This is a genomic window from Shimia gijangensis (assembly GCF_900142085.1).
GTDB lineage: Bacteria > Pseudomonadota > Alphaproteobacteria > Rhodobacterales > Rhodobacteraceae > Shimia > Shimia gijangensis.
This window is the reverse complement of record NZ_FQZQ01000003.1, coordinates 53,264-165,942: the sequence shown is the minus strand read 5'-3', so window position 1 is coordinate 165,942 and position 112,679 is coordinate 53,264. Positions and strand designations below refer to the sequence as shown.

Below are 112,679 nucleotides of genomic sequence, written 5' to 3'. Positions count from 1 at the left end.
AAAACCGTAGGTGTGGCCGCGATTTTCACAGCCCTTTTGCGGATTTTCTGGTCTTTGGGCCAAACACGCCCCGGTTTGCTGAACAGCAGGCACCAAATCGAGGCCACCGCCGCGCATACAGTGCACTGGCTGCTTTATGGATCGATGGTTCTGGTGCCACTTACCGGCTGGATACACCACGCAGCAACCACCGGCTTTGCGCCCATCCTTTGGCCTTTTGGTCAATCGCTGCCATTCGTGCCCAAATCCGAGACATTGGCCGAAACGACGTCGACCCTGCACTTATTGTTTATGCTGACGCTTGCCGGATCCATCTTGGCGCATGTGGCTGGCGCACTGAAACATCTGGTCATCGACCGGGACCAGACGCTCCAACGGATGTTGCCTATGCGGAACTCTGCGCCCACTCCGGAAGATGAGCGTTCCAGCCCTGCCCCCCTTCTGGCTGCTCTGGCAATTTGGGGGTTGGTCCTGGTGGTTGGTACAAGCGCGGGTGTGTTTTCCACGTCCGCCCAGAACCACTCAGAAGATGGCCACTCACAGGCCCCGCTTGCCACCACATCCGCGCCCTCAAACTGGCAAGTTCAGGAAGGCACCTTGACGATTTCTGTGCATCAGTTTGGATCAGATGTCGAAGGCCGGTTCGCCGAATGGTCCAGCGCAATCGTTTTTGACGAGGTCGCTGTGGGCGGCAAGCACGGAACGGTCAAAACTCAAGTCGCCATATCGTCCCTGGCGTTGGGGTCAGTCACTGAACAGGCTCTCGAGGCAGATTTCCTGGACAGTGCGGTTCATTCAACCGCCACTTTTCAAGCGGATATTTTGGCTTCGGATGTTGGATATCTCGCAAATGGCGCGCTTACTCTAAAAGGCGTCACAGTTCCGCTCAGCCTGCCCTTTACTTTGGCCATAGAAGACAACACCGCAACAATGTCTGGTGAAACGATATTGGATCGGCGGGATTTTGGTATCGGCACATCTATGGCTGACGAAAGCTCATTGGCTTTTTCCGTTAAAGTGATCGTATCCTTGACGGCTTCACGCGCACCCTGATCCGGATAGATTTTCAAAAACAACAAAGCCGCCAGAGTTCTTCCGGCGGCTTTGTCGATTCTTGGTGTCGTCGTCTTATTCGGCTTTCATTGCCTCGATTGAGATCATCACCGGAACTTCATCACTGGTGTACGGCGCGAACTTTCCAACACCGTAATCACTGCGCAGCAAGGTGGTTGTTGCGCTGAAACCCAGCCAGTCTTTACCCGCCATCGGGTGCGCGCCAGCTTTATTCAAAACCGCATCCAGAACCACCGACATTGTTTGCCCATTCATCGACAGATCGCCAGCGATTTTCGCGGTTTGATCCCCGGTAACCTCGATTCCGGTCGAGGTGAACGTGACCAGATCAGCTTCGGTCGCACCAAAGAAATCTGGCGACATGAAATGTTGCGAGCGTGGCTCCCACCCAGTGATCATCGACATCACAGGCATTGAGACGCTGACAGACGATGCGCCGGGGTCCTCTTGGTCAAACATAATCTCACCTTCAAACCCCGAGAACATCCCCCAGTTGCTGGAATATCCAAGGTGCTGGTAAGAGAACACAATTTGGCTGTGGCTTGGGTCCAATACATACTTTTGAGGTTCAGCGGTAACAAAGCTTGCCGCTAAAATCAGACCAGCAGCAATCAGAGGGGTTTTCATGAGACATACTCCATTGAGTTCACAAATTAACATGAATTCAATAGAGGCAAAGGCAACGACAGCCTCAAGTCACCAGTATTCAACAAGCGGTGTGAGAATATGAACAGTCACATTTGCGTGACCGTTCAATCAATATTACGGGTTATTCCAAAAAGCGTTTCAGGCCGCGTAAAGCGACTGGCTGCGCAACTGGGCGATCGCGTCCAAACGTGCATGGGCACCATCCAAAGGCAATTCCACGAGAATCTTGCTTTGGTCGTTAAGCATTACCAATTCAGAATCCGTAACGCTGACGCGGGCGATATCTTCGTAGTTCAAGGATTTAACAACATGGCTTCGGCCACGCGGCAGGCTTTCAACAAGATGAACCTGGCGATGGCTGGCATCAAAGTGCAATTCACTGCGGGGTTTCTCAGTCGCGATCTGGGTCATGCCGACACCAGCTGTCACCATCATCACAGAGAGAAACATCTTTGTCAGAAGAACCGATGGCTCAAGCCCCATTCCCGGAACCAGCCAAATGCCGGCTCCTGCCCAAATAAAGGCAAAGCCAAACAAGACCGAAGCCGCCTTAACAGGAACCGAATGTCCCTTGGCAAATCCATGCGCAGTGCGATCTGCAGAAATCGACAAAGACTGTGTTGCGACCGCCATGGTCTTTTCTCCTGACTATTCTTTGTTTCGTTAAATCATCGGGTCGAACTTGGGCGAGATTTGGGCAGCAGTTGGGAAATAGGATGGTTGGCCCTGAAAGCCCCTGCAAAAACCCTGTAACAAGGGCTTGCAACCCGGTTCAGTTCGGCTATACAGCGCCATCCTTTTGCAAATATCTGAACCGCGCAGTCTCTCGTGGGTGGGGCGCAAAAGGTCTGAATGCCCTGCTCTTTGAAATGCGCCTGAAAATGAATGGAGTACGCATGCCTTTGTATGAGCATGTATTCATCTCGCGTCAGGACCTGTCCAACACGCAAGCTGAAAGCCTTATCGAACATTTTGGCACCGTTCTTGCTGACAATGGCGGTTCCGTCTTGCTCAGCGAGTATTGGGGCGTCAAAACGATGGCCTATAAAATCAACAAGAACCGTAAAGGCCACTATGCCTTCCTGCGCACTGATGCCCCGGCACCTGCTGTACAGGAAATGGAACGCCTGATGCGCCTGCATGACGATGTGATGCGTGTTCTGACCATCAAAGTCGACGAGCACAAAGAAGGCCCTTCGATCCAAATGCAAAAACGTGACGAACGCGACAACCGTCGCGAGCGCCGCTGATTTAGCTTGAAGAAAGGACACTAAGTTATGGCTGCAAAACCATTTTTCCGCCGTCGTAAAGTCTGCCCCTTCTCGGGCGACAACGCACCTGCGATCGACTACAAAGACACGAAGCTTCTGCAACGCTACATCTCTGAGCGTGGCAAGATTGTACCTTCGCGTATCACCGCCGTATCGGCCAAGAAGCAACGCGAGCTGGCCCGCGCCATCAAACGCGCACGCTTCCTCGCCCTGCTGCCCTATGCTGTGAAGTAAGGAGAACCTGACATGCAAGTTATCCTTCTCGAACGCGTCGCAAAGCTCGGCCAAATGGGCGATGTTGTTGACGTCAAATCGGGTTACGCCCGCAACTTCCTGCTGCCGCAAGGCAAAGCTTTGACTGCATCGGCTGCCAATGTGGCATCCTTTGAAAGCCGCAAAGCTCAGCTGGAAGCGCACAACCTGGAAACCAAAGCCGAAGCCGAAGCGGCTGGTGAAAAGCTGGCTGGCCAGCAGTTCATCGTGATTCGCTCTGCATCGGACGCCGGCGCGCTGTATGGCTCGGTTACACCACGTGACGCTGCCGAAGCTGCAACTGCTGAAGGCTTTACAGTCGACAAAAAACAAATCGTTCTGGCACGCCCGATCAAAGACCTTGGTCTGCACGACGTTCACGTCCTGCTGCACCCAGAAGTCGATGTGACCATTCAGTTGAACGTTGCCCGCTCGGAAGAAGAAGCCGAACTGCAAGCCTCGGGCAAATCGATCCAGGAACTGGCTGCCGAAGCGGAAGCAGAAGCAGAATTCGAAATTGCAGAGTTGTTTGACGATATTGGCGCCGCCGCATCGGACGACGACGATCTGGCCGAAGCTGTTGAAGCAGACGCACCTGCCGAAGAAGAAGAGCCCAAGGCCTAAGCCTGACTCTCTTTTACGCAAGCATTTAGACCGGCGCCTACTGGCGCCGGTTTTCTTTTGTGCAGCAACCTGTTGTTTTATCATTCAGATCCGGTAGTTTCTGAGGAGTGGCCGCGCTGGCCTCTCACTACAATGACAGGCCAAAAGATGTCCGATACGACCTCAGCTTTACTGCACCCTGCAGCCCCACATCATATCCCCGGATTCTTGCCAGACAGCACTGGAAGTGACCCCTTTATGATTTTTGTGGGCATCACTTTGGTTCTTATCCTGTTGGCCGGAGGAACAATCTACTTCCGTCTGCACTCATTGCCGGAGAAACTGGCGCATGGCAGCGGGCAACTTCAACTGGTGTCGATCCTGGCCCTGCTGGCGTTGGTCACTCATAACAACGCTCTGTGGGTTTTGGCGTTATTGTTGGCAGCTGTCAAATTGCCGGACTACCTTACGCCTTTGAAAAGTATCGCGAATTCTTTGGAACGTGCGACAGATCAGAAAGACGGGCCATAAACCATGCTGGAATTTCTGCTGTGCTCGATGTTCACACTACTGCCCGACTATCTGTATCGTAGATATCGTCAAGGCAAACGCTGGGGCGTTGAACTGAACCCCTATACCATCTGGTTTGAATTGCGCTGGGGCATCACGACCTGCCTTATTCTGACGATCACATTGATCACCGCCATCTTTTACTACCATCCTTCAACGACCAACGTCTTGTCGGCCTTTCGAACTGTGACAATCCTGTCCGAAGGCGGTGGCCGTGTGTCCAAGGTCTACGTCGACAATAACCAAATCGTCAAAGCCGGTGATCCGATCTTTGAAATGGACGGCAAGAGCCAAAAAGCGCCGTCGCATCCGCCCGCGCCCGTATTGTAGAAGTGGATGCAAGCCTTGAGGTGGCCAAATCGCAATTGACGGCGTCCGAGGCTCAATTGGCTCGTGCGGAGGCATCATTTAAGCAATCCGAAGATGAGTTCACCCGCAAAAACACGTTGTTCCAGCAAAACTCAGCGGCCGTTTCTGCCCGCGAAGTCGAACGCCTTGAAAACCGGATGGACGAGCGTCAGGCAGGCATTGAAGCCGCCGAAGCGCAAATGGAAGCGACGCAAAATCAGATCGATGTATTGATCCCCGCTCAGAAGGCCAGCGCCGAGGCCGCCTTGGAGCAAGCCCTCACAGAAGTGGCTAAATTGGTCATCGTGGCTGGCGTCGATGGTCGCGTTCAGCAGTTCGCGCTGCGCGTCGGTGATGTGGTGAATCCAATTCTGCGCCCAGCTGGTATTCTTATTCCACTAGATGACAACCGCAATCGTTTCCAGGCTGGTTTTGGACAGCTCACCGGACAGGTTATCCATGTGGGCATGTTGGCCGAGATGACTTGTGTTTCCGCACCGCTCAAAATCATCCCGATGGTGGTGGTCGATGTGCAGAACGTCATCTCAGCGGGCCAAATCCGCCCCACAGACGTGCTGGTCGACATTCAGGATCGCGCGCGTCCGGGTACGATCCTCACCATTCTGGAGCCTCTCTACAAAGGTCGGACCGACCACGTACAGTCAGGCAGCAAGTGTATCGTGAACGCCTATACTAGTAACCACGATCTGATTGAGGATGAAAACACCAGCTTTGGCTACGGTCTGGTTTTGCATGGTATTGACGCTGTGGGTATTGCGCACGCGTTTATTCTGCGACTTCAGGCGCTTATGCTCCCCGTACAGATGCTGGTATTTACCGGGCACTAAAAGTCATTCACCGAAATTGGCGCCAACGTCTTGAGGTTCTAACCGGATCAGGCGGCTATCTTGCACAGCTGCCTGACGATGCACCATCGCCTTTCGATAGTCCGGATTCGAGATCATCGACACAAAGGCCTGCACGCTGGGATACTCGGCGATAAAACACAGGTCCCAAATTTTGTCTGGCCCGATCAGCATCATTTCCATTTTTCCGCGCCAGACAATACATCCGCCAAGCGCGTCAAAGATCGGTGCAGTTTCACCGCCATAGGTGGCATAGGCCTCTGCGCCTGACACATCACGTCCATCTTCGTACTGCGCCTTGTCGCGCAACCGCACAAGGTTCAGCATATGGATTGGCCCTTCGCGGGCACTATCGCGGAAGGCCCTAAATGTCTCTTTGTCAAAACCAACGTAGTCCATGAAATCCTCATTGCTGTTTCTGAAATCCTAACAGCCTCGGGAGTGGCAACAAAGGAAAGTCGACTTGCTGCAGAACTTCAGGCACGCGCAACAAAAAACCCGGAGCCTTGTCCGGCTCCGGGTTAAATCAATTAGCGATCAAACAGTGTGAATTATTCTTCGTCCAGAGCTTCGATGGCCTTTTGAAGATCATCTTTCGACACTTCTTTGTCTGCGATGGTGGCCAGTTCAAAGACATAATCGACAACTTTGTCTTCAAAGATAGGCGCACGCATTTGCTGCTGCATCTGTTGATTTTGCTGAACGAATTCAAAGAACTCACGCTCTTGGCCCGGATACTGGCGGGCTTGGTTCATGATCGCCTGGGACATCTCGGCGTCAGTCACTTCAACCTCGGCCTTCTGACCCAGTTCGGCCAACAACAGGCCCAGACGTACGCGACGCTCTGCCAGTGTGGTGTGCTCATCAGTGGTTTCGATTTCCGGGTGGTCGTGGCCTTCCACCTCGGGGTTGTCTTCGTGCCACAGTTGATGCGCAATCTGACCGGCTTCGGCTTCGACCAGCGATGGAGGCAGCTCGAATTTCACCAGTTTGTCCAGCTCGTCCAGCAGGGCGCGTTTCATAACAGCGCGCGCAGCACCGGCGTATTCTGCTTCCAGACGCTCGCTTATTTGACCTTTCAGACCTTCGAGGTCTTCCGCGCCAAACTTTTGCGCCAGCTCATCAGTAATTTCAGCCGCGACAGGCTCTTTCACGTCTTTGATTGTGCAGCTAAAGATGGCTTCTTTGCCAGCCAGATGCTCGGCCTGATACTCTTCCGGGAAGGTGACGGTCACGTCTTTTTCTTCACCAGCTTTCACGCCAACCAGCTGCTCTTCGAAGCCGGGGATGAATTGGTTAGACCCAAGGGTCAGCGGGAAATCTTCAGCAGATCCGCCTTCAAAGGCTTCGCCGTCAACCTTGCCGACAAAGTCCATTTCGACCTGATCGCCATCTTTGGCTTTTGAACCCTTGCGGCGCGATTTGAAATCCTGAGCAGTTTCAGCGAGGTTGGCCAGGGCTTCTTCTACAGCCGCGTCGTCTGATTTAACGACCATTTTCTCGAGATTGATGCCTTTCAGCTCAACTTCGGGAATTTCTGGCAAAGCTTCGTAAGAGACTTCTACGTTGACGTCGTCGCCCTCTTTCCACTCTTCGCCGTTTTTCATTTCGATTTTTGGCTGGAATGCAGGCTTGTCGCCTGTTGTCTCAAAGTGCTCGGTCATGGCACCGTCGATAGCTTCTTGCATCGACTCACCCAAAAGACGCTCACCAAATTGCTTTTTCAGCAGTGGCATCGGAACTTTGCCTTTGCGAAAGCCCTTCATTTCGACTTCTGGCTGCGCTTCAACCAACTTTTCGTTTACTTTTGCGTCCAGCTCAGCAGCAGTTACGGTGATGTCGTAGCCGCGCTTCAGACCTTCGTTAAGAGTCTCGGTGACCTGCATGTCGGTTCCCCATAGGTTTACGGCGCGCGGGCCCCGCGCGCGGGCGAAAATTTGGGTCCTTCTATTGGCAGGCGGCAGGCGGCGCAAGGGGATTTGCCAAGGAAACGCAAGTGCCGCGGCACTATTCCGTCAGGTTTGCCACAATCCCTCGAAAATGCTGCGATGTTTCTCGAGTCTGCGGAAGACCCAGCGCACCCCAAACATGACCGAGTCGACATCGCGGTGATCGACAACCCCGGTCCCAGAATACTTGTGCTTTCGATATCCGAGGAAAAAATCCAGGTTCATACGCTCGACATTCTGAACCAAGCCCAACCCGAAAGAGACAGAACGTGATCCCGATGCAATTGCATCCTGTGCCTCATAGACGTCCAGAGAAAATGCGCTTTCTCCAATCCCGAAAAAGTCCCGGCGAATCCCAAGTTTCAGGTATCCATAAGCCCCACCATTGTCGCGGTGCCCACCAGCAAAAGTGGCATTGACGCCGGTCGGATGATGTAACAGGCTAAATGACCCGGCAAACTGCGGCGATTGTCCAGCGCCTTGCACCTCCGCAATCGACACACCGGCGCTGCCTGCCATCGCAAACTGACCAACGCTGTTGCGGTAAAACAACCCCATATCCTGAAGGGCGTCGTTAAAGGTCACATTTTTTTCGATCTCTTCCTGACCAACCGAACCGACAAACTTCAAGCTTCCCAGAATTCCAAATTTAATTTCGGGACTGTCCCAACGCACACGCACCGAGCGCCCCCCGTCAAACGTAGGGAAAGCATCTTTGATGCTTACCGAGGACAGCGTTCCTGACGCCGTTCGAAAGAAAAATCCACCCGCAACGTCACGAATGCCGACATAGTTGGCAAGACCAGTTCCAGAAAGATCTGACTCTGTGACGCCATCCGACCCCATGCTACCTTGCCCGACCGAGAACTTGCCCCAGCGTTCGGTTTCGATAATTGCTTCGGCTTTGCGGATACTTTGCGCCTGCCAGTCAAACAACGGCGGCGTGTATATCTGGTTGATTGACGCGGATGGGCGCACACCCAAAGAAAATTCCAGATTCCCCTTGAGAGTGTGATTGCCAAATGGACCTTCGTACCAAACACCAATCCGCCCGCCAGAGTTGGAGTTATCTGCCACATAGGCTTTACCGCTAACCCCATCGTTTACATAAAGCATCGTTGGCGAAAAATGCCCGTAAAACCGCAAATGCTGCTGTACGGTTTCTTCCTGGGCATGCGACGTGGTGCTGGTGCCCATAAGGCCCAGTACGGTCATCAACACAAAGTTTCTCAGCGCCCACATTGACCTTTGGTCCCGGAACAAGCCATTGTACATGTCGCACGATGACAGAGCCATTCGCACCGGGCAAGATCATGGATCCGATTCAATGATCACCTTTTGTAAATGAAGCATAATCCAATCAAGGATTGGCTGCAAATAGAAGTGAGGTACGCAGCATGATGAACTCCAAACAATCTCGGCTATCCAGAGGCTGCCAGATATCGGGGGCTGCGCTGCTCATTTTTGGGTCGTCTTCTGCACTGGCACAAGACATTGAGCTGTCCTACGGCGCAGATATCGTGTCCAATTACATAGCGAAAGGGTTCACTCAAACCGACGATGACCCTGCGCTTCAGGCGTGGGCAGAAGCGGCCTATGGCATTGCGTACGTTGGTTTTTTTGCCTCTAATGTTAGCTTTGGCGGTGTGAAGGATATAGAGTATGATCTGTCCTTTGGTGTGCGTCCAACTCTTGGGGCAATCGACCTGGACATCGGGTATGCACAATATCTCTACCGCGATGACAAAACCGATTACGGCGAGTTTTACGTCAAAGGCACCTACGACATTTCTGATCAGGCTTATGTGGGTTTCAAATACTACCGAGAAGTCTTTTTTGACTACGACACACTCTATGTTGAAGCAGGTACATCTGATCTGATCTGGGGGTTGTCTTTGTCAGGTGGCATTGGATCGGATTTTGGAACACGCGGGTTGAGCGAAGATGCCGTCTATGCCGACATCGGCCTTACCAAAGAAATCAGTGATCACTCTGCTTTTGACTTACGCGCGCACTATAGCTCGATCGAAGACAATCGCCTGATCGCGACGCTGTCTTTCTACAACTGAAACAGTCGACTGTTTCGCATTCACCCAGATTTTCTTGAAAATTGGTACGGGTGAGAGGACTTGAACCTCCACGCCTCGCGGCGCCGGAACCTAAATCTAATTTACAACTAGCAACGCTCTTGTTTTATTGGTTCCACGTGTTGCTGTTGCTGCAACCTGCGGCAACATCCGCAACAAGTCTGCAACAAACATCAGAAGGTAGATTACATCTAATGTTGGAAACGATCATGGGTTATTCAAGAGACTATTTTGCCCAAGATTGGAGTACTATTTTGACGAAAAATCGCCAATCGCTTTCTTGAAGGCCTGCCTTCTTTCCAGCTCTTCCTTCTTCTTTTTGTCATCCTCCAAAATAATGATGATTGAGTGCTTCATCACATCAAACCAACTCAAACACAGCTTTTCATCTAGTTCGTGTACACCCACGCTCAGGATTGAATAAATCTTTCTATTTTCGATCAAGAATTCGGGCAGGTGATCCTCAAGCAGGGCGATCTTGTCTTCCATTCGCACACCGTAAAAGCTTTCGTCTTTCCATCCCTCCGCTTCCTTAAACTCTTCAAACCTCCCATACACGAGACGCTCGAACACTCTTCGCAAATAGACAAAGGACCCAACCCCGACGCCATGAGCTGCAAGGCCAATGGCTTTGTGAAACTCGTTTGCGTCGAGCTTCTTCATGCCCTTGCGGTATACAGCTACTTCATTGTTGGAGACGTCAGCAAGAGACGGGTACTGGCCAACCTTTTGAACATTAAGACCGTCTCTGAAGAAGAAGTAGTTTAGAACATGAGCGTCGTTTCTCGCGCAGACGAGCGATTTCTCATCAAATCTGCACCAATTATCGATGTCAACGGTGCTAAGGTGCGCCAAACTTTCGAACCCGACAACGAAAGTGCTGTCCCGGCTACAAAACGGGCAGTGTCCGTCGATCTTGACTGTGCTGCGAGGCAATCCGTGGAACTTTTTGACATTAAAGTGATCGTGAAGTCCAACCTGACTATACGGCGGTAATTCGAAAAACAACTGTTCGAAGCTTTTCAATTCGGGGACGTGACCTGTCATCGGTATTCTCTGGCCTTTCACAACTTATGGTGGTTTATGACAATCCGCACTCCACATACAAGCACAAACAAAACCTATCCGCGAAATCTGCGCCAGATTGTGATCTACCTGCGTCTACCAAATCACCTATGCAACATCGCATGATTGACGATTTCGAGGAAGAATCAACGACGCAGAAAACGCAAAGCTTCGAAGCCGAAATCGGAGTCTTTTGCTCTATGAACACAACGTTTTCTGCAACAGGTCCGCAACAGTTGTTGCCAATATCCACCCTGACGAGAGTCATTTGCTGAACACCACAACCCTAGGCACCGACCCAAAAAGACCGTAAGTGTTTGATTTTTTAGGGTTGGTGCGGGTGAAGGGACTCGAACCCCCACGCCTCGCGGCGCCAGAACCTAAATCTGGTGCGTCTACCAATTCCGCCACACCCGCACTTTGGGCGGTGAATAGCAAAGCTATCGACAGGAAGCGAGAGGTAAAATTCAGAAATTTTGATTGCTAGTGTATTGTGCTGCCCAGCAATTCTGCTTCCCATTTCTTTGCCATGTGACAGGCTGGCGGAAGCGGACTTACTGAGTTGAGGTCAACCTCCGGAAAAAGGTTTGCCAGTTCCATGCGGCTCGCCATTGGAATAGCCCCAACCGAAATTGGGCCTGGGTTGAAGCTTTCGGTTGTCAGTCCATCGGAAAAAACAATTTCATGATCATCAAACAGCAAATGGAGATACGTCACACTGCGTACATCATGCGCTAAAGAGACGCTGCTGCCATTCACAAGATGCGCCGCGGCGGCCAGAACCTCGCCCTGCCCCAGCAACAATTCAGATCGCCATCCTTCCACCAGAACGCGATGTTGCTGGGACACCAGCATGTCGCGGTTGGGAAACCCTTGACCGAAAGCGTCTTTAGAAATGCGCACCGGAGTAAAAGACGGCGTAGTCTCCAATTGTTGCGGAGAAACTTCACAGACACCTTTCCAGCGCAAGGGTTGGGGACCGTGCTGTTGTGTTTCCACGAGGTCGCCAACCTTTAGACTTTCTACAGGACGTTCGCCATCCGGTGTCAGAATCATAGTGCCGAGCGTAAAGCAAGGCGGCGCCGCGATATCGACGAAATCAACAGCCGTCCCCCCTGTTGGGCCCTCTTGTGTCGACACAACTTGCAACGCGACACCCGTGGGCGGGAATGTACCGACAAAAGCTAAACCTTCGATAGTTCCATACGAAGGGGACGAGTTATTAATGTTAATCGCCAATACGCGATACGTCAGCCCGGTAGAGGGGTCGAGAAGTGTAAATTCGAATTCTGCTTCGATAACCGTGTTGTTGGAGTATGAAACCCCATCAAAAGTTTGCGCCCCGTCCAGCTTTTGATTGCTGTCGTTATCATCCAGATCGGTATCTGAACCCCGATCCCGAACGTCAATCTGTTCCCAGCTGTTGGAATTGAGCGTAATAGTCTCACCCACGAGGTGACTGCCGTCGCCTTGCGTTACACCATCTAACTGCTCTCCGCCAGAAACAGAGATCTCGCTCTCTCCGAGAGCCCAAAGTGAATAATTTGCCATATTACAGGACCTGCCCGACCTGCTTTGTTTTTCTTTACATTACCGCAACTCAGAATCGCGGTCCAGAAAAATGCCGATAACCCTTATTCATGTGGCCTAAATACCCAGGTCTCGGAACACAGCCGGAAGCTGTTCTGGCAGATCTTCTGCAATCAACCCAGGACCAAAGTGCCGCGCGCATTCAACATGAAGGTAAGCGGCGTTCTCAGCGGCATGCATTGGTGCGAACCCACGGGCGAGCAATCCGGTGATAAATCCCGCCAGCACGTCGCCCGAACCGGCCGTGGCGAGCCACGGAGCCGCACGGTCGTAGTGTGCTGAATTAAGGCTGCATCGCCCTGTTGGATCAGCAATCACAGTGTCCGGGCCCTTGAACAGCACCACGCAGCCTGCCCGGGTTGCCGCTTCACGGGTGGCGTCCGCTTTGGAAAAGGCCGGGCCGCTCCTTGGCTCCTCACGGAGCCTCATCGCGATATCCGGAAACAAACGCGCGAACTCTCCTTCGTGCGGGGTCAACACGCAATTGCCATGCAGCATTCCAAACAATTCATCCGGCGCATCCGAGAAGGCGGAAAGCGCATCTGCATCTAAAACCGTCGGGCGAGGTTTTACTCCGCTGGCCCCGAGAGCTGCGGGCACGAGATCCCTTGCCTTTTGCGCCCCCAAGCCCGGCCCCAAACAGAGTGCGTTCAACCGCGTATCCCGCAATACAACGCTTAGCGCCCCCGCATCGCCGACTTCGCACATCATCAAGGCGGTTATTTGTGCGGCTACCTCGGCTTGCGCCTCGTGCGGCACGCCCAGAGTCACCAAACCCGCCCCAATCCGCAAAGCGCCCTGTGCTGCAAGGCGAGCGGCCCCAGATTTGCTTGCGCCACCAGAAAGGATCAGGGCGTGGCCGTGGGAGTACTTGTGAGCACCAAGCTTCGACATTGCCAAACCGGGATGCTCAACAAACTGAACAACCCCTCTGCCAAGCTCCTTTCTTGCGTCCGTGGCCGCCCGCGTCGCTTCCAATCCGATGCTTTTGACAACCGACCGCCCACAAAAATCAGGGCCATTTGTCTGAAGATGCCCTGCTTTCAAACTATGAAATGAGACGCTAAGGTCTGCCTGAATGGCCGATCCAAGCACCTTTCCACTGTCTCCGTCCAACCCAGATGGGATATCCACCGCCACGGTTCGCGCGCCACCAACGCCATGTTCACACACATTGATCGCGCTGAACAATTCCGCTAGCTGCCCCTCCACTGATCGGGCAAGCCCCGTGCCGAACACAGCATCCACCAACAAATCCAGATCAGAGTCTTTCCAATAGTCCCCCTCCCACCTCGGCATTTCACTGGAAAGACCCAAAGTATCCCCCTTTTCCCGCCACCGCTCGTAATTCGCCCTTGCATCCGGCGGCAATTTTTCAGCGTCTCCATAGAGAAACACCTCGACTTCCCAGCCCCACTCTTTCAGCAATCTCGCCACGACAAACCCGTCGCCACCGTTGTTGCCGGGACCGCACAGAACCACCGCGCGGTGCGCGGTCCCTGCCAACTCTGGCCACTCTTCAAACACTGCCTCAACCACGCCCTGGCCTGCGCGCTCCATCAGCTCTAAACCCGTCACTTCACCCGACTCAATCGCGGCGATTTCAATGGCGCGCATTTGGGCGGCGGTCAGTAATTCGGTCACGGTTTCACCTCTTGCGATTCAATTCAGCGCGAATCTTGTGCGGTTTGCCTATTTTTTGGGCATACGCAGAGGAATCCTCTGCCCTAACTGCCCTGTGTCACCTTAGCCAATTGTCGACCAAAGGCGAAAGTGATCTGTGCGAAACAAGCATTCAGGTCAGGAGAGTCCGCAGATGAAAAAGATCGAGGCCATCATCAAGCCGTTCAAGCTGGATGAAGTGAAAGAAGCGCTGCAAGATTCCGGCATTCAGGGTCTGAGCGTTATCGAGGTCAAAGGTTTTGGCCGTCAGAAAGGTCACACCGAGCTTTATCGCGGCGCCGAATATGTCGTCGACTTCCTGCCCAAAGTGAAGATTGAGGTCGTCCTGGATGACGATCAGGTTGACGGCGCCATCGAGGCCATCGTCGACGCCGCCCGCACAGACAAAATCGGTGATGGCAAAATCTTTGTCAGCCCGGTTGAGCAAGCTATTCGCATCCGCACCGGTGAATCCGGTTCGGAAGCCCTGTAACACCTACATTTTTTTGAAGAAGGACTGATGGAATGAGCGTAGACGCAGTACTCCAGATGATAAAAGACGAAGATGCGGCTTATGTCGACATCCGCTTCACCGACACGCGCGGCCGCTTGCAGCACGTGACCGTGGACGTAGACCTCGTGGACGAAGATTTCCTCGAAGAAGGCTTTATGTTTGACGGATCGTCAATCGCTGGCTGGAAATCGATCGAAAACTCAGACATGAAACTGATGGCCGACACCACGTCTGCCTATGTTGATCCGTTCTACGCCGAAAAAACCATCTGCATTCACTGTTCGATCGTCGAGCCAGATACTGGTGAAGCTTATGAGCGTGACCCGCGCGGTACCGCCGAAAAAGCTGAAGCATACCTGAAGTCTTCGGGCATCGGTGACGTGGCGTACATGGGACCAGAGGCTGAGTTCTTTCTTTTTGACGACGTTCGTTTCTCCAACACAGTCAACAAGGTATCCTACGAAGTTGATGCGATCGACGCGTCGTGGAACACCGACACAGAATACGAAATGGGCAACTCGGGCCACCGTCCAGGCCTCAAGGGTGGTTACTTCCCTGTGAACCCAACTGATGACGCGCAAGACATCCGTTCGGAAATGCTGTCGACAATGAAGCGTCTCGGCATGAAAACAGACAAACACCACCACGAAGTGGCGTCGTGTCAGCACGAACTGGGCCTGATTTTTGACAGCCTGACCAAACAAGCGGACGAGCTGCAAAAATACAAATACATCATCCACAACGTGGCGCAGTCCTACGGCAAGTCGGCAACCTTCATGCCAAAACCGATCTATGGCGACAACGGCACAGGCATGCACGTGAACATGTCGATCTGGAAAGATGGCAAGCCATTGTTTGCAGGCGACAAATACGCGGATTTGTCACAAGAAGCCCTATACTTCATCGGTGGCATCCTGAAGCACGCCAAAACCCTGAACGCTTTCACCAACCCAGCGACCAACAGCTACAAGCGTTTGATCCCTGGCTTTGAGGCCCCTGTTCTGCGTGCTTATTCGGCACGTAACCGTTCGGGTTGTGTCCGTATTCCATGGACTGAATCACCTAAAGCTAAGCGTGTTGAGGCCCGGTTCCCTGACCCTGCCGCCAACCCCTATCTGTGTTTTGCAGCCCTGCTGATGGCTGGCCTTGATGGTATCACCAACAAAATCGATCCTGGTGAAGCCATGGACAAGAACCTCTATGACCTGCCGGCTGAAGAATTGGCTGACATCCCAACAGTCTGTGGTTCCTTGCGTGAAGCCTTGGAAGCTTTGGAAGCCGATCACGACTTCCTGACGGCAGGCGACGTGTTCACCAAGGACCAGATCCAAGGCTACATCGAGCTGAAGATGGAAGAAGTTCAGCTTTATGAACATACACCACACCCAGTTGAATTTGGCATGTATTACAGCTGCTAAGCCAAATTCGTTAAACTGGAACAGGGCGCCTTTCGGGCGCCCTTTTTCATTTCTGCCTGACTTATTGAAACTTCACAAATTCGACACCATCCAACCCCACTCAGGACGCAGTCATCGGCGACGGTGTGACCATTAGTAGTTTTTCCCAGTAATCCCGGTCTTTCAAATGAATAAACAAACAAAATCCCCGACCCGATGCAGCATGTTAAGCCAAATGCCTGTATTACCAGACCAAAACACCCTGAGCGAAGACACGTTGAAGTCTCACGCTTCGTTCATCATCTTCCAAAAAGTTATTCTTGCAGGCGCTTGTGCAGGCGTTCTTGTTCTTGGCATCGTGGTTAACCGAGATACTTTGTCAGGCAATTCTGTCGGCGCGTCCGATCATCAGGCCATAGCCTCAGATCAATAAGTTTCAGGCAATTTGCCTCAGGATCGCAGCGCTACATTTTCTCGAGCCAGAACAAATGTATGGATTGAAAACACAACCGCATCGCTTTGTGGCAAACGCAAGATCGATTGTTTTTCACTGCGAAAATACGGCGCCGTTTGCGGATCAGCAAACGGACGGCGTTCTGACGCGCGTCGGGGTTGATGCAGGATCGCATCCGCATACCACAATGCATTGGAACGCCACAAAGGACGGTTTGCGCGCACGCCATCAAACAACCGCTGCACGCGTTTGGCGATATTATCCGTATAGCTATCAACGGGTTGATGGATGCCAACCAAGGGGCGCAAGAATTTTTCGGACAAGGCCCAACTTGCCGGGAAACACAGGACGGCCCCGGTCAGAACATGTTCGTCTCCGTCTTTTTGCAAAATGCAGAAGTCTTCTTGGGTGAGTAAACCCAAGGTTCCCAAAGGGTCCGCCTGATTGAGTGGAACTCGGCGGCCATCCGGACAAGTGATGATCCCGTCCTTGCATTCGAAATCGCGCTCCGGTCGTGCCAATAGCAAATTCAGACACTTTTCCAACAATTCCAGCGCTGCCGCCTGCGCCTTGGGGTCAATCTGCAGAACTATGCTGCGGGATTCAGAGATCAATTCAGCCCGCAACGCCATCTGACACGCATAGGCATCATCAACAATCAACCAATCCTCAAATGCCAAAGGTGCGATTCCAGGCAGAGGTTTGTCCTCGGATGGGTCAAATGGCATAGATTTTTGCAAAACGTCATTCATGACACTGATATATCGCCCCCCTTACACTCTGGATATTACAAAAAAGACCGCAGCCAAGTCGGTTTTGGACAGGACGGCGGCGAAACCTGCTGCTCAACTCACGTGCAAACGAGATCGGAGAAAGCCATGCCCGGACACTATCGAGACATCCGCAAAATCGACCCAACCCGCGGGGATCTGACGGGTGACAACACGCCCAACGACCAGGATCGCGTAGAAATTGGCCCTACTCAACTGGCATTGGGAGAATGGGCTGCGGCAGGGCTGCAACAGCCCGATTTGCAGGCCATGCGGCGCTATCGCTGGGAACGGCTGACACAACATATCACTGATCGGGGATATGGCGGCCTTTTGATGTTTGACCCGCTCAACATTCGCTATGCCACAGATTCCACCAATATGCAGTTGTGGAATACCCACAATCCATTTCGCGCATTACTGCTGTGCGCAGATGGCTACATGGTCATCTGGGATTACAAACAGTCTCCTTTCTTAAGCGAATTCAATCCGTTAGTTCGTGAACAACGGGCCGGTGCGGATCTGTTTTACTTTGATCGCGGCGACAAGGTTGATGTTCAGGCAGACGTGTTTTCCAACGAAGTGCGCAAATTGTTGGAAGAGCACAGCGCTGGCAACAAACGGCTGGCTGTCGACAAAATCATGATCCACGGGCTACGTGCCCTGGAAGCCCAAGGCCTTGAGATCATGGAAGGCGAGGAAGCCACCGAGAAGTCCCGGTCAATCAAAGGCGTTGACGAGATTTTGGCCATGCGCTGTGCTAACCACGCCTGTGAAACCGCCGTGGCCGAAATGGAACGGGTGGCCCGTCAGGACATCCCAAACGGCAATATGAGCGAAGACGATGTCTGGGCGGTTTTGCACGCGGAAAACATCCGCCGTGGTGGCGAGTGGATTGAAACCCGCCTGCTGACCTCGGGGCCGCGTACCAATCCATGGTTTCAGGAATGCGGACCCCGAATTGTGCAGAATAACGAGATGGTCAGCTTTGACACCGATCTGGTCGGATCTTATGGAATTTGCATCGATATTTCACGCAGTTGGTGGATCGGAGATCAAAAGCCCCGTGCGGATATGATCTATGCCATGCAACACGCGCATGAACACATCATGGCGAACATGAACCTGTTGAAACCCGGTGTGAACATGCAGGATATTTCGCGCAACTGTCACAAGCTGGACGACAGTTTTCAGGCGCAAAAGTACGGCTGTATGATGCATGGTGTTGGCTTGTGCGACGAATGGCCTTTGATCGCCTACCCGGATGCGATGGTCGAAGGCGCGTTTGATTACGAACTGCAGCCCGGAATGGTGCTATGTGTTGAAGCTCTGGTCAGCCCGGAAAAAGGGGATTTCTCGATCAAACTGGAAGATCAGGTTCTGATCACTGAGGATGGGTTCGAGAACCTGACCACCTATCCGTTTGATCCGCGCCTCATGGGCGAGGCGTAGAAATTAAAACTGATAGTGAAGGCCCAATTCTATAAATGGATAACCATCTCCGATATCGGCTTCGGCCTGCAGTCGCTCAAGGACAAGGTCTCCCGGCAAGATCGGGTTGGTGCTGTTAAAGGAAACATTCACACCACCTGTATAAATGTACCCAATAGTGCCGGTGAAAAACCAGTTCTTGTTGAATTCCCAGTCATATCCAATCCCAATGATTGGTGAAACAGCATTTTCAAATTCAGCTTCGGCGTTCAGCGTCGTCGTGTATATGTTGTTGCCGATCTGGAGCGTCCCAGTCGCTGTTCCTGCCGCTTCAGTGCCCGAGATAAATGCTCCAAAAGTGAGGTAAAAATTGCTGCCCCACAAAGTGCGGTCTGCCAACAGCGAGACACCGCGCACGCTGGATTTCGTATCATAGCTGATGCCCGCGACTTCTTCACCAGACCGGTACGTCGGAGCTCCGCTAATCATACCACGCAAGCGCCAGTTTTCATTGGGTCTATACGCAACTTGCCCTGTCAGGCCGACACTCGACAATCCCAAGCTAAGGGCAGTGTTTCCAACTTCCTGTGCATGGGAAGTCGAAGCAAGGAGCGATACGGCCGCTGCAACGGTGCAAAGAAATCTTTTCATGGGCTAACTGTAGAGTCCTTTATGGCGGTTTTTCAACAACTACTCTTCAACAACTACAGAACCAGTGTACCCTTTATGAAAAGGTGTGAAACAAAAATTCCACAAAACCACGTTTAAATGCGTAGTTTGGCGTCGCACGTTCCCTGCGGGCCACAAAATGCGCCCCGTCCTTCTTTAACGCGCTCTTGGTGAGGGTCGATGAATTGGTTGCGACGGTCGCGGCGGCGGGGCAATCGGATGTACAGGACGACCCGGTGGCGGGTTTGGTCGCGCAGGTGGATAAGGCCTGTAGTAATCGTTCCACATCATTGAGTCATAGTAGACACCGGTGGAAACACTGCCGGTGGTGTACACATCATCGCAGCCGGCCAGTGACATAGCACCCAGGCTTGCAGCTGTCAGAGCAACCATGGTTTTGTTAAGGATCATGTCATAGCCTCCTTATTGTCCGGCTCGAAACGAGTCATAAACTGAATTGATTCCGCCCAGTAAATCGGGGTCAAAACCGTTTTCCAGCACGGTCACCGAAAAAGCGACATGAGGACCCGGAAGGTCAATGAGAACTGCCGTGAACTGAACACCACGCCCGCCACGGCGACCTTTGCCAGTGATACTATGCGCTGTCCTGCCACCAATCCGGCGCACTTCACGCTTTGTAACAACCGGATCGCGCACCAGATGAGGACCGATCTCGCGGACATAGTCAGCACCTTCCTCCAATGTCCGCACACCGCGGGGCACGATAAATCCAATCCAAACAGTATCCGCTGATTTGGGCTTCAGCCCGAAGACCCGTGCAACCTCGCGTTCAGCGTCTTCGCCTTTTGGAATAAGAATACGCGGCCCGCCAACCCGAACTTCCCAGAAATCAGGCACGCTCACCGTAAAATGCGTCTTGCCATCTTCGGTATAGCTCAGTGGAGTCTGAGCGCTTGCGGCAACGGTCAGCAAGGTCAGCCCCAGAGCACTCAAAAAGGTTCGCAGACGCAAAACTTTGATGGCTGTCATCATTTCATCTCCTCCCTAGGATACCTCGGAGTCTACGCCCAAGACTGGAATTGTCCACAAACAATAGAGACGGCTGCTCAAAGAGGTCGCAAACCGCCTTATTCAGGGCAATCCGTCTCACTTGTTGCCTCCTGCCTTGCCGCCGCGTCCCCTTCAGTCTAAACCGCGCTCAACCCCTTCATAGACACAAGGTCGTGACATGATCCCTCGCTATAGCCGCCCCGAAATGGTTGCCATCTGGTCGCCGCAAACCAAGTTCAAAATCTGGTACGAGATTGAGGCACACGCTTGCGAAGCGATGGCCGATATTGGCGTCATTCCCCGTGAAAATGCCGACGCAGTCTGGAAGGCCAAAGATGTTGAGTTTGACGTCGCGCGCATCGACGAGATCGAAGCCGAGACCAAACATGACGTGATCGCATTTCTAACCCACCTGGCCGAGCATGTTGGATCAGAAGAAGCCCGCTTTGTGCATCAAGGTATGACGTCATCAGACGTGTTGGATACCTGCTTTAACGTGCAACTGGTCAAAGCTGCGGACATTCTGATCGAAGACACCAAAGGTCTGCTGGTTGCGTTGAAGAAACGCGCGATGGAACACAAAGACACCATCCGTATTGGCCGCAGCCACGGTATCCACGCAGAACCCACAACAATGGGTCTGACCTTTGCGCGTTTCTATGCGGAAATGGACCGCAACCTGAAGCGCCTCAAACGCGCGCGCCATGAGATCGCCACTGGTGCGATTTCCGGCGCTGTCGGGACATTCGCCAACATCGACCCAGCCGTCGAAGAGCACGTTTGCGAAAAGCTGGGTCTTGAGCCCGAGCCAATTTCAACACAAGTGATCCCACGCGACCGTCACGCCGCCTTCTTTGCCGCTCTTGGGGTTGTCGGGTCTTCGATTGAAAACATCGCCACTGAAATTCGCCACATGCAGCGCACTGAAGTGCTGGAAGCCGCCGAGTTTTTCTCGATGGGTCAAAAAGGCTCATCGGCGATGCCGCACAAGAAGAACCCGGTACTGACGGAAAACCTGACCGGCCTAGCCCGTCTGGTGCGCATGGCCGTAATCCCAGCCATGGAAAACGTGGCCCTGTGGCACGAACGTGATATCTCGCATTCGTCGGTTGAACGAAATATCGGCCCCGACACCACCATCACGCTGGACTTTGCCTTGGCACGCCTGACATCAGTTGTCGACAAGCTGCTGGTTTATCCGGAAAACATGCTGGCGAACATGAACAAATTCCCCGGTCTGGTGATGAGCCAACGTGTGCTTTTGGCCCTGACGCAGGCCGGTGTCAGCCGCGAAGACAGCTATAAGATGGTGCAACGCAACGCGCTCAAAGTCTGGGAAACCGGATGTGATTTCAAAACAGAACTCTTGAATGACGCGGATGTGGTCAAGGCATTGTCAGTTGAACAAATCGAAGAGAAGTTCGACCTTGGCTATCATACCAAACATGTCGACACGATCTTTCGTCGGGTTTTTGGCGATTAAGCCAAAACCATCCCTAAATCCAAAGGGCCATGGCAATTACGCTGCTGTGGCCTTTTTCTTTTGACTAATTTGTGATCGATCAAATTTGACAACTCCATAACAAACGCCACTTCAAACAGCAGAATGTTCGTCTTAATGTTACTGGAGAAACTCATGATCCGCACAATTCTGATCGCTATTGCTTTAACAAGCGCCCCACTTGCTGTCCTTGCAAGTGGCGCCAACACGAAGACCGGAATAGGAGAAAAGAACGGACGTCTCTGCGCGCCTGGGTTCTATTTTGATGCCTCCCAAAACGATTGTATTGCCGCAAACTGGATTTAATCGCCCGTACTCAACACGCGCAAATGTGAATTCAGTTTTTGTGATACAATGCTAAACTCATCAGGAAAGCATTGTTTGCCAAAGAAGCGGCTTTGCTTCAGCCTGCAGCAAAAGGAGGCCCCGATGACGCACCAGTTAATGTCTGTTAGCCTGCTGATCTTTATTTTTTCACTGGCCGCCCCAATGGCAGATGCAGCTCAAAAGAAATGCCCTCCCGGTTCTTACTGGAGCGCAAGCGATGGTAAATGTATTTATGGAAACGGTCGTTAATTCAAAGCTTTGTATGGAGTAGCTCATGTATTTCAAACCGATCCTATTGGCAATTTCAATCGCCTTGACGCCGCAAGCCAGTTTGGCTGCAGGCGGAGGCGGCGACACGACAGGCGTACCAGAGCCGACCGAAACCACCAAGAAATGCAAGAAGAGCAAAGTTTGGAGCGAAAAGAAGAAACGATGTGTGAAACCCGGCAATGCCAGCCTGAGCGAGGACACATTGTATGAAGCGGTGCGGGAGTATGCCTATGCCGGACAGTACGACAACGCCCAAACCATCCTGCGTGTGATGCAGGACCAATCAGACGATCGCGTGTTAACCTATTGGGGATTTACCCACCGAAAACTTGGCAATGCAGATTTAGCAATGACGTTCTACGAACGCGCAATTTCGCTTAATCCTGACAACCTTTTGTCCCGCTCTTATATGGGGCAAGCCCATGTAGAAGCCGGTGACACCTATCTGGCCTGGGTGCAGCTGCAGGAAATCCGGACACGTGGTGGCATGGGATCGTGGCCCGAGCAATCTTTAGCCAAGGCTATTCAAAGCGGTAAAACCTACAACTACTAAAGAGTTTGTTCACTCCTGCCTGCTTATCTGAGCCCAAAGTGAAGGAGCTATGAGATGAGCAGCCAGATTGCGGTGGGACAACTTGCCCCGCCTCCTGCCCGGCCACAGGTACGGCTGGGTCGACGTCAAAAAGCAACGATCATCGTGCGCTTCCTTTTGAATGAGGGGGCGGATTTGGCTTTGTCCGATCTGCCAGAAGACCTACAGGTAGACCTCACCCAGATGATGGGCGAAATGCGTCATGTGGATCGTGACACTCTTGCCCATGAGTTGCTTGAATTTGCGGGTGAGTTGGAAACGATTGGTTTGTCGTTTCCGCGTGGCATTACCGGAGCCCTAAGCGCCTTGGAGGGCCGGATCAGCCCGTATACCGCCGCGCGTTTGCGTAAAGAAGCCGGTGTTCGCCAAACTGGCGATCCCTGGAAACGTCTCCAGAACCTGGCTGTTGAGGATTTGATCGGCATTATCGATTCAGAAAGCACCGAAGTCGCCGCCGTGATGCTCTCCAAACTGGACGTTGCCAAAGCAGCCGAACTTTTGGGGAACTTGCCTGGTGAAAAGGCGCGGCGCATCACGTATGCGGTCTCTCTCACTGGCGCCGTGACCCCCGAAGCCGTCGACCGGATTGGCGTGTCTCTGGCGGCTCAGCTGGACGATATCCCGCCGCGCGCCTTTAGCGAAGAGCCAGTGGCGCGGGTCGGTGCTATCTTGAATTACTCTCCTACGTCCACTCGCGACGATGTGCTGAGCGGTCTTGAAGAAACCGACGCGGGGTTTGCAAGCGCCGTGCGCAAAGCCATTTTTACCTATGCCGACATTCCGCAGCGTGTCGCACCGCGCGACGTCCCACGTGTTGTGAGAGAAGTGGATCAAACCGCCCTTGTCACCGCACTTACGTTCAGCAACGAAGGCTATGAAGGCCTTGCAACAGAATTCCTTCTCGAAAACATGTCTACCCGACTTGCCGATCAGCTCCGGGAAGAGGTCGAAGACCGAGGCACCGTGGTCATGCGCGACGGAGAAGCGGCGCAAACCGCAGTGGTGGCGGTTGTGCGCCTGCTTGTCGATGGTGGGGAAATCCAACTAATTGAACCTCAGGATGATGACGACATCTCAGGTTAGCCCCAAGCCAATGTGGTTTACAGTCTGCCTCTTGGGCCCTAGGGGAAGGACATGGACCGTTTAAGCCCCAATGCACGCGCTATTGCTTTAATGATCGCAGCTATTTTGTGTTTTACGTTGATGGATGCCTCCGCCAAGGGGCTTACCCCAAAGATTGGCATCATCCCGACTTTGTGGGTGCGCTATGCCGGGCAAACGCTGGTGGTTCTAATCCTTGTGGCCAAACGCATGCCATCTGTTTTGCACACCAAATACCCGTTCATTCAACTCGCTCGTTCGGTGTTTTTGATGGGTGCCACATGGTGTTTCTTTATCGGAATATCCAATGTCGGACTGTCCGCAGCGACAGCCATTATGAACGTGAATCCGGCCCTGATCACTTTGGGGACTGCGTTGTTTTTAAACGAAAAACTGGGGCCACGACGGATTGTCGGGATTGCCGTAGCTCTCGTCGGCGCGCTTATCATCATCCGACCCGCGGGGGCTCTGTTTTCACTCTATGCTGTTTTCCCTTTGATCGCGGCACTGTTTTATACCGGGTACAATCTGACCACGCGCTTTGTTGGCAAAGACGAAGACGTTTGGACATCCATGCTCTATACGGCGTTGTTCGGCACCATCGTGTTGTCCGTGCTTGTTGTGCCCTCTTGGCAGACACCGGACCTTACATCTATTGGCCTGATGGTGGTGTTGGTCGGATTCGGCACCGCCTCACAGCTTTTGTTGATTCAGGCCCTAAGCCAGGGCGAGTCCAGTATGCTGGCGCCGTTTTCCTATGTTGGCCTGTTGTTCGCAACCTTTTGGGGCTTTGTGTTCTTCGCCGAAGTCCCCGATATCTGGACCATCATCGGCGCGCTTGTGATTGCGGGCGCAGGCACCTATGTGTGGCATCGTGAAACCTTCCGCTGAGGCTTTATGAGCAGAATCCGTTCCAAATCGCGGCAAAAAGCCTTGGACTACTTGGTCAACCTTGTTCTGAAGGGGGCGATCCGGTTCGCGCTTGCCCTGCCTTATGAAAAACGTGTGCGCGGCATGGGATGGCTCATGGCGCAGGTTCTGGGTCCGGTCGGAGGCTTTCGCAAACGTGTGCGCGACAACCTTGCCCATGTTATGCCGGATCTACCCGCCAATGAGGTCGATCGTTTAACCCGCGCAGTTCCGAACAACGCGGGACGCACCCTGATTGAAATCTATTCCGGCGAAGAATTTGTACAGCGCGCCATCAATGCCCCGATCGAAGGTCCCGGACTAGCACGTCTTGAAAAGGCCCGCGCCGAGGGGCGACCTGTGATTCTGGTAACCGGTCATATGGGAAATTATGATGCTGTTCGCGCCAATCTGATCCACCGCGGTTACAACATGGGTGCGCTCTATCGGCGGATGTCCAACCCCTATTTCAACGACCACTATGTCAAATCGATCTCAAAAATTGGCACGCCGATGTTCGAACAGGGGCGCAAAGGCATGATCGAAATGGTGCGCCATATCAAATCCGGCGGCATCCTTGGTATTCTCACGGATCTTTACGTCAGCGAAGGCGAAACGCTCGATTTCTTTGGACAAAAAGCGCGCACATCTTTGATAACAGCCGAGCTGGCGCTAAAATTCAATGCAGCACTGATCCCGGTTTATGGCCTGCGCGAACCAGATGGCCTGAGTTTTCGCATCGTTGCTCAGGACGAAATCCCGCATTCAGATGCCAAAACAATGACTCAGGCTGTGAACGATGGTCTGGAAGATTTGGTGCGGGAAAATCTTGAACAATGGTTCTGGATACATCGCCGCTGGAAGTATGCCAGCGATTCCTGACTGCATTCAGGGTATTATTTTAGCTTAGCAGCCGCCAGAATCGGTCCAAAACTGCGCTTTTGGACAATCACCACCGCCGGAAGGTCACCGCGTCCCGGGGCTTTGACCTGCAAAGGTGATTTGCCGTCCCATTGGGCGATCTCATCCCAATCTTCCACGATATTTGCGTATATCAGGCTGCGCCCAGCGTTTTCGCCATGTTTGATTTCAACCGTTTCAGCAGGCCGATACCGCACCAAATGAACGACCATAGCGCCGGGCGATTGCGAAGTCTCAGCCCGGATCACAAATCGATTTCCGGAACGTTCGATCGAAACATCCACAACCGATTTCTTCTTTTTGTGCGCAGCGATCAAGTCTTTGACTTCATATGGATGATTGCCAACCACATGGTCTTTGCCACCGATGATCATCTGTGGCGTATAGACTGAGCGATGACCTGCGGCGCGGGCATAATTCCGCTGCCGCTTGGTGTACGCAGGGCTCGCCAGATTGTCTTTCCAGCCAAGATAATCCCAGTAGTCAACATGCAGTGATAATGCGATGACGTCGTCGCGCTTTGACAGGTTTTCGTGAAAAAACTTGTCTGCAGGCGGGCAAGAAGAGCAGCCCTGCGACGTAAACAGTTCCACCACAACGGCCTTTTCCGAGGCCGCCGTGAATGAAGCCAAAAACATCCAGAACAGGGCGACGAAGCCAGACAATCGGATCATTGCAAATATAGTCCTTCAGCACGTTTCAATTATCTCTAAGCACTTCTTACTGAAATAACCAATCAAGCATTTGCGAGGCATTGGTGATTTCGATAACGTTGTGCGAGCTGAGTGCAAAACTGGCTCTTGGTTGATTGCCATCTATGTTTACGTGAAAGACTGCACCAGCAAGACCCCTGGTTTTTGATTTGAGGGAAGTTACAAATGCCCATTATCGTCGGACAAGATACAGCCAAGACGCGCAAAACCATCTGCGTGAATGACAAATCCATCTCCTTTTACTCGATTCCAGCTGCTCAACAGGCAGGTTTGGGTGATTTTTCCAAACTGCCAGCGTCCCTAAAGGTTGTTCTGGAAAACATGCTGCGGTTCGAAGACGGCGGTTTTTCTGTTTCGGTTGATGACATCCGGGCTTTTGCCGAATGGGGCGCCAACGGTGGTAAGAATCCCCGCGAAATTGCTTATCGCCCTGCCCGCGTTCTGATGCAGGATTTCACTGGCGTTCCTGCCGTGGTTGATCTGGCCGCTATGCGAGACGGCATCAAGGCGCTGGGGGGCGATGCCCAAAAGATCAACCCGCTAAACCCCGTCGATCTTGTGATCGACCACTCTGTGATGATTGACGAGTTTGGCAATCCTCGGGCGTTTCAGATGAACGTGGACCGCGAATACGAGCGTAATATGGAACGCTATCAGTTCCTGAAATGGGGCCAAGGCGCGTTCAACAATTTCCGCGTTGTGCCCCCTGGCACCGGGATTTGCCATCAGGTGAACCTTGAATATCTGGCGCAGGCCGTTTGGACAGACACCGATCAGGACGGTAATGAGGTCGCCTATCCAGACACATTGGTCGGCACTGACAGCCACACGACCATGGTCAACGGTATGGCGGTGCTTGGCTGGGGTGTGGGGGGCATTGAAGCCGAGGCGGCCATGCTGGGTCAGCCGATTTCCATGCTAATCCCCGAAGTGGTTGGCTTTGAATTGACCGGAGAAATGGTCGAAGGCACCACCGGCACCGATCTAGTGTTGAAAGTCGTGGAAATGCTGCGCGAAAAGGGTGTTGTCGGGAAATTCGTGGAGTTCTTTGGCAAAGGCCTCGACACATTACCATTGGCCGACCGAGCCACCATCGCAAATATGGCGCCCGAATATGGCGCGACCTGCGGCTTCTTCCCGATCGACGGAGAAACCTTGCGCTACATGCGCACTACAGGCCGCGACGAAGACCGCATTGCCTTGGTCGAAGCCTATGCCAAAGAAAACGGGTTCTGGCGCGATGAGACCTACAGCCCAATTTACACCGACACCATGTCACTAGATATGGGCACTATTGTGCCTGCGATTTCGGGCCCCAAGCGCCCTCAAGATTTTGTCGCCCTAACCGATGGCCAAACCGCGTTCCGCCGTGAAATGGAAGAGACCTTTAAGCGCCCGATGGACAAGGAAGTTCCCGTCGCTGGCGAGGATTACACGTTGTCGTCAGGCGACGTGGTGATCGCGTCGATCACATCCTGCACCAACACGTCCAACCCTTATGTGATGATCGGCGCCGGGCTGGTGGCGCGCAAGGCCGCTGCTTTGGGTCTCAACCGCAAGCCATGGGTCAAAACATCCCTCGCACCGGGTTCGCAAGTTGTTTCCGCCTATCTTGAGGCTGCGGGATTGCAAGAAGACCTTGATAAGATTGGATTTAACCTTGTGGGCTACGGCTGCACCACCTGTATCGGCAACTCTGGGCCCATCCAAAAAGAACTGTCCGAAGCCATCGCCACGGGCGATCTGGTCGCGACATCGGTCCTATCGGGCAATCGCAACTTTGAGGGCCGCATTTCGCCCGATGTGCGTGCCAACTACCTGGCCTCTCCGCCGTTGGTGGTGGCCTATGCGCTGGCAGGCACAATGGATATCAACCTTGCAACCGACCCGATTGCTAAGGACAAGGACGGCAATGACGTTTTCCTGAAAGACATCTGGCCCACGACGCAAGAAGTGGCTGAACTGGTTGAACAAACCGTCACCCGCGAGGCGTTTCAAACCAAATATGCCGACGTCTTTAAAGGCGACGAGAAATGGCAGGCGGTTGAGACCACAGACAGCGAAACCTATGACTGGCCTGCGACCTCGACTTACATCCAGAACCCGCCCTATTTCCAAAGCATGGGGTCTGAACCCGGCACGATTTCTAACATTGAAGGCGCAAAGGTTCTGCTGGTTCTGGGCGACATGGTCACCACCGACCATATCTCGCCGGCGGGGTCATTTACTCAATCGACCCCGGCTGGCACATACCTGATCGACCGTCAGGTGCCTGTGCGCGAATTCAACTCCTATGGATCGCGACGGGGCAATCACGAGATCATGATGCGCGGCACATTTGCCAATATACGGATCAAGAACGAAATGCTGGACGGCGTCGAAGGTGGCTACACCAAGGGCCCTGATGGTGCGCAGACTTCGATCTTTGAGGCCTCGATGGCGTATCAGGACGCAGGCACGCCGCTGGTCGTCTTTGGCGGCGAGCAATACGGGGCTGGATCATCGCGTGACTGGGCCGCCAAGGGCACTGCCTTGTTGGGTGTCAAAGCCGTGATCGCCGAAAGCTTTGAGCGTATTCACCGCTCGAACCTTGTGGGCATGGGGGTAATCCCGTTTGAATTCACCGGGGGCGACAGCCGTAAATCTTTGGGCCTCACTGGCGATGAAACGGTTTCAATCTCCGGGCTAGATACGATCGAGCCGTTGCAAGAGGTGCCTTGCACAATCACCATGGGCGACGGGTCCGTCAAAGAGATCAAACTCAAGTGCCGTATCGATACCGCTCCCGAGATTGAGTACGTCGAAAACGGCGGTGTGCTGCATTATGTGCTGCGCAATCTGGCCAAGTCGTAAGCCCGATCCGGTAAATCTTGAAAAGCCTCACCAATGTGTGGGGCTTTTCTTGCATTGCGCTACGTAAGGAAACACTTGGGATCAAGTTGATCCCGTGGGAGAGTGCCCTATGCCGAAACTCAATGCCTTACTGATTTGTTCCCTCGCCGTGATCGCCATCGTCGGCGTCTGGGGCGTTGTGGATATTGATGGACTGGTGAACTGGGCCAGTGGAATTGTCCAACAGATGTTTCACAGCCGGGGATGGTTCGTGATGCTTGCCACCACGAGCATGCTATTTGCCTGTCTGTTTCTGGCCTTTTCCCGGTATGGCAACATTCGCCTTGGCCGCGATGATGAGCGCCCCAAATTTTCTACGCCAACATGGATCGCCATGCTATTCTCGGCGGGCATGGGTGTTGGCCTGTTATTCTGGGCTGTGGCCGAGCCGCTCACGCACTTTAGCTTTATCTCTGGCAAGGCCCCGGACCACGTCGCTGCCAAACAGGCCATGCTGGCGACCAATTTTCATTGGGGTCTGCATGCATGGGCAATCTACGGTACCACAGCTCTCACTATCGCCTTTTTCAGCTTCCGGCGCGGCACGGGCATGCTGGTCAGCGCCCCTTTAGTCTCACTGTTCCCCGGGGAACGTTGGGCGATTTTCGTGGGCTGGTTGGCAGATTTTTTCGCCATCATCGCCATCGCCATTGGTGTCGGCGGATCAATGGCCATGGGCGTGTTTCAGGTAGCCGACGGAGTCGCGATCCTGTTTCGTTTCACCGACACAGGTGCTTTTCTGATCGGCGCAGTTTTTGTGGCCATGGTGGTGGCCTACGTCCCTGCTCTGATGATCGACCTTGGTGCCGGAATGGCCCGTCTGTCCAATATCGCAATGCTGATCGCCATTGCCTTGGTACTGTACACCATCGTTCTGGGACCAACAGAATACTTGCTAAACACGGTTCTTTCGACCTTTGGAGATTATCTCACGAATGTCGTGTCACGTGGGTTTCAAACCTACGGGTTCTTTGATGACGAAGTGACCAAATGGTTCAATGACTGGACCCTGACCTACATGGTCTGGTGGATTGCTTGGGGGCCTTTTGTTGGTGTGTTTGTGGCCCGCATTTCGCGCGGCCGCACCATCAGGGAGTTCGTGATCGGAGTGTTGTTCGCCCCGACCCTGTTTTCTCTTTTATGGTTTGGGGCCTTTGGCGGCATTGGCCTTTATGAGGCGCTTCACGGGGCCGGAGAGCTCTTGCAGATGACTGAGAACAATGTGGAACGTGTCACCTTTGGTTTGCTCGACCGCCTGCCGTTGTCCGGTCTGACCACTGTCTTTACAATCCTGGCCGCGTTCCTTTTCATCGTCACCAGCGTGGTCAGTGCCGCCTTTGTTCTGGGGACCTTCTCGACAGCAGGCGACGCCAATCCACCGCCGCGCATTCGTCTGATCTGGGGCGCCTTGCTGGGACTGCTCAGCGTGGCCATGATCCTGTCGGGATCGGTTGAAAAGGTGAAGATCCTAATCTCTCTCGGCGCTATGCCTTTCGTGTTCATCTCGGTTTTACTGCTCGTCTGCCTGATCCGTGGTCTTCGCCAAGAAGGAGTGCCAAATGTTGATCGGTGATCCCATAGACACAGTGATGAACCTGACAATTTTTGCCTTTATCGGGGCGATGATCTGGATATTGGTGCGCAAATAGACTTAACCCTAAACAGGGGGAAATTCTCTTTGCCCGCCCCCTTGCCCCTCAACCACGAATGCGTCAGCGTGCGCCGACGATTTGAAAGGAAAATCCATGGCCCAACACAGCTTTACCTTTTCTCACGCGCTGTGCCGCACGCCCTCGGCCTCAGTAACCGATGGCTTGCGTGCCGAGGATCAGGGCGATCCGGATGCAAGCGTTTTTTTGAAAGAACACGAGGCATATGTGACCGCACTTCGTGCCACGGGTGCCACGGTGGAGGTTCTGCCTGCGGATGAGGCCTTTCCCGATAGTGTGTTCATCGAAGACGCAGCTCTTTGCCTCAAAGGCCAGGCAATTGTTCTGCGTCCGGGTGCTGAATCACGCCTTGGTGAATCCGCTGCCCTGCGTCCAGATCTGGAGCGGGTGATGAACGGTGTGATCGACCTAGAAACCACGGGCTTCGTCGACGGTGGAGATATCTTGTGCTCGGATGATGAGGTCATGATTGGGCTTTCTGCACGCACAAACCGTCAAGGCGCCGAAGACCTGCGCCCGATTGTTGAAAGCCTTGGCTACACGCTGCGCATTCTTGAAACCCCGGCGGATATCCTGCACTTCAAAACTGAAAGCAGCCTTTTGGATGAGCGGACAATCCTTGCCACACCCAAACTCGCCGCTTCGGGATGTTTTCAGGATTACCGCGTGATCCACACAGCCGAAGGCGAAGAAGCCGCCGCAAATGCGATCCGGTTCAACGACACGGTTTTCCTATCCTCCGGGCATCCCCGCACGGCTGAAATTTTGCGCAAAGTGGGCTATAACGTGCAGGAAATGCCAACAACCCAAGCCGCCCTTGTCGATGGCGGCCTGTCCTGCATGTCCTTGCGGTTTTCGCTGTAATCTTTAGCTACCGGATTGGCGCGCCAGCGCCTTTTCGATGGCAGGCCCTAGTGTGGTTTCGATCACTCTTTCGGTGATCGGGCCTGCGTGACGCATCAACACCTTGCCATTCTCATCAATCAGGAAGGTTTCCGGCGCGCCGTAAACTCCCCAGTCAATCTTGGTCTTATCACTGATGTCTTCACCCAAAGTGGTGAACGGATTGCCCTCTTCCTGTAGATAGGCTTCGGCTTTGGCTTTGGTGTCGTCGAAATTAACACCATGCAGCGTAACCGGCAGCAGGTCTTCGATCACCAATAACGTGGGATGCTCGGCGCGACAGGCGACGCACCACGTGCCCCAGAAATTCACCAATTTCAGGCCGGACTCGCGCAAAACCTCGTCTTTGAGCAAGGGCGTATCAGCCAATGGTACCAATGCCGCCACGCTGGGCGCGTCTTTGTTGATCAGCATTGATGGCAGATCGTTGGGGTTTTCGCGCTGCATGCCCACAAAAAACAATGCGGCCAAACCGGCAAATAAGACTGGCGGTGCCAGCATTAATGGAGAGATTTTAGCCATTGCGGCGACCCTCAATCTTTTGCAGTTCAGCGCGGGCTTTACGCGAGGCGCGAATACTAAGGGCGACCATAATCACCAAAAGAACGATCGAGACGGCATAGGCCGACAGGACCGTGTCGCCGTATTTTCCCAGATCAGGCATCATCCCAGTCTCTCCCGAGCGAGCAACGCCTTGGTGCGGCGTTTGTGAATTTCAGTGCGGGTGCGCAAAAACACCAATGCGATAAATAGCAGAACAAAGCCCGCGATGCACACATACAAGGGTGTCGAAAACACGTCCGCAACGTTTTCTTTTTTGTCCAGAGACAGGGACGCGCCCTGATGCAGACCCTGATTCCAGAAGTTCACCGCATAGCGGCTGAGAACTGCAAACACCGAGCCAACGATGCACAGGACCGCTGTCAGGTCGGCGGCTGTGTCCGGATTATCAATCGCTTCCCAAAGAGCTATGTAGCCCAAATAAAACAGAAAAAGGATCAGGAACGACGTCAGGCGCGGATCCCATGCCCACCAGGTGCCCCACATCGGCTGCCCCCAGATCGCGCCGGTCACCAATGCAATCAGGGTCATGATGATGCCCACAGGCGCCGCAGCTTTGGCCGCAAGCGCTGAGACATGGTGGCGGCGGATCAACCAGACCAGCGATGTCACAAGCATCATGAACCACACGTTGATGGCCATCAAAGCGGCGGGCACGTGCAGGTAAATGATCTTGACGGTTGAGCCCTGACGATAATCATCCGGCGTAAAGAAAAAGCCCCAGACCAGCCCCGCGATCAACGTAACTGTTGCCAGGATTGACACCCATGGCAGGACAATTTCAGAAGTCCGGATAAACTTTACCGGATTGGCATATTCCCAGATAGAACCCATGTCTTTTCCCTATCCGCCTGTTCAGGCAATTGCACTTCACATGCCAGTGAGCGTGGCGCGTTTCCTTGATTTGGGTTAAACCCGCGTCACTTTCTTTTCCCGCAATCCTTTAGCGTAGATTGACCCGCAACACCAAGGCGCTGGCAAAGGGCAAAAGGGCTATTGTGCCTGCCGTGATCCCGGCCAGCATCAACAACGGCGTTGTCGTGGCCAACCCTTCGGCCCCGCGACGCGCAACTTCAGCCCCGAATATCAACGTCGGTACATAAAGCGGCAGGACCAGCAGAGACATCAAAAGGCCACCACGTTTCAACCCAACAGTCAAAGCCGCGCCAAAGGTGCCGATCACCGAAAGCGCCGGCGTTCCAAGCACCAAAGACGCCACAAGCCATTGATAACCCTCAGCTGGCAGGCTCAGAAGCAAACCAAACAAAGGCGACGCCAGACACAGCGGCAACCCCGTGGTCAGCCAGTGCGCGGTGGCTTTGACAGTCACTACGCCCTCCATTGGCAAAGGCGATGTCGCCAACAAATCCAGCGAGCCATCTTCCCAGTCGAGCGCAAAGATACGGTCCAGCGACAACAGGCAGGCCAGCAACGCCCCAAGCCATAAAATACCCGGTGCGATCTTGGCCAAAAGCGTACTTTCCGGGCCGACACCAAATGGCACAAGTACCGTTACAATAAGGAAAAAAGACAAACCGAGGCCAAAGCCCCCGCCTGCCCGCATGGCCAGTTTCATATCGCGGATAAGTAAAGCAATCATAAGAAGCTCTCATCCAATCCATCGAACCCGCCAGTGCCCGAACGTGGCTTGGCCCGAAATGGGCCGACGTCCAATACTTCGGCGTCCAAACCAAGATCGATGTGGGTGGCAATCAAGGCCGAGCCTCCTTCAGAGAGATGCGCACGCACGGCGTCGGCAAACATCGCAACTGACGCGACATCCAATGACACCGTGGGCTCGTCCAAAATCCACACAGGACGTCCAGTGACCAACAGACGCGCCAATCCAAGACGGCGCTTTTGACCCGCGGAAAGAGCTCCGGCAGGCCGATCCACTAAGCTATTGAGATCAAAACCATCCAACGCGTTCTGAATGCCTTTGGTGCCAAAGATATCCGCCCAGAAATGCAGGTTTTCAGACACGCTGAGCGTGCCTTTCAACCCATCACTATGCGCGGCATAGGCGATGGTTTCGGGACCACAGATCACGTCCCCTTCGACCGGGGGCTGCAGGCCTGCGACCGTCCGCAGCAACGTGGTTTTCCCAACGCCATTGGGTCCACGCAGGATCAGCGCCTTGCCCGGCGCGAGGGTAAAGTTCAAACCTTCCAGCACAGGGATACCGCCGCGCGATATGGTCAGGTTTTTTACGGTCAATGTCATAAGCACTGCCTTAGCGTATCCTTGGTTTCGGCAAAAGCGAAATTGCCGTTTCCACCGACTAACGCCGCCCTGCCCCACCCTGCCTTGAGGTGTGTCAAGGAATTCAGCAATTCGTAACCTTTGAAGTCTGCGGGAACGAATTGATCGTTTTGTACAAAACTTTTGGGCCAGATACCCATTTTGTACAAAATCAAAATCGTAACAAGCCGTTAACAAATGCGCGCACGGCGGGCTGAAACCCCGCCCTACGTCTGCGTCAGAGGGTGCAGGACAGCGGCCACACGGCGACCTTCGGACACCAACACATTGTAGGTACGACAGGCCGAAGGTGACGCCATAAACTCGACCCCAATTCCGGCCTCTTCGAGAGGGCCTCGGAAAGTTGCGGGAACGGCTGTCATGGTTTCCCCGGTGCCGAGCAGAATGAAATCAATTTCCGACCTCAGATCGAGGATCGACTGCAGGTCCTCGTATCCCCCCCAGCTACGTGCGCCCTTGGCATGGATGATGGCGCCCCCTTCGATGATTTTGCCGTCGATGCGGAAAAATCCGGGGCCGTAGCTTTCGATGGGGGTGGCTTCAGAATAGATGATTTCTGTGAGGTTCATTTTCTGGCTCCTCAGCCCCAAAATGGCAGGCTTGAAATAGCTGCGCACGCGATCAATAGATAGGCCACTGCACGGTAGGTTTTTTCATAGTCCGGATGAAAGACAGCCGCACCTATCATATTGCCCACCATATTCGGAATCGTCAGTAGAATTCCGAGCAGCACCGGAACAACGCTTAACATACTCTGAATGGCCAGAAAGCCGATCAACAAAGTGTCGTAGCCCAACAAATACAGTGTTGTGTTTGCACGTATCACCGCAGGCTGGTGTGGACTTGCCATGTAGAACAAGATCACAGGCGGTCCGGGGATGCCTGCGGTTCCCCCCAGGAACCCGGACGCGGCACCAATACCAAAGAGCATTGGAGGTCGCACTTCGCCGCGATAGCGCAGGCCGGCCAATAGTATGGCCAAAACCATCAAAGACAGGATAGAGACGCTATATCGGAAAACATTTGGGTCTACTGCGACCAACAATGCCAATCCGATCGGCAAGCCGATGATCGTGCCCACAAACAACCGCAGCAAATCCCGCTGATGGCGATCTTTCCAAACCTTAGCCAGCATCGGTGCAGGTCCGGCAATATCCATCAAACCCATGGTCATCACCGCCCAGACGGGAGACACAAACTGTGCGGCAATCGGGATGTAGATCAGCCCGTTTCCAAAACCGGAAAACCCCCGGACCATACCCGCCAAAAATGCAGCAACAATGAGCCAAGACAGCCCCTCCAGGGACCAGATCTCGGCTAAGAGGTCAGGCATCAATGTTGGCGAACTGGTTACCACCGGTGTTCGACGGCTTGGACCAGTCGCGTTTGACGCCCAACTTCAACAACACGGCCGAGGCCACAAAGATCGACGAATATGTCCCGACTATCACGCCCCAGATCATGGCAAACACAAAGCCACGGATCACGTCACCGCCCAGAACGAACAGCGAAATCAGAGCCAGAAGCGTGGTGACCGAGGTCATCACAGTGCGGCTGAGAGTTTCGTTGATCGACAGGTTCAGCACCGCCTTGAGGTCCAGTTTCTTGAACTTGCGCAGGTTTTCCCGCACCCGGTCAAACACAACCACGGTGTCGTTCAGCGAATAGCCCACAATGGTCAGCAAGGCGGCGATAATCGCCAGATCGAACCGGATTTGCAGTTCGGAAAAGACCCCGATGGTCAGCACAACATCGTGCACAAGCGCCGCCACGGCGCCCAATGCAAACTGCCATTCAAAGCGCAACCAGATATAGACAAGAACTGCAGCAATCGCGAGAAGAACAGCGATTACAGCGGTTTGGATCAGCTCACCCGACACTTTGGGGCCGACAGATTCAACCGACACAAACGAAATATCCGGGGCCACAGCCTTGAGCGCTGTTTCCACATTGCGCACGACGTCAGCGGTCACGGATTGCTGGCCTTCCTGCGCCTGAATACGGATCATAGTGACGTATTGGTTGTCTTCGAAATTGACGTCGAACACTTCGGTGATTGTGACATCACCCAACTCAAGCGGGATGAGCGCTTTGCGGTAGTCAGAGACCACGACCTCTTGGGCGCTTTCGGTGCGGATGGTGGTCCCACCTCGGAAATCGATGCCAAAGTTCAGTCCCTGAATGGAGAAGCTGACCAGTGCCAGCACCATCAGAAGTCCTGAAATCCCCAGCCACAGCAAGGGGCGGCTGAAGAAATCCCATTTGGTGTCTTTTGGAACAAGTCTCAGACGCATGGCCTATACCTCGATTGTCTTGGGACGGCGGCGTTCATACCAAATCACGATGATCAGACGCGTCACGTAGATCGCGGTGAAGACCGAGGTCAGAATGCCCAGACCCAGCGTGATGGCAAAGCCGCGTACAGGGCCGGAGCCCACAGCGAACAGGATCACAGCGGTGATGAATGTGGTGATATTGGCGTCCAGAATGGCGCTGAGTGCTTTTTCATAGCCCAACTCAATCGCGCGGGCTGGGCCTTTGGCGGTTTTCAGCTCTTCGCGGATACGTTCGAACACCAGCACGTTGGCATCCACCGCCATACCAATGGTCAACACGATACCCGCAATACCCGGCAGGGTGAGCGTGGCGCCGATGGTGCTGAGCAGGCCAAAGATCAGGCCAACGTTCAGGATCAGCGCGATATTGGCAAAGAGACCAAAGGTGCCATAGCTGAGGAACATAAACACCAGCACGCCCATAAAGGCGACGATGCAGGCAATTTTACCCGCATCGATGCTGTCCTGGCCCAGTTCCGGGCCGATGGTGCGTTCTTCAAGGAAGGTCAGACCTGCAGGCAATGCCCCTGCCCGCAGAAGAACTGCGAGGTTGGTGCTTTCTTCCACGCTGAAACGGCCCGTGATAATGCCGGATCCGCCCGGAATATGCGCCTGAATAACCGGTGCGCTGACCACTTCACCATCGAGAACGATCGCAAAGGGGGAACCGATGTTTTCAGCCGTGTAGTTGCCAAACTTGCGCGCGCCCGTCGGGTTAAACCGGAACGACACAGCCGGCGTGTTGTTCTGGTCAAACGCGGGCTGCGCGTCGACCAGTTCTTCGCCGGTGACAACCGGAGCACTTTCAACGGTGTAATACAGCCCCTCTTCGTCGAGCGAGGGCAGGATTTCATTGCCTGCACCGGGGTTGGCATCTTTGTTGGTGCCGCGACCAATGACGGGATGAAACGTCAATTGCGCGGTGGTGCCGATGATGTCTTTCAACTCGGCCGCCGAGCCAATGCCCGGCACCTGAATGAGGATACGATCCGCACCTTGACGTTGAATGGTGGGCTCGCGGGTGCCAACTTCGTCGATCCGGCGGCGGATGATTTCAAGGGCTTGTTGAACGGTGCGTTCGTCCGTGGCCAGCTTTTCAGCCTCAGAGAGGTTCACAACAATCGTCGCACCCTCAACAGATACGTTGATGTCAGATTGCCCGGCACCTGTCAGCGACACGACGGGACGTGCCAGCCCACGCACCAGTGAAGCTGCGCGATCAATCTGTTCCGGTTTGGAAATCTTGACCCGCAATTCATCGCGTTCGGAGGGTTGCAGACGAATGGTGCCGATGGTGGCACGCTCTTCGCGCAGCATATCGCGGATTTCCGGCCACATCGATGTGATGCGTGCCTCATAGACATCCGCGACCTGCACTTCGGCCAGCAAATGCGCACCACCCCGCAAATCAAGCCCAAGGTTCACCAGCGACGACGGCGCCCAGGACGGCCACATCGCCGCCTGTTCCTCCAACCCGTTGCCAGTATAGCCCAGCTCAATCTCGGCCACGGCGTCATTGCTCGCCTCGACCCTTTCGTAAAAAGCGTTCGGCATTGCCATCAGCAAGCCAAATGCACAAACGGCCCATATCAGGACCCGTTTCCAAAGGTCGATTTGCAGCATAATTGCAGCCCTGTCGTTAGATTAGCTGTTAGCAGCCGGTTCGGTTTTGGCCAGAACCTGCGCGATGGTCGATTTCACAACACGCACTTTGACGCCTTCGGCGATCTCAACTTCGACTTCGTTGTCGTCTTTGACTTTGGCAACTTTGCCGATCAGCCCGCCTTGGGTCACGATCCGGTCGCCACGACCAACCGCAGCCACCATGGCCTGATGTTCTTTCATCTTCTTTTGCTGTGGACGGATCAGCAGAAAATACATGATCCCGAAGATCAGGATCAGCGGCATAAACTGTACAATAGATTCCATGTCGGTCTTTCCTTTTTCAGGCAAGGGAGTGGCCCTTGCAAAGTCGCAGGGAACCTATGGTCCATTGGCGACAGTTGCAAGCCGCGAAACCGCCATATTCACCGCACTCAGAGGCAAACCCTCAGATAAACGGATCATGGGCCCATTGCAGCAGCGCCTGACGCTGCTTGGGGCGGCAAAAAATGTCTCCGGGATAGCAATTGGCGCGGATTTGTCCGGCATGACGCGAAAAGGCCCGCCAGCGTTTGATCTGGGTTGCATCTATTTCGGGCAAGCGGCGGCCTGAATAGTATCGGCAATACCATTGAAACCATCCGCGCGGATCGGGCCCGTAAATCCACCCCTTGTCCTGCCAGACGGACAGAGGTTGGCGGCTTTTGAGGCCAAAGTAGTTCACGGAAGGGTCAGGTTTTGCGGACAGCTTTGCCGCCTCAAACCAGTCGGTCGGAAACTCATCCCGGCAGTCGTTCATATAGCCCCCCTCAAAGACGCCATGTTCCAGCATCTGTCTGGGGCTGAGGGCGGGTTGGAAACCGGGCGCAAAGCCCTGCCCCATGGGGCATTCCCGCGTGTAGCGATACCCGGTCTGCATTCGGTCGTTCACATCAACCCAAACCATGCAGGAATCCCCTAAAACCACATCTTCTGGAACACATGTAAGGCGGCGCTTACGATCTGGCAAAAAATACGCCATAAGCGGCCCACCAAGTGATTCACCAACCAAGGACCAGACCCATGCATGACATCCGTGCCATTCGCGAAAATCCGGCGGCTTTTGATGCTGCCCTTGCCCGCCGTGGAACCGAGGCCATGTCATCGTCTGTTCTGGCGCTGGACGCTGAGCGACGCGCCAAGATCCAGGCCGCCGAAGAAGCTCAGTCTGACCAAAAGAAAGCCGCCAAAGAAGTCGGTGCTGCCAAGGTCAGCGGAAATGAGGCCGAGTTTGAACGCCTTCGCGCCCTTGTGGGCGAGAAAAAGGCCGAAACAGCGGCCATGCAAACCGAAGCCAAAGCGTTGGACCAGCAACTCACCGATCTGTTGATGGGCATTCCCAACCTGCCGTTTGAAGACACGCCTGAGGGCGCGGATGAGGACGACAATGTGGAAACACATCGTTGGGGCACGCCCGTTGAATTGGACTTTCAGGCGGTTGAGCATTTCGAGATTGCCGGTGTGAAACCGGGTATGGATTTTGAACTGGCAGCCAAGCTGTCTGGCTCGCGGTTTGTGGTGCTGACCGGGTCTGTTGCGCGCATTCACCGTGCGCTGGCGCAGTTCATGATCAACACCCATGTGGACGAAAACGGCCTGACCGAGACCTGGACACCTGTGCTGGTCAAACCTGAAATGATGTATGGCACAGGACAGTTGCCAAAATTCGGCGAAGATTCATATGAGACCACCAACGGCTGGTGGATGGTGCCGACCGCCGAAGTCACGCTGACCAATACGGTCAACGGACTGACAGTGGAAGAAGACAGCCTGCCCCGCCGTATGGTGGCTCATACGCAGTGTTTCCGCTCAGAAGCGGGCAGTGCCGGACGCGATACATCGGGCATGCTGCGCCAGCACCAGTTTGAAAAAGTTGAGATGGTGTCAATCACCAAACCAGAAGCCTCTCGGGCTGAATTGGATCGCATGACAGACTGTGCGCAAGGAATTCTGGAGCGTCTTGGCCTGCCTTATCGCACGGTTGCCTTGTGCACCGGTGACATGGGATTCGGCGCGCAGCGCACCCATGATATCGAAGTGTGGCTGCCCGGACAGAACACCTATCGCGAGATTTCGTCGGTGTCGGTCTGTGGGGACTTTCAGGCCCGCCGCATGAACGCACGCTTTAAACCCGCCGAAGGTGGTAAGCCAGAATTCGTGCACACGCTGAACGGCTCGGGCCTTGCTGTGGGGCGGTGTTTGATCGCGGTTCTGGAAAATGGCCAAAAGGCGGATGGCTCGGTCGTCTTGCCCGACGTTCTCGCGCCCTACCTGGGCGGAAAGACAACCCTGACGGCAGAGGGCGTATTGGTCTGATCCCGATCAAGGGTTAAAAATTGAAAAAGGCCGCGCTGTTGAGCGCGGTTTTTTGTTTTTGAGTATTTTTATAGTGAAGACGGATGTTCCGGGCCGCATCTTTTGGCTGTCAAATATCCCGGGGGTGAACCGGGCTAATGGCCCGGGAGGGGGCAGCGCCCCCTATTCTGCCGGGGTGGCCTTGGCGCCGCTGGTTGCGGATTTGGGGAACGGCACAAGGCGTTCGTGATCTTCATCCCAGAGTTTCAACGTGAAAGAGCGCAAAGCCTCAGGCCATTTGATGGTGGGCAGATCATATTCATCGCGGATCATCTGGTGGCATTTGCGCAGGCGATAATGAGGGATGCGCGCATTATAGTGGTGGATGTCGTGATAGGCGATATTGGCTGAACCCAAATCCATCCACCAGCCGAGATCCAGAGCAGACGAGCCCTGAAGCGCCGCCGTACGTGGGTTGAGGTCGGGTTTGCGGTCCCAATAGGTGTCTTCAAAGTTATGCTGAAGATAGACCATGAACACGCCGATCATGCCGCCAATCAGCGAGCTGAGGAACCATATCCACAGACCAGTGCCGCCAAACAGCCCATAGAGCGCGGCCATGTAGGCCAGGATCATCAGATTATGTCGCAGCACGCTTGCTACCATTTCACCAGCGCTTTTGGGCCAGCGATAGCGAATGAAATAGGTGAACAGGCTGCCCAGAGGGATCAAGACAAAGGGATTGCGATAGAGGCGATACTGCAGGCGTTGCCAGAAGCCGGCCGCGTTCCATTCACGTAAGGTCATGGTGTGAATCTCACCGGTTTCACGCTTTTCCAGATTACCAAGGTGCGAATGGTGCAGGTTGTGATTGTGGCGCATTGCGGCATAAGGCGCGAAAGTCACCACTGACAGGGCCTCGCCCGCCCAGTCATTGTGTTTGCGTTGTTTGAACAGCGACGCATGGCCGCAATCATGTTGCACCACGTATAGGCGCACCGCCGAGAACGCATTCAGGATCATCATGGGAATCAGAATGACCCAAGTTTCAACAAACACGATCGCCAGATAAAGCGAGGCGAAATAAACCACAAATGTGCCAAATAGACTGACCGCGCCGATGCGGTCATCTTTTTGAACATGCTGCTGTAAACGCTCACGAATTTCCATGTCAGGCCACCCCTAGCCGTAAAGATACACTTGTCTTGTGCCGTCAGTGCACAGACGTCCCACAATTATAGCGCGTTTTTTTTGGCAAGCAAAACCAATGCAAATCAAAAGGTCAGTCCGCAGACGGCCCTTTAAGGTGCTTACGCAATCGAGACGTCCCCGGCTTCTTGCGCCCTTTATACGGGTTCTTGTCGTTTTGGCCCCGCATAAACAGACGGATCGGCGTGCCCGGCATATCAAAATCCACCCGCAATCCATTGACCAGATAGCGCGAATAGCTTTCGGGGATTTTGTCGGGATGTGAGCACATCACCACAAATCCCGGCGGGCGGGTTTTCGCCTGTGTCATATAGCGCAGTTTGATGCGTTTACCTTGCGGTGCGGGGGGCGGATGCTGTTCCAGCATGCCCGTCAACCAGCGGTTCAGATTGGCTGTGGTCACACGACGGTTCCAGACGTCATAGGCGCGCATAATGGCATCGTGCAATCGATCCAGTCCACGTCCGGTTTTGGCCGACACGGTGATCAGTGGCGCGCCTCGCAATTGCGGCAAAAGACGTTCAAAAGACTCCTTCAAGTCTCTCAGTTTTTGTTGTTTTTCGTCTTCGATGTCCCATTTATTCACCGCGACAACCACGGCGCGGCCTTCGCGTTCCGCGAGGTCAGCAATGCGCAAATCCTGTTGCTCAAACGGGATCGCCGCATCCAGCAATACCACGACAACTTCGGCAAATTTCACAGCACGCAGGCCATCAGAGACGGACAGTTTTTCAAGCTTGCCCTGAACTTTTGCTTTTTTGCGCATGCCAGCGGTGTCAAATATTCGCGTCGGTGTTCCGTGCCAGTCAATCTGAAGGCTGATGGCATCGCGGGTGATTCCGGCTTCCGGACCTGTCAGCAATCTGTCTTCGCCAAGGATTTTGTTAATCAGCGTTGATTTGCCTGCATTCGGGCGGCCAACAACAGCAATTTGCAAAGGTCTGGACGAGGTTGGCTTGCGAACCTCACTTTCATCCCAGTCATCTTCATCAAGGTCAACGTCCGTGTCCGGCGAGATGTCTGACGCGCGTTTTGCAAATTCATCGGCCAACGGCATCAGGTGGGTATAAAGGTCGTTCAACCCTTCACCGTGCTCTGCCGAAAGGCGCACCGGCTCACCCAACCCCAGAGAGTAAGCTTCGATCACACCGGCGTCAGCCGCTGATCCTTCGCCTTTGTTGGCGGCAAGAATCACATGCGCCGAGCGTTTGCGCAGAATTTCAGCGAACATCATATCTATCGGCGTCACGCCCTGACGCGCGTCGATCATGAACAGGCAGACATCGGCCATGTCCACGGCGCGTTCGGTCAGGCGGCGCATCCGTCCTTCAAGGCTGTCGTCAGTGGCATCCTCAAGGCCGGCCGTGTCAATCGCAGTAAAGCGCAGGTCAGCCAGACGAGCTTCGCCTTCACGTAAATCACGCGTGACCCCGGGCTGATCATCAACCAGCGCAAGCTTTTTGCCGACAAGGCGATTGAACAGGGTGGATTTGCCCACATTCGGGCGCCCCACAATGGCGAGTGTAAAACTCATCTGATGTCTCCGACACGTGTGAAGACGCTCCGATATACCAATTCGGCGTCAACGGAAAGCGTGCAATTCACCCTTGCCGCCAACCACATACAGCGTCCCGCTTGCCACAACCGGATTTGAGGCCGCACCGCCAGGGATTTCAACCGAACTCAACAGAGCACCGGAAGCAGGGTCAAAGCTGCGCAAAAGACCATCTGACGACGCAACAATCAAACGACCACCCGCCAGAATAGGACCAAAATGCGAATAGACAGAGGCTTGTTTCTTGGGTTTGTCTTTTACAAACAACGGCAGGTCGACACTCCAGACATGTGCGCCATCGCTGGCGTTCAAACGGACAAGTTTGTTGCGGTCACTGACCAGAAAGACCGAATTGCCAACCGGCCAAACCGGGCTTAGCGCGCCCTCTTCTGCCGTCCACTTACGTTCGCCGGTTTCAAGGTCAAGCGCCACAAGACGTCCTGAGTGGTTTGCGGCATAAACAGTTGAGCCCGAAATCACCGGGTCCCCCGAGATGTCGCCAATCTTGCTGACCGCACGGCCAAGGCGTTCACCCGCAACGCCCGCGTCCCAAAGGCGCAAGCCCCCGCGGCGGAACGTGGCCTGCAACTCGCCCGAGCCAAACGGGAACACAACCAAACGGTCGTTCACGGCTGGTGCAGAGGGGCTTTGAACGTTGGTCACCGAAGGCACCGAGTTCAGCTGCCAGGCAACTTTGCCGGTTTCAGTGTCAATGGCCCAGCCACGTTCATCGCCGGACACCAAATAAACCAGATTGCCGTAAACAGTGGGTGTCCCGCTGCCAATGGCTTCGAGACGTTGCTCCCAGATCATCTTACCGGTTTTGGGATCGACCGCTTCCAGACGGCCAAAGCCCGTGGTCACAAAGAGTTTGCCGTTGTTGTAGGCAAGTCCGCCCCCAGCCGCGTCAGTGGATTTGTCTCTGGGCGGCGTGAGGTTGCGCGTCCAGATTTGCAAACCAGCGGTTGTGAAGCCGCTGAGGTTGCCTTCGCTGTCCATGGTAAACACACGGCCATCAGCGACAACCGGATCAGCGGTAATGCGCTGCTTGCGACTGCTGCCTTTGCCGATTGAGGCGCTCCACATCAGTGTCGCAGGCGCCGAAAACGCAGCGTTTGATGTCCGGTACATCTGGGATCCGGGACGATGGGTCCAGGAGGCATTTTTCGACTGGCCCGGCAGGCTTATCGATTTGGTTTGATTTTGGAGGTCGTTGGCGGTGGTCACTTCGCCGCCACGCAATTCTTCACGTTTTCCCGGTAGGATGACTTGCTTTTCAGCGCACCCAATAAGAATGGATGCCCCAATCAGAGCCAGTACCAAATTTCGCGTTCTCACTGCCCGATCCCCCACGATTTCGTTCTTATTCGGAGCCTGCCTGCCCAGCTTGAATAGCCGGAAGCTCGCCACCCAATGCTACAATCAACTGAGTTGCGCGTCGAAGCAAGCCCGGTGTGACCCCGGAATCAACGATTATCACGCTTAGGCGGGCAATTGCTTCGTCTGTCTTGCTTTCTTCGATATCTGCCAGCGCCAATTGTTCCTGAGCCAGCAATGCCAGAGGTGCGCCAGGAGCGGCCATAGCTTCGAGCGTGCTGCGGCGATCGGCCATCGCCATCTCGGACCCGCGCGCTGCCACAGATTTGAACAGGGCAATCTGACGATAAATCTCTGGGATATCCTGATCGGATGCGTTGGCGACCCGGTCAAGCGTTACCGCGGCATCCGCATGTTGACCTTCTACAACCTGATGCGACGCCAAAAGGAAATCAATCACAAGTGTGGCTTCTTTGGCCTCTGGATCAAGTGCAGCAAGGGATGCGATACGGGCCGCGTTTTCATTTTGCTCAACAGCTGAGTAAATCGCATCGCCTGTGGCTTGGGCGCGCGCGCGCTGTTGGGCCTTGCTGTATTCATTATAGGCAGCACCACCCACAATCAGAACAACCACCGAGACGGCAACCCAGGCATATTTGCGAATATATCCGAAAAGACGGTCGCGGCGGACCTCTTCGGTGACTTCTTCGATGAAACTGTCGCTGTCGCTCACGCCGCTACTCCCTTATTTTGCCCCCTCTTACAGCGAAGCAAACACAGTGCCAAGACCCACCGTTTGCAAAGACAGTCTGTTGGTTGCACCAAACGTTATGTACGTCTAAACTGAACCGATCAGTTCAGAAAAATTAAATTCGCGCTTGTAATTGGTACAGATGCAATTAAATCGCAACAAAACAAGACGACAAACAACAACAGACAGGGATTCCATCTGATGCGCATTGTGCCAATTCTTACCGCGGTACTGGTGACGGTTTTCCTTTTCTTCATTGTGGTGAAACGCGATGACCTGATGTCGTTTGCGTCGGCGGAGGCAGCTGAACCGGACATGAGTCAAAATCAGACGCCCGATGCCTCGGCCACAGAGACGCCCAAAACGAATTTGGTGCGGGTGATCGCGATCAGATCACAGTCTTCTCCTATCGGCAGCGCGGTCATTCTGCGCGGCCAGACCGAAGCGGATCGACAGGTCGAAGTACGCGCCGAAACCACGGCTCGGGTGATTTCAGCCCCCTTGCCGCGCGGATCGCGGGTATCGACAGGTCAAACCCTGTGCGAACTGGATCCTGGCACGCGTCAGGCCGCTTTGGGCGAAACCAAAGCCCGCCTGCTTGAAGCCAAAGCGCGGGTTCCTGAAACCAAGGCCCGTCTCGACGAAGCCTATGCGCGCCTAGAAGAGGCCGAGATCAACAACAATGCCGCCAAGAAGCTGTCAGAAGGCGGCTTTGCCTCTGAGACACGTGTGGCGTCTGCTCAGGCGGCTGTGCGTGCGGCGGAAGCTGGCATTCAGGCCGCAATTTCGGGTGTTCAATCATCTGAGGCCGGGATTGAAGGCGCCGAGGCCGCCGTGGCTGTGGCAGAGCGTGAGATTGAGCATCTGACCATTCGGGCACCGTTTGCGGGCCTGTTGGAGACAGACTCGGCCGAACTTGGCAGCCTGATGCAGCCCGGATCGCTTTGTGCCACCGTGATCCGTCTGGACCCGATCAAAGTTGTGGGGTTTGTCCCGGAAACCGAAGTTGCGCGCCTTAAGGTCGGCGCGTTTTCCGGCGCGCGATTGGCCACCGGTCAGGAAGTCTCTGGCCTGGTCACCTTTCTGTCGCGATCTGCAGACCAGACAACCCGGACGTTTCGTGTGGAAATTGACGTGCCAAACCCCGACCTCGCGATCCGTGACGGTCAAACCGCCGAAATCGCCATCAAAGCGGATGGCGCCGATGCGCATTTGGTACCGCAATCTGCGCTGACTTTGAATGACGAAGGCACCATGGGGGTTCGCACCATTGACGATCAGGGCCTGGTTGATTTCTCGGCGATCACAATCATGCGCGACTCGACGGATGGTATCTGGGTCACCGGACTGGCAGATCAGGCAAATGTCATCATCATCGGTCAGGAATATGTCGTAAAAGGTGTGCAGGCCGAAGCGGTCTTTCAGGAGGCTGATCAATGATCGGCATGGTCGACTGGGCCGCCGCCCGTGCGCGAATGGTGCTGGCCTTTATCTTCCTGTCGCTTGCGGTTGGGGGATACGCCTATAACACCCTGCCCAAAGAAGGCGAGCCGGACATTCAGATTCCGGGTCTTTTTGTATCCGTCCCCTTCCCCGGTATTTCCGCCGCTGACAGCGAAGCGCTGCTGATCAAGCCAATGGAAACCGAACTGTCCGATTTGGACGGTCTCGACAAGATGACGTCAACGGCGGCTGAAAACTATGCCGGTATTTTTGTCGAGTTCGATTTTGGCTGGGACAAATCGAAAACCATTGCTGATGTGCGCGACGCAATGAACACCGCCGAGGGCAAGTTTCCTGACGGTTTTGAAAAATACTCGATCAACGAGATTAACTTTTCTGAATTCCCGATCATCATCGTCAATCTCACCGGTGATGTGCCCGAGCGCACCATGTCGCAAATCGCCAACCGCCTGCAGGATCGGCTTGAGACGATGGAAGCGGTGCTTGAGGCCGGTATGGCGGGTGGGCGCGATGAGATGGTCGAAGTCATTATCGATCCGCTGCGGCTTGAATCCTATAACATCACTGCAGGCGAGCTGATCAATGTTGTGGTTAACAACAACCAGTTGATTGCAGCGGGTGAAATTGAGACCTCGCAAGGTAAGTTTGCCGTAAAAATCCCGTCGTCGTTTAACGAGCCACGCGATATTTACGACCTGCCCGTCAAAACCAATGGCGACCGGATCGTCACCTTGGGCGATCTGGCAGAAATCAACCTCACCTTTGAAGATCGTCTGGGCACTGCGCGCTTTAACGGCAAAAACACAGTCGCGCTGCAGGTGGTGAAACGCAAAGGGTTCAACCTGATCGACACCGCCAATCTGGTGCGTGAAGAGGTTGAGAAAGCCAGCGCTGACTGGCCGCCGGAAATGCAGGCCGCCGTTGAAGTTGGCACATCAAACGACCAATCGCGCATCGTTGGCTCTATGGTCAGTCAGCTTGAAGGATCGGTTATGACCGCGATTGCGCTGGTGATGATCGTGGTGCTGGCCGCTTTGGGATCGCGTGCCGCGCTGTTGGTGGGCTTTGCTATTCCGACTTCGTTCCTGTTGTGTTTTGCGCTGTTGGCCGCGATGGGCATCACCATTTCAAACATCGTAATGTTCGGCCTGATTCTGGCGGTTGGCATGTTGGTGGATGGCGCGATCGTGGTGGTCGAATATGCCGACAAACGTATCCATCAGGGCGTTGGCCCGATGCATGCCTATGTTGAGGCCGCCAAACGTATGTTCTGGCCCATTGTGTCGTCTACAGCGACAACGCTTTGTGCCTTTCTGCCGATGCTGTTCTGGCCCGGTGTGCCCGGTCAGTTCATGGGCATGCTGCCCGTCACATTGATCTTTGTTTTGTCGGCGTCGCTGGTGGTGGCGCTGATCTATTTACCTGTGATGGGTGGTGTATCTGGCCGTCTGAGCCGCAAGTTCCATATTGCTTCTGAATGGCTGCGCGAGCGCACATCATGGTGGGTACGCGCGGCCTTGGTTCCGCCCTCTCTCTACTTGATTTTCCTTGGGTCGATGCAATCGTTAAACCCCGGTTATCTGTTTGGCGGAGAGCCTGTTTCTTCCGGTGTGAGCAGCCTGCTCCCGGGGGTTCTGTTGTTTCTGGCCGGGGCGTTTGCGTCGTCCGTAACTTTGGACGCGGCCCGACTTGAGCGTCGTCAGAAAAAGGTCCGCGCCGGGCGTCAGTTGTCGGCATTCGGCTGGTTTATCAAGCTGATCGCGGGCAATCCGATCATGCCACTGGTGACCATTGCCGCCGTGATTGCCTTTGTGATTTCAGTGTTCGGATACTTCGGACAGAACAACAAAGGTGTGGAATTCTTCGTAGAATCCGAACCGGAACAGGCGATTGTCTATGTGCTGGCGCGTGGCAACCTGTCGTTGGATCAAAAAGACGATCTGTTGCAGCAGGCCGAAGACATTGTTCTGAAACATCCGGGTGTCAAAACCGCCTTTGCCTTTGCCGGTGAAGGCGGGTTGGACAGCAACACAGGTGGTGCGCAAGCCCCGAAAGATGCCATTGGTCAAATCCAGTTGGAGACCATTCCATGGGAAGATCGCCCCAATATCTATGAAAACTGGTTCACCATCCCGGTGATCAACTATGCGGTTCAACGCTCGGTGAAAGATCAGGCCTGGGATGGCAACACTGTGCTGGACGAGCTGGAAGCAGATTTGAGCCAGATCGCCGGTGTGCAGATCGAAATTCTCGAAGCCTCGCGTGGCCCGGCATCGGCCAAGCCTGTGCACCTGCGGGTCAAGGGCGACGATTGGGATGATCTGATCGAGGCCGCCACACGAGCGCGCGCCATGTTTGACGAAACTCCCGGACTTCAATTGACCGAAGACACGCGCCCCCTGCCCGGCATCGACTGGCAGATCAATGTGGATGTGGCCCAGGCGGGCCGCTATGGCGCGGATGTGGCCACTGTGGGCGGCATGGTGCAGCTTGTGACCCGCGGCATCCTGCTGGACACAATGCGGGTGGCTACCTCGGATGAAGAGATCGAAATCCGCGTGCGCCTGCCGGAAGACGATCGGGTGTTGTCGACGCTGGATTCACTTAAAGTTCGAACGGCGGACGGGCTGGTGCCGCTGTCGAATTTCACAACCCGCAAGCCGGTGGCCAAGCTGGCCGAAATCCGACGCGTCGATCAAAGCCGTTTCTTTGATGTCAAAGCCGGGGTCAAAAGCAACCTGATGGTGCTGACCAATTCCGAAACCGGCGAGCGCGAGGTTCTGGATGGCGACATTTGGAACACTGACACCGACCTGAAACAGGATTACACCGATCGAGGATTCACGGCGGTGCCGTTGAATGCCAATGAACGTATTGCGGTGTTGACCGAATGGCTGGACACCAAGCCCCTGCCTCCGGGCATCGAATGGGAGTGGACCGGAGACGCTGAAGACGAGGCCGAAAGCCAGGCTTTTCTGATGAGCGCCTTTGCCGGTGCGTTGGGACTGATGTTCATTATTCTGCTGGCGCAGTTCAACAGCATTTATAACTCGGTTCTGGTGCTATTGGCTGTGGTTCTGTCGACGGCTGGGGTTCTGATCGGCATGTTGGTGATGGATCAGGCGTTTTCGATCATTATGACCGGGACCGGCATCGTGGCGCTGGCCGGGATCGTGGTGAACAACAACATTGTTCTGATCGATACCTATCAGGAATATTCGCAATACATGCCACGCATTGAGGCGATTGTGCGCACGGCCCAGTCGCGCATCCGCCCTGTTTTGCTGACCACCATCACCACGATGGCAGGTTTGGCACCTATGATGTTCGGCCTGAGCCTAGATTTTGTGAATGGTGGCTATTCCATCGACAGCCCCACATCGCTTTGGTGGAAACAACTGGCCACTGCCGTTGTCTTTGGGCTTGGCATTGCCACGGTTCTGACGCTGGTGTTCACGCCTTCAATGCTGGCGTTGCGCGTGTGGTTCTCGACTTATGTAAGCTGGTTGGCGCGCCTTTTGGCACGCCTGTCCATGGGCCGCAGCAGCCGGGCTGCGCGTGACTGGGACCTGCGCCGCACGGCCCGCAAAGTCAAAGCCCCCTTGTTGTTGTGGGACGAACCAGAGCCTGTCGAAATTACAAAGGACGCCCCGGCATTGGACAGCCCGGATGACACACCTTCACCGGATGACAAAGGATTGCGTGCAGCCGAGTGATCGCCATCAGGCCAAGGGGCGCACCCTAATCCAGAGCAATCACGATGGCTGCTATCTCTCTTCTGAGAGGACGCGCCCCATGCCCGCTTGCCGGTTGTGCCTTTCATACGAAGGCGAAAGCTGGCTATGAAAATGCGGGTCAAGGCGCCTTCAAGCACTACGAACAATTGTCACCATGGTGATGGATGGCTGCGTCATGCCTGTTTCCGGGGACGCGAAGCCAAAAAACCGGGCTATGCCACCAATTCATCTTCGGATTGCTGACGAAGCCAGAGTTGAGCATAGCGGGCATTCCTGTCCAGAAGATCGGAATGCGTGCCCTCTTCGACAATCTGACCATTTTCCAGAACAATGATGCGATCGGCCTCGGCAATGGTCGACAGGCGGTGTGCGATGGTGATCACGGTGCGGCCTTCGCCAGCGCGTGCCAGCGCGTCCTTGATCTCCATCTCGGTTTCCGTGTCCAGCGCTGAGGTGGCCTCGTCCAACAATAGGATGGGTGGGTTTTTTAACAATGTGCGGGCTATGCCGACCCGTTGTTTCTCGCCGCCCGAAAGCTTGAGCCCACGCTCGCCAACAGCGGTTTCATAGCCTTCAGGAAGGGACTGAATAAAGTCGTGGATTTGCGCCGCACGAGCCGCATCTTCGATTTCGGCCATGGTGGCCCCGTCGCGACCATAGGCGATGTTATAGCGGATGGTGTCGTTGAACAGAACTGTGTCCTGAGGCACCACACCAATGGCGTCATGCAGGCTGGTTTGGGTGACATCACGTACGTCCTGGCCGTCAATCTTCAACGCCCCCTCGCCCACATCATAAAACCGGAACAACAGTCGTCCGATGGTGGATTTTCCTGACCCAGAGGCGCCCACAATCGCAATGTTATTGCCAGCGGGCACAGACAGGCTGACGCCTTTCAGGATAGGGCGTTCAGCATCATAGCCAAAATGCACGTTCTCAAGGGAAATCTCGCCGCCATTTATGGCCAGTTCCGGCGCATCTTTTTTGTCGGAAACCTCCGATGGCTGTTCGAGCAGATCAAACATTTCCCCCATGTCGACAAGGCTTTGGCGGATTTCGCGGTAAACCGTTCCTAGAAAATTCAGCGGCATGGTGATCTGGATCATATAGGCGTTGACCATCACAAAATCACCCACTGTCAGGGTGCCATTCTGCACGCCAATTGCGGCCAGAACCATAACTCCGACAAGGCCCGAGGTGATCAGGAAAGATTGGCCAAAATTCAGCGCCGCCAGAGAATAAGATGTCTTGAGCGCCGCGCGTTCATATCCGGCCATGGCCACGTCATAGCGGGCGGCTTCGCGGGCCTCGGCGCCAAAGTATTTCACGGTCTCAAAGTTCAGCAGGCTGTCGATGGCCTTTTGGTTGGCGTCGGTGTCCTGATCGTTCATTTCACGGCGCAGTTTCACGCGCCATTCGGTGACTTTAAAGGTGAACCAGACATAGGCCGCGATGGTGCCGGCCACGATGGCCAGATACCAGACGTCAAACAGCCAAAACAGAATGACAGCAATCATCAACAATTCCAGCACGAGCGGGCCAATTGAGAACAAAAGGAACCGCAACAGGAATTCAACGCCTTTGACGCCACGTTCGATAATGCGGCTGAGGCCCCCGGTTTTACGGGTGATGTGATAGCGCATCGACAGGCGGTGGATGTGCTCAAACGTCTCTAATGCCAGTTGTCGAAGCGCGCTTTGTGCCACTTTGGCAAAAATCGCGTCGCGCAGTTGCTGGAAGCCGTTGGTCATCAGTCGTGCCATGCCATAGGCAATGGTCACGCCAATCGCCCCAAGTGCCAGCGGTGGCACGCCTTCTCCTGCCAGAGAGTCCACGGCGGATTTGTACAAAATAGGGGTTGTCACGGCGATCAGCTTGGACGCCAGCAATGCAACCATCGCCAGCACAACGCGGTATTTCACCCAAGACTGGTCTTCGGGCCACAGGTATGGCGCGACATTGCGGATTGTGCGCCAACCCGAGCGTTTTTCATTGCGTGCCAATTCTTCGGCGGAGGCCGTGCGCCATTGAGACATGTGTTTTTCCTGTTCCCTGGCCACAGAGTTAAGCGTCCCTCAGGTCGATGACCAGAGGGGCGCGCAAAAAATGCTGATCAAGGCCGATTACTTTTGTCTTCGGGTTCAAATAATTGAGTAAAAAGTGTCAAATGTCTGATTTGTGTCCAGTGCGAAGGATGCTGAAATCGTACAAAGTAGTAATGCGTGCGGGAAGCGGTCATTCACTGCGGGACGTACCAAGGCCTGCTGTGCGAGTTTTCATCTTCTCCTTGCAAACAGGAGCGCAGGTTTCAGAGCGTCATTTGGAGTTTTACTTTGGTGTGACCCAAATGGGCGATGAATAGGCTCTTTCTTGTTGCCACGGCTTAAGATGGGAAGGTCGATCCACGCCAAACATCAGAGCATCAAATGTGGTCCAGCGCGGCGTCGGGATTTCCAGAACACGGACATAGTAAAACGCGCGTTGGCCCGGATCAAAATCGCGATCTTCCCAAAATGCCTCGAGAAATGGCGACCCTATTGAGTTGCGGTAGGTTGCGGTTTCGACATCGACAGTATTGCCAACCAGCGGCAGCTTGTTGTCATCTCCGACAACACGGTCATCTGACCACGCGACGTCAAAAACCTGTTCGTGCAAATCGCCAGTCTTTGTGCGCCACCCCTTAACGATCTGAACACGATCAAGATTGGCTCCATTAGGGTCACGCAGCGCCCGAACCAAAAGTTTCGGCGCGCGCGTTTGGGCGTCAGCGATTAAATCGCCGCCCATCGGCACTCCGTTTGCATAGCCAAATTTGGCAAAGTCGGAACGGGTAAGGTCATCTTCAGTAAAACCGAACCCTGCGAAAACGCGCACACGCATACGTGTGCCGGTTGTTGCAAAGACTTCTTTGCGCATGAGCGCGTCCCAAATCCCCTCGCGTGTGTTTTCACGCGCCCAGACGGCCGCAAGCCCGGCGGCTAGCCCGTCTGCATGGGTCAGGTCATCAGATGGGTCATCCGGAGTAAAACGTCCCGTGATGCGCTCTTCAAAGCGATGCGGATTGGCCGAAGGTTCAACCAGCGACACCTTGCCGAAAAAGTTGCTTTCCTGCGCTGTAGACAGGCCAGTATGAGAATCCGTTGATCCAACCACGCCAAATTTGAACGGGTTCACCCCAAAATCATCTTCATAGGCCATGCCGCGCTTCCATGCGCTGCGGGCATATTCTTTGGGCAACATATCGTTTGTCTTGGGTTCTGGCCCAAAGCTGCCTTTGTCCCAGGTTCCGTAGTCCGCGAAATCATCTTGTGGCGACAACAGGGGGTGTGCCTCTCCGTCGCCCTTGATCTGGGTGATCTCATAGATCGGTTCCCACCGCTGACGGCGCAACGCATAGGTGCGATCAATCGGCTCACCTGAAAGGGTGACATCATCAAACATCAGCCCGTTGGACAGGTTCCCATTGTGCGGGATTGCCAGCACCTGCCCTCCGGTCAGGCTTTCGTAGTTCTCAAGCCAGTCCCAAAGCGCCTCAGGGTCTTCGGAATCATAGGCACTAAACGGAATGATTTGGTCTGCCAGTGCTTTGCCATCCCGAAATATGACGTTCCGATGCAAGTTGTTGCCGTTTGGTCCAGACGTCCATTCATAGCCGATCAACGCGGTAAAGGCGCCCGGCTGATTGTGCTGTTCGGCAGCAGCCGTAACACGCGGCCACATGGCCTCGCTGAAGCCAGTTCCTGCAAGCGGGTCGGTGACGATGTTGAGCGCGTCTTGCATCCAGGTATCATAGGACAAAGCCCGAGATTCATCTGTACGTGGTGCGTAAATTTCGCTGATCTTGCGCCCCCACTCATTCTCCAGAAGGGCGGGGCTATCTTCTTCCAGCGCGATGGGCAGGCCAAGGTTTTCTGCATGGTCCGTCACCACCAGCCAATCTAGTGGCTGTTGCAAACGCGCAGGAATTCCATTGGACGATGTGATTTCTTCACCCTTGGCAAACTTGTAGGCGTCATCCGGGGTCAGAATTGCCCCAACCAGACCGGCATCTGCCGAGTAAGCAGTGTGCAAATGTGTATCCCCAAAAAAAACCTGATTTGGAAAATCGTCATTTATGTAAGGTGAATACTCGATTTTCTCAGTCGGCTGAGATCCCAGGTCACCCAATTCCTGGGATACGGCTTGATGAGCGAGGGAAAGAGTGCAGCCAAGAAAAATGACGTGGTAGATCTGATGAGTTGCAAAATTAGCCATTGTGAATTCCTGTTTGCCTACTTGGTCAATTGCAATTTTCTGTCAGCAGCACCGTACGACAGGCGAGACACAAATTCAGCATCTATCGATAGCAGGTACAGAAACAAAAAAGCTCAAACAATTGTGTCTATCATTCAAATTTTTGAGGGACCGTGATTGAAATGGGTCGACACCGTGAAACCGATAATGCGTGGAAATGCTTTTCAAATCAATCCTGCCATCGAACCTGACATTCACTGCAACGCCCACAAAGTTCGGCAAAGGGCCGGAAGTTGCCCATGCTGATAGTATGCCAAATGGCAGTTCTTCTCACACAGCCTTCATTGTCTCCTCAGAACCCGTCTGACAGGACCAGAGCCCACGTCACGGCACTGTCGACACTCACAATCATAGTTGCAGAGCTGGATCAGTTTTCTGGCAGTGCGAACACCTGACCGGGATAGATCAGATCGGGGTCACGAATGCGGTCACGGTTGGCGTCAAACACACGCACATACATGACACCGTCGCCATAACGTTCATCGGCAATCGCCCATAGGGTTGAACCGGGTTGAACAGTGACCACTTGCGCGTCTGCCACGGCGTCTTCGGTTGCGGCCTTCAGCGTTTCCTGATCTTCGCGTTTGAACGGTGTTTCAACCCGCGACACCACGGTTCCATCTTTTGCCACCTCGTCCACCCGCAGGGTGTAGACCCCGGTGTCGACGTCCGGCAGTTCCATGCGCCAATTTCCGTCCTCTTCAATCCGGGACGTCGTGACGGGCGTGTTGTCGAGGTAGACGCGCACAAAGCCTTCTTGACCGGAGCGGCCAGAAAGTTGCACTTCACCTGCCTCGGAATAGCTGATGGCATCCAAGGCAACCGTCGACATGACCTCGGGCGAGGCTTCGTTTGGCGCTTGCATAACGGTCACGCCAGACGGGTCTTTCAAAAGAACAGTCGTGGTGACCGGGGTTTCAGTGGCCTCAGCGGTTTCAGTGGTCTCAGTGGTCTCAGTGGTCTCTGCCTGCTCTGGAACCTCGGCGGTGGCAACTGCGGAGGGTTGTGTGGCCGCACTTTCTGCGGCGGGCTCTTCAGTCGGAGCAACAGAGGTGTCTTCGGTCGTGGCCGTTTCAACCGCGGTCTCTTCAACAGGCGTACTTGTCGGCTCTTGCTCTGGTTCCACAACCGAGGCAATCACAACTGGGGTCGCCGCGATAATGACAGTTGCTTCTGAGGCAAGCCCGCCCTCACCTTTTTGAACGAGGCTCATGACGCGCGCCTTGTCGCTGGCCTCAATGTTCAGAAAGCTCACAAATTTACCGGAGGCGTCGGTCGAGGTTACCGCCACTTCGTCGCGGTCGAGAATGATGGAAATTTCCACGCCGGGAGCAGCGATGCCTGCCACCAACGTGCGCCCATCGGGTTCCACACGTACCAGATCAAAGGTTGGAGCGATGGACGGTGGAACGGGTGCGGGTTCAGCAATGACAGGGGCCGCTTCGGGTTCGGTTTCCGGGGCAGGTTTGGCGACAGTTTCGGTCTCGGGTTCTGGAACTGGCTCTTTGGTCTCGGCCGGCGTCTCAGTCTCAACCGGCGCCACCGTTTCAGGCGTGCTGGTGACGGGGGCCGCCACAACCGGCTCTGGTTGCGGATCAGGAGACCGGAATACGCCGGTGGCCACAACAATCACGGCAACAATGGCTGCTACGGCAGCTCCGCTCGCGACGACGACGTTCCCCCCAAGGAAGGACGCAAATTTGCTCATGGCAGCATTTCCCCAGTTTCCGCCAGCCTTAACGGTTGAGAGACCTTATCAACCTGTCTAACACTGGTCAAAACAGGTTTGAACATATCGGGGAACTCCATGCAACAGCCATCAATCTGTGTCTTTTGCGGCGCACGTTTGGGCAAAAGCGCAACCTATCAGGCTGAAGCGGTCAAGCTGGGTGGCATTCTGGCCGCGCGAAACTGGCGGCTGGTCTATGGCGCTGGCGATATCGGCATCATGGGCGCCGTGGCCAATGCCACGCAGGCGCATGGTGGTGATACCTTTGGCGTGATCCCGGACCATCTGGTCAAATGGGAAGTCGGCAAGACCGATCTGACGCGCTATGTGGTGACAGAAAATATGCATGAGCGTAAAAAAGTCATGTTCATGAACTCGGACGCGATTGTGGTCTTACCCGGTGGTGCCGGATCGCTGGACGAATTTTTTGAGGTGCTGACATGGCGCCAGCTGGGCTTGCATGAAAAGCCGATCTTTCTGGTCAATGTCGAAGGCTACTGGTCGCCATTGACGGCATTGATGGACCATGTGATCGCCCAAGGTTTTGCGGACGCCTCGATCCTCGAATTCATTCAGGTGGTCGATGATGTGGACGCTTTAGAAGCCGCCCTTTTGCGGAGTTTTTCCTGACGCAAGGACGCATAGGTGTAGATCGCCAGTGACACCCAGATCATCGGGAAACTGACCGCGTGCCAGAACCCAAATGGTTCTCCAAAAATCGCTACGGCGCAGAAGAACTGCAGGGTTGGGTTCAGGTATTGCACCAACCCGACAGTCGATAATGGCGCACGCCGCGCGGCATAGGAAAACAGGATCAGAGGCGTGGCGGTGAAAACGCCGGAAAAGACCAATAGAGCTGCGTCCTGCCACGCATTGCCAAGGCCTCCGGTGCCCGAGGGGCTGGTGAGGATCAAAAAGAGGGCCAGAGGGCTGAGCAACAGAACTTCGCCGGTGACCGATACTACAGGGCCCATATCGAGCCCTTTCTTGATCACCCCGTAAAGACCAAAGCTTGCTGCCAGAACCAACGCGATCCACGGCAACACGCCCAACCCCACCGTCAGAACCACCACCGCAAAGGCGGCCAATCCCACCGCCAATTTTTGCAAGGCCCCAAGGTGTTCTTTAAAGATTACACGGCCCGCAATCACAGCCACCAGAGGAAAGAGAAAATAGCCCAAACTGGCCTCGACCGTACGGCCATTCCCCACGGCCCAGACAAACGTAAACCAGTTCAGTGAAATCATCAGAGCGGCCAGAAACACCGTCAAAGCCACGCGCGGGTGGCGCAAGGCGGCCCAAAGCACGGTAAGACGTCGCTGAAAGGCCAGGATCAGAACAAAGGTTACTGCAGACCATAGCGTGCGCTGCGCAATCACGTCGATCGCGGGAACATGAGCCAGCAGCTTCCAGTAAATCGGGCCCAGCCCCCAGATGGTACAGGCCGCAACCATCGCCAGAACACCCTTGGCCGCTTCGCTCATTGATGTTCTCCCGGATCAATGCAGCCACTGATGGCGTGGGACTGTGTCAAAGACAAGCCGCCTTAGGTGTCACCCCAGGTTTTTCTTTCTTCAGCTATGCGAAGTGGGTCCATAAAATGGCCTAGCATCGTCTCTGTGGCAGTTTCATAGGCCTGACCCAATGGCTGTTCGATCTGATCGTAAAAAGTTTGCTTGCCACTAGAAATGGCGGGGCCGTGGCGTGTGGACAGCGTTTTGGTAAAATCATAAACGGTGGCGGACAAATCTGCAGAAGACGTCACGCGATTGAGCAGTCCGGCATCTTGAGCCCAGCGGGCGTCATAGACCGCACCGGACAGCGCCATTTCCATCGCATGTTTGCGAGACATGGCCCGCCCGACAGCCACTGCGGGCGTGGAACAAAACCCGCCGTTGTTCACACCCGGCAGGCAGAACGTCGCCCGATCCGAGGCAAAGGCCAGATCACAGGCAGCGACGATCTGAAGGCCTGCGGCTGTGGCAATGCCATCAACCATGGCAACCGTCGGTTTCGGGCCTTTGGTCAGGCGCTGCATGGCTTCGGCACAATCGTCAAATAACTGGCGCAGATACGCCTTTCCGTCATCCGCATCGGTTCGGTGTTTTGCAATTTCCTTGAGGTCATGCCCGGCACAGAAGATGTGGCCGGGTCCATGGATCACGATGACCCGGACCGCATCATTGCCGCCCGCACGTTTCAAGGCGGCATTAAAGGCCGCAAGCATGGCGCTGGACAGGGCGTGGGCCGTGCCTGCGCCAAGGGTCAGGGTCAAAACACCGTCGATAAGAGTTTCAGCAATAAGGGCGTCTTCGGCAGCTTTGGTCATGGGGCGGTCCTCCTATGGCCAAATCATGACCCTGCCCTGCCCCAAGCGCAAAGAAAAACCCCGCGTCACGAGGGCGCGGGGTTTTCAAAAGGTAGATTGTGTTTGGAGTTACATGCGCGAAGCAACGTTTTCCCAGTTGACCAGTTTCTCAAGGAAGTTGGTCAGGTACACAGGGCGCTTGTTGCGGAAATCGATGTAGTAGGAATGCTCCCATACGTCGCAACCCAACAGAGCGGTCTGGTTAAAGCAAAGCGGGTTCACGCCGTTTTCGGTTTTGGTCACAGCCAAAGACCCGTCAGCGTTTTTCACAAGCCAGCACCAACCTGAACCGAACTGACCGGCACCAGCGGCTGCAAACTGCGACTTGAAATCGTCAACAGAGCCAAAGTTCTCGACCAGAGCTTTTTCCAGCTCACCCGGCATGGCGTTGCCGTTCGGGCCCATCATTTCCCAGAACTGGTTGTGGTTCCACAGCTGCGAGATGTTGTTGAAGATACCGTTTTGAGCAACAGACGTCGCATTATAGGTGCCAGTGATGATGTCTTCCATCGACTTGCTTTCCCACTCGGTGCCCGCGATGGCAGCGTTGCCATTGGTCACATAAGCGTTGTGGTGCAGGTCGTGGTGGAATTCCAGCGTTTCAGCCGACATGCCAAGATCGGCCAGCGCGTCGTGTGCATAGGGAAGATCGGGAAGTTCAAAAGCCATTGTCGGGCTCCTTTTTCTGTTCGTGCGGTTTCTGGTTACTGAATGCGAGAGGAAGGCGGCAAAGGTCAAGCGCAAACCGGACAACTTGCGGTTTTTGGCAGAGAAATCAGGCTATCGAGGCTTGCAGCTACCGGAAGCCACAAAGTTACCACCTGCACGGTCTGCGTTGTTGTAGTCTTCCAGCAAAGGCGCGGTGGCCGTGATATTGGCGCGCCCGGTGTCCTTGAGATAGGTCAGCGTATAATCAATACGTGGAGCAAAGCCGTGGCGTAGCTCAATCCGTTTGAGCGTCCATTTGGCGGTAAGTCGTTTGTCGTTGTTGGCCGTGACACGGGCCCCTATCGGGCCTGCGTGCGCCTCGTTGATAAGCGAGTCAAACACCGTCGCCTCGGTGCCGTCGGTAGACACCATTATTTGGCCCCGGATCCAAGCATCCAGTCGCTGGTTGGGAAAGGAACAGGACCATTGCTCGGCCAATGCATTGGTTGCAGGTAGCAGTGCGGTAACAAAGGCAACCGTCGCGATTGCAATTTTCATTTCTGTTCTCCTAAAGCTGGCCACAACCAAATTGATGCACACATAACTATGTGTGATCTGAGCTGCAGAAATCAATGCCAATTGAGTGTGAAAATCAAAGGGCTAACAGCAATTACTGGCTTTGCGTGATGGTTTCCATTTTCTGCGCACACATCTTCATCACAACTTTGGCTTTTGCGTGCTGAATGACAGCTGTCATCCTCTACCTCACCGGTTTTTGGCCTTTTCTGCATCTTTTAAGTCTTGTGCGTGGCGCTGGCACAAATGCCAGTGCCCTCGATTTGGCCAATCGGATCTATGCAGCCAGAAACCGTAATCGCTTTGGTTTTGCGATCATAAACGGGCTTGCAAGTGAATGTTTAGGGCACGCCCCGAGGACGTTCATTGCCCACCGACGCGCGCAACTTTCATGGCACAATCCCAACTTTGTCGTTGTAACGGTGCAGTTTTTCCGGCTTCGGCATTTGCTCAAGGTAGGCAAGAACCTGATCAGCAAACATCACCTTTTTACCTTTGGGTTGACATCAAACACGATTTTTTTGCCAATGATCTTGTAGGGCCCGTGACTTTGAACGGCGCACGAAAAGACTTCAGCCTCCACGCGGCAATTTCGCGCGAGCAAATGGTCAGCAAAAAGGGTCGCCCAATCGAGGCGACCCTTTTTAGTTTCGTGTCAAATTGTCGACAGGTTACAGGAACCCAACCTCGCCGCCCGGCTGCGCCGATACTTTCAGCACGTCAAACACGTATTGCGCGACGGACCGGAAACAGACCAATTCAAAGCTGTTGTCGTCATTCAGCCAGAACGCCGCGGCCACTTGCGCGATCCGAGAACGGCGAAAATCACCAGCCTGAAACGCGCCGGCGGACAAATCAACCGGGGCCAATTTGGCCAAAACTTCGCGCGCACCGTCACCTGCGATGCGAAATACAGCGCGGGCGTCTGACACATTGACGGCCAAGGCGTGTTCACCCGTCAGTTTAGCGGTCAGCGTCGCGATTGTGTCATTCACTGAGGCATAGTCGCACAAGATCAGCAATTCGTCCGGCGACATCCATGCCGCCATGCCGTCCTTACCTGTTGTAACCCGGCGCACGTCCGGAATGGCGGCGCCGGTGGCGGCCTTTACGGCAGCTTTCAGCTTGGCCGAGGACAGATCACCGCGAAGCGTGATCATGCCGCGCAGGCCGGTCTCGGTGACTGTTGCAAAGCCTTCAAATGAGGCGCTGTTTAGGGCGCTTACTGCATTAGACATTCTGCTTCTCCCCGTCCATATCATAGAACACCGGATTGACGATTTCGGCCTTTACGGTGCTGCCATCAACCTTGTTGAACTCGATCACCTCGCCCATGCGATCCGGCCCGTTGTGCACCAGTCCCATGGCGATGCCACAGTCCAGCGTCGGTGAATAGTAGGTCGAGGTCACGCGACCTTGGGTATTGCGCTGACCGTTGGCGTTGGAGCCTGCGGCAATCGCATAAGAGCCATCCGGGATGACCGAGCCATCGACGGTTTTCAGCCCCACCAGTTTCCAGCGGTTGGGATCAGCCATATGGCTGCGCAACTGCGCGCGTTTGCCAAGGAAATCCTCTTTCTTCTTAGAGATTGCCCAGTTGAGGCCCAGATCCTGCGGAATAATGGTCCCGTCGGTTTCGTCCCCGATCATGATGAACCCCTTTTCGGCGCGCATCACGTGCAAGGCTTCGGTGCCATAGGGCATGATGTTGAACTCGGCGCCAGCCTCCATCAGGGCGTCCCAAAAGGCACGGCCTTGCGACGCAGGCACGGCGATCTCGTAAGACAGCTCACCCGAGAAGGAAATCCGGTAAGCGCGGGCGTCAAAATCGCCGATCTTGCCGTCTTTCCACTCCATGAACGCCAGCCCCTCTTTGGAGACATCCATGTCACCGCCAAGTTTCTCGATCACCTTGCGGGCATTGGGGCCCACAACCGCGACTTGCGCATATTGCTCGGTCACATTGGCGGTATAGACTTTCCAGTCCCACCATTCGCATTGCAGCCAGTCTTCCATCCAGCCGTGAATACGCTCGGCACCGCCGGTGGTGGTGTGGCAGAGGAACGTGTCCTCGTCGATCCGCGCAACCACGCCGTCGTCCGACAGGAACCCGTTTTCCGAACACATCAATCCATAGCGACATTTGCCCGGTTTCAGGTTGGACATCATGTTGGTGTAGAGCATGTCGAGGAACTTGCCCGCATCCGGCCCCTTGACGATGATCTTGCCTAAGGTGGAGGCATCCAGCAGGCCCACGCTGTCGCGGGTTTGCAGAATTTCCCGTTTCACCGCGTCCGCATGGCTCTCGCCTTTGCGCGGGAAGGTGTAGGGGCGACGCCACTGACCAACGGGTTCGTAGAAGGCGTTCACGTCTTCATGGTAGCCGTGGATCGTGGTGCGGCGCAGCGGTTGGAACACTTCGTCGCGTGCCTCACCTGCAATCGCACCAAAGCTGATCGGCGTATAGGGCGGGCGGAATGTGGTTGTGCCGACCGCAGGAATTGGTGCATTCAATTGTCCAGCAAGCGTTGCCAGACCGTTGATATTGCTGAGTTTCCCCTGGTCCGTCGCCATGCCCAGCGTGGTATAACGTTTGGTGTGTTCGACGCTCTCGTAGCCTTCTTGCGCGGCCAGCCGCACATCCGACACTTTGACGTCGTTCTGGAAATCGAGCCACGCTTTGATGCGCAGTTTCGGGCCAGCGCCCTGTGGCATCAGCCAGACAGGTTCCATTGCAGCCTCGGCTTGCGCGTCGGCCTTGGGGGCAGCTTTGCGGGTGGCGTTGAAACCGGCAGCTTTGGAGGCTGCTTTGCCCGCATCATGGGCATCGTTCAGGATCGCCGCGAGGTCCATTTCGCCGTTTGCGCTGCCGGCAGGCACCACAAAGCCGATGCCGTCCTGATTGGTTGGCGCGCGGGTCGCGTCGGGGCGGAAATGCGCCTGGGCGTCGTCCCACGTCAGCTTGCCACCGCAGTGCGACCACAGGTGCACCACTGGCGACCAGCCACCGGACATGGCAACCGCGTCACACTGGATCTCCTCCAAAACAGCGCCTTCCCCGGCCTGCGAACAGATCGCGACGCTGGTCACGCGCTTGCCGCCCTTGACCTTGGCGATGCCTTTGCCGTTCTCAATGCGGATACCAAGGGCACGTGCCTCTTCGGCCAGTGCCCCGCCGCCGCCTGCGCGGGCATCAAGGATCACGGGCACTTCGAGGCCCGCGTTTTTCAGCAAAATCGCTGTGCGGTAAGCGTCGTCGTTGTTGGTTACCACCACAGTGCGATCACCAATAGACACGCCGTAATCCGCCGCATAATCGCGAATGGCAGCGGCCAGCATGACGCCGGGAATGTCGTTGCCCGCAAAGGACAAGGGGCGTTCGATCGCACCGGTTGCGGTCACGATCTGCTTGGCGCGGATGCGCCAGAGACGGTGACGCGGGCCATCATTGCCGGGGGTGTGATCGTTCACACGCTCGTAGCCCAGCACATAGCCGTGGTCATACACGCCCGAGCCCATCATGCGGGTGCGCATGGTGACGTTGTCCATTGCGTCCAGTTCGGCCACCAGATCGGCGATGTAATCCGCAACGGGTTTGCCATCGACCTCGCCGCCATCGGTGGCCGCGCGGCCACCCCAATGGGCGGTTTGCTCCATGAGCAGAACTTTGGCACCGGACAATGCCGCCGCTTTGGCGGCCTGCAATCCGGCAACACCGCCACCGATCACCGCAATGTCGACATAGGCATAGAAGTGTTCATAGGTGTCGACATCGCGGTCTTTGGGCACCTGGCCCAGACCGGCGGATTGGCGCACGATGGGTTCAAACACATGTTTCCACGCGAATTTCGGGAACATGAAAGTTTTATAGTAGAACCCTGCCGGGAAGAACCGGGTCATGTAGTTGTTGACCGCACCGACGTCGAACTCCAGCGACGGCCAGTGGTTCTGCGACGCGCAGGTCAGGCCATCAAACAGCTCGGTTGTGGTGGCGCGTTGGTTCGGCTCAAACTTGCCGCCCTTGCCCATATTCATCAGCGCATTAGGCTCTTCGGCGCCAGAGGCCACAACCCCACGCGGGCGATGGTATTTGAACGACCGGCCCATCATCATCTGGTCATTGGCCAACAGGGCGCTGGCGAGCGTGTCGCCCTCAAACCCGGTCAACTGCTTGCCATTAAAGGTGAAATTCAGCTGTTTGCCTTTGTTCAGCAAACGGCCTCCGGTGGCGAGACGTGTGCTCATGCGAATTCCCTCCAGGACCAGCCGGGATATTTGGCGGTGATCTTGTCTTTGATGTCTTGCGGCGGCTCATAGGTCTGCGCGCTATAGGTGCCAAAGACCTCAAGTGTGGTGGTTGAACGGGCGGCGTGGAAAAACTTGCCGCAGCCATTGCTGTGCCGCCAGCGTTCGAAATGCACGCCCTTGGGGTTTTCGCGCATGAAGAGATAGGTCTCAAAGTCGTCATCCGACGAGCCCGGGCCAAAACGCTTGAGATGCGCTTCGCCTTCGGCGTGCAGTTCAGTTTCTTCGGCATCGACGCCGCAATAGGGGCATTGAAGGGTTAGCATTGGGCTATCTCCTGCAAAGTAATGAGGCCAGCGCCCGTCCCGAGGGGGGGCGTGAAGCGCCCGCCCATGGGGGCGGGGCGGGCGCTGCCCGGCAATGCCGGGCATTGGGTCAGGTAAAATTCCATTAGTGCGCCACCCCTGCTGCTACGCTTTCGTCGATAAAGCGACCTTCGATGAAACGGTCCATGCCGAATTCGGCGGATAGCGGTCCGGGTTCACCCTTGGCGATCAGCTCGGCTGTGGCCCAGCCGCCGCCGGGGATGGCCTTAAAGCCGCCGGTGCCCCAGCCTGCGTTGATAAAGCAGTTGCCCAAGGGTGTTTTGCCGATGACGGGTGAGCGGTCGCCGGTGACGTCCACGATGCCGCCCCACTGGCGCAACATTTTCAGGCGTGAGACGATCGGGAAGGTCTCAACCAGCGCCCTTACAGTTTCCTCAACATGGTGGAACGATCCGCGCTGGGTGTAGTTGTTGAACCCGTCAGTGCCGCCGCCGATCACCATCTCGCCTTTGTCTGACTGAGACATATAGCCATGCACGGTGTTGGCCATCACAACCACATCCATGCAGGGTTTGATCGGCTCAGACACCAGCGCCTGCAGGGCGACGGATTCCATTGGCAGACGGAAACCGGCCATATTGGCCAGATCGCCCGAGTTGCCCGCGACGACCAGACCCAGCTTGTCGCAATCGATGGGGCCTTTGGTGGTGTCGACGCCGGTGACTTTGCCGCCCTCTTGCCGCACACCGATGACTTCGGTCTTCTGGATGATGTCCATGCCCATGTCTGAGCACGCCCGCGCATAGCCCCAGGCCACGGCGTCATGGCGACCAGTGCCACCACGTGCCTGCCAGAGCGCACCCAAGACAGGATAACGCGGCCCATCGATGTTGATGATCGGCACCAGTTCCTTGACGCGCTCAGGGCCGATGAATTCCGTGGTCACGCCTTGCAGGGCATTGGCATGCGCCGTGCGCTCGTAGCCTCGGATTTCGGACTGGGTCTGCGCCAGCATCATCACGCCGCGGGGACTGAACATGACGTTATAGTTCAGGTCCTGAGACATGGTCTCATAGAGCGAGCGGGCTTTCTCGTAGATCGCCGCCGAGGGATCCTGCAGATAGTTCGAGCGGATGATGGTGGTGTTACGGCCGGTGTTACCGCCCCCCAGCCAGCCCTTTTCGATGATCGCCACATTGGTGATACCGAAATTCTTGCCCAGATAGAACGCCGTGGCGAGCCCATGGCCCCCGGCACCTACGATGATGACATCGTATTTCTTTTTCGGCTCAGGCGAACGCCATGCACGCTCCCAACCGGTGTGGAAACGGGCGGCTTCGCGGGCGATGGCAAATGCTGAATAACGTCTCATGGTCGTTGATTCCGATCTCGGGGACAGGTCTGATTGTGTCTTACCCCGCACGCGCCCAGACATCCGTTTTAAACCGTCCTTTTGCAGGTCGGTTGCGACATGTGGGGCGATCACGCCGATTTGCCCTTTTTTCGGAGACCCCGGCACTATAGATGGAGGGCAAATACTGCTGGAGGCATCATGGTATTCTGGATTGTTGCAAGTCTGATCGTACTCGCTATTGCGGGCCTTCTGGCGATTGCATTGCTCAAGGGGCGTTCTGATGAAGAGCCACCCGCCGCATATGATCTGCGGGTGTACCGCGACCAGCTGAAGGAAATCGAACGTGATGTGGCGCGCGGCGTTGTCGCCGAAGAGGACGCAGATCGCGTACGCGCCGAGATTTCACGCCGTATTCTGGCAGCAGACGCCCAAGCACAGGATGGCGGCCAAAGTGGTGGTCAGCCACGCTCGGGTGGTGTGATCATGGCGGTCGTGATGGCCGTTGTACTGTTGGGCGGCGCCATGGGCACCTATTGGAAGCTTGGCGCGCCGGGATATCGCGACATGCCGCTCGACGTGCGTATTCAGGATGCACGCAAACTGCATGACACCCGTCCAGGTCAGGCAGAAATAGAATCCCGCCTGCCCGATACTGCACCCAACACGCCAGAGGGCGATCTTGCCAATCTGGTGACCAAGCTGCGCGACACGGTTGCCAACGCGCCGGAGGATCTCAAGGGGCACCAGTTGTTGGCGCGCACTGAGATGAACCTTGGCAACGACAAGCAGGCCTATGAGGCCCAACAAGGGGTGATCCGCCTTAAGGGGGACGACGTTCTACCCGAGGATTACCTGATGCTGGCGGAATTGATGATTTCGGTTGCCCAAGGTTATGTGTCACCTGAGGCGGAAAATGCTCTGAGTGCGGCGATGGAATTGCAACCCCGTCACCCGGTTGCGCGGTATTACTGGGGGGAAATGCTGATCCAGAGCGGACGCCCGGATTTGGCATTCCGCTTGTGGGAAAAACTCTATTATGAAAGTGCACCCGAAGCGCCGTGGATGATGCCCATCCGCGCGCGCATCGAAGATCTGGCTTGGATGGCGGGTGAAAAATTCCGCCTGCCAGAAGAAAATTCTGCAACGCCGGGCCCATCACAGGCTGACATGCAGGCGGCCGGAGACATGAGCGCCGAAGACCGGCAGGAAATGATCCGCGGCATGGTGTCGAACCTGTCTGAACGGCTGGCCACCGAAGGCGGCACGCCAGCAGAATGGGCCCGTCTGATTGGTGCTTATGGCGTGTTGGAAGAGACCGACCGCGCCAAAGCTATCTGGGCTGAGGCTCAGTCGGTTTTTGCCGAAGCGCCTGAGGCCTTGGCCATCGTGGAGCAAGGTGCGCGCCAGGCCGGGATCATCGAATGAACCACCCCTTCGAGACCATCGAAGAGCTGATTGAGAAGCTGCCCAAAACGCAGGCGATCATGGGGTTGGATTTGGGCACCAAAACCATTGGCGTGGCGGTCTCGGACAGTTTTCAATCTGTGGCAACGCCACTGGAAACGGTGAAGCGCAAAAAGTTTGGCGTCGATGCCGCGCGTTTGCTGGAGATCATTGAGCACCGCAGCGTCGGGGCCATTATACTTGGGTTGCCGCGCAATATGGATGGCAGCGAAGGCCCGCGGTGCCAATCTACCCGCGCTTTTGCCCGCAATATTGCCAAACTGACGCCCCTGCCCATCTCGTATTGGGACGAGCGCCTGTCGACTGTGGCCGCTGAAAGAGCGCTTTTAGAGGCGGATACGACTCGCAAGCGTCGCACTGAGGTTATCGATCACGTGGCGGCGTCTTATATCCTTCAGGGAGTCCTTGATCGTTTGGGCCACCTGAGGAGCGCGACGTGAGCAGTAAAGCCGAGAAAGACAGCGTGTGGAAACGCAACGAGGTGGACAGCCCGTGTATTCAGGTCTGTGTGATCCACCCCGAAGAGCGTCTGTGCACGGGCTGTTTGCGCAGCATTGACGAGATCACTCGCTGGTCCAAGATGGACAACGACGAACGTCACACAATCATCCAAGAACTGCCCGCGCGCGCACCACGTCTGCGCAAACGCCGGGGTGGTCGCGCATCACGCGTGGCCCGCTAGGGGCGTTCCAGCCAGTCACTTACAGAGGGTAAATCGGGGCGAAAATAGGCGATCCGCCGGTCGCCTGTGTCATCCCCCTGCCATGACGCCATACCGTGCACTGCCAAGCGGTGCATGAGGTAAGCTTCGCCGGGTTGGGCATGCACGGTGACGCGTTCACAAGTCTCAAACACTTCGCGGCGAGCGGCCTGATAGACGGCTGTGACATCGACGTTGCTCCAGTCTTCTGCCGGATATGGTGCCAATGCGGTTTTAAGGGCGGTGCGCATGATGCCCACGCTGCCCTCCCAGATCACAAGCGGCGCGGCCTGATCTGACGCATGGTTCAACGGTATCCCCAAGATATAGGCGTGCGGTTCTTTGACCATACGCTGCCGGTCCGGTCCTTCGGCTTTGAGCCCGTCAACATGTGCGGCATTGCGTTTGAGACGATAGCGAAAGGCCGCGACGCTTTCGTTGTCACGCGGCTTGGGATATCCGGGCCGGATCACTGATAATTGCGCTTTGTGAAACGGCAGTCTGTCAAAGCGATTGGCAAGGTTTTGCATTAGGGACGATGGCAGGCTGGTGCCATCCGGCAATCTGCCCTGTGCGTCGTTTTCCAGTGCATCCACACCGACGAACCACGTATCCTCGCAAACCCACCAATGGGCCAGTGCAGGGTCTTGCATGGCGTGACTTGCCAGATCATTGGCCGCCGTGGCCCAGCCGAGGAGAGCGGGATCAAATTCGATCCGCTGCCACCCTTTTTGGGCCAGATAGCCTACCATCCAAAGGCCTTGCGCAGCATGTTGAGCGCGACCAGCGTCAGGAACACGGCGAAGACGCGTTTCAGCGGTTTTGGGTCCATGGCATGGGCAATTTTCACGCCAATGGGCGCCGTCAAAAGCGTCATAGCAATGATCAGTAATAAGGCCGGGATGTTCACCGCGCCAATTGTGTATGGCGGGCGTGAGGCATCGGCGATGTCGAGCAACAAAAAGCCAGCCACCGAGGGCACCGCGATCAACACACCAAAGCCTGCGGCCGTGGCAACTGCGCGGTGAATGGGCGTGTTGTGCAGGGCCATCACAGGCACCCCAAAGCTACCACCACCAATGCCCATCAGAACCGACATGAAGCCCATCAAAGAACTCAGAGCGGCACGTTTGGGGCCTTTGGGCATTTCCTGTGCCAGACGCCATTCGGATTTGCCCAAGCCCAAATAAAGACCAATCACAATGCCAAGGCAGCCAAAGATCGCCTGCAGCGTGACCGAGCGCAAAGATGAGGCGACCAGCACGCCCAAAATGGCCCCAACCGCAATACCCGGGGCCCAGGTGCGCAAAATGCTCCAGTCTACCGCGCCTTTTTTATTGTGGCTGAGAACCGAGCGCACAGAAGTGACAATGATCGTGGCCAAGGACGTGGCCAGGCAGACCTGCATTACCTGATCTCCATCGTATCCAAGAGATTGAAAAGCATAGAAAAAAGCAGGCACCAAAACAATTCCACCGCCGACACCCAACAGGCCGGCCAGCACACCGGCAAAGGCGCCAATCCCCATCAGCATCGCCACCAGCGGCAACAGCACGTTCATTTCAGGCATGTCGCCTCTTTCTTTTTGGGCGGCTCTCAGGCCGCGATATCACTGACATGTCCCAGCGCCTGCAACACGAGGTCGGGGCCTGCACCGTCGCGGGTTGCACCTTCGGACAAAACCCGACGCCACATCCGGGCGCCGGGACGCCCTGTAAACAGCCCCAGCATGTGGCGGGTAATCTGGTGCAGACGCCCACCCTCGGCAAGGTGGTTTTCAATATAGGGCAACATGTCGAGCACAGTTTGCTCTGCGGTTGTTCTGTGGCCCTTGCCGAATACTTGCGTGTCGACCCCCAGCAGAATGTCGGCCGGGTTGTGATAGGTCGAGCGCCCGATCATCACACCGTCCAGACCCGCGGCCAAAAACTCTTCGGCCTGCTGCAATGACGTGACTCCGCCATTGACCGAAAGATGCAGGTCAGGAAAGGCCGCCTTCATCTCGTGTACCAAAGGGTAATCCAACGGAGGGATATCGCGGTTTTCCTTGGGGCTGAGGCCTTGCAGCCACGCCTTGCGGGCATGGATCGTGAACCGGCGCACGCCTGCAGCGCTGACTTTTTCAAGGAAATCAGGCAGCACATCGCGCGGTTCCTGATCGTCCACCCCGATGCGACACTTGACCGTGATCTCAACCGGAGTCGCTTCGTTCATGGCTGACACACATTCGGCGACCAAATCCGGCGTTTTCATCAGAACCGCACCAAAGGTGCCTGATTGCACACGATCCGACGGGCAGCCGACGTTGAGGTTGATCTCATCATAGCCATGCGCGCCACCCAGCCGCGTGGCCTCGGCCAGTTCTTTGGGATCCGAGCCGCCAAGTTGCAAAGCGACGGGGTGTTCTTCGACATTGAAGTCCAACAGATGCAAGGCGCCACCCCGCACCAATGCCGGAGCCGTGACCATTTCCGTATAAAGCAGGGCCTCGCGTGACAACAACCGGTGCAGATACCGACAATGGCGATCTGTCCAATCCATCATCGGGGCGACGGACAGCCTCGCGGCCTTTGTTATTAAGGGCTTATCTGTCATTTCGCCAACTTTGGTTGAGCTTTGAGACCATCATATTTGGCCTTATTTTGCTGGATTTCTAAACGTTTTGAGTTTTTGGCATACCGTTTGGCATACCCGCTTGGAGCTTGGCATACCGCCCTCCTATATCTGCGGTATGCCAAAAATAAGAAGTGAGAAATAATGGGCACTATCGTTGAACGCAAGACAAAATCGGGCATCAAGTACCGAGCACAAATCATTAAGAAACAAGATGTAAAGTGGTCTACAGGAACTCGGCCAACTTCTCCAGAAAGACAACAACCAATGCTTGGATCAAGCGCATCGAAGCCGAATACGACAAAGGAACCCTAATTAGTGATCGTGAACGGACAACAGCTGGCGAGCTAATCGACAAGGTAGTTGAAAGGAACCGTAAAGACATGGGGAAAACCAAAACCCAAGTTCTTAGGGCGATCAAACGTTTTGAGGTGACCGACTTTGAGGTTACTTCGCTTCTAGCACGTGATCTTATGGAGTTTGCCTCTCAAGTGGCTGAAGGTCAGCACGGCCCCGCCACTCGATCCCCCGCAACGACTACCCCGGCGTTTCGGCTCCTGATTAGGCTATCTCGATGTCGTCGGCTCCGCCGATTTTCACCGTCAATGGTGCGCGTTCTTTAGGAATGGACCATGGGACAGGGGCATTGAAAGCTGGAAAATGGGCCGATTTCATCGTCCTAAAAGAAGATATTACGGAAACTCCACCCACTGAAATGGTGGCTGTTTTTCCGCAGTTGACCGTCTGGAAGGGTAAGATTGGCCACGCTTTGTGAAAATCGAAGCCCAATTCAACAGGTTTGACTACTGAACTCTGACATTGGCGAACCAAGAGGCGAATGCCTTCATTCCAGATCACCCTCAATTCTTGCTTTGCCACATCACCGCCGAGCAACGCCCCTCAACCCGGCGAAGTCACAACCCCACCACCCACAAGAGCCCGTACACCGGTTGTCATCGGCCCCGATGTTGGTAACCCACGGGCCACACGCACCGCCAAATAGGCAAAGGCCTGCGCTTCCAGCATATCCCCATCCAGCCCGACGCCCTCTACGGTCACGACGGGGCACTCAAGACTGACCCGCAGCATTTCCATCAGCACCGGATTTTTTCGCCCGCCTCCGGTAACGAAAACCTGGGTTGGCGCGCTGGGTAAATGTTGCATACCCGCAGCCACACCTGCGGCACACATTGCCGTCAATGTGGCGGCGGCATCTGCATTTGACAACTCACGGACAAGATTAATCATTTCAGAAAAATCATTTCGATCCAGCGACTTCGGGGGGATTCTTGAAAAATAGGGCTCTGCCAGAAACAACTCCAATGCTCCGGTTTCCACTGTGCCGTCCATCGCAACGGCCCCACTTTTATCATAGGTCAACCCCAAACGTTCGCGCATCAGGTCATTGACCGGCGCATTGGCTGGACCAGTGTCAAATGCCAGCAAAGCCCCGGCCTCTTCTGGTGCAGATTTTGATGGATCAATCCATGTGATGTTGCCAACGCCCCCAAGGTTCAGAAAACAAACCGGGTCTTTTAAGCCGATCCATTTGGCACAGGCAAAATGAAAAAAAGGAGCCAAAGGCGCTCCTTCTCCGCCGAGCTTCACATCAGCAGTGCGAAAATCCCAGACCACCGGGCTTTGCAGCGCCTCGGCCAGAACCCGTCCATCGCCCACTTGGCATGTCCCGCGTCCACGTGGTTCATGGGCCAGAGTTTGGCCGTGAAACCCAACCAGATCGATCTCGTCGAACCCCTGCAAGACGTCAACATGAGCGTTTTCAACCACTTGGGCTGCCGCCAGTGCATTCTCTCCACCCCATTGCCCAAGGGCTTTGGTCAACACTGCGCGTTCGTCAGAGGAGTACTCGCGGTACGCACTTTCGCCAAATTCAAAAATTTGTGTCCCGTCGGTCTCAATCACAGCCGCATCGACTCCGTCCAGCGAAGTCCCCGACATGGCCCCCAAAGCGCGCCATTGCGTTTTGCCTGTTTTGGCCTTCAACATGGCCTTTTCCTTTGCCCAAACGCCGCCTATACACAGCTACAATTACATTACGGGACGAATACCATGACCTACCACCCCAAATCCGACTTCATGTCGGTGATGATCGAACGCGGCTTTCTGGCAGATTGCACCGATTATCAAGGCCTTGATGAGGCGCTGACCAAGGGTGTGGTACCGGGTTATATCGGCTTTGATGCAACGGCCAAGTCGCTGCATGTTGGGTCTCTTATTCAGATCATGATGCTGCGTTGGCTGCAAAAAACCGGCCACAAGCCAATCACGCTGATGGGTGGCGGCACCACCAAAGTGGGCGATCCGTCGTTCCGCGCCGATGAACGCCCCCTGCTCACCGCTGACATGATTGATGAAAACATCAATGGAATCAAACAGGTATTCTCAAAGTACATCTCTTATGACGACAGCGATAACGGCGCATTGATGCTGAACAACGCCGAGTGGCTGGACGATCTGAACTACCTTGAGTTCCTGCGTGACATTGGCCGCCATTTCTCGGTCAACCGGATGCTGAGTTTTGAATCAGTGAAATCGCGGCTGGATCGTGAACAATCCCTGTCGTTCCTCGAATTCAACTACATGATCCTGCAAGCTTATGATTTTCTTGAATTAAATCGCAGATATGGCTGTTTGGTTCAGTTCGGCGGATCAGACCAATGGGGCAATATCGTCAACGGTATCGACCTGACCCGCCGGGTGATCGACAACCAGATTTTTGGCCTGACGTCCCCGTTGCTCACCACATCGGATGGCAAGAAGATGGGTAAGTCGGCGGATGGGGCGGTTTGGCTGAATGCCGACATGCGCAGCCCTTACGAATTCTGGCAGTTCTGGCGCAACACTACCGATGCTGACGTTGGGCGTTTCTTGAAACTTTACAGTGAGTTACCGGTTGATGAATGCAACCGTTTGGGCGCTCTTGAGGGCCAGGAAATCAACGATGCCAAAATCATTCTGGCCAACGAAGTGACCACGCTGTGTCACGGGGTTGAGGCAGCCAAAGCCGCAGAAGCGACCGCGCGTGAAGTGTTCGAAAAAGGGGGTGTTGGCGACGATTTACCAACACTTACAGTGACTTCCGCAGATTTACCTGTGTCCATCGTGCAGCTTGTTGTGAAGTCGGGCCTGGCCAAATCGGGCAAGGACGCCAAACGGTTGATCGCAGAAAACGGCGCCAAGCTGAATGACGTGGCATTGACCAATGCGGGATTGATGATTGACGCCGCAGATTTGGCTTCGCCAATTAAGTTAAGTGCAGGCAAGAAACGCCATGCGTTGGTGCAGTTGGACGGCTGATTAATCCTGCCTTAAGGATCGTTATTAAGTGATAAAGCCCGCGCGAAATGCGCGGGTTTTGTCCGTTTTGTACAAACATTTTTGGCCAGATGCCCGGTTTGTACAAAACGTTTTCCAGCCATTCGAGCCGTAAAATACCCTTTACGCCGCCGCGTCGCACTGGACAGGGCAACCTTGTCTCGGTTATCTGAACACATGTTCATTTCGTGCCGCCTGAGGAGAGCCCCATGAAAATTTCCGACACCCGTGCCGTTATCACCGGTGGTGCGTCCGGCCTTGGCGCCGCCACTGCCCGCCAATTTGCCGCGAGTGGCGCCAAAGTTGCCCTGTTTGATCTCAACGAAGAAGCGGGTACTGCGCTTGCCGCAGAACTCGGTGGCACCTTTCACAAGACCAACGTCACAGATGAAGCTTCGGTTCAGGCCAGCATCAACGCCGCGCGCGAAGCCATGGGCAGCATCACCGCCGCCGTGAACTGTGCAGGCATCGCACCGGCCGCAACCACTCTTGGAAAAAACGGCCCCCACCCGCTGCACACATTTCAACAGACCATCGATATCAATCTGGTCGGCAGCTTTAACGTCTCAAGGCTGGCCGCCGAAGTCATCGCGCAAAACGACCCCGAAGACGACGGCGCGCGCGGTGTGATCATCAACACAGCCTCGGTCGCCGCCATGGACGGCCAGCGCGGACAGGCAGCATATGCGGCCTCCAAAGGTGGTATTGTCGGACTTTCTTTGCCGATGGCCCGCGATCTGGCACGCTCTGGCATTCGGGTGATGGCGATTGCGCCGGGAATTTTCCTCACACCCATGCTGATGGGGCTGCCCCAGGACGTTCAGGATCAGTTGGCCCAAGATGTCACCTGCCCCAAACGTCTGGGCGATCCCAGCGAATATGCGCGTCTGGCGGAATTCATCGTGGAATGTGGCTATCTGAACGGCGAAGTGATTCGTCTTGATGGTGCCCTGCGGATGCAGTGATGCCCCGCCAAAACCGCGTTCAGCCCACCGGAGAGATCCTCGCGCATCCAGCGCGGGGTCTGCTTATGGGCAATCGTGGTATTTTGCATGACGACAGCGGGCAGCTCGGTCACGCCCGCTGGCGACACAAGGCTTGGGTGTGCTGCGTCACAGACTTCAAAAACCGCAAACGACCGTTGATGACCCCCGGCGCCTATACCGAGTTGTTCTTTCACGATGAGGCCGTCGCGCTGGCTGCGGGCCACCGGCCATGTGCCGAATGCCGCCGGCCTGACTTTAGAGATTACCTGCAAGCTGTTGGTCATGTTGGGAAAGTCACTGAATTTGACAAGGCGCTGCATGCGGCCCGAGCGGTCCCGCGAGTGTTTGGCCAACGACGTCACCAAGCGGATATGTCTGATCTGCCAGAAGGGACATTTTTCCTGACGGGCGCAGGTGTTCCTAATCTTATCTGGCAACAGGCGGCCCACCCATTTCTGCCGCAAGGTTACCAGCCTGCCACAGCTTTGCCAGTTGGAGAGGTCACGGTTTTGACCCCCACACCCAGCCTGAACGCCCTGAGAAACGGGTTTCAGCCTCAGGTGAGGTTGCGCCACGCCTAGGCGCTTTCGGCTTTTTCCTCAAGCATCAGCCATTCTTCTTCGGCATCCGACAGGGCAGTATGACGTTCAACCAAGGCGTCCGTGGCCTTTTGGAACTTGATCGGTTGCTCGCTGAACAGATCGGGATCCATCAGGAACTCTTCGAGTTTGGCAATCTCAGCGCTCAGGCGGTCCATAACAGCGGGCAATTCCTCCAGCCGGTGCTTTTCGGTAAAGCTCAGACCTTCAGTGGCGGATTTTTCCTGCTTAAGCTTTTCGCCTTTAGTCTTTGTTTTTTCGACGGTTTTGACTGAGTCGACGCCGCGTTGCGCCCGGTAGTCACTCCAACCGCCAGCATAGGCCGTGGCCCGTCCATTGCCTTCCATGGCAACCGTCGTTGTCGCCACGCGATCCAGAAAATCCCGGTCGTGGCTGACCAGAAGAACGGTGCCATCATAGTCGTCGAGAATTTCCTGCAACAGGTCGAGCGTTTCGACGTCCAGATCGTTGGTCGGCTCGTCCAGCACCAGAATATTGCTTTCCCGCGCCATCAGTTTGGCCAGCAACAACCGCGCCTTTTCCCCGCCTGACAAAGATCGTACAGGCGCGCGGGCTTGTCGCTCATCAAACAGGAACTCTTTGAGGTAGCCGACAACATGTTTGGGATTGCCGCGCACCATGACCTGATCAGCCTTGCCCGACACGCGCATATCCGGGTCCCCTGTCAGGCTGTCCCAAAGGGTCATATCGGGGTCCAGCTGAGATCGGCTTTGGTCAAAGATGGCGGGCACCAGATTGGTGCCAAGGCTCACCGTGCCCTCATCGGGCGCTTCCTGCCCCATCAGCATTTTGATGACCGTGGTTTTACCCACGCCATTGGGGCCGACAAAGGCCACGCGATCGCCGCGTTGTATCGTCAGAGAGAAATCACGCACGATTCTGTTCTCGTCAAAGGACTTACCCAACCCTTTGGCATCGATAACCTTTTTGCCCGACTTTGGTCCTGCGGCCAGCTCAAAGGCGGCTGCGCCCTGACGTTTGATCTGCGAAGACCGTTCAGCGCGCAAATCCTTCAGGGCGCGCACACGCCCCTGATTGCGTTTGCGCCGGGCACTGATGCCTTCGACAGCCCAGCGGGCCTCGGCTTTGATCTTGCGATTAAGCTTGTGGCGCTGCATGTCTTCGTCGTCCCAGACCTTGTCACGCCATTCTTCAAAGGCCTCAAAACCCTTTTCCTGCCGACGCACCATTCCTCTGTCAATCCAAAGGGTTGCGCGCGTAAGTGCACGTAAAAATGCGCGGTCGTGGCTGATCAAAACAAAGGCCGCACGGGTGGTGGCCAGCTCGGCCTCAAGCCAGCCGATGGCCTCGATATCCAAGTGGTTGGTCGGCTCGTCCAGCAGCATCAATTCCGGTGCTTCGGCCATCAGGCGGGCCAGTGCCGCGCGCCGCTTTTCACCGCCAGAGGCCGTGTCGACAGACCGGTTTGGATCAAATTTCAGCCCTTCTCCAGCGCGCTCAACCTTATACATCTCACCCGGCTGCAAGCCCGCCGAGGCAAATTCGCCCAAGGTCGCGAACCCTGACATATCCGGGTCCTGCTCCATATAGCCAACAGACACGCCCGGCGGCACCACAAGATCACCACGGTCGGCTTCCACCAACCCAGCCATAACCTTCATCAAAGTCGATTTCCCCGACCCGTTGCGCCCGACAAGCGCGACGCGATCGCCCGGTTGCACCACAAGGTCCAGACCATCAAATACCGGATCGCCCCCAAAAGTCAGGGAAATGCCGCTCATCTGTAATAAAGGTATACGTGCCATGGCATGGGGCTACCGCCCTGCCCGCATAGGGTCAACCGGTCGGCTTCACCTTTTCAAAAATACTCAAAAAATCAAACCGCAATCGCGCGAAGCAACCGCTTGCGGGCTGGGGGAATTGCGCGGATCTCAAGGCCCGTGAAGACATGCAACGTGTTCATCTTGCGATCCACCACGGCGTGATCGCTGACCCAGCCGCCCATCAACAAATAAGTCCGCAAAAGCGGTGGCATCCGCATCTGGGCACGTTTGAGATCAGGTTTGCGCCGAAGCCGCGCCGCATATCGAAACACATTTGGGGCTTTTACTTTGGGCAACCAGCGTTTGGGCGCCAGATGGCGGTCACGCAGCATTGCAAAGGCATCAACGTATTCTGCCGCATCCGTGCCCGAAAATGACGAACAGCCAAACAGCATTTCCACTTTGTTTTCATCCACATAAGCGGTCATTGCGGCCCAAGCAGCACGCAGGATATCAGGATCATGCACGTCCGGGTGCATACAAAAGCGGCCCATCTCGACCATAGGCCCCTCAAACGATCTGAGGGCGCTTAACTCGTAAAACTGGGCCGAATAGCAGCGATCGATCTCGTTTCCCCCGGTCAGGGTCAGGATACGAAAACAACAGACCAGCGCACGGGTCTCGCGCTCTTCGACCAGAAAATGCGTGCACAACGGATCAAACGCATCCTGATCCAGCACCCCAGCTGCTTCACCGCGAAAAGCAAGTTGTCGCAATTGCTGAGCCGCGCTCAAATCCTTTGCGTTTTCGGCCACACGCACCGCGTAGCGCCCTTTGGACAGTGCACTCATCTCATAAGTGGCTCCGCTATTACCTGCCCTATATAGGACAGTTTCGGCGACACTCTAATGACAAATTTCCAATTATTTAAAACGCGGGTGTGAAGCCACCGATATTTTTGGTCAGTTGTTTCAGAAGATTTTGGTTTTCGATGCCATTGTCCGTGACCCGGCGCGTAAGAGGCACAGCTTTGCCGTCCTCCAACGAATACTCGGCCACATTGCGGACCGTGCCGCGCGAATCAAAGGTGATGGCAACAAGGCGACGTTCCACCACCTGAGGTTTACGGGCTCCGTAATGTTTGACCCGTGTGCGCACATAGTAATACCCGCTGTCATCCAAAACTCCCGACGCCGATGGTGTGCCTACGGCTTCGGCCACACTATTGCGATTGTCCGCGCCGATTTTGATCTTTTCGAGATCTTCCGGCAGCGGGACATATCCATGGTTTCGGTATTGCGTCGTGCAGGCCATTACCAACAGCAAACATGCTCCCAGCATCGCCGTCTTCATGCGTTTTGTTCCAGCGGTCATAACTGCCCTCTTGCCTTGGCTTGTGGCGCCTTTTATCTCGATTACAGAAGGAATGCCTTTGGTTCAAGTAATGGAAGCCCCTCTTTGATGAATGATTCTGCTTCAGACACGGTAAAATTTCGGATTGCGGACCTGCCACAGAACCGCCCGACCCCCTTTGAATTGCGCCCCGATGCCGCGTTTTGCAAGGCGCTGGTGGCCGAATTGGGCCTTGTTGCCTTGAGAAAACTGAGCTTTGTGGGGGAACTTTGCGCGGTTGGAAAATCTGATTGGGAGCTTTCTGCCAAATTGGGTGCGACGATTGTTCAGCCCTGCGTTGTCACTCTTGAGCCGGTCACGACACGGATTGACGTGACTGTACGGCGGCTCTTTTTGTCACAGCAGGAAATGTCGGACTCTGAAAATGACGATGAAGAAGTCGAAATGCCAGATGATGAAAATGCTGATCTGCTGGGCACCTCGATCGATGTGGATCAGATCATGTCAGAGTCGCTGGCGCTGAACCTGCCACTTTATCCACGGGCTGAGGATGCGAAACTGGCCAACGCGGTCTTTACCGAACCCGGCCAAACCCCTATGAAAGACGAAGATGCGCGCCCTTTTGCCGGCTTGGCAGACCTGCGCAACAAGCTTGCCAAAGACGGCGAAAAATAGCTCTTGCGCATTGCGAGATTCACAGTATTTTCGCGCGCTCATTGGAATTTAGAGTTGGACTTGGGCGCGCAGACCGCGTAATGCCTCGGAACACTCAGGAAATCGGGCTCGATGCCCCCAGATAATCGAAGGTTGCGACATGGCTGTCCAGCAGAATAAAGTTTCGAAATCGCGTCGCAACAACCGCCGCGCACATGATGCACTGGTTGCAGCAAACCCGAATGAATGCCCGAACTGTGGCGAACTGAAGCGTCCCCACCACGTTTGCGCGTCGTGCGGCCACTATGACGACCGTGAAGTTGTCTCGATGGTTGAAGACGTCGATCTGGACGAAGACGCGGCATAAGCGCTTCGGACCGCGCCCGCATGGCCGCTGATACAAATATTGGTAAGGCAGGTGCCGGGCGCACCATCATTTCGGTTGACGCCATGGGTGGCGATCGCGGGCCGGCAGCTGTTGTTGCCGGCATTTCGCTGTCGGCCAAGAAAAACCCGGATATCGGGTTCATTCTGCATGGGCCAAGGGCCAAGCTGGCACCTCTCATCGCTCGCAAGAAAATCCTTGCTGACCGGATAGAGATTCGCGACGCCCCGGATGTTGTCTCGATGGAAGACAAACCGCGCGATGTGATACGCACGGGCAAAAGCACCTCAATGTGGTCCGCGATCGAATCTGTCCGCAACGGAGAAGCCGACGCGGTCGTCTCTTGCGGAAACACCGGCGCGCTGATGATGCTGTCTGTGGTGCGCCTGCGCAAAATTCCCGGTGTTGCCCGCCCCGCCATTGCCGTGCTGTGGCCCTCGCGCAATCCGCAGGGGTTCAACATCATGCTGGATGCGGGCGCCGATATCAGCGCCGATGAAAACGATCTTTTGCAATATGCCCTGATGGGCGCGTCTTATGCCCGCAATGGCATGGAATTAAAGCGCCCGCGCATTGGATTGCTGAACGTCGGCACCGAAGAACACAAAGGCCGCCCAGAGTTAAAGCTGGCGCACGAAATGATCCAGGAAAACGCCGATGCGGCAAATTTCGATTTTGTCGGGTTTGTCGAAGGGCGCGATCTTCCGGGAGAGACGGTCGACGTAATCGTAACGGATGGATTCACCGGCAACGTGGCGCTGAAAACCGGCGAAGGCACAGCCAGTCTGGTCGGAGATTTGCTGCGTGAAGCGTTCAAATACACCCCCCTGTCACGGCTGGCCGCTTTGCTGGCCTATCCGTCGTTGCGCCGTTTGAACAAACGTATCGATCCACGCCGCGTCAATGGCGGCGTCTTTTTGGGTTTGAACGGCACGGTCGTTAAATCCCATGGCGCGTCTGATGCCACCGGAGTATCGGCGGCGATCAAGCTGGCCTTCAAATTGGGTCAGTCCGGGTTTTCCGAAAAACTTGCCGCGCGGGTTGCATCAGCCGTAAGCCTGCCGCAAGATGCCTCTACGTCACAGGACAATAGCGGAAACCCATCATGACTGTACGCGCCGTGGTCAAAGGCGTTGGGCATTATCTGCCCGAGCGAATTGTCCCTAACTCTGAGTTTGAAAAGACCCTTGATACAACTGACGAGTGGATTCGCTCGCGGTCAGGCATTGAGCGGCGCAGGTTTGCGGCCGAAGGTCAGACAACATCAGATTTGGGGTATGAAGCCGCGCGTGCTGCATTGGAAAATGCGGGCATGCAGGCAGACGACATCGATGGAATCGTTGTTGCCACATCCACACCTGACCTGACTTTTCCCTCTGTGGCCACCATGCTGCAAAGCAAATTGGGTATGACGCGCGGGTTTGGATTTGATGTTCAGGCCGTCTGCGCTGGGTTTGTCTATGCGTTGACCACCGCCAATGCGCTGATTCTGTCGGGTCAGTGCAAAACCGTGCTGGTGGTCGGGGCAGAAACCTTTAGCCGGATCATGGATTGGGAAGACCGCGCTACCTGTGTTCTTTTCGGCGATGGGGCCGGCGCGCTGGTATTGCAGGCCGAGGTCGGCAACGGCAACAGTGATGACCGCGGAATCCTGTCGGCTGACCTGAATTCTGACGGGCGCTTCAAAGACATGCTGTTTGTCGATGGCGGTGTTTCGACCAATGGTCAATCTGGAAAATTACGTATGCAGGGCAATGCCTTGTTCCGTCAGGCGGTCGAAAAACTGACCGCGACAGCGCATGCGTCACTAAACAAAATTGGTCTGACGGACGACGCGGTCGACTGGATCGTACCGCATCAGGCAAATATTCGGATTATCAAGGGCACGGCCAAGAAAATGGGCGTGCCGATGGACCGAGTGATCGTGACCGTTCAGGATCACGGCAATACCTCCGCCGCATCGATCCCATTGGCGCTTTCGGTGGGTGTCGAGGAAGGTCGGATCAAGACCAGAGACTTGCTGGTGACAGAGGCCATCGGTGGTGGATTGGCTTGGGGATCGGTCGTAATACGCTGGTAAAACCACGCCATTCGGGCGCCATTCCATGAGAAATGCGCTCTAAACTGCTGTTTCCATACGGTTCTTGTTGACTCGCAATTTTCCTTCACCCTAGAGTTGGTCCACACAACGAGGGGATTGATTGATGAGCGAAAAGACTTTGACCCGGATGGACCTCAGCGAAGCTGTGTTTCGTGAAGTGGGACTGTCGCGAAATGACTCGGCGCAGCTGGTTGAAAGTGTCCTGGCTCACATGTCCGACGCCCTTGTGCAGGGCGAGCAAGTCAAGATTTCTTCTTTCGGGACTTTCAATGTGCGAGACAAAGCCGCGCGTGTTGGCCGCAATCCCAAAACCGGTGAAGAAGTTCCAATCAGCCCGCGTCGTGTGCTGACATTCCGTCCGTCGCATCTCATGAAAGAGCGCGTGGCAGCCGGGAACAAAAGTTAAAGCGGGGTTGGCGCGATGGGCAAATCCAAGGACGCCTTTCGCACGATAAGCGAAGTCGCCGAATGGCTCGACACTCAGGCGCATGTATTGCGCTTTTGGGAAAGCAAATTTTCGCAAGTAAAACCTGTGAAACGTGCGGGTGGTCGGCGATACTATCGCCCTGCCGATATGCTGCTGTTGGGCGGTATCAAGAAATTGCTGCATGATGATGGCATGACCATCAAGGGTGCTCAGAAACTGTTGCGTGAAAAAGGCGTGAAACATGTTTCGGGTCTGTCTCAATCGCTTGACGATGATCTGAACGACGACTTGCAAACGACACCGGTGCAAGCCGATGATCTTGAAAAAGAGGTCGAGACTGCCGCCGTTCTTGAATTTGCCAGCACGACACCGCCAGCGCCTGCGCTATCAATTGATGATGATCTGTTGGACGAAGACCTGTCAGACATGGTTGGAGATTTGGTTCTTGCAGGCCAGAGTGACACGCAGGACATTGCGGACGAACCTGATGAAAGTGATGCGCCTTTTGGCGACGCGGAAGACGACGACGTGATCCCTTCTCAGGATGAAATGCCTGCATTTGTGCAGCGCGCAACGACAGAGGACGCACCAACCGAGACGTCGGTTGATAGTGCGTCTTCGGACCCAGCCACAGACATGGACGCAGCACCGGTTCCGGAAGTTGCCCAGACACAAGAAACGCAAGAAGAGCCTGGCGACGAGACATCTCAGAAAGAGACCGCCGCCGCCAGTGAAGCCGCAGACAGTGAAACCGTCGAGACCGCAGCAAGTGATGTGGACAACGACACCCCAAAAGAGCCAGCAGCCACCGTTATGGAATCCAAAACACCCATTCTCTACGACCTGTCGCGCACATCGGGCATCGCCCGCGAAAACCGGCCTGCGACACGTGAACTTTTGCAAAAGCTGCAGGCGCTGCGGGACCGGATCGCTCAGACCGAAAATGCCTGAAGTAGTTTGCGATTTTTGACTTGCTCCTACCCCCAAAATCGCTATGAACAGCCCATCGTCGGGCTATGGCGCAGCCTGGTAGCGCGTCCGTCTGGGGGACGGAAGGTCGCAGGTTCGAGTCCTGCTAGCCCGACCAAATAACATCCCCATAGGTCCCACAGAAGAAAAAGATTGAATACAATCAATCTTCTGTGGGACTGCTCATCCCAAGAAACCCCACACGATCCCAGACCAGTAGGGCGTTTTTGTGGGGTGCATCTCAGAAAACGCCCTACACATGTTTTGTAGGGGGAATCGGGATATGACGCTTACAAATCTCACGTGCAAAACAGCTAACCCCGGGGAAACGAGGCGAAAACTATTTGATGGTAGCGGTATGTATTTGCTCGTTCGCCTCGGTGGCACAAAAAATTTGGCAGATGTCACTTAGGTTCAACGGCAAGAGCAAACTGATCACCTTCGGTCGTTAACCGGCCGTCTCACTTTTGAACCTGTTACGGATTGATGCCGCGCAGATTGCTCATTTAGGCGGCCTTTTTTCGAAGGCCACGGGGCGCCAACCCAACGAATGGTCGATCGGTGTTCGAGTCAAACCACCCGAGAACTGGTGACCATCATATGACTATCTGTGTGATAGATGTAGCCCTTGGGCGGTTGCCTGAGCGCGACGGCCATCTTCAATGTTCGGACTGCAAGATCGCGTTTCATCCGGTTGCTGACCGTTACCGGCAGTCGTTTGGAAAGCAAACGATGAGAGGGCATTTCTGGTTCGGGCGGCCAGCGAGGAAGTTCCGGTTCAACGGGTTCGGCGCGATGTTGAATCTGTGAGTGCTGTCGGTCTTTCGTCAGGGAATTCGATCCACTGGATCAAATCCTGAACCCTCTTCACTTTGAAGGTCCTGTTCCTCTTTACCGTAATGCAGTTCTATCGCATCAAACGGCCAATGCGGCCCTTCTCGGCAGAGTGCGTTGCAATCGCCTGCCGGGCAACGGATGTCCAACTTCAAAGCCAAGTTCCTTCAGCTCTTCAGCCATGCGAGGCCTGCCATTCTCGGGGCTTTGCGGCGCAATACCCTACCGTGCAGCGCATAACTGCCCGGAGACAGGCGGAATTGTTCGCGGATGTGGGCCAAAAATACCATGTCCATTCGCTGTCTCCGACTGGCCGGGCGGGAACGTCAGGCGCAGTGAACAAAAAGCAAGTCGTCACCTGAAACCCCTGAAGTGCTGCCGGGTTTTTATTGTAAGTGGTTCGACCCCATCCTCACCGTATGCGTGTTGGCCAACCAGATGGGCGCCATGGTCGCCATAAATGTGTGTATCCCGGTTTTATTGACGTTTTGGCGCAAGAAGAAAAAGACCAATCCCAATTAGATGTAAAATCTCACCCAGGTAAAAGGTGAGAGTCCGATGAGGGATCGCAATTCAACATCCTGTTTTGTCAGAAAAGTTCGGTTGATCGTTTCAAACCGGCTTTGCGAATGCCCCCCTTCGCCGGGAATGGTTGCTGGCGAGATGTCTTTAACCAAAAGAACACTTCAACGACGCCTTAGTGAAGAAGGCACCAACTTTTCGACCTTACTTGATGAAGTCCGCTGCGAAAAAGCGCATGCATTTCTATTAGACGGAGGGAGAGACATGGGTCAGTTGGCAAAGCTGCTGGGATACAAACAACAGTCAACGTTGACCCGCGCATTCCATCGGTGGACCGGAGCTTCTCCAACAAATTCGCTGAAACAAATGAACAAAACAAAAACCTCAATCTGGCGCGAGAAGGTAAAACCATAGCCAAGAGCGCGAATATAATTGCCGCAAGGAATAAGAAGGACACCTCGAAATGAAGCTGGCAACTTTCGCCATTTTCGCTGCTCTTGCGACCCCTGCACTGGCTGAGGATGGCAATTGGACCTATGCAGCGTCGCTTTACGGATGGCCAGCCGGGCTTGATGCGACTGCGGGAACACCACTTGGAGATGTGAGCTTTGGGGCGTCCGGAAAAGACATTTATCAAATCTGGACATGGCCTTTATGGGGGCCCTTGAGGCCGCAATGGCAAGTGGGGCTTGATAGGTGACCTGTTCTATACGGATATTTCGGGCAACCGGGGTGCCGATTCAGGCGGTTTGTTTACCAGCGCAAATTTGGGTTTGAAGTTGACCATGTTCAGCGGGTATGCGGCGTACCGTGTTGACGAAACATCCCGGTCGAGTATCGATCTGGCTGCCGGTTTTCGGGCGTATGACATGCAAGTTGATGGTGCCCTGAACACTGGTGGGGGGGCTTCGGTGCCTTTCGGAGGCAGCGAAAGCTGGGTTGACCCGATCATTGCGATCCGCGGAAACTGGGCCCTGTCAGAAAAATGGCTGCTGACCGGCTTTGCAGATATTGGTGGTTTTGGAGTTGGATCAGATCTCACCTGGCAGGTGATGGCGACATTCGACTACCAACTCAACGACTCCTGGGCGTTGCGATTTGGTTATCGATACTTGGAAATCGACAAACCGGTTGGTGGAAACGATTTGAAAACTGGAATTTCCGGTCCGATTTTTGGTGCCACCTATCGTTTCTAAAGCCAAGGCGGCTCGATGCACCTTATGCGGATTCCGATTACCGTCAGCATCTTCTCCACTCTTTTACGTGTTGGGTTCATCCTATCGGAGTCCATTTTTGGGAATAACCACCAAAGGCAAAAAGAGGCCGCGACCGTTGCTGCCAGCCAAGTGATGTCAAAGTCCTCGGATGCTTTGCGCCTTAAGATCAGCGCTTGTGGATCCGATTGAGCAAATAGCCGAACGTTCACCATTATGGATCGGGGTTGAAAAAATCCCTGATCCAAATCGTGAAATTCATAATTTGTTCAGCAGTTGAAAACGCCAGCCGCGCACCGGCGTACGGTTCTGCGGCCCACTCCGGCAACGCTTACCGGTGTTGCCGGACGGCCCAGTCTTGCTTCGGCTTCGGACGCGTACCCTCCTCCTATGTCGAATGATGCACCCAGTTCCAAAGCCATGACAACCAAACCCGTGGCCGCGGCCAAAACCATGCTCTTGCGTACAAATCTCATTCTGAATCCCCCATTTGATAGTGACCTGGCAAATCACCTACTTTGGTCTGATAGTCTTCCAGAGCGATCATTTCGGCCGCCCCTTCGTTCTGGAAGGTAAATTTTTCGGCTGAAATGTCTTCGACCTCGCGCCAGTCCCGAATATCAACGCGGTACTGTGGGCCTTGGTCGATACTATGTGTCGTTATGACAAAACGGCATGGGTACGGAGTTTCCCCCTGAGAAATCCATATCTGCCAATCCACGTCAGGTGTTCGAAACGCCAGATGATCGCACATGCGCCCGGAAATCACTCCAACGCCCATATCCTTTACATCCGTGACATCTGACATGAGCACTTCGTACGGGTTTTCGATCAACAGATCGGCCGCCGGCAAAGGCATGCCATGCGAGCCGCGTAACTCATCAATAAGACCATCAATGGTTCCGGTCACCGGGAGCTGCGTGTAAAGCCCTGCGTGGTTCCCGACCAAGGTAAAGGCATTGCCATCGTAGAACATTTCGAGGTCTGCAAACCCTCCGATACGACGCGCATGGATTTTGTCAGGGCGGTTGACCAAAATGGTTCCGGAACTGGCAATACCCAGAACCTGTGCATCCGTTGTGACAACATCCAGCGATGCGTCATAGTCAAACTCAAAACTCTGTGCCGAGGTCATGTAGTCAGACATGTTCAACAGTATCTGTTTGGCGTCCGTTTCGTCAGCACTCGCCGCAATCGGGGTTAACACCACAAGGCCGAAACTCGCCGCTGAAACAACTGTGTTTGCGGCTCTGGATTTTTGCATCGTGTCCTCCATAGGTCAGATTCTCAACGCTCTGTTGAACGCCTCTACGGCCGTGAATTTATCATGCCTTCAGACTAACTTTTGACTTCACGCACCAGTTCAGAACTGGGCCCTCCCTACGCTGCCAAACCCGGCTTCCGAGCCAATTGGGCCGAGAAACCAAGGAGGAACGTGACCATCCAGCCGTCATTCACGCAGTGAAATCTCTGGGAATGACGCCACAAAAAGGCACTGAATTATCTGCACGCGTTGTGGCGCGGAAAGGCAAAGAAGCAGAGGCGAGTCAGATTATTCTGCCAACCATCGAAACATAGGAGTCCCGTCAGTTTTGGGTTCTCAAATTCCAGTTGCAGGAGCATCATATGTTGGCCAATTACGCATCCTTTCACGCGAAACGACTTGCGGCGCTCACCTTGATCCCGCTGGCATCTGTGTTGGTTGGCGCTTCGGTTCATGCCCAGCCCGATCTTGATCGAACGGTGTTGCCGATTGATCGCCCGGCAGAGCCTCAGTTCTCCGAAATAGATGTGCATGACGCCACGCCTCCGGAGTTGTTTCAGGTGACCGCGCCAGAAGGCGCACCGAACGTTCTGGTGGTCCTTGTTGACGACCTAGGATTTGCCGGCACCAGCACCTTTGGTGGGCCGGTTTCAACGCCGACGTTCGATGAACTGGCAGCCGAAGGCCTGCGTTATAGCGACTTTCACACCACGGCTGTGTGCTCGCCAACCCGTGTCGCGATCAAAAGCGGCCGCAACCACCATGTGAACAACATGGGTGGCATTATCGAAAACGGCACAACCTTCCCCGGCAACACTGGCCAGATCACCGGCGATGTCGCTCCTTTGGCTGAGATTTTGCGGTTGAACGGCTACAGTACAGCGGCTTTCGGCAAGTGGCATGAAACCGCTGCTTGGGAAGCAAGCGTTTCCGGACCCTTTGATCGCTGGCCGACCCATCAGGGGTTCGACAAGTTCTATGGCTTTCTTGGTGGTGAGACCAACCAGTGGGCGCCCTTTATTTATGATGGCACGGTGCCTGTCGAACTGCCCGAAGACCCCGCGTATCACTTTCTTGAGGACATGACGGATCAGACCGTGTCGTGGATCAAATACCAAAAGGCGCTGACGCCGGATCGTCCGTTCTTTGTCTACTATGCGCCGGGCGCCACCCATGCGCCGCACCATGTGCCGCAAGACTGGTCTGCGCGCTGGAAGGGCAAGTTCGATCAAGGCTGGGATGTGCTGCGCGATCAGATCATCGCGCGACAGCTGGAAAGCGGGCTTATTCCCGCCGGTACCGGGCTGACCGAAAAGCCTTCAGCCATTCCGAACTGGGACAGCCTGAGTGACGATGAAAAGACCCTGTTCACCCGTCAGGTCGAGGTTTTTGCCGGCTATATCGAGATGACCGACTATGAAATCGGACGTGTGGTTCAGGCGATTGAGGATGTGGGCCAGCTGGAGAACACGCTGATTGTACTGGTGTACGGCGACAATGGCACCAGCGCCGAAGGCGGGCGCAGCGGTATGTTCAGTGAGATGACCTACTTCAACGGCGTGCAGGAACAGGTCGAAGACATGCTCAAGAAAATGGACAAATGGGGTGGGCCCGAGACCTACCCCCATATGGCGGCTGGTTGGGCCGTGGCCTTTGACACGCCCTACAAATGGACCAAGCAGGTGGCTTCGGACCATGGTGGCACCAAGGTTGGCATGGCCATTCACTGGCCCGCCGGGATCAAGGCCAAGGGCGAGCAACGCGATCAGTTCCACCATGTGATTGATGTGGCCCCGACGATCCTTGAGGCTGCGGGCCTGCCAGAACCCACGAGCGTGAACGGTGTTTCCCAGTGGCCCATGGACGGTGTGAGCATGGCTTACAGCTTTGAGAATGCCGAGGCTGAAGACCGCCACACCACGCAGTATTTCGAGATGTTCGGCAACCGTGCGATCTATCACGATGGCTGGTTTGCGCGCACCATTCACAAGGCCCCATGGGAACACGAGCCGCGCCGTGCCATCGCAGATGATATCTGGGAACTCTATGACACGAGCAAGGATTTCAGCCTCACCAATGATCTGTCCGAAACCCACCCCGAAATGCTCGCCAAACTGCAAGACATTTTCCTGGTGGAAGCCGCCCGTAACAAGGTGCTGCCCATCGATGACCGGGTCTTCATGCGGATCAATGGCGAACTTGTCGGGCGTCCTGACGTGATGCAGGGGCGCACCTCGCTCACATTGGCCGAAGGCATGACAGGCATGACCGAGAACGTGTTCCTGAACATCAAGAACAAGTCCAAGACAATCACCGCCGAGATCGACGTTCCCGAAGGTGGCGGCAATGGCGCGATCATCGTGCAAGGGGGCCGGTTTGGTGGCTGGGGCCTCTACGTGGCCGATGGAAAGCCAGGCTATGACTATAATTTTCTTGGGCTGGAGCGTTATACGATCCTGTCAGATCAACCGCTGGCGCCCGGCAAGCATTCCGTCCGGTTTGAGTTTGACTATGACGGAGATGGCCTTGGAAAAGGCGGCAATGCAACGTTGTTCGTCGACGATGAACTGGTGGCCGAAGGACGGATTGAGCGCACCCAACCCATGGTGTTCTCGGCTGATGAAACCGCAGACGTGGGTATCGATCTTGCGACCCCTGTTATCGAGGTCATCGGGTCGGAAGCAGCATCACGATTTGACGGCACGATCAGCAAAGTGACGGTCGAGGTTTTCTAAAACGGCCGTTCACGAACCAACCGGTAAAGGGCGATGTCAGGGATGGCGCCGCCCTTTTTCATGAGTAAGCGTTTTCAAGAGCGTTGGCGCCATGTGAGCTTGGGTCGAACAGCCGATAGGATCGTTTCGCAGGCCGCATCACGGCCCCCTGGAGGACCCGTACAAACCAAGATCTACCTGTTTCTCACTTGGCTGGGGGTTTGTCCCGTCCACCGCCGAACCGCTCTTGTAAACGTCGATTGCCTCTCGAAACCAAGCTTTGCTGCAATCTCGTCCATGCTTTCGCGCCCTGACTTCAGGCTATGAAGTGCCATATCCATCCGGACGGATTCCAAAAGAGTTGAAAAGCTTGTGCCCTCATCGCTCAACCTTCTTTGCAGTGTCCTTCTGGGCACTCCAGCCCATACTGCAAGTCGATCAATGCTCGGAGAGCCGTCAAGAAGCTGCAGACCCAGAACGGCTTTGATTGAAGCACTTAGAGAACCGTTAAAATTGAGGTTCGAGAATTGTCCCTGGTCTTTTAGCGCATGCCGTTCACGTGCGACTTTGAAATACCTACTGTCCACCACAGCATTCGAAATTGTAATCCTGAGCAGTCGATCTGGTGCTGGTTTAACCTGGCGAGCAAACGACATGTTCAGATGTTCCAGACCGTACTCAGGGTGTGGCAGCATTTTCACCTCTGACAAAAGCGGTTCACCCAGCTGCGTAAAAGCACAAATTCGGTGAATCACACCTGTAAAATACTGATGAATAAGATACAGGTCGACGTCATCAATGGAAAGAGACCAGCCCTCGATGACTGCAAGACTGTCCTGTGAAGGTCTGATGGAAAAGACTTCGTGGCTGCTGTGGTAAGGGATGGCCAAAGCGATCCTCTCAAAGGATTCACGCGGCGTTTTCGCCCCCAGGGCAACGCGCCCAATAAACGCTAACTCATGTACGCTGTGTTCCGAAACCATCCTGAGGCCAATGTCAGCCTGTTCCCGTGCGCCCAATTCCCCCAACAATCGAATCGCATTTCGCAAAGGTATGGGTTGCTGTGGATCAATGTAGGGCAGGAACTGAAGATCAGCTTCTTCAAGCAAATCACTGACGGGTTTTCCGTTACGTCTCATCCAACGAAGCATGGGGATCAGGGCACCAGCCAGAATGAGAGGAATATTGTGCGACATGGATTATTTTGAAGGCCCGGCCCAGTAACTGACAAGGAAGAAACCCTGTTTTCTGAGTTGTTTCAAGAAGTTTAAAAAGTTTGCGTAGCAGCGGCGTTCATTGCTTTGTCGCGACATTACTTCCCCTAACAAAGCAAAATCGCCACGAAAGCATAAAGCATTGACGGTCAAAATAGTGGCGCAGTTAGTGAGTTGACGGCTTCACGGTTCGGTCTCAACCAAATTCAACTCTGCCAGCTACAAGGAAAATGCCACTATAACCGACGCAGGCTTGGCGAGACTTCGCTATTTGGAGGCTACGCCGCGCCAAGCCTGTTATCAAAATCCGTCTGCAACACAGTTAAAGCAGCGATCCCTGTTGATATCGCGAGACATCTATGCCTTTTCAGGCCATGCCCAGAGCTTCTTTGTACATCGCCATTACAGCTTCTTCTTCGGCAATGTCGTCCTGATCGCGTTTGCGCAGCGCGACAACTTTGCGGATCACTTTGGTGTCATAGCCACGTGATTTGGCTTCGGCCATCACTTCTTTTTGCTGGTCGGCAATGTCCTTTTTTTCCATATCAAGACGTTCAATACGCTCGATGAACTGGCGCAGTTCGTCTGCGGTTACACGGTAGCTGGCGTCGGACGAATATTCGCTCATGGGAACTCCTCGGGGTCGAATAGGAGCTGCAACCTATCTCCCCCCTTGCGTCCCCGCAAGCGGCCAAATACGCCCCCATCGGTTTAATGTAGGGACATCTGCTGCATGGCTTGCGATATCGCGCTCAATCCATTAGGCCGTGGCGAAGTTTGGCGAAAGGAAGTGAACATGGGTTGGTTGATCTGGAGCGGTGCATTGGTATCTGTGATCGGACTGTTGGGCCTGATCCTGTCCATTTTACGGGTCGCCAAGGCACGTAAAGCCAATCTGAGCGACGAAGAACTGCGCGACGCGGTTCAAAAGGTTATGCCTTTGAACATGGGCGCGCTTTTTCTATCGGTTATCGGTCTCATGATGGTCATTATGGGCATTTTTCTAGGCTAGAATATCTTTTTCTGGCCTAGTCATTCAGGTCTGAAAATCGCCGCCCATTCTTAATAAGGTCCTCAAGCACAGGTTCCGGCGTCCAAAACCAGGCGTCTTGCTGTGCATAGTCACGCAAGTCGTTTTGAAGGTCCAGAAGACCCGCCTGATCTGCCGCCATCATCGGACCGCCACGCCAGCGTGGAAAACCACATCCCTGGATCATCACCATATCAATATCGGATGGGCTCACTGCGACGCCTTCCCTCAGCAGCCGCGCCCCTTCATTGACCAAAGCCGCCAGACAACAGCGCTGAATTTCTTTCGCAAGAACACGACGTGCGCGTATACCTTTGCGATCGCGTTCGCCACGGATCAGGTCTATCACATCGGGGTCGTTGTCACCGTGCTGTGTTGGTGAGTCATAACGGTAATACCCCTTGCCAACTTTGCGTCCCAACCGACCGGCGTTGCAAAGAACATCACCGACGGCCACGTGATCACCGGCAGGCCCGCCAGCCACGGCCAATCGCTGACGCCGGGCCCAGGAAACATCCAGCCCTTCGTAATCAAGCTGCCGATAAGGCCCCAACGCCATACCATAAGATTTCATGGCTTCGTCCACGATATACGGCGTCGCGCCCTGTTCCAGCATAAGGTCTGCCGCAAAGCGATAAGCCGCCATCAGGCGCTGGCCGACAAATCCGTCCACCAAACCAGCCTTAATCGGCGTTTTGCGCAGGCGTTTGGCCAAAATCACCCCCGTGGCCACAGCATCTGCAGAGGTTTCCGGTCCGGCAACGATTTCGACCAGCCGGGAGTCTTTGACGGATGTATAGAAATGCATGCCCAAAACATCCGCGGGCGCGCCTGTTTCATCAGCGATCCGGGCTAAGTCTGGATTTGCCGTTGTGGTCACCAAGATTGCGCCCTCTTTTACAACCCCGTCAAGGCGCCCAAAGACCGCCAGTTTGCGCGCGAGATCATCAGGGACGGCCTCGAAAACCAAATCGCACTCGGACAAATCCTGAAACTCTAAGGTCCCGCTCAACCGCCCAGACTGACTCTGACGTGCGCGCGAGGAAATCTGCCCCACGTCTTCGGCCTGTGAGAAATGTGTATTGATCCGGGCTGTTGCCTTCTCAAGAGCAGCGTCGTCCTTCTCGGCCAGAACCACTTCAAATCCAGCCTCCAGGCACCCCTCGGCCAGACTGCAGCCGCGCTCTCCGCCACCGACAATTCCGATCTTGCGCAGATCGCGCACCCGACCGGTCCGCAACTCTTGAAATTTGGCGGCGCGCCGCTCGGAAAAATAGACGTGACGCAAAGCCGCTGACTGATCAGAGGCCACGCATTGCTCAAAAGCGGATCGCTCAAAAGCCAAACCCTGCTCAAACGGCAGCAATATCGCGGCTTCGACACAGCGCAAAATTTCCTGGGGCGCCTCCTCCGGCGCCGTTGAAATCGCTTTACGGTGCGATGCAATGGCGGCTTGATAGGCTGCAACGTCCTGAAACCCGGTTCGAATCTCTTGAGTTGGACGCGGCCCGGTGCCGCGCGCGATCAGGTTTTGGACGAAGTGTTTGGCACCTGTCCACAAATCGCCCTTAAAGACCTCATCCAGAAAGCGCGCCGCCTCGGGGGCGTTTGCGGACATTGCTTTGCCTGGCACCATCAGGTTCAGCGCCAGATCAGCCCCAAGTAGCCTTGGCGCGCGTTGGGTACCGCCTGCCCCGGGCACCAAGCCCAAAGTCACATCGGGCAAACCAAACCAGGCTCCGCGATTGGCTACCCGGTAATGTGCAGCCAACGCCAATTCAAATCCACCACTAAGAGCCGCGCCATGGATGACAGCGATGACCGGCTTGGTTGCCGCCTCAATTCGATCACAAACTTCTGACAACTCCGGTCCCGCTTCGGCGTGTCCAATTTGCTTAATGTCGATCTCGGAAGGAAAGGTACGCTGATGCCCCCGAAGAATAATCGCTTTGACTTCCGGGTCGTCCGACGCCTGGTCCAATCGCTCAACAAGCCCGGCCCGAACGGTCGCAGTCAGAGTATTTGCTGGTGGGTTGTTCACACTCAGAATGGCAATGCCATCCTCGACTTCATAAAGCACGGTCTGTGTCATCACGCCCCCCTTCATTGCGCCTGCAGGTCTGAGTTGGCACCGTTTGTGGGCCCTGATCCAGCGTCGCATGGTTTTTTGTAACTTTAGGCGGAAACCGGCACCACGCAAGCGCCGGATCGAAAAAGGCGCGCATGGTTGCCCAGGCGCGCCCTTTTTCAAACTCTTCTGCCCGAATTATACCGGCATGTTGTCAAACACGTCTTCGACCTCTTCGTCGACCAGATCAAGATCCAGATCCCGCAGATACGCAGGCACATGCCCGCCTTGCAGACGAATGTTTTCGATCGCGCGGTGCAGTTTTTGATGCAGATCGTAACGCTCCTGGCCTTCGGTCCCTTTGATTTCTTCGGACAGGTTCCGGGCTTGCTTTAGCAATTCATCAACAGTCATGTCTTCCTCCTCAAATCAAATCTCAATGCGCTACGGCGGATGCGCATTTCATGCACAAAGGTGTATCTGGCAGAACATCAAGACGCTCTGATGAAATATCTTCACCACAGCGGGCACAAAATCCGTACTCTTCGTCCCGAATTCGCTGCAATGCCGCACGAATTCTCAAAATCTCATCCTGGCCGGATTGGCCCAATTGCTCGAGAACTTCATCACCTTCCCGCTCAACCGCCGACTCTTCCCAGTCTTTTGAGATTGGCACATCCAGCTCGGCTTCAATGGCATGCAGACGCGAATCCAATTCGGACAAACGTTTCAAAAGAGCGGTTTTTCGGGTTTTGATATCGGTCATCGCCTCATCCTTAAATTGCGTTAAGACACTGACATACCCTCGTGTGATCAGCCTTGATTTAGGTCAATCAGTATTCGGGCTTGAAACACATGCGCAAAACAATATATGTTTCATTCAAATGGAGGATTCCCCGATGACACCCGAAGTGACCGCCTTTTTTGACGATGCAACAAACACGATCTCGTTCATCGTAAAAGACCCTGATAGCACGGCTTGTGCGATCATCGATAGCGTACTGGATTTTGACTATTCGTCAGGTCGCACCGACACCCGGTCCGCTGATCAGGTCATTGCCTATGTTCAGGACAATGGATTGAAGGTCGAGTGGTTATTGGAAAGTCATGTGCATGCAGACCACCTATCTGCCGCGCCCTATATTCAGGAAAAAGTAGGCGGTAAGATCGGCATTGGTGAAAACATCACGATGGTGCAGGACACCTTTGGCAAGGTCTTTAACGAAGGTACCGAGTTTCAGCGCGATGGGTCTCAGTTTGACCAATTGTTCACTGAAGGCGATAGCCTGATGATTGGGCAGATGCGCGCCGACGTGCTGCACACGCCCGGCCATACGCCCGCTTGCCTGACTTATGTGATCGGCGATGCCGCCTTTGTCGGAGATACTTTGTTCATGCCCGACTTTGGCACGGCACGTTGTGATTTTCCGGGGGGGTCGTCTGAAACCCTTTTTGCCTCAATTCAGAAAATCCTCGCCTTGCCGGACGAGACCCGCATTTTTGTGGGCCATGACTATAAAGCACCGGGACGTGATGAATTCGCCTGGGAAACCACAGTGGCCGAGCAAAAAGCCCGCAACATTCACGTTGGCGAAGGCAAGGATAAGGGCACATTCATCGAGATGCGCGATGCGCGGGATGCCACATTGGCGATGCCCAAACTGATCATACCATCGCTGCAGGTCAACATGCGCGCGGGCCAGATGCCCGAGCCGGACGATCAGGGCGATGTGTTCCTGAAAGTCCCCGTGAACAAAATCTAAATTACTGGGCGCGATCTGTTGCGAACCAGACGCGCCGGTTTTAACACCCTCTTGGGGCAAGAAAAGGAAACGCAATGTTAGAAATGATCCCAGTCGATTGGGTTTGGGGGCTGATTGGAGGTCTTCTGATTGGCACCGGAGGGGCAGTCTTTCTGCTCGCCAATGGTCGCATTATGGGCGCCAGTGGCATCATTGGGGGACTGGTGGATGGATCAGGCCGCAACAGTTCAGCGGAACGCATTGTGTTTCTGATCGGTGTCTTCCTGTTGCCGATACTAATTAAGCCTTTGTATCGTCCGTTTGAAACCCATGCGACGACCAACATTGCAGTTCTGGTCGCAGCAGGTCTTTTGGTGGGGATTGGGACGCGCATCGCCAATGGGTGCACATCCGGCCACGGGGTCTGCGGTATCTCGCGGCTGTCATTGCGCGGCATGGTCGCCACGGTTTTCTATATCATGGCAGGCGGGCTGACCGTTGTCCTGTTCCGCCACATTCTGGGAGTGATCTGATGCAGCGTCTTGTTTTTGCATTCATCGCAGGCGGCCTGTTTGGTGCAGGTCTGTTCATTTCGGGCATGACTGACACCTCCAAAGTACAGGGCTGGCTGGACGTGTTTGGTCACTGGGACCCAACGTTGGCCTTTGTCATGGGCGGCGCCATTCTTCCTATGGCGGTTGCCTGGGCCTTTACCCGGGGGCGCAAACCTCTTGTCGGAGGGGATTTCCCTGCACCGGCCGAACCGAAGTTGGGGCGCAACCTAGTTTTAGGCTCTGTTCTGTTTGGGGCTGGATGGGGCCTGGCAGGTCTGTGCCCTGGCCCTTCAGTTGCCTCACTCAGCTATGGCGGATGGCCGCATTGGGTCTTCTTTGCTGCGATGTTGGCGGGCATGTTCGCAGCCCCCAAAGTGCGTGCCCGGCTGGACACCGCAGTGCCGGCAGAGTAACGGAGTCCCCATGCAACTTCGCCAAGTAACCCCCCGCTATTTCGTTTCTCCGCAAATCTCGCCCGAAGATGTGGCGGGATTGGCCGAGGCCGGTTTCACTCATGTGATTTGTAACCGCCCTGATGCTGAAGTGCCTGCAAGTCATCAGGCGGATGCCGTGGGAGCCGCCGTCAAAGCTGCCGGGCTTGAATTTGTCGTCAATCCGCTAACGCATGACACCATGACATCGGATCGCCTGGGGCTGCAGCGTGAAACGCTGGAAAACGCGAGTGGCAAGGTATTGGCCTATTGCGCCTCTGGCACCCGCTCGACTGTGGCCTGGAGTCTGGCTCATGTTGTCGATCTTGGGGCCGATAGCGTTCTGGATAGCGCGGCGGCTGCGGGTTATGATCTGGCTGGATTGCGCCCGTCCCTGCAGGCGCTTGTCGAAAAAGGCTGAAGCCCGCCGGACAGGTGTCAGGCCAGTTCCATATCTGTGTCGGATTGCGCGTCATTCAGGAAGGTATCCAAATCGTCTAGGTCTTCAAGGTCTTCGCCTGGATCAACCGGCAATTCTTGACCCGCCGCGTTCTGTTGCGGCGGGTTTTCTGTGACCATGGGGCCTGGCGCGTCAGTCGCAACATCAGCGATCTTAACCCTTCCCGCTTGTGTATTGGTTGCTGCCGCCGGCTGTGCCCCTTTCAGGCGTACGGCCCGAAAGCCATTAAGCTGTCCAAGGTTGGCTGAAATGATGTAGTCGCCTCCAACAGCTTCCAATCTGACTTCACGCAAAGCTTTTGCTGGAAGGCTAAGTGTATCGCCAACTTTCAACTCTTGCAGATGTTGCAGTGGGATCGACAATTGGCCGATGACTGCATGGAAGGCCGCCGGGGATGAAAGCACCGCCTGACGCAACGCATCGCCCCCCTCAGAGCGCCCGGTCGCCGCGTCGGTTGTTTGCGATGCGTCCTCTTGTTCGGCAAAAACCAAAGTCAGCGTGCCCTGACGCGCGCCGTTACAAAGTGACACTTCGATTTCAAAAACATGAAAAGACTCTGCATTCAACGCCAGCAACAACGTGCGCACATCGGCAACCATGGCCCCAAAAACATAGCCCCTGGCCCATGGTGCCTGTCCCTGACCGGTCACAGAGTCATCAAATGCGGTGAGGGCTGCATCCAAAAATGGTGCGACCAGGGCTGCATCAACACGGGTCGCACTGCGCCCAGCAGCCAGATTGGGCAGCACCCGGCCAATCGTCTGAAACTCAACAAGACCACTGAGCAGCCCCGTCTCAACGACTGCGGCGCCCTGTGCTTCGCCCTCAAGCAGGGCAATCATCCCGTTTTGCGGAAATCGGGACACAACCATGTCCAACGCGCATTGGCTTTGCCGCATGGATGTCACTTCAAACGTCAGGCCCAACAAATCTTCTGCGGTGCGTTCCAAGGCCAGACGCAAGAGACGAGAGACTGACGGGGCGTGCGGATGTGCGCGTGCATCCCCCATCATCCTGCGCAAAGTCGACTGTGCAATGTCGCTTGTCATAGATCGCGTGTCCGATTCAAAGCCATTCTTTGAAATTAGGCGAAACCGGTTACCAGATCCTTTATTTTGCTCTTAAAGGGTCGTCTTTGAGGCGGCCAAAGGCAGGATCACCCGAAACGCCGCGCCACCCTGCCCCGGCAGATAGCTGACAGACCCACCCAGCCGCGCCATAATCTCGCGACAGATCGCCAGCCCAAGCCCAGCACCTCCGGCCTTCATTTCACCAACACGCGCAAATTTTTCAAAGATAACCGCCTGATCTTCTTTACTGATTCCTGATCCATTGTCGATGAAATCGACCAGCATCTGACCTTGGCTGAGGCTTGCATTGATGGTCAATTCTGCCGGATCGGCATCACAGTATTTTTGGGCATTTCCGATCAGATTGATGAACACCTGTGCCAACCGGTCAAGATCGGTGGTCATATGAACAACCTCGTGGCTCTTGCGGCGGCGTACGGTCAAACGCGTGTCACTGCTCCCCGTTAGGGCAGAGGAAATCGCGTGGTCAAGAACATCCACCAACACCCCGGTTTGGGTGTTGAGATTGACCTGCCCGTTTTCAAGAACACTTAGATCCAGAAGATCATCCAAAAGTCGCGTCAGGCGGATCGCCTCGTCGTGAATAATTGATGAATATTTGACTTTTTCCTGACCGCTCAATTTTTCGCTGTCGCGTAAAATTTCCGAAAAGGCCCGTATGGACGTCATGGGCGTGCGCAATTCATGGCTGACCTGGCTAAGGAACGCATCCTTTTGCACGGACAATTGCGTAAGCTTTTCATTGGCCTGACGAAGTTGACGGGCTGTGCGGGCCTGTTCTTCGGACTTTGCTTCCAACTTGCTTGAGTATTCCATCATCTGAGCGGTTTCATCCGCCACCGCCATCAAATCCCGCACCGAAACCGACGCCCCGCCGACAATCTGGCCAATCATGGCATGCGCCGTTGCAGCGCCCACTGAGCCGGACAACTCGCGCTCAAGTATCTGCAGGAAATCCGGGCTTGGATCAGGAAGATACCCGCTGACACCCTGTCTTTGTGCCTCGCGCTCGAACAAGTTTTGTGCCTCGCGCGCACCCAGAATGCGCTGTGCCATAATCATCAGGTCTTCGCTTTGCGCAGCACTGCCGCTCCAGCCTTGTGGGCGACGGGAGTGTTCGTACACATTAACAAACTGCGCGCCTTGCAAACGCTCAAGCGGTGACGGAAACCCAACCAGAGAAGACACAAAAAACACCAACGTGTTCAAAGAGATAGACCACATCACCGCGTGCACCAAAGGATCCATACCCTCAATACCAAAAAAGGCTTGTGGTCGCAGCCAGGCCAATCCGAACAATCCATTGTCCATGACACTTTGTGAAATCAGAACGCCGCTGCCAAAGCTGGGCAACAACAAAGCAAAGGCCCAGACCAGAAAGCCGACGCTCAGGCCTGCAAAGGCCCCTGTGCGTGTCGCCCCGCGCCAAAAGATGCCGCCCAGAAGAACCGGCAGGAACTGGGCAACACCTGCAAAGGAAATCAGACCGATCGAGGCCAGTGCCGTGCCGCCTCCGGACAGCCGGAAATAGAGATAGCCAAGCGCGACAACTGCGGCAATCGACAGGCGGCGCGACAGGATCACCACGTTGCGCACGTCGCCCGAGATTTTGGCCCCCCCGCCAGTCGCAGACAGCCAGATTGGCATCACGATGTGGTTGGACACCATCGTCGACAAAGCCAGAGACGCCACAATCACCATAGATGTGGCAGACGAAAACCCACCGAGGAATGACAGCATCGCCAATCCTTCCCGGCCTGTGGCCAGTGGCAAAGTCAGCACGAAAAGGTCAGGGTTTGAGCCCTCGGGCAGAATATCCAACCCCAACACCGCAATCGGCACGACAAACAGGCTCATCACCATAAGATAGGCCGGAAAGGCCCAGGATGCGGTGCGCAGATAGCTTTCGTGATCATTTTCGACCACCATCACCTGAAACATACGCGGCAGGCATAAAAATGCCGCAGCAGACAGGAAAATCAGCGAGGCCCAACGATCTCCGCGCATTTCCCACATGCCGATTTCTGAGGCATCGATTCGCTGTAAGGTTTCGCTCAGGCCGCCACCAAGGCCCCAGACCACAAAAACCCCAACGGCCAGCAGAGCAAACAGTTTTACAATAGCTTCGACCGCAATGGCGATCACGACGCCATGGTGACGCTCGTTGACATCCAGATTGCGAGTGCCGAACACGATGGTGAACAACGTCAACCCCATGGCCACCCAAAGAGCGGTGGAATCGCGGTCTACAATGCTGCCGGCCACTTCGTTTGAACCACTGAACACATCAAAGCTTAGTGTGACGGACTGAAGCTGCAAAGCAATGTAAGGCGTGGTGCCAATCACCGCCAAAAGGGTCACCCCAACGGCCAAAAGGTTTGATTTGCCATATCGCGAAGAAATCAGGTCGGCGATAGACGTCACCCGCTGGCTACGCCCAATGCGCACCAGCTTACGCAATATCCACCACCACCCTACCATCACAAGTGACGGGCCAATATAGATGGTTAGGTATTCAAGCCCCGAGCGCGCCGCATAGCCGACGGCACCATAAAACGTCCAGGCTGTGCAATAGATCGACAGCGATAACGTATATACCAAGGGAGAGCGCAACCAGCCGCCGTGCCCCTGTTTGGCGGCACGCTCTGCGGCAAAGGCAACGACGAACAGAAAGGTTACGTAGATCAGGCAGACTGCAACCAGAATATTCAGTGTCGCCATCAGGTGCCCCTATCAGGGTCCTGATCCTCGGCCTTTTTCAACAGGCGCGCAAGGAGTGCTCCCAAAAGAACCATGCCCAACCACACAGCAAACAGATAGATTATTGCCAGTGATGTCGGAGTCGCGCTGTCTTTGCCGCTAGGCCACAACAATGGCACAGCCCAAAGAAACGCACCGATCAGCGGTAACATACGGATCATGTCGATCAGACGACGACGGCGATAGCTTTTCCGCTCGTGGAATAAAGGTGTATGGCCTTCTGTCATGAGCCAACCAGTTCTCTGACAGCGTCAAGAACCTCGGAGTTTGAAAAAGGCTTGGTCATAAAACGGCTGGCGCCTGCGCGCTCAGCCATTTCGCGATCCGCTTTCTGACCGCGGGCCGTGAGCATCAAAACAGGTAACGTCTCGGCCGAGGTCGTCTCGCGAAGTTCTTTCAGGATATCAAAGCCGCTTTTGCCCGGCAGCATCACGTCAAGGATCAAAAGGTCGGGTGTACTTTCCTTCACCACATCCACTGCATCATGCCCGTTAGAATGCGTAGACACACTCCAACCATCACGCGACAGAATGAAACTGATCGCCTCAATAATATTAGGTTCATCTTCTATGAGAAGAACTCTTTTACCCATGCAGCCGTCCCCTCCCTGCATCACGCGACATATCGCGTTTTGGCGATCTTATCCGCCTGTCCACAGAATCCAAGTTAAATCCCATCCACCAGGATCGAAGGTTCGCGACGTCCGTGGCAATCCGTGCTGGGACAGACACGACAGGTTGACCCTACTTCCTGCGCACCCTGCACGGCAATATCGCTGGGAACCACAAGCATATAGGCCCGGTAAAGGGGGTCTTCATTGAACTGTAGCAGGCCAATGGCCTCGGCAATTGCGTAGCAGGTGAATTGTTTGGACTCGCGACCAGTGGCGGTGACGACCCGACGTATGGGGCGCATCGGGCGGGTTAATGACTGAAACAGAGGCCACTTTGGACAGGCCGCACTGAAACGTGGCAACGGAAATCCTTCAATCGGTTTGCGCAACATCAGTGTTCCCGAACTGTCACACATCACAATGCCCACAGGTTCCGGCAACAAATCATCCGACAGAACGGCGATACGGCGAAACACCACTGCGACAGACACACGGAAACGCTGGGCAAGCATCGCGGGATCCAAACCAACCTCTTCAAGCGCCTTGGCAACTTCTGGACGCGGCATTTTGCGTGCATCCGAGCGCAGCTGCTTGAGGGTGACTGTTGCGGCTGCGCGGGCTTCCTGAGTGGTTAGTTGTGGCTGAGCCGCAGCGAAGGCATCTATATCCTCACCATCTTCCTCAAGATGCGGAAACCGATAGTCATGTGCTGCGAGCATCATTTCGACCTCTTCCATCGGAGAGGTCAGTGCCGCACCTGCGTCTCCGGCTCCGTCGAGGTATTCGACCAACCGCTGGGAACTTTCCGCCAAACGCTGACTGTCTTCGTTGATGTTGCGATGGAAACGGTTGCGCCATTCTGGTTCAATTTCTTTGGTGTCGGCCAAAATTCCGGCGGTCGAGCGAATGGCCGTGACCATGGTCAGCATCTCGTGCATTGAGGTCGCCAGATGCGGGTCATGTGTCAGGCGATCCGTCAAAGTGGCCGCTGTACGTTCAAGTGTCCCGATCCGACGGTGCCCGTCAGCAATCAGTTCCGCCCATCCGGGAAATCGCCCTGCAAACTCATCCACTCGGTCCAGCTCAGGCTGAACCGCAACCGAGTCCGCTGCGGCCTCTCGCAGGGTGGAGATCAAAGCCGCTTCAGCGCCTTCGCTTAACAACGAAGGCTCAACCCCAAGCACTGTGGCGATGTTGACCAACAGTTTTCCGCCGATTCTGCGGCGGTTATGTTCGATCAAATTGAGGTAGGAAGCCGATATCCCTACCTGCCGGGCAAGATCAGCCTGCCGGAAACCCGCCATTGCGCGTCGTTCCCGGATACGGCTGCCAGTCAAAGTGTCCCGCGACATTAGATTTCCTTGTGTTTTTCAATGGCTTTCCGCGATGCAGAATAATTTCTTTACAAAGTATACCACCGTATTGTGGATTACTTTACAAAAAAATTGTTGCGTTGAAAGCAGTTGTTGCGAAGTTTTCCATCCCTCCGCGATAATGAATTTGCACATTTGTGCCTTTTGACGCGTGGATGAGGAGCCCGCGTCATTTACACCAAACGGGAGGATTACATGTCCAAAACCAATATGACACGTCGTGGCGTGCTTAAGACTGGCGCAGTTGCAGGCGCCGGCGTTGCACTGCCGACCATCTTTACCGCGTCATCTGCCGCAGCTTACACCAATGAACCCACTGGCGGTTCGGTGACACTGGGCTTCAACGTTCCGCAAACTGGTCCTTATGCTGACGAAGGCATGGACGAGCTGCGCGCACAGGAGCTGGCTGTAGAGCACCTGAACGGCGGTGGCGACGGCGGCATGATGAACACATTCTCGTCCAAAGCTCTTAAGGGTAACGGTATCCTGGGCAAAAAGGTCGAGTTCGTCACTGGCGACACGCAAACCAAATCAGACGCTGCACGTGCATCGGCCAAGTCGATGATTGAAAAAGACGGCGCGATCATGATCAACGGTGGCTCATCCTCGGGTGTTGCGATTGCTGTTCAGGGTCTCTGCCAGGATGCTGGCGTGATCTTCATGGCGGGTCTGACCCACTCGAACGACACAACTGGTAAAGATAAGAAAGCCAACGGCTTCCGTCACTTCTTTAACGGTTACATGTCGGGTGCCGCTCTGGCACCAGTGTTGGCAAGCGCATACGGCAAAGACCGTAACGCGTACCACCTGACCGCTGACTACACATGGGGCTGGACACAGCAGGAATCGATCGCAGCTGCGACCGAAGCCATGGGCTGGAACACAGTTAATAATGTTCTGACACCACTGGCGTCGACTGACTTCTCGTCGTACATCGCGCCTGTTCTGAACTCGGGTGCAGACGTTCTGGTTCTGAACCACTACGGCGGTAACATGGTGAACTCGCTGACCAACGCGATTCAGTTTGGCCTGCGTGACAAAGTTGTTAACGGTAAGAACTTTGAAATCGTTGTTCCACTTTATTCGGAACTGATGGCCGCTGGTGCGGGCGAAAACGTGCAAGGCGTTATCGGCTCGATGAATTGGAACTGGCAGCTGCAGGATGAAGGTTCTAAAGCCTTCGTTAAATCCTTCGGTGAAAAGTACGGTCGTCCACCCTCAAACTCTGCACACACCTGCTATGTTCAGACAATGCTTTATGCTGACGCATGTGAGCGTGCTGGCACATTCAACCCGTGTGGTGTTGCCGAAGCTCTGGAAGGCTTTGAGTTCGACGGTATGGGCAACGGCCCGACACTTTACCGCGCAGATGACCATCAGTGCTTCAAAGACGTGCTGGTCATGAAGGGTAAAGACAACCCATCGAACGAGTATGACACCCTGGAAATCCTCGAAGTGACCCCACGTGCTCAGGTTGAGTACGCACCGGATCACCCGATGTTTGCAGGTGGTGACCTGGGCAGCTGTAACGCTGGCTAATCGGCACTAAAATCTTCGGCCGCACGCGCGTTCGTGTGCGGCCGGTTTCTTCTTTCCCGGACAAGTGACCCCGATAAGGCGCGAAACTGACCGTGGAAAGCTTCCATATGGACACTAGAGGTGGGGACCATGGACGCAATTATCCTGCAGATCCTGAATGGCCTTGATAAAGGCTCGGCCTATGCGCTGATCGCGCTGGGACTGACACTTATTTTCGGCACGCTGGGAGTGGTGAACTTCGCCCACGGCGCGCTGTTTATGATCGGCGCATTCTGCGCTGTAACACTTAGCAAACTGTTGAACCTAAGCTTTGAGACCATCGATCCAACGCAGACCGACTTTTTGGGCAATCCGCTAAAAGTCAAAACGCCTTATGTTATCGAATGGTTCGGCATGGACACTGGGTCAGCGATCATTGACTGGGCCGTGCCGCTGGCCATCCTGTTTTCGATCCCGATCATGATTTGCGTCGGTTTCATCATGGAACGCGGCCTGATCAAGCACTTCTACAAGCGCGAGCACGCCGATCAGATCCTTGTGACCTTTGGTCTGGCCATCGTTCTGCAGGAAGTCATCAAATACTTCTACGGTGCAAACCCGATCCCCACCCCTGCGCCGGATGTCTTCAAAGGCTCGTTTGATTTTGGCACGATGCTGGGCTTTGATCCTAACGTGATCATCTACCCCTACTGGCGTCTGGTTTACTTCTTCTTCTCTGCCGTTGTGATTGGTGGCGTATTTGCATTCCTGCAATTCACCACTTTTGGCATGGTCGTTCGAGCCGGCATGGCCGACCGCGAAACCGTTGGCCTTCTGGGCATCAACATCGACAAGCGTTTCACCATCATGTTTGGTGTTGCGGCAGCTGTCGCAGGGCTTGCCGGAGTTATGTATGCTCCGATCAACTCGCCCAATTACCACATGGGTATGGACTTCTTGGTGTTGTCCTTTGTTGTGGTGGTTGTTGGCGGTATGGGCTCGCTTCCGGGGGCTGTTCTTGCTGGATTCCTTTTGGGTATCCTTGAGAGCTTTGCTTCCATGAACGAGATCAAATCGCTGATCCCAGGTATCGACCAAATCATCATTTACGTCGTCGCAATCATCATCCTTCTGACCCGTCCGCGCGGTCTGATGGGTCGCAAAGGCGTGATGGAGGAATAAGCCATGCTCGGATTAAACAAAAAAGATATGACTCTCTTGATCGTGGTGACAATTCTAACATTGTCGGCCCCGTTCATCCTAAACCCATTCCCGACGGACAGTGCCATGGCGCAGTTCAACGCCGGTTATCCGGATTTGATGCAGCGTTTCGCAATCTTTGGTATCTTCGCGATTGGGTTTAACCTCTTGTTTGGCCTCACAGGCTACCTGTCGTTTGGTCACGCCGCCTTTTTGGGTGTCGGGTCTTACTCGGTCGTCTGGATGTACAAGCTGCTGGATTACAATGTAATCTGGGGCCTGCCGCTGGCAATCGTCACCTCGGGTATCTTTGCCCTGTTGATCGGCTTTGTCAGCATGCGCAGATCGGGCATTTATTTCTCGATCCTGACGCTGGCGTTTGCTCAGATGTCGTTCAACTTGGCCTATTCGGTGCTGACACCAATCACCAACGGTGAAACAGGTCTTCAGGTTTACAACAACGACCCTCAGGTCCTGATGGGGGCCAACGAAGCCTCTAGCCCGCACTTGTTTGGTCTCGTGATGAACAGCTCAGCCAAAGTTGGCGTGGGTGCTTGGGAGTTCACCTTTAACAATGGCTATTACTTCTGTGGTGTCATTGCGATCCTGGTGTTTTATCTCTCGATCCGCATCTTCCGCTCTCCTTTTGGTATGATGCTGCGCGCGATTAAGTCGAACCAGACGCGGATGGCCTATACAGGCCTGAACCCACGCCCCTACACGCTGGCCGCTTTTGTCATCTCTGGCATGTATGCAGGTCTTGCCGGTGGTCTTTTGGCCTCGATGGACCCTCTTGCAGGTGCTGAGCGCATGCAGTGGACCGCATCAGGCGAAGTTGTTCTGATGACCATCCTTGGTGGTGCAGGTACGCTCATGGGTCCAGTTTTGGGCGCGGGCTTTATCAAGTACTTTGAGAACATCTTCTCTAAGATCAACGATACGGTTCTGCACAACTGGTTTGCTTTCCTGCCAGACGGGCTTGAGGACTTCGTCGTCTTCCTGATCCACCCGTTCATCGGCAAAGGCTGGCATCTCACACTGGGCATCCTGTTCATGTTGGTTGTGACCTTCCTTCCTGGCGGTCTTGTTGAAGGTGGGCAACGTATTGCCGCCATGATCAAGCGCACAAAGGAAGACGAAGACACACCCGCTAAAACTGAACCTGCAGAGTAAGGAAACCAAACAATGGGTATTCTTGAAGTCAAAGACGTTGGCAAACGGTTCGGTGGTCTACAGGCCTTGGGCGACGTCAACCTGAGTGTGGCGGAAAACACCGTACACGCCATCATCGGCCCAAACGGTGCCGGTAAATCCACCCTGCTCAACGTTCTCGTGGGCAAATTGATCCCGGACACCGGCAGCGTCATGTTTGACGGACAATCGGTTCTTGGACGCAAACCCTACGAGATCAACCAGATGGGCATTTCACGTGTATTCCAGACGCCAGAGATCTTTATCGATCTGTCGGTTTTGGAAAACATGATGATCCCCTGTTTCGCAAAACGCGACGGGTCTTTCCGGATGCATGCGATTGAAAACATGCATGATGAAAAGGACATCGTGGAAAAAGCCGAGAGCATGTTGGAAGACATGAACATGGCTGACAAACGCGAAATGCATGCTGGCTCTATGTCACGCGGTGACAAACGTCGCCTCGAGATTGGCATGTGTCTGGCGCAGGAACCACGCCTGCTGTTGCTGGACGAACCCACCGCCGGTATGGCGCGGGCGGACACCAACAACACCATTGATCTGCTCAAACAGATCAAGGACGAGCGTGACATCACCATCGCCATCATTGAGCATGACATGCATGTGGTGTTCTCTCTGGCAGAGCGGATCACCGTTCTGGCGCAGGGCACACCGCTGGTGGAAGACACACCTGAAAACATCAAAGGCCATCCCAAAGTGCGCGAAGCGTACCTTGGCGAGAGCGCATAAGGAGAGATCAGATGAATGTGAAACCCGACTTCTCCAAAGGCCACAGCCACGCGGAAACCTCTCCGGCTTATCTTTCGGTCTGGAACATGGAATCCTACTACGGCGAAAGTTACATCGTGCAGAACATCTCGTTCAACGTGCACGAAGGTGAGATTCTCGCGCTGTTGGGACGTAACGGCGCAGGAAAAACATCCACCTTGCGTTCTATCGCACGCATGGACAGTCCTCAGGTCACTCATGGTGAAATTTGGCTTGATCACAAGCCATTACACACGATGAAAAGCCACGAAGCTTCTGCTGAAGGCATTGGTCTGGTCCCGGAAGATCGCTGCATCATTCCCGGTCTGACCGTGGAAGAAAACCTGCAACTGGCGCAAATCGCCCCGCCCATTGGCTGGTCTTTGCAACGTTTGTATGAACTTTTCCCGCGTCTGGGCGAACGCCGCAAACAAGAAGGCGTGACTTTGTCAGGCGGTGAACAGCAGATGCTGGCCATCGCGCGTGCCTTGGCGCGCGACATCAAGGTACTGTTGCTGGATGAGCCTTACGAGGGTCTTGCCCCAGTGATCGTCGACGAGATCGAAAAGACTCTGCGGATCATTAAGGAACAAGGCATCACCACCATCATCGTGGAACAGAATGCTGTACGCGCTCTGGAACTCGCAGACCGTGCGGTGATCCTTGATACAGGTGGCATCGTGTTTGATGGCTCGGCCTCCGAAGTTCTGGCAAACGAAGAGCTGCGGTCAGAATATCTGGCGATCTGAGCTTTCCACTATTTGAGACTTGCAACTTCTCAGTCCATCGGGCCGGTCGCAACACCGGCCCGATTTCTTTTGTATCGGAACCACAAGCTCGTTTCATGCATTTACAGTGTTAAGCATTCCGGCCTAGCGTGACCCATGCCTCAGGATCGTCCCCTTCTCGGCATCATGTTGATGCTCGGCTTTTGCGTGCTTGCCCCGCTGGGCGACGCTGTGGCCAAAGTTCTGGGTCAGACTGTCCCGCTGGGCCAGCTTTTGTTTGTGCGCTTTGGTGTTCAGGCGCTGATCCTGGTGCCCTTCATTCTGGCCACAGGACGGCCCTGGCGGATGCAAGGTCGATTGCTGCGGCTAACAATCCTGCGCACTGTCCTGCATATCATCGGCATTGCGGCTATGTTTTCGGCCCTGCGGTTTCTGCCGCTGGCCGATGCAGTTGCAATTGCTTTTGTAATGCCCTTCATCATGCTGCTTTTGGGACGGCTTGTTCTTCACGAAGAGGTCGGCATGCGCCGGGTCGCGGCTTGTGGCGTGGGCTTTCTGGGCACATTGCTGGTGATCCAGCCCAGCTTTGCTGAAGTCGGGCTGCCTGCGTTGTTGCCACTGGTGGTGGCTGTGGTGTTTTCGCTGTTTATGCTGATCACCCGCCAGATCGCCAAAGAGACCGATCCCATCAGTTTGCAAGCCGTCAGCGGCACTATGGCCACGGTTGCACTGATCCCGTTGTTTGTCATTGGCCACCCAATGGGCTGGGGTGAGCTGCAACTCATTGCCACCGGGCCACAAACCTCTGCCCTGCTCTTGTTTATTGGTGTTCTGGGAACACTGGCGCACCTGCTGATGACCTGGTCTTTGCGCTATGCGCCGTCGGCGACACTCGCCCCCATGCAATATCTGGAAATTCCGATAGCCACCTTCATTGGCTGGCTGATGTTTTCAGATTTGCCAAACGGTCTTGCGGCGGTTGGGATTTGCATCACCATTGCCTCGGGCCTTTACATCGTTCTCAGAGAGCGGGCCATGAGCCGGATTGCGCCTCAAGTGCCCTAACCACAGTATCCAGACAGTCGCGCGGCAGGATCACCAACATGCCCGGCTGTTGCCATCTCAAAGTCACCTCTCCGGTCGCCATGTTCGATGTTCCGATTTTGCCATCCGGGCAAAACTCTAACCCCTCAATAGGCCAACGCAGTCCATCCGAACGCCCGGTTACAGCGGCTAACGGGAACAATGACACGCGGGTTCCGGGGGCAAGCGGTAAAGTCAGCTCGGGCGGGGCCACAAAGACAAGGTCACTCTCTCCAACCAGCAGACACCGGCGATCCGCGTGCATGAGCATTGCATGATAACACGCCAGTTCATGGTCCACCCGTCCCCCGGTAAAGCCAACACCCAAAACCAAAGGTGCCGAAATATTGCGTAGTGCTTTGTCAAAGTCTGTGCTGTCCTGCTCGGTAACAGGATGGATGCGATCCTGTGGAATTTGACGCAAAATCTCTGCACTAATCGAGTCCATATCGCCAATAACTGCGTCCGGGGTTATTCCATTCTTAATGGAGTTTAACGCCCCCCCATCTGCCGCCACGACACGCGTCGCATGTTTCAGGCAAGCGTCAAGGTCCCTATTGTTGAGGGAAGCCCCCCCAATCAGGACTATTGGTTCTAATTCGTGAACAATCACCGCATTTTACCCCGTTTACTCAAGCATAGAGGAAATTCGCCACATTCCAGCCACAAAATGATACGCTCACTTCCACAGAATCGGTCAGCTTTCGTCTTGTCTCATGTGGTAAACACTAGGTCGAGCAGTGCAAAGGACCTGGAATAATGGTTACGAATAATGAAGTTTTAACAGTCTCCTACGGGACGTTCTCCTGCACGTTGGAAGGATTCGACGACTCCTTTGATACAATGAAGGCCATCGCGGAGTATTTCCGGGATCTGGCCGCAGACGATCGCTACTTCGGCGCCGAGCCGCCGACACCGGATGCAGAAATGCTGGCCCGGATTGCCGAGCGTGAGATTGAACGTCGGGTACAGGCCCGAACAGAACATGGTGCCATCGTTCTAAGTACCGGCGCCATGGCAACCCAGCCCACAATCTCACAGGACGCCGCAGAAGCTCCGGGCGACGTTGATGAAAGTGCAGCAGATCCCCTGCCCCAGGATACCGCATCACTCACAGACGAAGCTGTTGTTGAATCAGCCGCCGACATGAACGCAGACATCGAAGAGTCCCAAGCCGGTGACGAGATGGTTTTGGAAGCGGAACCCGTTGTGGATGCGGCGGATATCCTCGATGAAGTTGAACCAGAATTTGTTGACGTTACCGACGCTGTGCTTGACGCAGTCACGGCCCCCGACTTTGACGACAGCGTCCCTGCCGCCTCTGACATAGAAGACAGTGTCGTGGCTGAAGCCGTGATCGAAGAAATGGCCACCACCGTTGAAGACGACGTCACCGAAGTTGAAGCCGAAACTCCGGAAGTTGACGACGTCGAAGAAACGATCGCTGAGCCTTCTGAAGACAGCGATGTGCTGGCCGCGATGATGTCACGGGTTGAGAATGATCAGGACGTGGCGGAAGACATCACCGAAATTGACCTGGCTGAACTTGAAGCGGATCGCGAAGACACTCTGATTTCAGAAATTGTCGAAGCTGAAACAATCGGCGAAACAACCATCATCAATCTGGCTGATGCCGAAGAGCTTTCGACCGATGAAGACCAGGATTCGGTGGAAACCGCTGAGGAGATTTTCGAAGACGAGGCGCCTGAAGCTCCGGCTGTGGACGAAAACAGCATCGCTGCCAAGTTGCAACGCATCCGAGCAGTGGTGTCAAAATCAGCAGATCAGCCTGAAGAAGAAGATTTCATCGAAGACGAGCACGCCGACAATATGATCGACGAGCCAGCCGCTGAGGCTCCATCCGTGTTGACACTGGATGGACAAATGGCGGCTGCGGCAATGGCCGAGGATGCACGTGCAGCCCAGGACGATGAAGAGGACGATGCAGGCGACATCGACACGGTTGGCGATCACAGCCAACCTGTGCGGGCCCGGGTTATTCGGATGAAGAAATCTGATTTCGAAGCTGCAGTCGACACCGGCCTTCTTGAGGCCGTTGCAGTCGATGATGACGAAGACGATGACGAATTTGATGCAGATCCGGAAAGCAGCCTTTCAGCCGAAGAAGAAGCCGAATTGCTTGCCGAGTTGGCTCAGGTCGAAGCCGAGCTGAACGACGCGGATGAAGCTGCCGACGACGAGCCGGTTGAAGCGATTGGCGCAGACTTTAGCGATGAGTTCGAAGCCGAGCGCCCAACACGTGGACAGCATTTGACAG

General features: G+C 54.9%; 115 protein-coding genes, 3 tRNA genes and 1 pseudogene (2 of these 119 running past the window's edge). 57 read left to right on the top strand and 62 right to left on the bottom strand.

Features of this window, described 5'->3' with window-relative positions; translation table 11 throughout:
- Positions 1-1,053: the 3' portion of a cytochrome b/b6 domain-containing protein gene (locus BUC32_RS03855; protein ID WP_073249620.1), read on the top strand. Its footprint begins 168 nt before the window's first position; only the last 1,053 of its 1,221 coding nucleotides appear in the window; its start codon lies beyond the left edge, outside the window; its stop codon occupies positions 1,051-1,053.
- Positions 1,054-1,128: 75 nt separating this feature from the next.
- On the opposite strand, the gene BUC32_RS03850 is transcribed toward BUC32_RS03855, so the two are convergent.
- The gene (locus tag BUC32_RS03850) at positions 1,129-1,701 is read right to left on the bottom strand and encodes a YceI family protein (RefSeq protein WP_073249618.1); all 573 of its coding nucleotides are present in this window, start codon (positions 1,699-1,701) and stop codon (positions 1,129-1,131) included.
- 159 nt (positions 1,702-1,860) lie between these two features.
- On the bottom strand, positions 1,861-2,355 hold the full coding sequence (locus BUC32_RS03845) for a hypothetical protein (protein ID WP_073249616.1): 495 nt from the start codon (positions 2,353-2,355) through the stop codon (positions 1,861-1,863).
- Positions 2,356-2,618: 263 nt separating this feature from the next.
- On the opposite strand from BUC32_RS03845, the gene rpsF reads away from it, so the two are divergent.
- The 6 genes from rpsF to BUC32_RS03820 all read left to right on the top strand — a co-directional run bounded on the left by rpsF (position 2,619) and on the right by BUC32_RS03820 (position 5,614).
- Positions 2,619-2,972 (top strand): 30S ribosomal protein S6, encoded by a 354-nt coding sequence (rpsF, locus tag BUC32_RS03840; RefSeq protein WP_073249861.1) that lies wholly within the window; start codon positions 2,619-2,621, stop codon positions 2,970-2,972.
- 27 nt (positions 2,973-2,999) lie between these two features.
- Positions 3,000-3,227, top strand: a complete 228-nt coding sequence (rpsR, locus tag BUC32_RS03835) for a 30S ribosomal protein S18 (RefSeq protein ID WP_073249614.1) — start codon at positions 3,000-3,002, stop codon at positions 3,225-3,227.
- A 12-nt stretch (positions 3,228-3,239) separates the two neighbouring features.
- On the top strand, positions 3,240-3,869 hold the full coding sequence (rplI, locus tag BUC32_RS03830; protein WP_073249612.1) for a 50S ribosomal protein L9: 630 nt from the start codon (positions 3,240-3,242) through the stop codon (positions 3,867-3,869).
- A gap of 147 nt (positions 3,870-4,016) precedes the next feature.
- Positions 4,017-4,379, top strand: a complete 363-nt coding sequence (locus BUC32_RS03825; protein WP_139280625.1) for a hypothetical protein — start codon at positions 4,017-4,019, stop codon at positions 4,377-4,379.
- Between the two features lie 3 nt (positions 4,380-4,382).
- The gene (locus BUC32_RS21175; protein WP_322788009.1) at positions 4,383-4,748 is read left to right on the top strand and encodes a biotin/lipoyl-binding protein; all 366 of its coding nucleotides are present in this window, start codon (positions 4,383-4,385) and stop codon (positions 4,746-4,748) included.
- Between the two features lie 2 nt (positions 4,749-4,750).
- Positions 4,751-5,614, top strand: coding sequence for an HlyD family secretion protein (locus BUC32_RS03820; protein ID WP_322788008.1), 864 nt, complete (start codon positions 4,751-4,753; stop codon positions 5,612-5,614).
- Positions 5,615-5,617: 3 nt separating this feature from the next.
- Here the strand turns inward: BUC32_RS03820 and BUC32_RS03815 are convergent, their stop codons facing one another.
- The 3 genes from BUC32_RS03815 to BUC32_RS03805 form a co-directional block, all read right to left on the bottom strand.
- Positions 5,618-6,031 carry a DUF1330 domain-containing protein gene (locus BUC32_RS03815; RefSeq protein ID WP_073249608.1) on the bottom strand — a complete coding sequence of 138 codons (414 nt, stop codon included), beginning with the start codon at positions 6,029-6,031 and terminating at the stop codon, positions 5,618-5,620.
- Positions 6,032-6,183: 152 nt separating this feature from the next.
- Entirely contained in the window at positions 6,184-7,518 is a 1,335-nt protein-coding gene (tig, locus tag BUC32_RS03810; protein ID WP_073249606.1) for a trigger factor, read from the bottom strand.
- A 129-nt stretch (positions 7,519-7,647) separates the two neighbouring features.
- Positions 7,648-8,823: a hypothetical protein gene (locus BUC32_RS03805; RefSeq protein WP_073249604.1), complete on the bottom strand. Its 1,176-nt coding sequence runs from the start codon at positions 8,821-8,823 to the stop codon at positions 7,648-7,650.
- Between the two features lie 155 nt (positions 8,824-8,978).
- On the opposite strand from BUC32_RS03805, the gene BUC32_RS03800 reads away from it, so the two are divergent.
- Positions 8,979-9,650 (top strand): TorF family putative porin, encoded by a 672-nt coding sequence (locus tag BUC32_RS03800; protein ID WP_073249602.1) that lies wholly within the window; start codon positions 8,979-8,981, stop codon positions 9,648-9,650.
- Between the two features lie 42 nt (positions 9,651-9,692).
- On the opposite strand, the gene BUC32_RS20605 is transcribed toward BUC32_RS03800, so the two are convergent.
- From BUC32_RS20605 to BUC32_RS03780, 5 genes are all read right to left on the bottom strand, one after another.
- A tRNA-OTHER gene (locus BUC32_RS20605) sits at positions 9,693-9,822 on the bottom strand.
- 95 nt (positions 9,823-9,917) lie between these two features.
- A complete protein-coding gene (locus BUC32_RS03795) occupies positions 9,918-10,715 on the bottom strand; it encodes a short-chain dehydrogenase (protein WP_139280624.1) in 798 nt (265 codons plus the stop codon).
- 350 nt (positions 10,716-11,065) lie between these two features.
- Positions 11,066-11,150: transfer RNA gene (locus BUC32_RS03790), tRNA-Leu, on the bottom strand.
- Between the two features lie 66 nt (positions 11,151-11,216).
- Entirely contained in the window at positions 11,217-12,284 is a 1,068-nt protein-coding gene (locus BUC32_RS03785; protein ID WP_073249598.1) for a Hint domain-containing protein, read from the bottom strand.
- Between the two features lie 96 nt (positions 12,285-12,380).
- The gene (locus BUC32_RS03780) at positions 12,381-13,967 is read right to left on the bottom strand and encodes a bifunctional ADP-dependent NAD(P)H-hydrate dehydratase/NAD(P)H-hydrate epimerase (protein ID WP_073249596.1); all 1,587 of its coding nucleotides are present in this window, start codon (positions 13,965-13,967) and stop codon (positions 12,381-12,383) included.
- A 172-nt stretch (positions 13,968-14,139) separates the two neighbouring features.
- Here BUC32_RS03780 and BUC32_RS03775 point away from each other — a divergent pair, with 172 nt between their 5' ends.
- The 3 genes from BUC32_RS03775 (at position 14,140) to BUC32_RS03765 (ending at position 16,329) form a co-directional block, all read left to right on the top strand.
- Positions 14,140-14,478: a P-II family nitrogen regulator gene (locus tag BUC32_RS03775; protein ID WP_073249594.1), complete on the top strand. Its 339-nt coding sequence runs from the start codon at positions 14,140-14,142 to the stop codon at positions 14,476-14,478.
- A 32-nt stretch (positions 14,479-14,510) separates the two neighbouring features.
- A complete protein-coding gene (gene glnA, locus BUC32_RS03770) occupies positions 14,511-15,917 on the top strand; it encodes a type I glutamate--ammonia ligase (protein WP_073249592.1) in 1,407 nt (468 codons plus the stop codon).
- A gap of 214 nt (positions 15,918-16,131) precedes the next feature.
- Positions 16,132-16,329, top strand: a complete 198-nt coding sequence (locus BUC32_RS03765) for a hypothetical protein (protein WP_139280623.1) — start codon at positions 16,132-16,134, stop codon at positions 16,327-16,329.
- Positions 16,330-16,346: 17 nt separating this feature from the next.
- On the opposite strand, the gene BUC32_RS03760 is transcribed toward BUC32_RS03765, so the two are convergent.
- The gene (locus BUC32_RS03760; RefSeq protein ID WP_073249588.1) at positions 16,347-17,102 is read right to left on the bottom strand and encodes a heme-dependent oxidative N-demethylase family protein; all 756 of its coding nucleotides are present in this window, start codon (positions 17,100-17,102) and stop codon (positions 16,347-16,349) included.
- Between the two features lie 126 nt (positions 17,103-17,228).
- On the opposite strand from BUC32_RS03760, the gene dddP reads away from it, so the two are divergent.
- Complete coding sequence (dddP, locus tag BUC32_RS03755; RefSeq protein WP_073249586.1) at positions 17,229-18,572, top strand: dimethylsulfonioproprionate lyase DddP; 1,344 nt, start codon at positions 17,229-17,231, stop codon at positions 18,570-18,572.
- A 3-nt stretch (positions 18,573-18,575) separates the two neighbouring features.
- Here the strand turns inward: dddP and BUC32_RS03750 are convergent, their stop codons facing one another.
- The 3 genes from BUC32_RS03750 to BUC32_RS03740 all read right to left on the bottom strand — a co-directional run bounded on the left by BUC32_RS03750 (position 18,576) and on the right by BUC32_RS03740 (position 20,210).
- On the bottom strand, positions 18,576-19,202 hold the full coding sequence (locus tag BUC32_RS03750; RefSeq protein WP_073249584.1) for a hypothetical protein: 627 nt from the start codon (positions 19,200-19,202) through the stop codon (positions 18,576-18,578).
- Positions 19,203-19,376: 174 nt separating this feature from the next.
- Entirely contained in the window at positions 19,377-19,631 is a 255-nt protein-coding gene (locus tag BUC32_RS03745; RefSeq protein WP_073249582.1) for a hypothetical protein, read from the bottom strand.
- A 12-nt stretch (positions 19,632-19,643) separates the two neighbouring features.
- Positions 19,644-20,210: a hypothetical protein gene (locus tag BUC32_RS03740; RefSeq protein WP_139280622.1), complete on the bottom strand. Its 567-nt coding sequence runs from the start codon at positions 20,208-20,210 to the stop codon at positions 19,644-19,646.
- A gap of 199 nt (positions 20,211-20,409) precedes the next feature.
- Between BUC32_RS03740 and purB the strand changes: the two genes are divergently transcribed.
- The 7 genes from purB (at position 20,410) to BUC32_RS03710 (ending at position 25,813) form a co-directional block, all read left to right on the top strand.
- Complete coding sequence (purB, locus tag BUC32_RS03735) at positions 20,410-21,714, top strand: adenylosuccinate lyase (RefSeq protein ID WP_073249580.1); 1,305 nt, start codon at positions 20,410-20,412, stop codon at positions 21,712-21,714.
- Positions 21,715-21,867: 153 nt separating this feature from the next.
- On the top strand, positions 21,868-22,038 hold the full coding sequence (locus BUC32_RS20600; protein ID WP_175556892.1) for a hypothetical protein: 171 nt from the start codon (positions 21,868-21,870) through the stop codon (positions 22,036-22,038).
- A gap of 123 nt (positions 22,039-22,161) precedes the next feature.
- Complete coding sequence (locus BUC32_RS20595) at positions 22,162-22,308, top strand: hypothetical protein (RefSeq protein ID WP_175556891.1); 147 nt, start codon at positions 22,162-22,164, stop codon at positions 22,306-22,308.
- A 25-nt stretch (positions 22,309-22,333) separates the two neighbouring features.
- Positions 22,334-22,882 (top strand): tetratricopeptide repeat protein, encoded by a 549-nt coding sequence (locus BUC32_RS03725; protein WP_073249576.1) that lies wholly within the window; start codon positions 22,334-22,336, stop codon positions 22,880-22,882.
- Positions 22,883-22,936: 54 nt separating this feature from the next.
- The gene (locus BUC32_RS03720; RefSeq protein ID WP_073249574.1) at positions 22,937-24,004 is read left to right on the top strand and encodes a FliG C-terminal domain-containing protein; all 1,068 of its coding nucleotides are present in this window, start codon (positions 22,937-22,939) and stop codon (positions 24,002-24,004) included.
- 51 nt (positions 24,005-24,055) lie between these two features.
- Positions 24,056-24,913, top strand: a complete 858-nt coding sequence (locus tag BUC32_RS03715; protein ID WP_073249572.1) for a DMT family transporter — start codon at positions 24,056-24,058, stop codon at positions 24,911-24,913.
- 6 nt (positions 24,914-24,919) lie between these two features.
- A complete protein-coding gene (locus BUC32_RS03710; RefSeq protein ID WP_073249570.1) occupies positions 24,920-25,813 on the top strand; it encodes a lysophospholipid acyltransferase family protein in 894 nt (297 codons plus the stop codon).
- 14 nt (positions 25,814-25,827) lie between these two features.
- Here BUC32_RS03710 and BUC32_RS03705 read toward each other — a convergent pair whose 3' ends face one another.
- Entirely contained in the window at positions 25,828-26,526 is a 699-nt protein-coding gene (locus BUC32_RS03705) for a DUF1223 domain-containing protein (RefSeq protein WP_073249568.1), read from the bottom strand.
- A 204-nt stretch (positions 26,527-26,730) separates the two neighbouring features.
- Between BUC32_RS03705 and acnA the strand changes: the two genes are divergently transcribed.
- From acnA to BUC32_RS03690, 3 genes are all read left to right on the top strand, one after another.
- Complete coding sequence (gene acnA, locus BUC32_RS03700) at positions 26,731-29,418, top strand: aconitate hydratase AcnA (protein ID WP_073249566.1); 2,688 nt, start codon at positions 26,731-26,733, stop codon at positions 29,416-29,418.
- A gap of 109 nt (positions 29,419-29,527) precedes the next feature.
- Positions 29,528-31,030 (top strand): BCCT family transporter, encoded by a 1,503-nt coding sequence (locus tag BUC32_RS03695; protein ID WP_073249564.1) that lies wholly within the window; start codon positions 29,528-29,530, stop codon positions 31,028-31,030.
- Between the two features lie 172 nt (positions 31,031-31,202).
- On the top strand, positions 31,203-31,991 hold the full coding sequence (locus BUC32_RS03690; RefSeq protein WP_073249562.1) for an arginine deiminase-related protein: 789 nt from the start codon (positions 31,203-31,205) through the stop codon (positions 31,989-31,991).
- A gap of 3 nt (positions 31,992-31,994) precedes the next feature.
- Here BUC32_RS03690 and BUC32_RS03685 read toward each other — a convergent pair whose 3' ends face one another.
- The 11 genes from BUC32_RS03685 to BUC32_RS03630 form a co-directional block, all read right to left on the bottom strand.
- Positions 31,995-32,552, bottom strand: coding sequence for a DsbE family thiol:disulfide interchange protein (locus tag BUC32_RS03685; protein ID WP_139280621.1), 558 nt, complete (start codon positions 32,550-32,552; stop codon positions 31,995-31,997).
- Complete coding sequence (gene ccmD, locus BUC32_RS03680) at positions 32,545-32,697, bottom strand: heme exporter protein CcmD (RefSeq protein WP_175556890.1); 153 nt, start codon at positions 32,695-32,697, stop codon at positions 32,545-32,547. Before ccmD ends, BUC32_RS03685 begins: the two co-directional genes overlap by 8 nt.
- Complete coding sequence (locus tag BUC32_RS03675; RefSeq protein WP_073249558.1) at positions 32,694-33,425, bottom strand: heme ABC transporter permease; 732 nt, start codon at positions 33,423-33,425, stop codon at positions 32,694-32,696. Before BUC32_RS03675 ends, ccmD begins: the two co-directional genes overlap by 4 nt.
- Positions 33,426-33,534: 109 nt before the next feature.
- Positions 33,535-34,191, bottom strand: coding sequence for a heme exporter protein CcmB (gene ccmB, locus BUC32_RS03670; protein ID WP_073249556.1), 657 nt, complete (start codon positions 34,189-34,191; stop codon positions 33,535-33,537).
- Positions 34,188-34,814: a heme ABC exporter ATP-binding protein CcmA gene (ccmA, locus tag BUC32_RS03665; RefSeq protein WP_073249553.1), complete on the bottom strand. Its 627-nt coding sequence runs from the start codon at positions 34,812-34,814 to the stop codon at positions 34,188-34,190. The genes ccmB and ccmA overlap by 4 nt, the downstream gene beginning before the upstream one ends.
- Before the next feature lie 245 nt (positions 34,815-35,059).
- Positions 35,060-35,422, bottom strand: a complete 363-nt coding sequence (locus BUC32_RS03655; protein WP_073249549.1) for an Mth938-like domain-containing protein — start codon at positions 35,420-35,422, stop codon at positions 35,060-35,062.
- Between the two features lie 11 nt (positions 35,423-35,433).
- Positions 35,434-36,186 carry a sulfite exporter TauE/SafE family protein gene (locus BUC32_RS03650; RefSeq protein WP_073249547.1) on the bottom strand — a complete coding sequence of 251 codons (753 nt, stop codon included), beginning with the start codon at positions 36,184-36,186 and terminating at the stop codon, positions 35,434-35,436.
- Positions 36,179-37,147, bottom strand: coding sequence for a protein translocase subunit SecF (secF, locus tag BUC32_RS03645; RefSeq protein ID WP_073249545.1), 969 nt, complete (start codon positions 37,145-37,147; stop codon positions 36,179-36,181). The genes BUC32_RS03650 and secF overlap by 8 nt, the downstream gene beginning before the upstream one ends.
- Positions 37,148-37,150: 3 nt before the next feature.
- A complete protein-coding gene (secD, locus tag BUC32_RS03640; RefSeq protein WP_073249543.1) occupies positions 37,151-38,812 on the bottom strand; it encodes a protein translocase subunit SecD in 1,662 nt (553 codons plus the stop codon).
- Between the two features lie 21 nt (positions 38,813-38,833).
- Positions 38,834-39,118, bottom strand: coding sequence for a preprotein translocase subunit YajC (yajC, locus tag BUC32_RS03635; protein WP_073249849.1), 285 nt, complete (start codon positions 39,116-39,118; stop codon positions 38,834-38,836).
- A 121-nt stretch (positions 39,119-39,239) separates the two neighbouring features.
- The gene (locus BUC32_RS03630) at positions 39,240-39,737 is read right to left on the bottom strand and encodes a hypothetical protein (RefSeq protein WP_073249847.1); all 498 of its coding nucleotides are present in this window, start codon (positions 39,735-39,737) and stop codon (positions 39,240-39,242) included.
- Between the two features lie 116 nt (positions 39,738-39,853).
- On the opposite strand from BUC32_RS03630, the gene serS reads away from it, so the two are divergent.
- Entirely contained in the window at positions 39,854-41,146 is a 1,293-nt protein-coding gene (gene serS, locus BUC32_RS03625) for a serine--tRNA ligase (protein WP_073249541.1), read from the top strand.
- Between the two features lie 162 nt (positions 41,147-41,308).
- On the opposite strand, the gene BUC32_RS03620 is transcribed toward serS, so the two are convergent.
- From BUC32_RS03620 to BUC32_RS03605, 4 genes are all read right to left on the bottom strand, one after another.
- Positions 41,309-42,295, bottom strand: coding sequence for a fatty acid desaturase (locus tag BUC32_RS03620; protein ID WP_073249539.1), 987 nt, complete (start codon positions 42,293-42,295; stop codon positions 41,309-41,311).
- 112 nt (positions 42,296-42,407) lie between these two features.
- Positions 42,408-43,868, bottom strand: a complete 1,461-nt coding sequence (gene der / locus BUC32_RS03615) for a ribosome biogenesis GTPase Der (RefSeq protein ID WP_073249537.1) — start codon at positions 43,866-43,868, stop codon at positions 42,408-42,410.
- A gap of 48 nt (positions 43,869-43,916) precedes the next feature.
- On the bottom strand, positions 43,917-45,227 hold the full coding sequence (locus BUC32_RS03610) for a PQQ-like beta-propeller repeat protein (RefSeq protein WP_073249845.1): 1,311 nt from the start codon (positions 45,225-45,227) through the stop codon (positions 43,917-43,919).
- A 25-nt stretch (positions 45,228-45,252) separates the two neighbouring features.
- Complete coding sequence (locus BUC32_RS03605; RefSeq protein ID WP_073249535.1) at positions 45,253-45,939, bottom strand: hypothetical protein; 687 nt, start codon at positions 45,937-45,939, stop codon at positions 45,253-45,255.
- A 219-nt stretch (positions 45,940-46,158) separates the two neighbouring features.
- Here BUC32_RS03605 and BUC32_RS03600 point away from each other — a divergent pair, with 219 nt between their 5' ends.
- Positions 46,159-47,397 (top strand): efflux RND transporter periplasmic adaptor subunit, encoded by a 1,239-nt coding sequence (locus tag BUC32_RS03600; RefSeq protein WP_073249533.1) that lies wholly within the window; start codon positions 46,159-46,161, stop codon positions 47,395-47,397.
- Complete coding sequence (locus BUC32_RS03595) at positions 47,394-51,137, top strand: efflux RND transporter permease subunit (RefSeq protein ID WP_073249531.1); 3,744 nt, start codon at positions 47,394-47,396, stop codon at positions 51,135-51,137. The genes BUC32_RS03600 and BUC32_RS03595 overlap by 4 nt, the downstream gene beginning before the upstream one ends.
- 233 nt (positions 51,138-51,370) lie before the next feature.
- On the opposite strand, the gene BUC32_RS03590 is transcribed toward BUC32_RS03595, so the two are convergent.
- The 3 genes from BUC32_RS03590 to BUC32_RS03580 form a co-directional block, all read right to left on the bottom strand.
- A complete protein-coding gene (locus BUC32_RS03590) occupies positions 51,371-53,194 on the bottom strand; it encodes an ABCB family ABC transporter ATP-binding protein/permease (RefSeq protein ID WP_073249529.1) in 1,824 nt (607 codons plus the stop codon).
- A 292-nt stretch (positions 53,195-53,486) separates the two neighbouring features.
- Complete coding sequence (locus BUC32_RS03585) at positions 53,487-55,412, bottom strand: DUF3604 domain-containing protein (RefSeq protein ID WP_083599237.1); 1,926 nt, start codon at positions 55,410-55,412, stop codon at positions 53,487-53,489.
- Between the two features lie 406 nt (positions 55,413-55,818).
- A complete protein-coding gene (locus BUC32_RS03580; protein WP_073249527.1) occupies positions 55,819-57,159 on the bottom strand; it encodes a LysM peptidoglycan-binding domain-containing protein in 1,341 nt (446 codons plus the stop codon).
- Between the two features lie 99 nt (positions 57,160-57,258).
- Here BUC32_RS03580 and BUC32_RS03575 point away from each other — a divergent pair, with 99 nt between their 5' ends.
- Positions 57,259-57,810: an LOG family protein gene (locus BUC32_RS03575; RefSeq protein WP_073249525.1), complete on the top strand. Its 552-nt coding sequence runs from the start codon at positions 57,259-57,261 to the stop codon at positions 57,808-57,810.
- Here BUC32_RS03575 and rarD read toward each other — a convergent pair.
- The 4 genes from rarD to BUC32_RS03555 form a co-directional block, all read right to left on the bottom strand.
- Complete coding sequence (gene rarD / locus BUC32_RS03570; protein ID WP_073249524.1) at positions 57,753-58,664, bottom strand: EamA family transporter RarD; 912 nt, start codon at positions 58,662-58,664, stop codon at positions 57,753-57,755. The genes BUC32_RS03575 and rarD overlap by 58 nt on opposite strands.
- A 62-nt stretch (positions 58,665-58,726) precedes the next feature.
- Positions 58,727-59,509: an enoyl-CoA hydratase-related protein gene (locus BUC32_RS03565; protein ID WP_073249521.1), complete on the bottom strand. Its 783-nt coding sequence runs from the start codon at positions 59,507-59,509 to the stop codon at positions 58,727-58,729.
- Positions 59,510-59,617: 108 nt separating this feature from the next.
- Positions 59,618-60,217, bottom strand: coding sequence for a superoxide dismutase (locus BUC32_RS03560; RefSeq protein ID WP_073249519.1), 600 nt, complete (start codon positions 60,215-60,217; stop codon positions 59,618-59,620).
- Between the two features lie 111 nt (positions 60,218-60,328).
- The gene (locus BUC32_RS03555; RefSeq protein ID WP_073249516.1) at positions 60,329-60,754 is read right to left on the bottom strand and encodes a hypothetical protein; all 426 of its coding nucleotides are present in this window, start codon (positions 60,752-60,754) and stop codon (positions 60,329-60,331) included.
- 185 nt (positions 60,755-60,939) lie between these two features.
- Here BUC32_RS03555 and BUC32_RS03550 point away from each other — a divergent pair, with 185 nt between their 5' ends.
- Positions 60,940-61,311 carry a hypothetical protein gene (locus BUC32_RS03550; RefSeq protein WP_073249514.1) on the top strand — a complete coding sequence of 124 codons (372 nt, stop codon included), beginning with the start codon at positions 60,940-60,942 and terminating at the stop codon, positions 61,309-61,311.
- A gap of 132 nt (positions 61,312-61,443) precedes the next feature.
- Here the strand turns inward: BUC32_RS03550 and BUC32_RS03545 are convergent, their stop codons facing one another.
- From BUC32_RS03545 to BUC32_RS03530, 4 genes are all read right to left on the bottom strand, one after another.
- Positions 61,444-62,010, bottom strand: a complete 567-nt coding sequence (locus BUC32_RS03545; RefSeq protein ID WP_073249512.1) for a sarcosine oxidase subunit gamma — start codon at positions 62,008-62,010, stop codon at positions 61,444-61,446.
- Complete coding sequence (locus BUC32_RS03540) at positions 62,003-65,017, bottom strand: sarcosine oxidase subunit alpha family protein (RefSeq protein ID WP_073249509.1); 3,015 nt, start codon at positions 65,015-65,017, stop codon at positions 62,003-62,005. The genes BUC32_RS03545 and BUC32_RS03540 overlap by 8 nt, the downstream gene beginning before the upstream one ends.
- On the bottom strand, positions 65,014-65,343 hold the full coding sequence (locus BUC32_RS03535) for a sarcosine oxidase subunit delta (protein WP_073249507.1): 330 nt from the start codon (positions 65,341-65,343) through the stop codon (positions 65,014-65,016). Before BUC32_RS03535 ends, BUC32_RS03540 begins: the two co-directional genes overlap by 4 nt.
- A 124-nt stretch (positions 65,344-65,467) precedes the next feature.
- Positions 65,468-66,715, bottom strand: a complete 1,248-nt coding sequence (locus BUC32_RS03530) for a sarcosine oxidase subunit beta family protein (protein WP_073249841.1) — start codon at positions 66,713-66,715, stop codon at positions 65,468-65,470.
- Between the two features lie 180 nt (positions 66,716-66,895).
- On the opposite strand from BUC32_RS03530, the gene ccmI reads away from it, so the two are divergent.
- The 3 genes from ccmI to BUC32_RS03515 are packed head-to-tail and all read left to right on the top strand — an operon-like array spanning position 66,896 to position 68,843.
- Complete coding sequence (gene ccmI, locus BUC32_RS03525; protein WP_073249505.1) at positions 66,896-68,122, top strand: c-type cytochrome biogenesis protein CcmI; 1,227 nt, start codon at positions 66,896-66,898, stop codon at positions 68,120-68,122.
- Positions 68,119-68,601: a Holliday junction resolvase RuvX gene (gene ruvX / locus BUC32_RS03520; RefSeq protein WP_073249503.1), complete on the top strand. Its 483-nt coding sequence runs from the start codon at positions 68,119-68,121 to the stop codon at positions 68,599-68,601. Before ccmI ends, ruvX begins: the two co-directional genes overlap by 4 nt.
- Positions 68,598-68,843 (top strand): DUF1289 domain-containing protein, encoded by a 246-nt coding sequence (locus BUC32_RS03515; RefSeq protein ID WP_073249501.1) that lies wholly within the window; start codon positions 68,598-68,600, stop codon positions 68,841-68,843. Before ruvX ends, BUC32_RS03515 begins: the two co-directional genes overlap by 4 nt.
- Here the strand turns inward: BUC32_RS03515 and BUC32_RS03510 are convergent.
- From BUC32_RS03510 to dusA, 3 genes are read right to left on the bottom strand one after another with little or no spacing between them, the layout of a single operon-like run.
- Entirely contained in the window at positions 68,840-69,613 is a 774-nt protein-coding gene (locus tag BUC32_RS03510; RefSeq protein ID WP_073249499.1) for a hypothetical protein, read from the bottom strand. The genes BUC32_RS03515 and BUC32_RS03510 overlap by 4 nt on opposite strands.
- The gene (locus BUC32_RS03505) at positions 69,607-70,431 is read right to left on the bottom strand and encodes a sulfite exporter TauE/SafE family protein (protein ID WP_073249497.1); all 825 of its coding nucleotides are present in this window, start codon (positions 70,429-70,431) and stop codon (positions 69,607-69,609) included. Before BUC32_RS03505 ends, BUC32_RS03510 begins: the two co-directional genes overlap by 7 nt.
- 26 nt (positions 70,432-70,457) lie before the next feature.
- A complete protein-coding gene (gene dusA, locus BUC32_RS03500) occupies positions 70,458-71,456 on the bottom strand; it encodes a tRNA dihydrouridine(20/20a) synthase DusA (protein WP_073249495.1) in 999 nt (332 codons plus the stop codon).
- A 592-nt stretch (positions 71,457-72,048) separates the two neighbouring features.
- Here dusA and BUC32_RS20360 point away from each other — a divergent pair.
- The gene (locus BUC32_RS20360; protein ID WP_073249493.1) at positions 72,049-72,249 is read left to right on the top strand and encodes an amidohydrolase family protein; all 201 of its coding nucleotides are present in this window, start codon (positions 72,049-72,051) and stop codon (positions 72,247-72,249) included.
- Positions 72,250-72,374: 125 nt separating this feature from the next.
- Here the strand turns inward: BUC32_RS20360 and BUC32_RS03490 are convergent, their stop codons facing one another.
- Entirely contained in the window at positions 72,375-73,481 is a 1,107-nt protein-coding gene (locus BUC32_RS03490; RefSeq protein ID WP_073249491.1) for an anhydro-N-acetylmuramic acid kinase, read from the bottom strand.
- 63 nt (positions 73,482-73,544) lie between these two features.
- Here BUC32_RS03490 and tyrS point away from each other — a divergent pair, with 63 nt between their 5' ends.
- From tyrS to BUC32_RS03475, 3 genes are all read left to right on the top strand, one after another.
- Entirely contained in the window at positions 73,545-74,792 is a 1,248-nt protein-coding gene (gene tyrS / locus BUC32_RS03485; RefSeq protein WP_073249489.1) for a tyrosine--tRNA ligase, read from the top strand.
- A gap of 227 nt (positions 74,793-75,019) precedes the next feature.
- Positions 75,020-75,775, top strand: coding sequence for an SDR family NAD(P)-dependent oxidoreductase (locus tag BUC32_RS03480; protein ID WP_073249487.1), 756 nt, complete (start codon positions 75,020-75,022; stop codon positions 75,773-75,775).
- Positions 75,775-76,377 (top strand): hypothetical protein, encoded by a 603-nt coding sequence (locus tag BUC32_RS03475; protein ID WP_073249485.1) that lies wholly within the window; start codon positions 75,775-75,777, stop codon positions 76,375-76,377. Before BUC32_RS03480 ends, BUC32_RS03475 begins: the two co-directional genes overlap by 1 nt.
- On the opposite strand, the gene BUC32_RS03470 is transcribed toward BUC32_RS03475, so the two are convergent.
- From BUC32_RS03470 to BUC32_RS03460, 3 genes are all read right to left on the bottom strand, one after another.
- Complete coding sequence (locus BUC32_RS03470; protein ID WP_073249483.1) at positions 76,374-78,182, bottom strand: ABC-F family ATP-binding cassette domain-containing protein; 1,809 nt, start codon at positions 78,180-78,182, stop codon at positions 76,374-76,376. The two genes, BUC32_RS03475 and BUC32_RS03470, sit on opposite strands and share 4 nt — an antisense overlap.
- Before the next feature lie 71 nt (positions 78,183-78,253).
- Positions 78,254-78,991 carry a GNAT family N-acetyltransferase gene (locus BUC32_RS03465; RefSeq protein ID WP_073249481.1) on the bottom strand — a complete coding sequence of 246 codons (738 nt, stop codon included), beginning with the start codon at positions 78,989-78,991 and terminating at the stop codon, positions 78,254-78,256.
- Positions 78,992-79,067: 76 nt separating this feature from the next.
- Positions 79,068-79,514: an outer membrane protein assembly factor BamE gene (locus tag BUC32_RS03460; protein ID WP_073249478.1), complete on the bottom strand. Its 447-nt coding sequence runs from the start codon at positions 79,512-79,514 to the stop codon at positions 79,068-79,070.
- A gap of 87 nt (positions 79,515-79,601) precedes the next feature.
- Between BUC32_RS03460 and BUC32_RS03455 the strand changes: the two genes are divergently transcribed.
- From BUC32_RS03455 to BUC32_RS03425, 7 genes are all read left to right on the top strand, one after another.
- The gene (locus tag BUC32_RS03455) at positions 79,602-80,168 is read left to right on the top strand and encodes a YceD family protein (protein ID WP_073249476.1); all 567 of its coding nucleotides are present in this window, start codon (positions 79,602-79,604) and stop codon (positions 80,166-80,168) included.
- A gap of 139 nt (positions 80,169-80,307) precedes the next feature.
- Positions 80,308-80,514: a 50S ribosomal protein L32 gene (gene rpmF / locus BUC32_RS03450; protein ID WP_073249474.1), complete on the top strand. Its 207-nt coding sequence runs from the start codon at positions 80,308-80,310 to the stop codon at positions 80,512-80,514.
- 20 nt (positions 80,515-80,534) lie between these two features.
- Complete coding sequence (gene plsX, locus BUC32_RS03445; RefSeq protein WP_073249472.1) at positions 80,535-81,641, top strand: phosphate acyltransferase PlsX; 1,107 nt, start codon at positions 80,535-80,537, stop codon at positions 81,639-81,641.
- Positions 81,638-82,612 (top strand): beta-ketoacyl-ACP synthase III, encoded by a 975-nt coding sequence (locus tag BUC32_RS03440; protein WP_073249470.1) that lies wholly within the window; start codon positions 81,638-81,640, stop codon positions 82,610-82,612. The genes plsX and BUC32_RS03440 overlap by 4 nt, the downstream gene beginning before the upstream one ends.
- A gap of 124 nt (positions 82,613-82,736) precedes the next feature.
- Positions 82,737-83,039, top strand: coding sequence for an integration host factor subunit alpha (gene ihfA, locus BUC32_RS03435; protein WP_073249468.1), 303 nt, complete (start codon positions 82,737-82,739; stop codon positions 83,037-83,039).
- Between the two features lie 15 nt (positions 83,040-83,054).
- Complete coding sequence (locus BUC32_RS20905; RefSeq protein WP_073249466.1) at positions 83,055-84,011, top strand: MerR family transcriptional regulator; 957 nt, start codon at positions 83,055-83,057, stop codon at positions 84,009-84,011.
- A gap of 59 nt (positions 84,012-84,070) precedes the next feature.
- Positions 84,071-84,147 (top strand) — tRNA-Pro (locus BUC32_RS03425).
- Positions 84,148-84,635: 488 nt separating this feature from the next.
- On the opposite strand, the pseudogene BUC32_RS20900 reads toward BUC32_RS03425, so the two are convergent.
- Positions 84,636-85,189, bottom strand: a pseudogene (locus BUC32_RS20900) (hypothetical protein); the annotation flags it as partial.
- A gap of 232 nt (positions 85,190-85,421) precedes the next feature.
- On the opposite strand from BUC32_RS20900, the gene BUC32_RS03420 reads away from it, so the two are divergent.
- The 3 genes from BUC32_RS03420 to BUC32_RS03410 are packed head-to-tail and all read left to right on the top strand — an operon-like array spanning position 85,422 to position 86,581.
- Positions 85,422-85,799, top strand: a complete 378-nt coding sequence (locus tag BUC32_RS03420; protein ID WP_083599235.1) for a helix-turn-helix domain-containing protein — start codon at positions 85,422-85,424, stop codon at positions 85,797-85,799.
- Positions 85,800-85,848: 49 nt separating this feature from the next.
- Entirely contained in the window at positions 85,849-86,085 is a 237-nt protein-coding gene (locus tag BUC32_RS03415) for a hypothetical protein (RefSeq protein ID WP_073249462.1), read from the top strand.
- On the top strand, positions 86,075-86,581 hold the full coding sequence (locus BUC32_RS03410; protein WP_073249460.1) for a porin family protein: 507 nt from the start codon (positions 86,075-86,077) through the stop codon (positions 86,579-86,581). Before BUC32_RS03415 ends, BUC32_RS03410 begins: the two co-directional genes overlap by 11 nt.
- A gap of 287 nt (positions 86,582-86,868) precedes the next feature.
- Here BUC32_RS03410 and BUC32_RS03400 read toward each other — a convergent pair whose 3' ends face one another.
- Positions 86,869-87,075 (bottom strand): hypothetical protein, encoded by a 207-nt coding sequence (locus tag BUC32_RS03400; protein ID WP_073249457.1) that lies wholly within the window; start codon positions 87,073-87,075, stop codon positions 86,869-86,871.
- On the bottom strand, positions 87,072-87,863 hold the full coding sequence (locus tag BUC32_RS03395; protein ID WP_083599244.1) for a DUF2092 domain-containing protein: 792 nt from the start codon (positions 87,861-87,863) through the stop codon (positions 87,072-87,074). The genes BUC32_RS03400 and BUC32_RS03395 overlap by 4 nt, the downstream gene beginning before the upstream one ends.
- Positions 87,864-88,225: 362 nt before the next feature.
- Between BUC32_RS03395 and BUC32_RS03390 the strand changes: the two genes are divergently transcribed.
- Complete coding sequence (locus BUC32_RS03390; RefSeq protein WP_073249453.1) at positions 88,226-90,598, top strand: arylsulfatase; 2,373 nt, start codon at positions 88,226-88,228, stop codon at positions 90,596-90,598.
- A 173-nt stretch (positions 90,599-90,771) separates the two neighbouring features.
- Here the strand turns inward: BUC32_RS03390 and BUC32_RS03385 are convergent, their stop codons facing one another.
- Both BUC32_RS03385 and BUC32_RS03380 read right to left on the bottom strand, forming a co-directional pair.
- Complete coding sequence (locus tag BUC32_RS03385) at positions 90,772-91,773, bottom strand: helix-turn-helix transcriptional regulator (RefSeq protein WP_073249451.1); 1,002 nt, start codon at positions 91,771-91,773, stop codon at positions 90,772-90,774.
- 385 nt (positions 91,774-92,158) lie between these two features.
- Positions 92,159-92,419: a DUF2312 domain-containing protein gene (locus tag BUC32_RS03380; RefSeq protein ID WP_073249449.1), complete on the bottom strand. Its 261-nt coding sequence runs from the start codon at positions 92,417-92,419 to the stop codon at positions 92,159-92,161.
- Between the two features lie 168 nt (positions 92,420-92,587).
- On the opposite strand from BUC32_RS03380, the gene BUC32_RS03375 reads away from it, so the two are divergent.
- On the top strand, positions 92,588-92,803 hold the full coding sequence (locus BUC32_RS03375) for a hypothetical protein (RefSeq protein WP_073249839.1): 216 nt from the start codon (positions 92,588-92,590) through the stop codon (positions 92,801-92,803).
- A 16-nt stretch (positions 92,804-92,819) separates the two neighbouring features.
- Here the strand turns inward: BUC32_RS03375 and BUC32_RS03370 are convergent, their stop codons facing one another.
- From BUC32_RS03370 to BUC32_RS03360, 3 genes are all read right to left on the bottom strand, one after another.
- Positions 92,820-94,913 (bottom strand): 3-hydroxyacyl-CoA dehydrogenase NAD-binding domain-containing protein, encoded by a 2,094-nt coding sequence (locus BUC32_RS03370; RefSeq protein ID WP_175556889.1) that lies wholly within the window; start codon positions 94,911-94,913, stop codon positions 92,820-92,822.
- A 174-nt stretch (positions 94,914-95,087) separates the two neighbouring features.
- Entirely contained in the window at positions 95,088-95,303 is a 216-nt protein-coding gene (locus tag BUC32_RS03365; protein WP_073249445.1) for a hypothetical protein, read from the bottom strand.
- A 22-nt stretch (positions 95,304-95,325) separates the two neighbouring features.
- Positions 95,326-95,655: a TraR/DksA family transcriptional regulator gene (locus BUC32_RS03360; protein WP_073249443.1), complete on the bottom strand. Its 330-nt coding sequence runs from the start codon at positions 95,653-95,655 to the stop codon at positions 95,326-95,328.
- A gap of 133 nt (positions 95,656-95,788) precedes the next feature.
- On the opposite strand from BUC32_RS03360, the gene BUC32_RS03355 reads away from it, so the two are divergent.
- The 4 genes from BUC32_RS03355 (at position 95,789) to BUC32_RS03340 (ending at position 98,037) form a co-directional block, all read left to right on the top strand.
- Positions 95,789-96,652, top strand: a complete 864-nt coding sequence (locus BUC32_RS03355; RefSeq protein WP_073249837.1) for an MBL fold metallo-hydrolase — start codon at positions 95,789-95,791, stop codon at positions 96,650-96,652.
- Between the two features lie 86 nt (positions 96,653-96,738).
- Positions 96,739-97,164 (top strand): YeeE/YedE family protein, encoded by a 426-nt coding sequence (locus tag BUC32_RS03350; protein WP_073249835.1) that lies wholly within the window; start codon positions 96,739-96,741, stop codon positions 97,162-97,164.
- Entirely contained in the window at positions 97,164-97,598 is a 435-nt protein-coding gene (locus tag BUC32_RS03345; protein ID WP_073249441.1) for a DUF6691 family protein, read from the top strand. The genes BUC32_RS03350 and BUC32_RS03345 overlap by 1 nt, the downstream gene beginning before the upstream one ends.
- Positions 97,599-97,608: 10 nt before the next feature.
- Positions 97,609-98,037, top strand: a complete 429-nt coding sequence (locus BUC32_RS03340) for a TIGR01244 family sulfur transferase (protein WP_073249439.1) — start codon at positions 97,609-97,611, stop codon at positions 98,035-98,037.
- Positions 98,038-98,054: 17 nt separating this feature from the next.
- On the opposite strand, the gene BUC32_RS03335 is transcribed toward BUC32_RS03340, so the two are convergent.
- The 5 genes from BUC32_RS03335 to BUC32_RS03315 all read right to left on the bottom strand — a co-directional run bounded on the left by BUC32_RS03335 (position 98,055) and on the right by BUC32_RS03315 (position 103,892).
- Positions 98,055-99,125: a FliM/FliN family flagellar motor switch protein gene (locus BUC32_RS03335; RefSeq protein WP_073249437.1), complete on the bottom strand. Its 1,071-nt coding sequence runs from the start codon at positions 99,123-99,125 to the stop codon at positions 98,055-98,057.
- A gap of 72 nt (positions 99,126-99,197) precedes the next feature.
- On the bottom strand, positions 99,198-101,888 hold the full coding sequence (locus tag BUC32_RS03330) for an ATP-binding protein (RefSeq protein ID WP_073249435.1): 2,691 nt from the start codon (positions 101,886-101,888) through the stop codon (positions 99,198-99,200).
- Complete coding sequence (locus BUC32_RS03325; protein WP_073249428.1) at positions 101,888-102,154, bottom strand: hypothetical protein; 267 nt, start codon at positions 102,152-102,154, stop codon at positions 101,888-101,890. The genes BUC32_RS03330 and BUC32_RS03325 overlap by 1 nt, the downstream gene beginning before the upstream one ends.
- Entirely contained in the window at positions 102,151-102,519 is a 369-nt protein-coding gene (locus BUC32_RS03320) for a response regulator transcription factor (protein WP_073249426.1), read from the bottom strand. The genes BUC32_RS03325 and BUC32_RS03320 overlap by 4 nt, the downstream gene beginning before the upstream one ends.
- A gap of 74 nt (positions 102,520-102,593) precedes the next feature.
- Positions 102,594-103,892 (bottom strand): helix-turn-helix transcriptional regulator, encoded by a 1,299-nt coding sequence (locus tag BUC32_RS03315; RefSeq protein ID WP_073249424.1) that lies wholly within the window; start codon positions 103,890-103,892, stop codon positions 102,594-102,596.
- Between the two features lie 216 nt (positions 103,893-104,108).
- Here BUC32_RS03315 and BUC32_RS03310 point away from each other — a divergent pair, with 216 nt between their 5' ends.
- The 6 genes from BUC32_RS03310 (at position 104,109) to BUC32_RS03285 (ending at position 110,383) form a co-directional block, all read left to right on the top strand.
- On the top strand, positions 104,109-105,452 hold the full coding sequence (locus tag BUC32_RS03310) for an ABC transporter substrate-binding protein (protein ID WP_073249422.1): 1,344 nt from the start codon (positions 104,109-104,111) through the stop codon (positions 105,450-105,452).
- Positions 105,453-105,581: 129 nt separating this feature from the next.
- On the top strand, positions 105,582-106,613 hold the full coding sequence (locus BUC32_RS03305) for a branched-chain amino acid ABC transporter permease (protein WP_073249420.1): 1,032 nt from the start codon (positions 105,582-105,584) through the stop codon (positions 106,611-106,613).
- Positions 106,614-106,616: 3 nt separating this feature from the next.
- The gene (locus BUC32_RS03300) at positions 106,617-107,804 is read left to right on the top strand and encodes a branched-chain amino acid ABC transporter permease (RefSeq protein ID WP_073249418.1); all 1,188 of its coding nucleotides are present in this window, start codon (positions 106,617-106,619) and stop codon (positions 107,802-107,804) included.
- A gap of 12 nt (positions 107,805-107,816) precedes the next feature.
- Positions 107,817-108,572, top strand: coding sequence for an ABC transporter ATP-binding protein (locus BUC32_RS03295; protein ID WP_073249416.1), 756 nt, complete (start codon positions 107,817-107,819; stop codon positions 108,570-108,572).
- A gap of 11 nt (positions 108,573-108,583) precedes the next feature.
- On the top strand, positions 108,584-109,339 hold the full coding sequence (locus BUC32_RS03290; RefSeq protein WP_073249414.1) for an ABC transporter ATP-binding protein: 756 nt from the start codon (positions 108,584-108,586) through the stop codon (positions 109,337-109,339).
- Between the two features lie 135 nt (positions 109,340-109,474).
- A complete protein-coding gene (locus tag BUC32_RS03285) occupies positions 109,475-110,383 on the top strand; it encodes a DMT family transporter (RefSeq protein ID WP_073249412.1) in 909 nt (302 codons plus the stop codon).
- Here the strand turns inward: BUC32_RS03285 and BUC32_RS03280 are convergent.
- Entirely contained in the window at positions 110,340-111,014 is a 675-nt protein-coding gene (locus BUC32_RS03280) for a thiamine diphosphokinase (RefSeq protein ID WP_073249410.1), read from the bottom strand. The genes BUC32_RS03285 and BUC32_RS03280 overlap by 44 nt on opposite strands.
- A gap of 146 nt (positions 111,015-111,160) precedes the next feature.
- Between BUC32_RS03280 and BUC32_RS03275 the strand changes: the two genes are divergently transcribed.
- Positions 111,161-112,679, top strand: partial view of a hypothetical protein gene (locus tag BUC32_RS03275; RefSeq protein ID WP_139280619.1) — the 5' portion only. It continues 743 nt past the right edge of the window; 1,519 of the gene's 2,262 nt are visible here — the first part of the coding sequence; it begins with the start codon at positions 111,161-111,163; its stop codon lies beyond the right edge, outside the window.

Coding starts and splice junctions, on each gene's coding strand:
- dddP (WP_073249586.1), top strand. CDS start 17,229: ATGCCCGGACACTATCGAGACATCCGCAAAATCGACCCAACCCGCGGG.
- BUC32_RS03595 (WP_073249531.1), top strand. CDS start 47,394: ATGATCGGCATGGTCGACTGGGCCGCCGCCCGTGCGCGAATGGTGCTG.
- BUC32_RS03475 (WP_073249485.1), top strand. CDS start 75,775: ATGCCCCGCCAAAACCGCGTTCAGCCCACCGGAGAGATCCTCGCGCAT.
- BUC32_RS20360 (WP_073249493.1), top strand. CDS start 72,049: ATGTCGTCGGCTCCGCCGATTTTCACCGTCAATGGTGCGCGTTCTTTA.
- secF (WP_073249545.1), bottom strand. CDS start 37,147: ATGCGTCTGAGACTTGTTCCAAAAGACACCAAATGGGATTTCTTCAGC.
- BUC32_RS03785 (WP_073249598.1), bottom strand. CDS start 12,284: ATGGCAAATTATTCACTTTGGGCTCTCGGAGAGAGCGAGATCTCTGTT.
- BUC32_RS03630 (WP_073249847.1), bottom strand. CDS start 39,737: ATGGTTTGGGTTGATGTGAACGACCGAATGCAGACCGGGTATCGCTAC.
- secD (WP_073249543.1), bottom strand. CDS start 38,812: ATGCTGCAAATCGACCTTTGGAAACGGGTCCTGATATGGGCCGTTTGT.
- acnA (WP_073249566.1), top strand. CDS start 26,731: ATGCCCATTATCGTCGGACAAGATACAGCCAAGACGCGCAAAACCATC.
- BUC32_RS03480 (WP_073249487.1), top strand. CDS start 75,020: ATGAAAATTTCCGACACCCGTGCCGTTATCACCGGTGGTGCGTCCGGC.
- BUC32_RS03295 (WP_073249416.1), top strand. CDS start 107,817: ATGGGTATTCTTGAAGTCAAAGACGTTGGCAAACGGTTCGGTGGTCTA.
- BUC32_RS03560 (WP_073249519.1), bottom strand. CDS start 60,217: ATGGCTTTTGAACTTCCCGATCTTCCCTATGCACACGACGCGCTGGCC.
- BUC32_RS03300 (WP_073249418.1), top strand. CDS start 106,617: ATGCTCGGATTAAACAAAAAAGATATGACTCTCTTGATCGTGGTGACA.
- BUC32_RS03400 (WP_073249457.1), bottom strand. CDS start 87,075: ATGAGATTTGTACGCAAGAGCATGGTTTTGGCCGCGGCCACGGGTTTG.
- BUC32_RS03585 (WP_083599237.1), bottom strand. CDS start 55,412: ATGGCTAATTTTGCAACTCATCAGATCTACCACGTCATTTTTCTTGGC.
- BUC32_RS03795 (WP_139280624.1), bottom strand. CDS start 10,715: ATGACAGGTCACGTCCCCGAATTGAAAAGCTTCGAACAGTTGTTTTTC.
- ruvX (WP_073249503.1), top strand. CDS start 68,119: ATGAACCACCCCTTCGAGACCATCGAAGAGCTGATTGAGAAGCTGCCC.
- BUC32_RS03370 (WP_175556889.1), bottom strand. CDS start 94,913: ATGACACAGACCGTGCTTTATGAAGTCGAGGATGGCATTGCCATTCTG.
- BUC32_RS03375 (WP_073249839.1), top strand. CDS start 92,588: ATGGGTTGGTTGATCTGGAGCGGTGCATTGGTATCTGTGATCGGACTG.
- BUC32_RS03655 (WP_073249549.1), bottom strand. CDS start 35,422: ATGAACCTCACAGAAATCATCTATTCTGAAGCCACCCCCATCGAAAGC.
- BUC32_RS03775 (WP_073249594.1), top strand. CDS start 14,140: ATGAAAAAGATCGAGGCCATCATCAAGCCGTTCAAGCTGGATGAAGTG.
- BUC32_RS03310 (WP_073249422.1), top strand. CDS start 104,109: ATGTCCAAAACCAATATGACACGTCGTGGCGTGCTTAAGACTGGCGCA.
- BUC32_RS03815 (WP_073249608.1), bottom strand. CDS start 6,031: ATGGACTACGTTGGTTTTGACAAAGAGACATTTAGGGCCTTCCGCGAT.
- BUC32_RS20600 (WP_175556892.1), top strand. CDS start 21,868: ATGATCCGCACAATTCTGATCGCTATTGCTTTAACAAGCGCCCCACTT.
- BUC32_RS03685 (WP_139280621.1), bottom strand. CDS start 32,552: ATGGCTAAAATCTCTCCATTAATGCTGGCACCGCCAGTCTTATTTGCC.
- BUC32_RS03290 (WP_073249414.1), top strand. CDS start 108,584: ATGAATGTGAAACCCGACTTCTCCAAAGGCCACAGCCACGCGGAAACC.
- plsX (WP_073249472.1), top strand. CDS start 80,535: ATGGCCGCTGATACAAATATTGGTAAGGCAGGTGCCGGGCGCACCATC.
- ccmD (WP_175556890.1), bottom strand. CDS start 32,697: ATGATGCCTGATCTGGGAAAATACGGCGACACGGTCCTGTCGGCCTAT.
- BUC32_RS03760 (WP_073249588.1), bottom strand. CDS start 17,102: ATGAATGACGTTTTGCAAAAATCTATGCCATTTGACCCATCCGAGGAC.
- BUC32_RS03395 (WP_083599244.1), bottom strand. CDS start 87,863: ATGCAAAAATCCAGAGCCGCAAACACAGTTGTTTCAGCGGCGAGTTTC.
- BUC32_RS03675 (WP_073249558.1), bottom strand. CDS start 33,425: ATGGGTTCTATCTGGGAATATGCCAATCCGGTAAAGTTTATCCGGACT.
- BUC32_RS03390 (WP_073249453.1), top strand. CDS start 88,226: ATGTTGGCCAATTACGCATCCTTTCACGCGAAACGACTTGCGGCGCTC.
- BUC32_RS03385 (WP_073249451.1), bottom strand. CDS start 91,773: ATGTCGCACAATATTCCTCTCATTCTGGCTGGTGCCCTGATCCCCATG.
- BUC32_RS03550 (WP_073249514.1), top strand. CDS start 60,940: ATGACAGCTGTCATCCTCTACCTCACCGGTTTTTGGCCTTTTCTGCAT.
- BUC32_RS03715 (WP_073249572.1), top strand. CDS start 24,056: ATGGACCGTTTAAGCCCCAATGCACGCGCTATTGCTTTAATGATCGCA.
- dusA (WP_073249495.1), bottom strand. CDS start 71,456: ATGACAGATAAGCCCTTAATAACAAAGGCCGCGAGGCTGTCCGTCGCC.
- ccmA (WP_073249553.1), bottom strand. CDS start 34,814: ATGACATTGACCGTAAAAAACCTGACCATATCGCGCGGCGGTATCCCT.
- BUC32_RS03490 (WP_073249491.1), bottom strand. CDS start 73,481: ATGTTGAAGGCCAAAACAGGCAAAACGCAATGGCGCGCTTTGGGGGCC.
- BUC32_RS03455 (WP_073249476.1), top strand. CDS start 79,602: ATGAATGATTCTGCTTCAGACACGGTAAAATTTCGGATTGCGGACCTG.
- BUC32_RS03720 (WP_073249574.1), top strand. CDS start 22,937: ATGAGCAGCCAGATTGCGGTGGGACAACTTGCCCCGCCTCCTGCCCGG.
- BUC32_RS03695 (WP_073249564.1), top strand. CDS start 29,528: ATGCCGAAACTCAATGCCTTACTGATTTGTTCCCTCGCCGTGATCGCC.
- BUC32_RS20595 (WP_175556891.1), top strand. CDS start 22,162: ATGACGCACCAGTTAATGTCTGTTAGCCTGCTGATCTTTATTTTTTCA.
- BUC32_RS03740 (WP_139280622.1), bottom strand. CDS start 20,210: ATGACAGCCATCAAAGTTTTGCGTCTGCGAACCTTTTTGAGTGCTCTG.
- BUC32_RS03565 (WP_073249521.1), bottom strand. CDS start 59,509: ATGACCAAAGCTGCCGAAGACGCCCTTATTGCTGAAACTCTTATCGAC.
- tig (WP_073249606.1), bottom strand. CDS start 7,518: ATGCAGGTCACCGAGACTCTTAACGAAGGTCTGAAGCGCGGCTACGAC.
- BUC32_RS03340 (WP_073249439.1), top strand. CDS start 97,609: ATGCAACTTCGCCAAGTAACCCCCCGCTATTTCGTTTCTCCGCAAATC.
- BUC32_RS20905 (WP_073249466.1), top strand. CDS start 83,055: ATGGGCAAATCCAAGGACGCCTTTCGCACGATAAGCGAAGTCGCCGAA.
- BUC32_RS03360 (WP_073249443.1), bottom strand. CDS start 95,655: ATGACCGATATCAAAACCCGAAAAACCGCTCTTTTGAAACGTTTGTCC.
- BUC32_RS03380 (WP_073249449.1), bottom strand. CDS start 92,419: ATGAGCGAATATTCGTCCGACGCCAGCTACCGTGTAACCGCAGACGAA.
- rpsR (WP_073249614.1), top strand. CDS start 3,000: ATGGCTGCAAAACCATTTTTCCGCCGTCGTAAAGTCTGCCCCTTCTCG.
- BUC32_RS03750 (WP_073249584.1), bottom strand. CDS start 19,202: ATGAAAAGATTTCTTTGCACCGTTGCAGCGGCCGTATCGCTCCTTGCT.
- yajC (WP_073249849.1), bottom strand. CDS start 39,118: ATGGAATCTATTGTACAGTTTATGCCGCTGATCCTGATCTTCGGGATC.
- purB (WP_073249580.1), top strand. CDS start 20,410: ATGATCCCTCGCTATAGCCGCCCCGAAATGGTTGCCATCTGGTCGCCG.
- BUC32_RS03470 (WP_073249483.1), bottom strand. CDS start 78,182: ATGGCACGTATACCTTTATTACAGATGAGCGGCATTTCCCTGACTTTT.
- BUC32_RS03535 (WP_073249507.1), bottom strand. CDS start 65,343: ATGCTAACCCTTCAATGCCCCTATTGCGGCGTCGATGCCGAAGAAACT.
- BUC32_RS21175 (WP_322788009.1), top strand. CDS start 4,383: ATGCTGGAATTTCTGCTGTGCTCGATGTTCACACTACTGCCCGACTAT.
- rpsF (WP_073249861.1), top strand. CDS start 2,619: ATGCCTTTGTATGAGCATGTATTCATCTCGCGTCAGGACCTGTCCAAC.
- BUC32_RS03365 (WP_073249445.1), bottom strand. CDS start 95,303: ATGACTGTTGATGAATTGCTAAAGCAAGCCCGGAACCTGTCCGAAGAA.
- BUC32_RS03580 (WP_073249527.1), bottom strand. CDS start 57,159: ATGAGCAAATTTGCGTCCTTCCTTGGGGGGAACGTCGTCGTCGCGAGC.
- BUC32_RS03285 (WP_073249412.1), top strand. CDS start 109,475: ATGCCTCAGGATCGTCCCCTTCTCGGCATCATGTTGATGCTCGGCTTT.
- glnA (WP_073249592.1), top strand. CDS start 14,511: ATGAGCGTAGACGCAGTACTCCAGATGATAAAAGACGAAGATGCGGCT.
- BUC32_RS03355 (WP_073249837.1), top strand. CDS start 95,789: ATGACACCCGAAGTGACCGCCTTTTTTGACGATGCAACAAACACGATC.
- BUC32_RS03510 (WP_073249499.1), bottom strand. CDS start 69,613: ATGGTAGGCTATCTGGCCCAAAAAGGGTGGCAGCGGATCGAATTTGAT.
- BUC32_RS03545 (WP_073249512.1), bottom strand. CDS start 62,010: ATGTCTAATGCAGTAAGCGCCCTAAACAGCGCCTCATTTGAAGGCTTT.
- ihfA (WP_073249468.1), top strand. CDS start 82,737: ATGAGCGAAAAGACTTTGACCCGGATGGACCTCAGCGAAGCTGTGTTT.
- BUC32_RS03320 (WP_073249426.1), bottom strand. CDS start 102,519: ATGGGTAAAAGAGTTCTTCTCATAGAAGATGAACCTAATATTATTGAG.
- BUC32_RS03825 (WP_139280625.1), top strand. CDS start 4,017: ATGTCCGATACGACCTCAGCTTTACTGCACCCTGCAGCCCCACATCAT.
- BUC32_RS03620 (WP_073249539.1), bottom strand. CDS start 42,295: ATGGAAATTCGTGAGCGTTTACAGCAGCATGTTCAAAAAGATGACCGC.
- BUC32_RS03765 (WP_139280623.1), top strand. CDS start 16,132: ATGCCTGTATTACCAGACCAAAACACCCTGAGCGAAGACACGTTGAAG.
- BUC32_RS03460 (WP_073249478.1), bottom strand. CDS start 79,514: ATGACCGCTGGAACAAAACGCATGAAGACGGCGATGCTGGGAGCATGT.
- der (WP_073249537.1), bottom strand. CDS start 43,868: ATGAGTTTTACACTCGCCATTGTGGGGCGCCCGAATGTGGGCAAATCC.
- BUC32_RS03555 (WP_073249516.1), bottom strand. CDS start 60,754: ATGAAAATTGCAATCGCGACGGTTGCCTTTGTTACCGCACTGCTACCT.
- BUC32_RS03690 (WP_073249562.1), top strand. CDS start 31,203: ATGGCCCAACACAGCTTTACCTTTTCTCACGCGCTGTGCCGCACGCCC.
- rpmF (WP_073249474.1), top strand. CDS start 80,308: ATGGCTGTCCAGCAGAATAAAGTTTCGAAATCGCGTCGCAACAACCGC.
- BUC32_RS03800 (WP_073249602.1), top strand. CDS start 8,979: ATGATGAACTCCAAACAATCTCGGCTATCCAGAGGCTGCCAGATATCG.
- tyrS (WP_073249489.1), top strand. CDS start 73,545: ATGACCTACCACCCCAAATCCGACTTCATGTCGGTGATGATCGAACGC.
- BUC32_RS03705 (WP_073249568.1), bottom strand. CDS start 26,526: ATGATCCGATTGTCTGGCTTCGTCGCCCTGTTCTGGATGTTTTTGGCT.
- BUC32_RS03505 (WP_073249497.1), bottom strand. CDS start 70,431: ATGCCTGAAATGAACGTGCTGTTGCCGCTGGTGGCGATGCTGATGGGG.
- BUC32_RS03650 (WP_073249547.1), bottom strand. CDS start 36,186: ATGCCTGACCTCTTAGCCGAGATCTGGTCCCTGGAGGGGCTGTCTTGG.
- BUC32_RS03305 (WP_073249420.1), top strand. CDS start 105,582: ATGGACGCAATTATCCTGCAGATCCTGAATGGCCTTGATAAAGGCTCG.
- BUC32_RS03465 (WP_073249481.1), bottom strand. CDS start 78,991: ATGAGTGCACTGTCCAAAGGGCGCTACGCGGTGCGTGTGGCCGAAAAC.
- BUC32_RS03745 (WP_073249582.1), bottom strand. CDS start 19,631: ATGATCCTTAACAAAACCATGGTTGCTCTGACAGCTGCAAGCCTGGGT.
- BUC32_RS03575 (WP_073249525.1), top strand. CDS start 57,259: ATGCAACAGCCATCAATCTGTGTCTTTTGCGGCGCACGTTTGGGCAAA.
- BUC32_RS03345 (WP_073249441.1), top strand. CDS start 97,164: ATGCAGCGTCTTGTTTTTGCATTCATCGCAGGCGGCCTGTTTGGTGCA.
- BUC32_RS03335 (WP_073249437.1), bottom strand. CDS start 99,125: ATGACAAGCGACATTGCACAGTCGACTTTGCGCAGGATGATGGGGGAT.
- BUC32_RS03725 (WP_073249576.1), top strand. CDS start 22,334: ATGTATTTCAAACCGATCCTATTGGCAATTTCAATCGCCTTGACGCCG.
- rplI (WP_073249612.1), top strand. CDS start 3,240: ATGCAAGTTATCCTTCTCGAACGCGTCGCAAAGCTCGGCCAAATGGGC.
- BUC32_RS03600 (WP_073249533.1), top strand. CDS start 46,159: ATGCGCATTGTGCCAATTCTTACCGCGGTACTGGTGACGGTTTTCCTT.
- BUC32_RS03315 (WP_073249424.1), bottom strand. CDS start 103,892: ATGTCGCGGGACACTTTGACTGGCAGCCGTATCCGGGAACGACGCGCA.
- BUC32_RS03440 (WP_073249470.1), top strand. CDS start 81,638: ATGACTGTACGCGCCGTGGTCAAAGGCGTTGGGCATTATCTGCCCGAG.
- ccmB (WP_073249556.1), bottom strand. CDS start 34,191: ATGATTGCTTTACTTATCCGCGATATGAAACTGGCCATGCGGGCAGGC.
- BUC32_RS03330 (WP_073249435.1), bottom strand. CDS start 101,888: ATGGCGACACTGAATATTCTGGTTGCAGTCTGCCTGATCTACGTAACC.
- BUC32_RS03590 (WP_073249529.1), bottom strand. CDS start 53,194: ATGTCTCAATGGCGCACGGCCTCCGCCGAAGAATTGGCACGCAATGAA.
- BUC32_RS03420 (WP_083599235.1), top strand. CDS start 85,422: ATGAGGGATCGCAATTCAACATCCTGTTTTGTCAGAAAAGTTCGGTTG.
- rarD (WP_073249524.1), bottom strand. CDS start 58,664: ATGAGCGAAGCGGCCAAGGGTGTTCTGGCGATGGTTGCGGCCTGTACC.
- BUC32_RS03530 (WP_073249841.1), bottom strand. CDS start 66,715: ATGAGACGTTATTCAGCATTTGCCATCGCCCGCGAAGCCGCCCGTTTC.
- BUC32_RS03415 (WP_073249462.1), top strand. CDS start 85,849: ATGAAGCTGGCAACTTTCGCCATTTTCGCTGCTCTTGCGACCCCTGCA.
- BUC32_RS03710 (WP_073249570.1), top strand. CDS start 24,920: ATGAGCAGAATCCGTTCCAAATCGCGGCAAAAAGCCTTGGACTACTTG.
- serS (WP_073249541.1), top strand. CDS start 39,854: ATGCATGACATCCGTGCCATTCGCGAAAATCCGGCGGCTTTTGATGCT.
- BUC32_RS03540 (WP_073249509.1), bottom strand. CDS start 65,017: ATGAGCACACGTCTCGCCACCGGAGGCCGTTTGCTGAACAAAGGCAAA.
- BUC32_RS03845 (WP_073249616.1), bottom strand. CDS start 2,355: ATGGCGGTCGCAACACAGTCTTTGTCGATTTCTGCAGATCGCACTGCG.
- BUC32_RS03325 (WP_073249428.1), bottom strand. CDS start 102,154: ATGACAGAAGGCCATACACCTTTATTCCACGAGCGGAAAAGCTATCGC.
- BUC32_RS03850 (WP_073249618.1), bottom strand. CDS start 1,701: ATGAAAACCCCTCTGATTGCTGCTGGTCTGATTTTAGCGGCAAGCTTT.
- BUC32_RS03805 (WP_073249604.1), bottom strand. CDS start 8,823: ATGTGGGCGCTGAGAAACTTTGTGTTGATGACCGTACTGGGCCTTATG.
- ccmI (WP_073249505.1), top strand. CDS start 66,896: ATGGTATTCTGGATTGTTGCAAGTCTGATCGTACTCGCTATTGCGGGC.